This is a genomic window from Streptococcus bovimastitidis, assembly GCF_001885095.1.
Lineage (GTDB): Bacteria > Bacillota > Bacilli > Lactobacillales > Streptococcaceae > Streptococcus > Streptococcus bovimastitidis.
Genome location: NZ_LZDD01000002.1, coordinates 1 through 115343, shown reverse-complemented (window position 1 = coordinate 115343; position 115343 = coordinate 1). Strand labels below are relative to the sequence as shown.

Annotated in this window: 114 protein-coding genes, 1 tRNA gene, 1 other RNA gene and 1 pseudogene (1 of these 117 running past the window's edge); 100 read left to right on the top strand and 17 right to left on the bottom strand. The window is 37.4% G+C overall.

Annotation, left to right across the window (positions count from 1 at the left end):
• The 19 genes from A9Q68_RS06320 to A9Q68_RS06230 form a co-directional block, all read left to right on the top strand.
• Positions 1-69: the final stretch of a M15 family metallopeptidase gene (locus A9Q68_RS06320; RefSeq protein WP_071793843.1), read on the top strand. The gene continues 687 nt to the left of window position 1, outside the view; the window shows 69 of its 756 coding nt (coding positions 688-756); the start codon falls outside the window, past its left edge; it ends in the stop codon at positions 67-69.
• A complete protein-coding gene (locus A9Q68_RS06315; protein ID WP_071793842.1) occupies positions 66-650 on the top strand; it encodes a glucosaminidase domain-containing protein in 585 nt (194 codons plus the stop codon). The genes A9Q68_RS06320 and A9Q68_RS06315 overlap by 4 nt, the downstream gene beginning before the upstream one ends.
• A gap of 135 nt (positions 651-785) precedes the next feature.
• Positions 786-1820: a heat-inducible transcriptional repressor HrcA gene (gene hrcA / locus A9Q68_RS06310; RefSeq protein ID WP_071793841.1), complete on the top strand. Its 1035-nt coding sequence runs from the start codon at positions 786-788 to the stop codon at positions 1818-1820.
• Between the two features lie 23 nt (positions 1821-1843).
• The gene (gene grpE / locus A9Q68_RS06305) at positions 1844-2398 is read left to right on the top strand and encodes a nucleotide exchange factor GrpE (protein ID WP_071793840.1); all 555 of its coding nucleotides are present in this window, start codon (positions 1844-1846) and stop codon (positions 2396-2398) included.
• Between the two features lie 116 nt (positions 2399-2514).
• On the top strand, positions 2515-4341 hold the full coding sequence (gene dnaK / locus A9Q68_RS06300) for a molecular chaperone DnaK (RefSeq protein ID WP_071793839.1): 1827 nt from the start codon (positions 2515-2517) through the stop codon (positions 4339-4341).
• Between the two features lie 242 nt (positions 4342-4583).
• Positions 4584-5723, top strand: coding sequence for a molecular chaperone DnaJ (gene dnaJ, locus A9Q68_RS06295; RefSeq protein WP_071793838.1), 1140 nt, complete (start codon positions 4584-4586; stop codon positions 5721-5723).
• Between the two features lie 157 nt (positions 5724-5880).
• Positions 5881-6672: an enoyl-CoA hydratase gene (locus A9Q68_RS06290; RefSeq protein WP_071793837.1), complete on the top strand. Its 792-nt coding sequence runs from the start codon at positions 5881-5883 to the stop codon at positions 6670-6672.
• A 73-nt stretch (positions 6673-6745) separates the two neighbouring features.
• Entirely contained in the window at positions 6746-7180 is a 435-nt protein-coding gene (gene fabT / locus A9Q68_RS06285; RefSeq protein WP_071793836.1) for a fatty acid biosynthesis transcriptional regulator FabT, read from the top strand.
• Positions 7180-8154 (top strand): beta-ketoacyl-ACP synthase III, encoded by a 975-nt coding sequence (locus tag A9Q68_RS06280; protein ID WP_071793835.1) that lies wholly within the window; start codon positions 7180-7182, stop codon positions 8152-8154. Before fabT ends, A9Q68_RS06280 begins: the two co-directional genes overlap by 1 nt.
• A gap of 62 nt (positions 8155-8216) precedes the next feature.
• Positions 8217-8441 (top strand): acyl carrier protein, encoded by a 225-nt coding sequence (locus tag A9Q68_RS06275; protein WP_071793834.1) that lies wholly within the window; start codon positions 8217-8219, stop codon positions 8439-8441.
• Between the two features lie 135 nt (positions 8442-8576).
• Positions 8577-9551 (top strand): enoyl-[acyl-carrier-protein] reductase FabK, encoded by a 975-nt coding sequence (gene fabK, locus A9Q68_RS06270; protein WP_071793833.1) that lies wholly within the window; start codon positions 8577-8579, stop codon positions 9549-9551.
• A 19-nt stretch (positions 9552-9570) separates the two neighbouring features.
• The gene (gene fabD / locus A9Q68_RS06265) at positions 9571-10497 is read left to right on the top strand and encodes an ACP S-malonyltransferase (protein WP_071793832.1); all 927 of its coding nucleotides are present in this window, start codon (positions 9571-9573) and stop codon (positions 10495-10497) included.
• A 5-nt stretch (positions 10498-10502) separates the two neighbouring features.
• Positions 10503-11237, top strand: coding sequence for a 3-oxoacyl-[acyl-carrier-protein] reductase (gene fabG / locus A9Q68_RS06260; protein ID WP_071793831.1), 735 nt, complete (start codon positions 10503-10505; stop codon positions 11235-11237).
• A 17-nt stretch (positions 11238-11254) separates the two neighbouring features.
• Positions 11255-12487 (top strand): beta-ketoacyl-ACP synthase II, encoded by a 1233-nt coding sequence (gene fabF / locus A9Q68_RS06255; RefSeq protein ID WP_071793830.1) that lies wholly within the window; start codon positions 11255-11257, stop codon positions 12485-12487.
• Position 12488: 1 nt separating this feature from the next.
• Positions 12489-12971, top strand: coding sequence for an acetyl-CoA carboxylase biotin carboxyl carrier protein (accB, locus tag A9Q68_RS06250; RefSeq protein WP_071793829.1), 483 nt, complete (start codon positions 12489-12491; stop codon positions 12969-12971).
• Entirely contained in the window at positions 12968-13393 is a 426-nt protein-coding gene (gene fabZ, locus A9Q68_RS06245) for a 3-hydroxyacyl-ACP dehydratase FabZ (RefSeq protein WP_071793828.1), read from the top strand. Before accB ends, fabZ begins: the two co-directional genes overlap by 4 nt.
• Before the next feature lie 23 nt (positions 13394-13416).
• Positions 13417-14787: an acetyl-CoA carboxylase biotin carboxylase subunit gene (locus A9Q68_RS06240; RefSeq protein ID WP_071793827.1), complete on the top strand. Its 1371-nt coding sequence runs from the start codon at positions 13417-13419 to the stop codon at positions 14785-14787.
• Between the two features lie 2 nt (positions 14788-14789).
• Complete coding sequence (gene accD / locus A9Q68_RS06235; protein ID WP_071793826.1) at positions 14790-15656, top strand: acetyl-CoA carboxylase, carboxyltransferase subunit beta; 867 nt, start codon at positions 14790-14792, stop codon at positions 15654-15656.
• Positions 15653-16423 carry an acetyl-CoA carboxylase carboxyl transferase subunit alpha gene (locus A9Q68_RS06230; RefSeq protein ID WP_071793825.1) on the top strand — a complete coding sequence of 257 codons (771 nt, stop codon included), beginning with the start codon at positions 15653-15655 and terminating at the stop codon, positions 16421-16423. Before accD ends, A9Q68_RS06230 begins: the two co-directional genes overlap by 4 nt.
• An 85-nt stretch (positions 16424-16508) precedes the next feature.
• On the opposite strand, the gene serS is transcribed toward A9Q68_RS06230, so the two are convergent.
• Positions 16509-17786: a serine--tRNA ligase gene (serS, locus tag A9Q68_RS06225; RefSeq protein ID WP_083426036.1), complete on the bottom strand. Its 1278-nt coding sequence runs from the start codon at positions 17784-17786 to the stop codon at positions 16509-16511.
• Between the two features lie 297 nt (positions 17787-18083).
• Here serS and A9Q68_RS06220 point away from each other — a divergent pair, with 297 nt between their 5' ends.
• On the top strand, positions 18084-19151 hold the full coding sequence (locus tag A9Q68_RS06220; RefSeq protein ID WP_071793824.1) for an acyltransferase: 1068 nt from the start codon (positions 18084-18086) through the stop codon (positions 19149-19151).
• A gap of 27 nt (positions 19152-19178) precedes the next feature.
• Here the strand turns inward: A9Q68_RS06220 and A9Q68_RS06215 are convergent, their stop codons facing one another.
• The 5 genes from A9Q68_RS06215 to A9Q68_RS06190 all read right to left on the bottom strand — a co-directional run bounded on the left by A9Q68_RS06215 (position 19179) and on the right by A9Q68_RS06190 (position 23670).
• A complete protein-coding gene (locus A9Q68_RS06215; RefSeq protein WP_071793823.1) occupies positions 19179-19541 on the bottom strand; it encodes a DUF956 family protein in 363 nt (120 codons plus the stop codon).
• Positions 19542-19648: 107 nt separating this feature from the next.
• Entirely contained in the window at positions 19649-20560 is a 912-nt protein-coding gene (locus tag A9Q68_RS06210; protein ID WP_071793822.1) for a PTS system mannose/fructose/sorbose family transporter subunit IID, read from the bottom strand.
• 13 nt (positions 20561-20573) lie between these two features.
• Positions 20574-21386, bottom strand: coding sequence for a PTS mannose/fructose/sorbose transporter subunit IIC (locus A9Q68_RS06205; RefSeq protein ID WP_071793821.1), 813 nt, complete (start codon positions 21384-21386; stop codon positions 20574-20576).
• Positions 21387-21491: 105 nt separating this feature from the next.
• Entirely contained in the window at positions 21492-22481 is a 990-nt protein-coding gene (locus tag A9Q68_RS06200; RefSeq protein ID WP_071793820.1) for a PTS sugar transporter subunit IIB, read from the bottom strand.
• A gap of 376 nt (positions 22482-22857) precedes the next feature.
• Positions 22858-23670, bottom strand: coding sequence for a Cof-type HAD-IIB family hydrolase (locus tag A9Q68_RS06190; RefSeq protein ID WP_071793818.1), 813 nt, complete (start codon positions 23668-23670; stop codon positions 22858-22860).
• Between the two features lie 254 nt (positions 23671-23924).
• On the opposite strand from A9Q68_RS06190, the gene A9Q68_RS06185 reads away from it, so the two are divergent.
• From A9Q68_RS06185 to lytR, 4 genes are all read left to right on the top strand, one after another.
• Positions 23925-25385: an NCS2 family permease gene (locus A9Q68_RS06185; RefSeq protein WP_071793817.1), complete on the top strand. Its 1461-nt coding sequence runs from the start codon at positions 23925-23927 to the stop codon at positions 25383-25385.
• Between the two features lie 94 nt (positions 25386-25479).
• Positions 25480-25923: a tRNA (adenosine(37)-N6)-threonylcarbamoyltransferase complex ATPase subunit type 1 TsaE gene (tsaE, locus tag A9Q68_RS06180; protein WP_071793816.1), complete on the top strand. Its 444-nt coding sequence runs from the start codon at positions 25480-25482 to the stop codon at positions 25921-25923.
• Positions 25916-26440, top strand: a complete 525-nt coding sequence (locus A9Q68_RS06175; protein WP_071793815.1) for a GNAT family N-acetyltransferase — start codon at positions 25916-25918, stop codon at positions 26438-26440. Before tsaE ends, A9Q68_RS06175 begins: the two co-directional genes overlap by 8 nt.
• Before the next feature lie 8 nt (positions 26441-26448).
• Positions 26449-27765, top strand: coding sequence for a glycopolymer--peptidoglycan transferase LytR (lytR, locus tag A9Q68_RS06170; RefSeq protein ID WP_071793814.1), 1317 nt, complete (start codon positions 26449-26451; stop codon positions 27763-27765).
• Positions 27766-27803: 38 nt separating this feature from the next.
• Here the strand turns inward: lytR and A9Q68_RS06165 are convergent, their stop codons facing one another.
• Positions 27804-28091 carry a chemotaxis protein gene (locus A9Q68_RS06165; RefSeq protein ID WP_071793813.1) on the bottom strand — a complete coding sequence of 96 codons (288 nt, stop codon included), beginning with the start codon at positions 28089-28091 and terminating at the stop codon, positions 27804-27806.
• On the bottom strand, positions 28088-28507 hold the full coding sequence (locus tag A9Q68_RS06160) for an HIT family protein (RefSeq protein ID WP_071794236.1): 420 nt from the start codon (positions 28505-28507) through the stop codon (positions 28088-28090). The genes A9Q68_RS06165 and A9Q68_RS06160 overlap by 4 nt, the downstream gene beginning before the upstream one ends.
• 495 nt (positions 28508-29002) lie before the next feature.
• Here A9Q68_RS06160 and A9Q68_RS06155 point away from each other — a divergent pair, with 495 nt between their 5' ends.
• The 5 genes from A9Q68_RS06155 (at position 29003) to A9Q68_RS06135 (ending at position 32373) form a co-directional block, all read left to right on the top strand.
• Positions 29003-29728: an ABC transporter ATP-binding protein gene (locus A9Q68_RS06155; RefSeq protein WP_071793812.1), complete on the top strand. Its 726-nt coding sequence runs from the start codon at positions 29003-29005 to the stop codon at positions 29726-29728.
• Position 29729: 1 nt separating this feature from the next.
• Entirely contained in the window at positions 29730-30764 is a 1035-nt protein-coding gene (locus A9Q68_RS06150) for an ABC transporter permease (RefSeq protein ID WP_071793811.1), read from the top strand.
• 60 nt (positions 30765-30824) lie between these two features.
• A complete protein-coding gene (gene ccrZ / locus A9Q68_RS06145) occupies positions 30825-31616 on the top strand; it encodes a cell cycle regulator CcrZ (protein WP_071793810.1) in 792 nt (263 codons plus the stop codon).
• Complete coding sequence (gene trmB, locus A9Q68_RS06140) at positions 31617-32252, top strand: tRNA (guanosine(46)-N7)-methyltransferase TrmB (protein ID WP_071793809.1); 636 nt, start codon at positions 31617-31619, stop codon at positions 32250-32252.
• Between the two features lie 34 nt (positions 32253-32286).
• Positions 32287-32373 (top strand) — tRNA-Ser (locus A9Q68_RS06135).
• A 53-nt stretch (positions 32374-32426) separates the two neighbouring features.
• Here A9Q68_RS06135 and A9Q68_RS06130 read toward each other — a convergent pair.
• Positions 32427-34601: an LTA synthase family protein gene (locus A9Q68_RS06130; protein WP_165605226.1), complete on the bottom strand. Its 2175-nt coding sequence runs from the start codon at positions 34599-34601 to the stop codon at positions 32427-32429.
• Between the two features lie 534 nt (positions 34602-35135).
• Here A9Q68_RS06130 and rimP point away from each other — a divergent pair.
• From rimP to A9Q68_RS06085, 9 genes are all read left to right on the top strand, one after another.
• The gene (rimP, locus tag A9Q68_RS06125) at positions 35136-35618 is read left to right on the top strand and encodes a ribosome maturation factor RimP (protein WP_071793807.1); all 483 of its coding nucleotides are present in this window, start codon (positions 35136-35138) and stop codon (positions 35616-35618) included.
• Positions 35619-35678: 60 nt separating this feature from the next.
• The gene (gene nusA / locus A9Q68_RS06120; RefSeq protein ID WP_071793806.1) at positions 35679-36824 is read left to right on the top strand and encodes a transcription termination factor NusA; all 1146 of its coding nucleotides are present in this window, start codon (positions 35679-35681) and stop codon (positions 36822-36824) included.
• 15 nt (positions 36825-36839) lie between these two features.
• Complete coding sequence (gene rnpM / locus A9Q68_RS06115) at positions 36840-37136, top strand: RNase P modulator RnpM (RefSeq protein WP_071793805.1); 297 nt, start codon at positions 36840-36842, stop codon at positions 37134-37136.
• Positions 37129-37431, top strand: a complete 303-nt coding sequence (locus tag A9Q68_RS06110) for a YlxQ-related RNA-binding protein (RefSeq protein ID WP_071793804.1) — start codon at positions 37129-37131, stop codon at positions 37429-37431. The genes rnpM and A9Q68_RS06110 overlap by 8 nt, the downstream gene beginning before the upstream one ends.
• Positions 37432-37450: 19 nt before the next feature.
• Complete coding sequence (gene infB / locus A9Q68_RS06105; protein WP_071793803.1) at positions 37451-40324, top strand: translation initiation factor IF-2; 2874 nt, start codon at positions 37451-37453, stop codon at positions 40322-40324.
• 82 nt (positions 40325-40406) lie between these two features.
• Positions 40407-40766 carry a 30S ribosome-binding factor RbfA gene (gene rbfA, locus A9Q68_RS06100; RefSeq protein ID WP_071793802.1) on the top strand — a complete coding sequence of 120 codons (360 nt, stop codon included), beginning with the start codon at positions 40407-40409 and terminating at the stop codon, positions 40764-40766.
• 179 nt (positions 40767-40945) lie between these two features.
• Positions 40946-41383 (top strand): CopY/TcrY family copper transport repressor, encoded by a 438-nt coding sequence (locus A9Q68_RS06095; RefSeq protein WP_071793801.1) that lies wholly within the window; start codon positions 40946-40948, stop codon positions 41381-41383.
• Entirely contained in the window at positions 41380-43611 is a 2232-nt protein-coding gene (locus A9Q68_RS06090; protein WP_071793800.1) for a heavy metal translocating P-type ATPase, read from the top strand. The genes A9Q68_RS06095 and A9Q68_RS06090 overlap by 4 nt, the downstream gene beginning before the upstream one ends.
• An 11-nt stretch (positions 43612-43622) precedes the next feature.
• Positions 43623-43823 carry a heavy-metal-associated domain-containing protein gene (locus A9Q68_RS06085; protein ID WP_071793799.1) on the top strand — a complete coding sequence of 67 codons (201 nt, stop codon included), beginning with the start codon at positions 43623-43625 and terminating at the stop codon, positions 43821-43823.
• A gap of 39 nt (positions 43824-43862) precedes the next feature.
• On the opposite strand, the gene A9Q68_RS06080 is transcribed toward A9Q68_RS06085, so the two are convergent.
• Positions 43863-44621, bottom strand: coding sequence for a DeoR/GlpR family DNA-binding transcription regulator (locus A9Q68_RS06080; protein WP_071793798.1), 759 nt, complete (start codon positions 44619-44621; stop codon positions 43863-43865).
• Positions 44622-44792: 171 nt separating this feature from the next.
• Between A9Q68_RS06080 and lacA the strand changes: the two genes are divergently transcribed.
• The 10 genes from lacA (at position 44793) to A9Q68_RS06030 (ending at position 54040) form a co-directional block, all read left to right on the top strand.
• A complete protein-coding gene (gene lacA / locus A9Q68_RS06075; RefSeq protein WP_071793797.1) occupies positions 44793-45218 on the top strand; it encodes a galactose-6-phosphate isomerase subunit LacA in 426 nt (141 codons plus the stop codon).
• A gap of 14 nt (positions 45219-45232) precedes the next feature.
• A complete protein-coding gene (gene lacB, locus A9Q68_RS06070; RefSeq protein WP_071793796.1) occupies positions 45233-45748 on the top strand; it encodes a galactose-6-phosphate isomerase subunit LacB in 516 nt (171 codons plus the stop codon).
• Positions 45749-45756: 8 nt separating this feature from the next.
• Positions 45757-46692 carry a tagatose-6-phosphate kinase gene (locus A9Q68_RS06065; RefSeq protein ID WP_071793795.1) on the top strand — a complete coding sequence of 312 codons (936 nt, stop codon included), beginning with the start codon at positions 45757-45759 and terminating at the stop codon, positions 46690-46692.
• Position 46693: 1 nt separating this feature from the next.
• Positions 46694-47677, top strand: a complete 984-nt coding sequence (gene lacD, locus A9Q68_RS06060) for a tagatose-bisphosphate aldolase (RefSeq protein ID WP_071793794.1) — start codon at positions 46694-46696, stop codon at positions 47675-47677.
• Between the two features lie 10 nt (positions 47678-47687).
• Positions 47688-48602: an aldose 1-epimerase family protein gene (locus tag A9Q68_RS06055; protein WP_071793793.1), complete on the top strand. Its 915-nt coding sequence runs from the start codon at positions 47688-47690 to the stop codon at positions 48600-48602.
• A 164-nt stretch (positions 48603-48766) separates the two neighbouring features.
• Positions 48767-49615: a PRD domain-containing protein gene (locus A9Q68_RS06050; protein ID WP_071793792.1), complete on the top strand. Its 849-nt coding sequence runs from the start codon at positions 48767-48769 to the stop codon at positions 49613-49615.
• A 1-nt stretch (position 49616) separates the two neighbouring features.
• Positions 49617-49928 carry a PTS lactose/cellobiose transporter subunit IIA gene (locus A9Q68_RS06045; protein ID WP_071793791.1) on the top strand — a complete coding sequence of 104 codons (312 nt, stop codon included), beginning with the start codon at positions 49617-49619 and terminating at the stop codon, positions 49926-49928.
• 2 nt (positions 49929-49930) lie between these two features.
• Positions 49931-51634, top strand: coding sequence for a lactose-specific PTS transporter subunit EIIC (locus A9Q68_RS06040; RefSeq protein WP_071793790.1), 1704 nt, complete (start codon positions 49931-49933; stop codon positions 51632-51634).
• Between the two features lie 55 nt (positions 51635-51689).
• Positions 51690-53096: a 6-phospho-beta-galactosidase gene (lacG, locus tag A9Q68_RS06035; protein ID WP_071793789.1), complete on the top strand. Its 1407-nt coding sequence runs from the start codon at positions 51690-51692 to the stop codon at positions 53094-53096.
• A 128-nt stretch (positions 53097-53224) separates the two neighbouring features.
• Positions 53225-54040 (top strand): Cof-type HAD-IIB family hydrolase, encoded by an 816-nt coding sequence (locus tag A9Q68_RS06030; RefSeq protein ID WP_071793788.1) that lies wholly within the window; start codon positions 53225-53227, stop codon positions 54038-54040.
• A gap of 81 nt (positions 54041-54121) precedes the next feature.
• Here A9Q68_RS06030 and A9Q68_RS06025 read toward each other — a convergent pair whose 3' ends face one another.
• Positions 54122-54682, bottom strand: coding sequence for a TetR/AcrR family transcriptional regulator (locus A9Q68_RS06025; RefSeq protein ID WP_071793787.1), 561 nt, complete (start codon positions 54680-54682; stop codon positions 54122-54124).
• Between the two features lie 132 nt (positions 54683-54814).
• On the opposite strand from A9Q68_RS06025, the gene A9Q68_RS06020 reads away from it, so the two are divergent.
• On the top strand, positions 54815-55660 hold the full coding sequence (locus A9Q68_RS06020) for a DegV family protein (RefSeq protein ID WP_071793786.1): 846 nt from the start codon (positions 54815-54817) through the stop codon (positions 55658-55660).
• Positions 55661-55812: 152 nt separating this feature from the next.
• Here A9Q68_RS06020 and A9Q68_RS06015 read toward each other — a convergent pair whose 3' ends face one another.
• Positions 55813-56490 (bottom strand): hypothetical protein, encoded by a 678-nt coding sequence (locus tag A9Q68_RS06015; protein WP_071793785.1) that lies wholly within the window; start codon positions 56488-56490, stop codon positions 55813-55815.
• A 174-nt stretch (positions 56491-56664) separates the two neighbouring features.
• Between A9Q68_RS06015 and nagA the strand changes: the two genes are divergently transcribed.
• The 28 genes and pseudogenes from nagA (at position 56665) to pepC (ending at position 87954) form a co-directional block, all read left to right on the top strand.
• Positions 56665-57813 carry an N-acetylglucosamine-6-phosphate deacetylase gene (gene nagA, locus A9Q68_RS06010; protein WP_071793784.1) on the top strand — a complete coding sequence of 383 codons (1149 nt, stop codon included), beginning with the start codon at positions 56665-56667 and terminating at the stop codon, positions 57811-57813.
• Between the two features lie 140 nt (positions 57814-57953).
• On the top strand, positions 57954-58793 hold the full coding sequence (locus A9Q68_RS06005; RefSeq protein ID WP_071794235.1) for an aldo/keto reductase: 840 nt from the start codon (positions 57954-57956) through the stop codon (positions 58791-58793).
• A gap of 110 nt (positions 58794-58903) precedes the next feature.
• Positions 58904-59194: pseudogene (locus A9Q68_RS11150) on the top strand (isoprenylcysteine carboxylmethyltransferase family protein); the annotation flags it as partial.
• Positions 59195-59744: 550 nt separating this feature from the next.
• A complete protein-coding gene (gene glyQ, locus A9Q68_RS05995; protein WP_071793783.1) occupies positions 59745-60662 on the top strand; it encodes a glycine--tRNA ligase subunit alpha in 918 nt (305 codons plus the stop codon).
• Positions 60662-62701: a glycine--tRNA ligase subunit beta gene (gene glyS / locus A9Q68_RS05990; RefSeq protein ID WP_071793782.1), complete on the top strand. Its 2040-nt coding sequence runs from the start codon at positions 60662-60664 to the stop codon at positions 62699-62701. The genes glyQ and glyS overlap by 1 nt, the downstream gene beginning before the upstream one ends.
• A 31-nt stretch (positions 62702-62732) precedes the next feature.
• Positions 62733-62990: a DUF896 family protein gene (locus A9Q68_RS05985; RefSeq protein WP_071793781.1), complete on the top strand. Its 258-nt coding sequence runs from the start codon at positions 62733-62735 to the stop codon at positions 62988-62990.
• A gap of 129 nt (positions 62991-63119) precedes the next feature.
• On the top strand, positions 63120-64625 hold the full coding sequence (gene glpK, locus A9Q68_RS05980) for a glycerol kinase GlpK (RefSeq protein WP_071793780.1): 1506 nt from the start codon (positions 63120-63122) through the stop codon (positions 64623-64625).
• A 143-nt stretch (positions 64626-64768) separates the two neighbouring features.
• Positions 64769-65413 (top strand): fructose-6-phosphate aldolase, encoded by a 645-nt coding sequence (gene fsa, locus A9Q68_RS05975; protein WP_071793779.1) that lies wholly within the window; start codon positions 64769-64771, stop codon positions 65411-65413.
• Between the two features lie 159 nt (positions 65414-65572).
• Positions 65573-67558: a transketolase gene (gene tkt, locus A9Q68_RS05970; protein WP_071793778.1), complete on the top strand. Its 1986-nt coding sequence runs from the start codon at positions 65573-65575 to the stop codon at positions 67556-67558.
• Positions 67559-67706: 148 nt separating this feature from the next.
• On the top strand, positions 67707-67958 hold the full coding sequence (locus A9Q68_RS05965) for a bacteriocin immunity protein (protein WP_071793777.1): 252 nt from the start codon (positions 67707-67709) through the stop codon (positions 67956-67958).
• A gap of 21 nt (positions 67959-67979) precedes the next feature.
• Positions 67980-68717 carry an ABC transporter ATP-binding protein gene (locus A9Q68_RS05960; protein ID WP_071793776.1) on the top strand — a complete coding sequence of 246 codons (738 nt, stop codon included), beginning with the start codon at positions 67980-67982 and terminating at the stop codon, positions 68715-68717.
• Positions 68718-70352 carry an ABC transporter permease gene (locus tag A9Q68_RS10770; protein ID WP_071793775.1) on the top strand — a complete coding sequence of 545 codons (1635 nt, stop codon included), beginning with the start codon at positions 68718-68720 and terminating at the stop codon, positions 70350-70352.
• A gap of 71 nt (positions 70353-70423) precedes the next feature.
• The gene (gene proB / locus A9Q68_RS05950) at positions 70424-71236 is read left to right on the top strand and encodes a glutamate 5-kinase (RefSeq protein WP_071793774.1); all 813 of its coding nucleotides are present in this window, start codon (positions 70424-70426) and stop codon (positions 71234-71236) included.
• 1 nt (position 71237) lies between these two features.
• A complete protein-coding gene (locus A9Q68_RS05945; RefSeq protein ID WP_071793773.1) occupies positions 71238-72488 on the top strand; it encodes a glutamate-5-semialdehyde dehydrogenase in 1251 nt (416 codons plus the stop codon).
• Positions 72489-72567: 79 nt separating this feature from the next.
• Positions 72568-73518: a 16S rRNA (cytosine(1402)-N(4))-methyltransferase RsmH gene (gene rsmH / locus A9Q68_RS05940; protein WP_071793772.1), complete on the top strand. Its 951-nt coding sequence runs from the start codon at positions 72568-72570 to the stop codon at positions 73516-73518.
• A gap of 5 nt (positions 73519-73523) precedes the next feature.
• Positions 73524-73847, top strand: coding sequence for a cell division protein FtsL (gene ftsL / locus A9Q68_RS05935; RefSeq protein WP_071793771.1), 324 nt, complete (start codon positions 73524-73526; stop codon positions 73845-73847).
• 3 nt (positions 73848-73850) lie between these two features.
• Complete coding sequence (gene pbp2x, locus A9Q68_RS05930) at positions 73851-76103, top strand: penicillin-binding protein PBP2X (RefSeq protein ID WP_071793770.1); 2253 nt, start codon at positions 73851-73853, stop codon at positions 76101-76103.
• Position 76104: 1 nt separating this feature from the next.
• Positions 76105-77112, top strand: coding sequence for a phospho-N-acetylmuramoyl-pentapeptide-transferase (mraY, locus tag A9Q68_RS05925; RefSeq protein ID WP_071793769.1), 1008 nt, complete (start codon positions 76105-76107; stop codon positions 77110-77112).
• Between the two features lie 142 nt (positions 77113-77254).
• A complete protein-coding gene (locus tag A9Q68_RS05920) occupies positions 77255-78598 on the top strand; it encodes a DEAD/DEAH box helicase (protein ID WP_071793768.1) in 1344 nt (447 codons plus the stop codon).
• Between the two features lie 197 nt (positions 78599-78795).
• Complete coding sequence (locus A9Q68_RS05915) at positions 78796-79563, top strand: transporter substrate-binding domain-containing protein (protein WP_240494216.1); 768 nt, start codon at positions 78796-78798, stop codon at positions 79561-79563.
• A gap of 143 nt (positions 79564-79706) precedes the next feature.
• Positions 79707-80510 (top strand): amino acid ABC transporter permease, encoded by an 804-nt coding sequence (locus A9Q68_RS05910; protein WP_071793766.1) that lies wholly within the window; start codon positions 79707-79709, stop codon positions 80508-80510.
• Complete coding sequence (locus A9Q68_RS05905) at positions 80510-81253, top strand: amino acid ABC transporter ATP-binding protein (RefSeq protein ID WP_071793765.1); 744 nt, start codon at positions 80510-80512, stop codon at positions 81251-81253. The genes A9Q68_RS05910 and A9Q68_RS05905 overlap by 1 nt, the downstream gene beginning before the upstream one ends.
• Before the next feature lie 105 nt (positions 81254-81358).
• Complete coding sequence (locus tag A9Q68_RS05900) at positions 81359-81583, top strand: DUF4059 family protein (RefSeq protein ID WP_071793764.1); 225 nt, start codon at positions 81359-81361, stop codon at positions 81581-81583.
• Between the two features lie 59 nt (positions 81584-81642).
• Complete coding sequence (gene trxB, locus A9Q68_RS05895; RefSeq protein ID WP_071793763.1) at positions 81643-82557, top strand: thioredoxin-disulfide reductase; 915 nt, start codon at positions 81643-81645, stop codon at positions 82555-82557.
• A 132-nt stretch (positions 82558-82689) separates the two neighbouring features.
• Positions 82690-84072, top strand: a complete 1383-nt coding sequence (locus A9Q68_RS05890; RefSeq protein ID WP_420806779.1) for an amino acid permease — start codon at positions 82690-82692, stop codon at positions 84070-84072.
• 149 nt (positions 84073-84221) lie between these two features.
• Positions 84222-85679 carry a nicotinate phosphoribosyltransferase gene (locus tag A9Q68_RS05885; protein ID WP_071793761.1) on the top strand — a complete coding sequence of 486 codons (1458 nt, stop codon included), beginning with the start codon at positions 84222-84224 and terminating at the stop codon, positions 85677-85679.
• Positions 85679-86503, top strand: a complete 825-nt coding sequence (gene nadE / locus A9Q68_RS05880; protein WP_071793760.1) for an ammonia-dependent NAD(+) synthetase — start codon at positions 85679-85681, stop codon at positions 86501-86503. The genes A9Q68_RS05885 and nadE overlap by 1 nt, the downstream gene beginning before the upstream one ends.
• Before the next feature lie 116 nt (positions 86504-86619).
• The gene (pepC, locus tag A9Q68_RS05875; RefSeq protein ID WP_071793759.1) at positions 86620-87954 is read left to right on the top strand and encodes an aminopeptidase C; all 1335 of its coding nucleotides are present in this window, start codon (positions 86620-86622) and stop codon (positions 87952-87954) included.
• A 44-nt stretch (positions 87955-87998) separates the two neighbouring features.
• On the opposite strand, the gene pbp1a is transcribed toward pepC, so the two are convergent.
• Together pbp1a and recU are read right to left on the bottom strand one after the other, a co-directional pair.
• Positions 87999-90218, bottom strand: coding sequence for a penicillin-binding protein PBP1A (gene pbp1a, locus A9Q68_RS05870; protein ID WP_071793758.1), 2220 nt, complete (start codon positions 90216-90218; stop codon positions 87999-88001).
• The gene (gene recU, locus A9Q68_RS05865; RefSeq protein WP_071793757.1) at positions 90211-90813 is read right to left on the bottom strand and encodes a Holliday junction resolvase RecU; all 603 of its coding nucleotides are present in this window, start codon (positions 90811-90813) and stop codon (positions 90211-90213) included. The genes pbp1a and recU overlap by 8 nt, the downstream gene beginning before the upstream one ends.
• A gap of 77 nt (positions 90814-90890) precedes the next feature.
• On the opposite strand from recU, the gene A9Q68_RS05860 reads away from it, so the two are divergent.
• The 7 genes from A9Q68_RS05860 (at position 90891) to A9Q68_RS11140 (ending at position 95511) form a co-directional block, all read left to right on the top strand.
• On the top strand, positions 90891-91406 hold the full coding sequence (locus A9Q68_RS05860; protein WP_071793756.1) for an SLOG family protein: 516 nt from the start codon (positions 90891-90893) through the stop codon (positions 91404-91406).
• A 118-nt stretch (positions 91407-91524) separates the two neighbouring features.
• Positions 91525-91851, top strand: coding sequence for a cell division regulator GpsB (gpsB, locus tag A9Q68_RS05855; protein ID WP_071793755.1), 327 nt, complete (start codon positions 91525-91527; stop codon positions 91849-91851).
• Positions 91852-91865: 14 nt separating this feature from the next.
• An RNA gene (rnpB, locus tag A9Q68_RS05850) (RNase P RNA component class B) lies at positions 91866-92229 on the top strand.
• A gap of 63 nt (positions 92230-92292) precedes the next feature.
• The gene (locus A9Q68_RS05845; protein ID WP_071793754.1) at positions 92293-93453 is read left to right on the top strand and encodes a THUMP domain-containing class I SAM-dependent RNA methyltransferase; all 1161 of its coding nucleotides are present in this window, start codon (positions 92293-92295) and stop codon (positions 93451-93453) included.
• Positions 93454-93458: 5 nt separating this feature from the next.
• Positions 93459-94967 carry a cell division site-positioning protein MapZ family protein gene (locus A9Q68_RS05840; protein WP_071793753.1) on the top strand — a complete coding sequence of 503 codons (1509 nt, stop codon included), beginning with the start codon at positions 93459-93461 and terminating at the stop codon, positions 94965-94967.
• 215 nt (positions 94968-95182) lie between these two features.
• The gene (locus A9Q68_RS11145; protein WP_420806778.1) at positions 95183-95314 is read left to right on the top strand and encodes a hypothetical protein; all 132 of its coding nucleotides are present in this window, start codon (positions 95183-95185) and stop codon (positions 95312-95314) included.
• Positions 95314-95511, top strand: coding sequence for a hypothetical protein (locus tag A9Q68_RS11140; protein ID WP_420806777.1), 198 nt, complete (start codon positions 95314-95316; stop codon positions 95509-95511). Before A9Q68_RS11145 ends, A9Q68_RS11140 begins: the two co-directional genes overlap by 1 nt.
• Positions 95512-95561: 50 nt before the next feature.
• Here A9Q68_RS11140 and A9Q68_RS05830 read toward each other — a convergent pair whose 3' ends face one another.
• The gene (locus A9Q68_RS05830) at positions 95562-96044 is read right to left on the bottom strand and encodes an S-ribosylhomocysteine lyase (RefSeq protein WP_071793752.1); all 483 of its coding nucleotides are present in this window, start codon (positions 96042-96044) and stop codon (positions 95562-95564) included.
• A 155-nt stretch (positions 96045-96199) separates the two neighbouring features.
• Here A9Q68_RS05830 and A9Q68_RS05825 point away from each other — a divergent pair, with 155 nt between their 5' ends.
• From A9Q68_RS05825 to A9Q68_RS05765, 13 genes are all read left to right on the top strand, one after another.
• The gene (locus A9Q68_RS05825) at positions 96200-97807 is read left to right on the top strand and encodes a ribonuclease Y (RefSeq protein WP_071793751.1); all 1608 of its coding nucleotides are present in this window, start codon (positions 96200-96202) and stop codon (positions 97805-97807) included.
• Positions 97808-97919: 112 nt separating this feature from the next.
• On the top strand, positions 97920-98546 hold the full coding sequence (gene gmk, locus A9Q68_RS05820; RefSeq protein ID WP_071793750.1) for a guanylate kinase: 627 nt from the start codon (positions 97920-97922) through the stop codon (positions 98544-98546).
• A 21-nt stretch (positions 98547-98567) separates the two neighbouring features.
• On the top strand, positions 98568-98885 hold the full coding sequence (gene rpoZ / locus A9Q68_RS05815) for a DNA-directed RNA polymerase subunit omega (protein ID WP_046390986.1): 318 nt from the start codon (positions 98568-98570) through the stop codon (positions 98883-98885).
• Positions 98886-98955: 70 nt separating this feature from the next.
• Positions 98956-101349: a primosomal protein N' gene (locus tag A9Q68_RS05810; RefSeq protein WP_071793749.1), complete on the top strand. Its 2394-nt coding sequence runs from the start codon at positions 98956-98958 to the stop codon at positions 101347-101349.
• A 65-nt stretch (positions 101350-101414) separates the two neighbouring features.
• Positions 101415-102350: a methionyl-tRNA formyltransferase gene (fmt, locus tag A9Q68_RS05805; protein ID WP_071793748.1), complete on the top strand. Its 936-nt coding sequence runs from the start codon at positions 101415-101417 to the stop codon at positions 102348-102350.
• The gene (gene rsmB / locus A9Q68_RS05800) at positions 102340-103662 is read left to right on the top strand and encodes a 16S rRNA (cytosine(967)-C(5))-methyltransferase RsmB (RefSeq protein ID WP_071793747.1); all 1323 of its coding nucleotides are present in this window, start codon (positions 102340-102342) and stop codon (positions 103660-103662) included. The genes fmt and rsmB overlap by 11 nt, the downstream gene beginning before the upstream one ends.
• A 36-nt stretch (positions 103663-103698) precedes the next feature.
• Positions 103699-104439, top strand: a complete 741-nt coding sequence (locus A9Q68_RS05795) for a Stp1/IreP family PP2C-type Ser/Thr phosphatase (RefSeq protein ID WP_071793746.1) — start codon at positions 103699-103701, stop codon at positions 104437-104439.
• Complete coding sequence (gene pknB, locus A9Q68_RS05790) at positions 104436-106370, top strand: Stk1 family PASTA domain-containing Ser/Thr kinase (RefSeq protein WP_071793745.1); 1935 nt, start codon at positions 104436-104438, stop codon at positions 106368-106370. The genes A9Q68_RS05795 and pknB overlap by 4 nt, the downstream gene beginning before the upstream one ends.
• A 108-nt stretch (positions 106371-106478) precedes the next feature.
• Positions 106479-107174, top strand: a complete 696-nt coding sequence (liaF, locus tag A9Q68_RS05785; RefSeq protein ID WP_071793744.1) for a cell wall-active antibiotics response protein LiaF — start codon at positions 106479-106481, stop codon at positions 107172-107174.
• Positions 107171-108175, top strand: a complete 1005-nt coding sequence (locus tag A9Q68_RS05780) for an envelope stress sensor histidine kinase LiaS (RefSeq protein ID WP_071793743.1) — start codon at positions 107171-107173, stop codon at positions 108173-108175. Before liaF ends, A9Q68_RS05780 begins: the two co-directional genes overlap by 4 nt.
• Positions 108168-108809: a response regulator transcription factor gene (locus tag A9Q68_RS05775; RefSeq protein WP_071793742.1), complete on the top strand. Its 642-nt coding sequence runs from the start codon at positions 108168-108170 to the stop codon at positions 108807-108809. Before A9Q68_RS05780 ends, A9Q68_RS05775 begins: the two co-directional genes overlap by 8 nt.
• Before the next feature lie 33 nt (positions 108810-108842).
• Entirely contained in the window at positions 108843-110243 is a 1401-nt protein-coding gene (locus A9Q68_RS05770; RefSeq protein ID WP_071793741.1) for a bifunctional Cof-type HAD-IIB family hydrolase/peptidylprolyl isomerase, read from the top strand.
• Positions 110243-110602 carry a S1 RNA-binding domain-containing protein gene (locus A9Q68_RS05765; RefSeq protein ID WP_071793740.1) on the top strand — a complete coding sequence of 120 codons (360 nt, stop codon included), beginning with the start codon at positions 110243-110245 and terminating at the stop codon, positions 110600-110602. Before A9Q68_RS05770 ends, A9Q68_RS05765 begins: the two co-directional genes overlap by 1 nt.
• 134 nt (positions 110603-110736) lie before the next feature.
• Here the strand turns inward: A9Q68_RS05765 and cysK are convergent, their stop codons facing one another.
• Together cysK and A9Q68_RS05755 are read right to left on the bottom strand one after the other, a co-directional pair.
• On the bottom strand, positions 110737-111663 hold the full coding sequence (cysK, locus tag A9Q68_RS05760; protein WP_071793739.1) for a cysteine synthase A: 927 nt from the start codon (positions 111661-111663) through the stop codon (positions 110737-110739).
• A 101-nt stretch (positions 111664-111764) separates the two neighbouring features.
• Complete coding sequence (locus tag A9Q68_RS05755; protein ID WP_071793738.1) at positions 111765-112403, bottom strand: YigZ family protein; 639 nt, start codon at positions 112401-112403, stop codon at positions 111765-111767.
• Between the two features lie 55 nt (positions 112404-112458).
• Between A9Q68_RS05755 and A9Q68_RS05750 the strand changes: the two genes are divergently transcribed.
• The 3 genes from A9Q68_RS05750 to hpf all read left to right on the top strand — a co-directional run bounded on the left by A9Q68_RS05750 (position 112459) and on the right by hpf (position 115052).
• Positions 112459-113757 carry an ATP-dependent helicase ComFA gene (locus A9Q68_RS05750; protein WP_071793737.1) on the top strand — a complete coding sequence of 433 codons (1299 nt, stop codon included), beginning with the start codon at positions 112459-112461 and terminating at the stop codon, positions 113755-113757.
• On the top strand, positions 113750-114430 hold the full coding sequence (locus A9Q68_RS05745; protein WP_071793736.1) for a ComF family protein: 681 nt from the start codon (positions 113750-113752) through the stop codon (positions 114428-114430). The genes A9Q68_RS05750 and A9Q68_RS05745 overlap by 8 nt, the downstream gene beginning before the upstream one ends.
• Positions 114431-114503: 73 nt before the next feature.
• On the top strand, positions 114504-115052 hold the full coding sequence (gene hpf, locus A9Q68_RS05740; protein ID WP_071793735.1) for a ribosome hibernation-promoting factor, HPF/YfiA family: 549 nt from the start codon (positions 114504-114506) through the stop codon (positions 115050-115052).
• Positions 115053-115343 lie beyond the last annotated feature (291 nt).

Genomic DNA, 115343 nt, shown 5'->3' with positions numbered 1-115343 from the left:
GCTGTCTATATGACTAAACATAATCTTTCGTTGGAAGAGTTCATTAAAGCTTTAAAGGAGTCAGAATGAGAGTTCGATTGAAATTACCCCTATTCCTAGGATTGGTCTTCTTGTTCTTGTTCGGACTTGTTTTTCCGCTTATCAAAAATGCCCACTCAAATCAGGCTTATGAAAAAGTGGCAGTTCCATACTCAGACAAAGGCTTTATCGCCCAAATTGGACCGGTGGTTAAGCCATACGCTGATACATATGGGATTCGTCCATCAGTGATTATTGGTCAGATTCTATTGGAAAGTCAAAGTGGACAAACTTTACTGGCTTCACGTTATCACAATTTATTCGCTATGCAAGCGCAACCTGGTCAAGCTTCTGTTCAACTAATCAGTTCTCGTCCAGCTGTTCAAAATCCAGAAAAGTCCTTGTTACGTTTTTCCCGCTACAAGGACTGGGAAGCTTCAATTGCTGACTATTTCGTAACGCTGAGAAAAGGGCAAGTATGGGATAAGCAACTCTACCGTCAACTGGCCAGTCAAGAAGGTTATAAAGCACCTGCACAAGCTTTAGAGGATTATATTTATGCTTATGATAAAGATTATTCTAATAAACTTATCAAGGTGATTGAAGATAATAATTTAACGCGATTTGATTAAAATTAGCACTCTTTTGACAAGAGTGCTAATTTTTTGAGTTTTTCTCTTGACACTTATTTTAGAAGGAGTATAATGGAAATATAAGTTAGCAGTCTAATTGTTCGAGTGCTAAATACCGAAAGGGGTGATTGGTTAGTGATTACTGAGCGTCAAAATGAAATTTTGAACTTGATTGTCGACTTGTTTACGCAAACCCATGAACCCGTCGGTTCAAAAGCATTGCAATCTACTATTGAAACAAGTAGTGCGACGATTCGCAATGAAATGGCTAAACTTGAAAAATTAGGGCTCTTAGAAAAAGCTCATACGTCAAGTGGACGGATGCCAAGTCCAGCTGGCTTTAAATATTTTGTTGAGCATTCCTTAAGTTTAGATAGTATCGATGAACGAGATGTCTATCAATTAGTGAAAGCATTTGATTTTGAAGCATTCAAATTGGAAGACATTCTTGCCAAAGCTAGTCAAGTCTTGGCTGATATTACTGGTTTTACAGTTGCGATTCTCGATGTTGAACCTGCTCGACAAAAGTTAACAGGTTTTGAGATTGTGCAATTGTCCAATCATGATGCTTTAGCTGTACTTAATTTAGATGAGTCTAAACCCATGACAGTTCAATTTGCCATTCCCAAAAATTTTTTAAGCAGAGATCTTCTCCGTTTAAAAGAAGTTGTTGATGAACGCCTAGTGGGACGAGAGTTGATTGATGTTCATTATAAGTTGAGGACAGAAATTCCACAGGTCTTGCAAAAATACTTTACGGTCACTGACAACGTTATCGATTTATTTGACTATATCTTTAAAGAATTATTTAAAGAAACAGTTTTCGTGGCAGGTAAGGTGAATGCTTTAGATTATGCAGAGTTAAAGACCTATCAATTTTTAGATGATGAACAAGGTCTAGCTTTGACCATTCGTCAAGGGATGGCTGAAAACGAAATGGCTACTGTTCAAGTGGCTGATAGCAGTGAACCAGCTCTTGCTGATTTGAGTCTTCTGACTTATAAATTCCTGATTCCTTATCGTGGATTTGGTTTAATGAGTTTGATTGGACCGATCGATATGAATTATCGCCGGAATGTCAGCTTGATAAATGTGATTGGCCGTATTTTAGCGGTTAAATTAAGAGATTACTATCGTTATTTAAATAGTAATCATTACGAAGTGCATTAGAAATAGAGAAAGAGGTTGAACAAGTGTCTACAAATCATGAAGAAGATATTCAAAAAGAAGAAGTGGAAGATGCTAATCTAGCATCAGAAGCTGAAATGACTGAAGACAATTCGGTTGAAACCGAAACAAAAGAAGCTGAGAAAACAGAGCTTGAATTAGCCCTTGAGAAGGCTGATGAATTTGAGAATAAGTTCCTTAGAGCGCACGCGGAAATGCAAAATATCCAACGCCGTTCAAATGAGGAACGTCAAACCTTACAACGTTACCGTTCACAAGATTTGGCTAAAAAAATTCTACCAAGCTTGGATAACTTAGAGCGTGCCCTTGCTGTTGAAGGTCTCACCGATGATGTTAAAAAAGGTTTAGAGATGGTTCAAGAAAGTCTTGTTAATGCTTTGAAAGAAGAAGGCATTGAAGAAGTTGCGACTGAAACTTTTGACCATAATTTGCATATGGCTGTGCAAACATTGCCAGCTGATGATGACCATCCTGCTGATACAATTGCAGAAGTTTTCCAAAAAGGCTATAAGCTACATGAGAGACTTTTGAGGCCAGCAATGGTTGTTGTTTATAACTAATTTTGGTGACTGCGCAGCGATTGCGAAGGCACTGAGCTCAAAAAAAAAAACAAAACTTCGACCGCCAAGTCGTTAAACTAGACTAGTATAAGAAAAATATAAAAGAGGTATGACACATGTCTAAAATTATTGGTATTGACTTAGGTACAACTAACTCAGCTGTAGCAGTTCTTGAAGGAACTGAGAGCAAAATTATCGCAAATCCAGAAGGTAACCGCACAACACCATCTGTTGTTTCTTTCAAAAATGGTGAAATTATCGTTGGTGATGCTGCTAAACGTCAAGCTGTTACTAACCCTGACACTATTATTTCTATCAAATCAAAAATGGGAACTTCTGAAAAAGTAGCTGCTAATGGTAAGGAATATACACCGCAAGAAATTTCAGCTATGATCCTTCAATATCTTAAAGGTTACGCAGAAGATTATCTTGGTGAAAAAGTAACTAAAGCTGTTATCACTGTTCCTGCATACTTTAACGATGCACAACGTCAAGCAACTAAAGATGCTGGTAAAATTGCTGGTCTTGAAGTAGAACGTATTGTCAACGAACCAACTGCAGCTGCTCTTGCTTATGGTATGGACAAAACTGACAAAGACGAAAAAATCTTAGTATTTGACCTTGGTGGTGGTACTTTTGACGTTTCAATCCTTGAATTAGGTGACGGTGTCTTTGACGTCCTTGCGACCGCAGGTGACAACAAACTTGGTGGGGATGACTTTGACCAAAAAATTATTGATTTCTTAGTTGAAGAATTCAAGAAAGAAAACGGTATTGATCTTTCTCAAGATAAAATGGCTTTACAACGTTTGAAAGATGCTGCTGAAAAAGCTAAAAAAGATCTTTCTGGTGTTACTCAAACGCAAATTAGCTTACCATTTATCACTGCCGGTGCAGCAGGTCCGCTTCACTTAGAAATGGCTCTTTCACGTGCTAAATTCGATGATTTAACACGCGACCTTGTAGAACGTACTAAAGTTCCAGTTCGTCGTGCCCTTTCAGATGCTGGTTTATCTTTATCTGAAATTGATGAAGTTATCCTTGTTGGTGGTTCAACTCGTATTCCTGCAGTTGTTGAAGCTGTTAAATCTGAAACAGGTAAAGAACCTAACAAATCAGTTAACCCTGATGAAGTCGTAGCAATGGGTGCTGCAATCCAAGGTGGAGTTATCACTGGTGATGTAAAAGACGTTGTTCTTCTTGACGTAACACCATTATCACTTGGTATTGAAACAATGGGTGGAGTCTTCACTAAATTAATCGACCGTAACACTACAATTCCAACATCTAAATCTCAAGTTTTCTCTACAGCAGCAGACAACCAACCAGCCGTTGATATCCATGTTCTTCAGGGAGAACGTCCAATGGCAACAGATAACAAGACACTTGGTCGTTTCCAATTAACTGATATCCCAGCTGCACCTCGTGGCATTCCACAAATCGAAGTATCATTCGATATTGATAAAAACGGTATTGTTTCAGTAAGAGCTAAAGACTTAGGTACTCAAAAAGAACAACATATCGTTATCAAATCAAATGATGGTCTTTCTGAAGACGAAATCGACCGTATGATGAAAGATGCGGAAGCAAATGCAGAAGCAGATGCTAAACGTAAAGAAGAAGTTGATCTTAAAAATGAAGTTGATCAAGCTATCTTTGCTACTGAAAAAACGATCAAAGAAACTGAAGGTAAAGGCTTCGACACTGAACGTGACGCTGCTCAATCTGCTCTTGATGATTTGAAGAAAGCTCAAGAATCAGGAAATCTTGAAGATATGAAAGCTAAACTAGATGCACTTAATGAAAAAGCACAAGCTTTAGCAGTTAAAATGTACGAACAAGCTGCAGCTGCCCAACAAACAGCACAAGGCGCTGAAGGTACTCAAGCTACAGACTCAGCAAACAACGACGACGTTGTCGATGGAGAGTTTACTGAAAAGTAAAAATCTAGTTGTCTATTGATATTAATAACTAAATTCAGAGGTTGTACCAGACCTCTGTTTTTGGCTAAATTAAATGTCAAATTGCTGGCATCAAAATATTTCAAGAAAGGAATGATAGTGTTCTAACTGAACACGGGCTACGGACTGTGACAAAAAGATAGTTTTTCCTGGGACGCAAGCCGTCCAATGTCAAAACTCCTATTTTGTCTATGTCCGTTTAACGCCCTTTGTATCTTAATATTATGAACAATACTGAATTTTATGAGCGTTTGGGGGTGTCTAAGGATGCTTCTGCAGACGAGATAAAAAAAGCTTATCGGAAGATGTCTAAAAAATATCATCCTGATATTAATAAGGCTGCTGATGCTGAACAAAAATACAAGGATGTTCAAGAAGCTTATGAAACCCTTAGTGATTCACAAAAACGGGCTGCTTATGATCAATACGGTGCAGCTGGAGCACAAGGTGGCTTCGGTGGTGGTGCCGGCGGCTTTGGTGGTTTTGATGGGTCAGGCTTCGGTGGCTTTGAAGATATTTTTTCTAGTTTCTTCGGTGGTGGCGGAGGCATGCGTAATCCTAACGCACCTCGTCAGGGTGATGACTTGCAATACCGTGTCAATTTGAGCTTTGAAGAAGCCATTTTCGGTGTCGAAAAAGAAGTATCATATCATCGTGAAGCAATCTGTCATACTTGTGATGGTTCGGGAGCAAAACCAGGAACTAGTCCAGTAACTTGTGGACGATGTCATGGTACAGGGGTTATCAACGTGGACACACAAACACCACTTGGCATGATGCGTCGTCAAGTAACCTGTGATGTTTGTCATGGTAGTGGTCAAGAAATTAAAGACCCTTGTCAAACTTGTCACGGTACTGGTCATGAAAAAGAAACACATAGAGTTTCTGTTAAGATTCCTGCAGGTGTTGAAACAGGTCAACAAATCCGTCTTGCAGGTCAAGGTGAAGCAGGTTATAATGGCGGACCTTATGGCGATTTATTCGTTGTTTTAAACGTTTTACCTAGTCAAAAATTTGAACGCAATGGTTCAACAATCTACTACACTTTAAATGTAAGCTTCGTACAAGCCGCTCTAGGGGATACGGTGGATATTCCAACTGTCCATGGTGATGTTGAAATGGCAATTCCTGCCGGTACTCAAACGGGTAAAACTTTCCGTTTGAAAGGTAAGGGAGCACCAAAATTACGCGGTTCAGGCCAGGGTGATCAACATGTAACCATTAATATTGTGACCCCAACTAAATTGAATGATAAACAAAAAGAAGCCCTTCATGCATTTGCGGAGGCAAGTGGTCAAGAAATCAAATCGCCTAAGAAAAAAGGTTTCTTTGACAAAATGAAAGATGCTTTAGAGGATATTTAAAAGGACTAACTTGGATTAATTCCAAGTTGGTTTTTTATTTTTAATATTTTTCTTGCAGAATTAAAAAAACTATTGTAAAATGTATAACAGATTTAGTTTGATAATCAAATGATTTTTTATTAAAACTATTTTTGATAAGAGCAGAAAGAAGGAACTAATGACTTTTCAGACAATTCTCTTAGAAAGTGTAGATGATATAGCAACTCTAACACTAAATCGCCCGCAAGTATCCAATGGCTTTAACATTCCCATGTGTCAGGAAATACTAGAGGCTATTGATCACGTTTCTCAAAATGATCAGCTACATTTCTTGATTATCAAAGCGGCAGGAAAAGTATTTTCAGTCGGTGGAGATCTGGATCAAATGGAAAAAGCAGTTAGTAATGATGATGTTCAGTCGCTTGTAGATATCGCTAAGCTGGTTCAGGAGATCTCGATAGCCATTAGACGATTACCTAAGCCAGTCATCATGTGCGCCGATGGAGCTGTCGCTGGCGCAGCAGCCAACATAGCCCTAGCAGTTGATTTTTGTCTGGCAAGCACTCAAACGAAATTCATCCAAGCTTTCGTCAATCTAGCCTTAGCTCCAGATGCAGGCGGTCTTTATCTCCTAACAAGAGCTGTTGGATTGAATCGGGCCACCCATTTGGTTATGACAGGCGAAAGTGTTAGCGCTGAAAAAGCGCAGGATTTTGGTTTTGTTTATCGTGCAGTAGAAGCTGACAAGATGGATAAAACTCTTAACCAACTTTTAAAACGGTTAAGGAGAGGCTCAACTAATTCTTATGCAGCCATGAAAGCACTTGTTTGGGAAAGTTACTTTAAAGCTTGGGATGATTATGGCAAGCTTGAACTCGAACTGCAAGAAGAATTGGCTTTTAAAGAGGACTTCAAAGAAGGCGTTCGAGCTTTCTCAGAAAGACGCCTACCACGTTTCCAAGGCAAGTAAGGTAAAGCCTTGCAAAAAACTTTGGTCTTTGATATAATTTGACTGTCAAAGTTTATTGTTAGGAGGTGTCAACTTGGAATACACAGAAATTAATGAATACCTAGTGGATGTTTTTAACCGCATTTTAGTTATTGAAGAAATGAGTTTGAAAACCAGTCAATTCAAGGATGTTTCCCTTAAAGAGATGCATACCATTGAAATCATAGGGAAATTTAAAGACGTTACCCCAAGCGATATCGCCCGTGAATTGATGGTGACATTAGGAACTGTAACAACCAGTCTTAATAAGTTAGAAACTAAAGGCTATATTGAGAGAAGACGTTCAAGTTCTGACCGTCGCGTCGTTTACTTAAGCTTGACAAAAAAAGGAAGACTCTTAGATCGGTTACATGCTAAATTCCATAAAAATATGGTTGGGCATGTCACAGCGGACATGGATGATGAAGCCATGAAAGCATTACTAAGAGGCTTGAAAAACCTACATCAATTTTTGGAGGACTTAGTTTAATGCCTTATTCCAAAATTAGTCAAGTTGCCCATTATTTACCCGAGCAAGTGGTTAGTAATCAAGCCTTGGCTGATATATTAGATACAAATGATGAATGGATTTCTTCAAGGACAGGCATTAAAAATCGTCGCATCTCCCAAAATCAAAGCACCAGTGATTTAGCCAGTCAAGTAGCTCTGCAATTACTTGAAAAATCAGGAATGAAAGCAGAAACTATTGACTTTATCATTGTCGCAACAATCTCAGCAGACAGTATTATGCCTTCGGTAGCAGCTAAAGTTCAAGCAACCATCGGAGCGACAAATGCATTTGCTTTTGATTTAACAGCGGCATGTAGTGGATTTGTCTTCGCCTTGGCCATGGCCGATAAACTGATTAGTTCAGGGGCTTATTGCAATGGACTGGTTATCGGAGCAGAAACGCTTTCTAAAAGTTTAGATTGGACCGATCGGTCGACGGCTGTCCTTTTTGGAGATGGAGCTGGCGGAGTGTTGCTAGAATCGTCTGAACAAAAGCATATTTTAGCAGAGTCCTTGAACACTGACGGTAGTAGAGGATCATCTCTGACATCAGGCCAGAACAGCTTGAATTCACCTTTTTCAGAAAAGAGTGACAGTGACCCCTTCATCCATATGGATGGACGAGCAATCTTTGATTTCGCAATTCGGGATGTCTCAAAAAATATCAAGCAATTGATAGAAGACTCAGGACTAGAAAAAGATGGGATTGATTATTTCTTACTTCATCAAGCCAATCAACGGATCCTTGATAAGATGGCCCGAAAGATAGCCTGTCCCCGCGAGAAATTTTTAGAAAATATGATGGATTACGGGAATACCAGTGCAGCAAGCATCCCAATTCTCTTATCAGAGTCTGTCGCAAAAGGATCTATTTTATTAGATGGTAGCCAAGTTGTCTTGTTCTCCGGTTTCGGTGGAGGTTTGACTTGGGGAAGTCTAATTGTTAAAATTTAGTTATATCATGTGCTTAGCACATTTATAAAAAATAAAAAAAGAAACATTTAAGGAGAAATACAATGTCAGTATTTGAGAAAGTGCAAGAAATTATCGTTGAAGAACTTGGTAAAGAAACAGAAGAAGTAAAAATGGAAACAACATTTGATGACTTAGACGCAGATTCTTTAGATGTCTTCCAAGTTATCTCAGAAATTGAAGATGCATTTGATATTCAAATTGAAACTGAAGAAGGTTTGAACACTGTAGGCGACTTAGTTGCTTACGTTGAAGAAAAAACAAAATAAGCCTTTTATTTAAAAAGATTATTGATATCATATCATTGAGGGTGAGATTAGCCCCTGTCAAAAGGACCTAACTCACTCTTTCTTATTTCTATATAGTTTGATAATCAAATTAATTTAAGACAAGAAAAGGACACTATGAAAACACGTATTACAGAGTTACTAGGAATTGAATACCCAATTTTCCAAGGAGGAATGGCCTGGGTTGCTGATGGGGATTTGGCAGGGGCAGTTTCAAATGCAGGGGGCTTAGGCATTATTGGTGGCGGAAATGCACCAAAAGAAGTGGTCAAAGCAAACATCGACCGCGTTAAATCTATTACTGATAAGCCCTTTGGTGTTAACATTATGCTCTTATCACCTTTTGTTGACGATATTGTTGATTTGGTCATTGAAGAAGGTGTTAAAGTTGTTACAACAGGAGCTGGTAATCCAGGTAAATATATGGAGCGATTACATGCTGCTGGTATTATGGTTATTCCAGTTGTTCCAAGTGTAGCCTTGGCTAAACGTATGGAAAAACTAGGTGTTGATGCCGTCATCACCGAAGGTATGGAAGCTGGAGGTCATATTGGTAAACTGACCACCATGACTTTAGTTAGACAAGTTGTAGATACGCTTGCAATTCCTGTTGTTGCTGCTGGAGGTATAGCTGATGGACATGGTGCAGCGGCAGCCTTTATGTTAGGTGCTGAAGCAGTTCAAGTTGGGACACGATTTGTTGTTGCCAAAGAGTCAAATGCCCATCAAAACTTTAAAGATAAAATCCTAAAAGCAAAAGATATTGACACTGTAGTATCCGCTCAGGTTGTAGGCCATCCTGTCCGTGCTTTAAAAAACCGACTTACTTCAGCCTATTCTAAAGCTGAAAAAGAATTCTTAGCTGATAAAAGAACAGCTCAAGATATTGAAGAAATGGGCGCTGGAGCACTTCGGATTGCAGTTGTGGATGGAGATGTGGTCAATGGTTCCGTTATGGCTGGTCAAATTGCCGGTTTAGTGGAAAAAGAAGAGAGTTGCCAAGCCATTATTGAGGATATTTTCTATGGAGCTGCCGAGGTTATTCAGGCCCAAGCAGAACGATGGAATAACGTTAAAAGAAACGAAAACTAATTGTAGATGAGGTTGTCAAATGACAAAATTAGCACTATTATTTGCAGGTCAAGGGGCTCAAAAGCTTGGAATGGCAAGGGATTTTTATGATGCCTACCCAATTGCTAAAGAGACATTTGAGCAAGCTAAAGAGATTTTAGGTTATGATTTACGTCAACTAATTGATCATGATGGCGAAAAGTTAAATCAAACGCGTTTCACACAACCTGCCATTTTAACAACATCAATAGCTATCTATCGGGTTCTTGAATCTTATGATATCAAACCTGATATGGTAGCAGGTTTATCATTGGGGGAATATTCAGCATTAGTAGCATCAGGTGCTATTTCATTTGAAGAAGCTTTGAAATTGGTGGCAAAACGTGGTCAGTTTATGGAAGAAGCGGCTCCAGCTGGAACAGGTAAGATGGTAGCTGTCTTAAATACACCAGCTAGTCTTATCGAAGACATTTGTCAAAAGGCTTCTGCCAAAGGCATCGTTTCACCTGCAAATTACAATACTCCGGGTCAAATTGTTATCGGAGGAGAGATTGAAGCTGTCAATGATGCTCTTGAACTCCTAAAAGAAGCTGGTGTCAAACGACTGATTCCTTTAAATGTTTCTGGTCCTTTTCATACAGCACTTCTTGAAACAGCCAGTCAAAAACTAAGTGAAGAATTAAAAATGATCTCCTTTAATGAATTTGACTGTCCACTAATTGGTAATACTGAAGCTGAACTAATGATGAAAGAGGATATTCCTCAACTCTTAGCTCGCCAAGTCAAAGAGCCTGTTAGATTTTATGAAAGTATTAAAAAACTTCAGGAGAGAGGTTGCGACCAAGTTATTGAAATTGGTCCTGGAAGTATTTTAAGTGGCTTTATTAAAAAAATAGATAAAAACTTAAAAACAACTAGTATTGAAGATATTTCTTCATTGCGACTCTATTTAGAAGGTAGGAATTAAGGTAAATGGATATAAAAGGTAAAAATGTCTTTATCACTGGATCGACCCGTGGAATTGGTTTAGCTATTGCAAAAGAATTTGCTCAATTAGGTGCAAATATTATTTTGAATGGTCGTTCTGAAATTGCTCCTGAAGTATTGGTAGACTTCGAAGCATTTGAAGGGAAAACGATTTTTATTTCAGGTGATGTCTCTGATAGTACAGATGCTCAAAGGATGATTGATCAAGCAGTTGAGACGTTAGGTTCAGTAGATATTTTGGTCAATAATGCTGGCATCACCTATGATAAATTAGTCTTGCGAATGACCCAAGAAGATTTTGAAACGGTTCTCAGAATCAATTTAATTGGTGCCTTCAACATGACAAAATCAGTCTTAAAACCGATGTCAAAAGCTCGTCAAGGTGCTATTATCAATCTATCTAGCGTAGTTGGTTTGACTGGGAATATTGGTCAAGCTAATTATGCAGCCTCAAAAGCTGGTTTGATTGGTTTTACCAAATCAGTTGCCAAAGAAATTGCAGGTCGCGGTGTTACTGTAAATGCGATTGCACCTGGTTTTATTGAGTCTGATATGACAGATGTCTTGACTGAAAAAACAAAAGACAGTATTCTCAGTCAGATTCCAATGAAACGAATTGGTAAGGCCCAAGAAGTTGCGCAACTAGCAACCTATTTGGCTGGTCAAAACTATATCACAGGTCAAGTTATTGCCATCGATGGTGGCATGACCATGCAGTAAATTTGAGGTAAAGAAAAATGACATTTAATAGAGTAGTAGTAACAGGATATGGTGTAACATCTCCCATTGGAAATACCCCTCAAGACTTTTGGTCTAGCTTAAAAAATGGTAAAATTGGAATTGGTCCAATCAGCAAGTTTGATACGACAGATTTTGTTGTCAAAAATGCAGCTGAAATTAAGGATTTTCCATTTGATAAGTATTTTGTAAAAAAAGATTTAAACCGTTTTGATATGTATTCCCTTTACGCCTTGTATGCTGCAAAAGAAGCGGTTAGCAATGCGCAACTGGATTTAGATAGTGTTGATACGGACCGTATGGGTGTCATTGTTGCAACAGGGATTGGTGGTATTCAAGAAATTGAAGATCAAGTTATCCGTCTACATGAAAAAGGACCAAGACGTGTTAAACCAATGACCTTGCCAAAAGCTTTACCAAATATGGCTGCTGGTAATGTCGCTATGACATTAAATGCACATGGGATTTGTAAATCCATTAATACGGCTTGTGCTTCCTCTAATGATGCTATCGGAGATGCTTTCCATTTGATTAAATTTGGCATGCAAGATGTGATGGTAACTGGAGGCGCAGAAGCAGCGATAACAAAATTTGCTATTGCTGGATTCCAAAGTTTAACAGCTTTATCCACAACTGAAGACCCTGAGCGTGCATCCATTCCTTTTGATAAGGACCGTAATGGCTTTGTCATGGGTGAGGGATCAGGCATGCTTGTTTTAGAGAGCCTGGAACATGCTCAAAAACGTGGAGCGACTATTCTGGCAGAAATTGTTGGTTATGGGAATACTTGTGATGCTTACCATATGACTTCACCACACCCAGAAGGTTTAGGAGCTCGAAAAGCAATTAACTTAGCACTTAAAGAAGCAAATATTACTGCGTCTGACATTGATTATGTTAATGCCCATGGGACCTCAACTCCTGCTAATGAAAAAGGAGAAAGTCAAGCCATTGCTGCTGTCTTAGGTAAAGAAGTACCTGTTTCTTCGACTAAGTCATTTACAGGTCACTTATTAGGTGCTGCTGGTGCCGTGGAAGCCATTGCGACGATTGAAGCAATGCGTCATTCATATGTTCCAATGACAGCTGGAACACAAGAGTTGTCAGATTATGTTGAAGCAAATATTATCTATGGACAAGGAAAAGATGCTGCGATTCATTACGCCATTTCAAATACCTTTGGATTTGGTGGGCATAATGCCGTCTTAGCATTCAAAAACTGGGAGGAATAAGTTGGATATTCAAGAAATAAAGGATCTGATGAGACAATTTGATCAATCAGAGCTTAGAGAATTTTCATACAAAGTAAATGGGGAGGAACTGTCATTTAGTAAAAATGAGCTTAAAGTTATCCCTCAACCTGTAATCAATGGGTCTAATGAATCACAAAGTGTCATTGGTCAACAGGTAGAACCGACACAATCAGAGGTCTCCTCAGAAGATAGCATTCAGGTTAATGATGAAGCTGCTCAGGCAGTTGAAGGTGAATTGGTTGAAAGTCCTCTAGTTGGAGTTGCCTATTTATCTCCTGGACCAGGGAAAGACAACTTTGTAAGTGTTGGTAGTCAGGTAAAAAAAGGCCAAACCTTAATGATTATTGAAGCTATGAAAGTCATGAATGAAATTCCTGCTCCAAAAGATGGCATTATCACAGAAATCCTTGTTTCCAACGAAGAAGTCCTTGAATTCGGAAGTGGATTGGTTAGATTAAAATGATAGATATAAAAAAAATTCAAGAAGCACTCCCTCACCGCTATCCAATGCTTTTGGTAGATCGCGTTCTAGAGGTTGACAATGATAAAATTGTAGCTTTAAAAAATGTAAGCATTAATGAGCCCTTTTTTGAGGGCCATTTTCCTGACTATCCGGTTATGCCTGGTGTCTTAATCATGGAGGCTCTGGCTCAAACGGCAGGTGTTTTAGAACTTTCAAAAGAAGAAAATAAAGGCAAATTGGTTTTCTATGCCGGTATGGATAAGGTCAAATTTAAAAAACAAGTTGTTCCTGGAGACCAATTAATCATGACTGCAACTTTTATCAAGCGTCGTGGGACCATTGCTGTCGTTGAAGCTAAGGCGGAAGTTGATGGGAAATTGGCTGCTAGTGGAACTTTAACCTTTGCCATTGCCAGTCAGTAATAACCTTTCTGTGGAGGATTAGAATGTTTAAAAAAATCTTAATTGCCAATCGTGGCGAAATAGCTGTTCGGATTATTCGCGCAGCAAGAGAATTAGGGATTTCCACAGTTGCTGTTTATTCTGAGGCCGATAAGACTGCTCTTCATACTATGCTTGCAGATCAAGCTATTTGCATTGGTCCAGCTCGTTCGACAGATTCCTATTTAAATATGAAATCAGTACTCTCAGCTGCCATTGTTACAGGTGCGCAAGCAATTCACCCGGGCTTCGGCTTTTTAAGTGAAAATGCTAAATTTGCCACCATGTGTGAGGAGATGAACATCAAGTTTATCGGTCCTTCAGCCAGTATCATGGATAAAATGGGCGATAAAATCAACGCCCGTGCTCAAATGAAAAAAGCTGGGGTTCCAGTTATTCCAGGTTCCGATGGCGAGGTGTTTTCGGCACAAGAAGCTCAAGAAATTGCCGATCGTGTTGGTTATCCGATTATGCTTAAAGCCTCTGCTGGAGGTGGTGGTATGGGAATTCGCAAAGTGACTTCTGCTGCCGATTTACAAGAAGCCTTTGATTCCGCCTCTCAAGAAGCCCTTAGTGCTTTCGGAAATGGGGCAATGTATGTTGAAAAGTTGATTTACCCAGCTCGTCATATCGAAGTTCAGATTTTAGGGGATGCTTTTGGACACGTTGTGCATTTGGGTGAAAGAGATTGCTCATTACAACGTAACAACCAAAAAGTCCTGGAAGAAAGCCCTTCTGTCGCGATAGGCGAAACGCTTCGCAAAGAAATGGGACAAGCTGCTGTCAAAGCAGCACAAGCTGTTGCCTACGAAAATGCAGGAACCATCGAATTCTTGTTGGATGAAAGAAGCGGACAGTTTTATTTTATGGAAATGAATACCCGCATTCAGGTTGAACATCCTGTGACTGAATTTGTGACTGGCGTTGATATCGTCAAAGAGCAAATTAAAATTGCTGCGGGCATACCATTAGAAATAGAACAAGAAGACATTCACATTACAGGGCATGCGATTGAATGTCGTATTAACGCTGAAAATCCAAGCTTTAATTTTGCCCCAAGTCCTGGTAAAATCACTGACCTCTACTTGCCTTGTGGTGGAGTCGGTTTACGTGTGGACTCTGCTGTTTACCATGGTTATACCATCCCTCCATATTATGATAGTATGATTGCAAAAGTGATTGTTCATGGAGAAAATCGTTTTGATGCACTGATGAAGATGCAACGGGCGCTTTATGAAATGGAAATTGAGGGGATTTCAACCAATATCGATTTCCAATTGGATTTAATTTCTGAAAAACGAGTCATTGCTGGTGATTATGATACCGCCTTTTTAACGGAGAATTTCTTACCACATTACCTTAATGCAGAGGAGTAAGTATGGCGTTATTTAGTAAAAAAGATAAATACATCCGCATTACCCCTCATAACTCTCAAAAAAGTTTGGTTAGTCAATTAGTACCAGAAGTTCCAGACGAACTTTTTGCTAAATGTCCTGCTTGCAAACATTCTATTTATCAGAAGGACCTAGGACCAGCAAAAATCTGTCCGGAATGTTCTTATAATTTTCGGATTTCTGCTCAGGAACGTTTGACACTTATCGTTGATGAGGGTTCTTTTCAAGAGCTATTTGATGATATTGAATGTCAAGATCCGCTTCGTTTTCCAAACTATTCGGATAAGTTGAAAAAAGCAAAAGAAGAGACAGGTCTTCATGAAGCGGTATTGACGGGTAAGGCGAAAGTTAAAGGTGTTCCGATGGCGCTTGCCATTATGGATTCTCATTTTATTATGGCCAGTATGGGAACGGTCGTGGGCGAAAAAATCACTCGTCTCATAGAGTTAGCAATTAAAGAAAACTTAGCCTTGGTTATTTTTACTGCATCTGGTGGTGCCAGAATGCAAGAAGGTATCATGAGTCTGATGCAGATGGCCAAAGTCTCTGCGGCCGTTAAGAGACATTCTAATGCTGGGCTCTTTTATCTGACAGTTTTAACGGATCCAACAACTGGTGGTGTAACGGCCAGCTTTGCCATGCAAGGGGATATTATTCTTGCCGAACCGCAATCGCTCGTAGGCTTTGCGGGACGTCGTGTGATTGAAACGACAGTCAGAGAAAATCTCCCTGAGGATTTCCAAAAAGCTGAATTTCTGCTGGAACATGGCTTCGTAGATGCTATTGTCAAAAGGACAGAACTTCGCGATACGATAGCTTACTTGGTAGCATTTCATGGAGGTGGCCGATGACTGATGTTTCTCGGATATTAAAAGAAGCTAGAGATCAGGGTCGGATGACGACTCTAGATTACGCCAATCAAGTTTTTGATCAGTTCATGGAATTGCATGGTGATCGCCAATTTTCGGACGATGGTGCTATTGTTGGTGGAATTGGCTATTTAGATGGATTAGCAGTAACAGTGTTAGGAATTCAAAAAGGAACTAACCTTCAAGATAATTTACACCGTAATTTTGGGCAACCTCATCCAGAAGGCTATCGTAAAGCACTTCGTCTAATGAAACAGGCAGAAAAGTTTAGGCGTCCAATTGTTACCTTTATTAATACGGCAGGTGCCTATCCAGGTGTTGGTGCTGAAGAAAGAGGACAAGGGGAAGCTATTGCTCGTAATCTTTTGGAAATGAGTGACCTGAAAGTTCCTATTATCGCTATTATAATAGGTGAGGGCGGTTCAGGTGGAGCCTTAGCTCTTGCTTTATCTGATAAAGTTTGGATGCTTGAAAATTCAATTTATGCTGTTTTAAGTCCTGAAGGCTTCGCTTCCATATTATGGAAGGATGGCTCTCGCGCAACAGAAGCAGCAGAATTGATGAAAATTACAGCCCGTGAATTAAAAGAGATGAATGTTGTTGATAAGATCATTCCAGAGCGTGGATATTTTTCAAGTGAGATTGTTTCTAAAATTAAAAAAGACTTGATTTTAGAAATTCAAGCCTTACAATCATTGCCAGTCGAGGATTTAATAGAACAGCGTTATCATCGCTTTAGACAATATTAAAAAGGATAGCTTATGAAGTGACCCCTAAATGTTAGACAACAAATCTAACTTTTGGGGTGCAGCTCACTTAGCTATCCTTTTTACTTTATTTTGGAGCGATGATTTCAGCCCCACCCATATATGGACGGAGAACTTCCGGAATTGTTACAGAACCATCAGCATTTTGATAGTTTTCTAAAATTGCTGCAACAGTACGACCAACGGCTAGTCCTGAACCATTTAGGGTGTGCAATAATTTTACCTTACCATCTGCTTCGTCACGATAGCGGATTTGAGCACGACGTGCTTGGAAATCTTCAGTATTAGAACATGATGAAATTTCACGGTAAGCATTTTGAGCAGGAATCCAAACTTCTAAGTCGTAGGTTTTAGCTGCAGAGAATCCCATATCTCCTGTACAAAGGGCCAGAACACGATATGGTAAGTTGAGTTTTTGCAAGATATTTTCAGCATTTGCTGTCATTTTTTCTAATTCTTCATAAGAATTTTCTGGTTTGGCAAACTTAACCATTTCAACTTTATGGAATTGGTGTAGTCGAATTAAGCCACGTGTATCGCGTCCTGCAGAACCTGCTTCAGAACGGAATGAAGGGCTCATAGCTGTGAAGTAAATTGGTAATTCTTTGCCTTCTAAAATTTCACCGCGGTAATAGTTTGTTAATGGAACTTCAGCAGTAGGAATAAGGACAAAATTGGTACCATCTAATTCAAAAGTATCTTCTTTAAATTTTGGATATTGACCGGTACCAAACATAGAGTCATGATTAACCATATATGGCGTGATGATTTCTTGATAACCTTCTTTAGCATGCTCATCTAACATAAAGTTATAAAGAGCGCGTTCCAAGCGTGCACCCAAGTTTTTATAGAATAAGAAACGAGCTCCAGTTACTTTCGCACCGCGTTCCCAGTCTAAAATATCCAGGTCTTCTCCCAAGTCCCAATGTGCTTTGATTTCAAAGTCGAAAGTGCGAGGTGTTCCCCAACGACGGACTTCCACATTTTCCTCTTCATCAGCTCCAACAGGAACAGAATCATGAGGTGTGTTAGGAAGAATAGTAATGATTTCTGTAACTTTTTCATCGATAGCAGCTAGTTCAGCATCAATGCTTTTGATGTCTGCTGAGACTTTCTGCATATCCTCTATTTGCTGACTAGCATCTTCTTTTTGGCGTTTAGCTTGTGCAATGGCTGCAGAAGCAATATTGCGCTCAGCTTTTAATTCTTCAGATTTAACCAATAATTGACGTCGTTCTTGGTCTAAATTTTTTAAGTGACTTAACGTTTCTTCTGAGACACCACGTGTTTTAAGTTTGCCAGCTACTAAGTCAAAATCAGTACGGATACGTTTTAAATCTAACATATTTAACTCCTTTTTATATAAAAAAACACAGCATATGAAATGCTGGAGCGCTATTGCGCGGTTCCATCCAGCTTCACATCCTGTGCCCTTAATTAGTATCAATTTTTACTATTAATCGGTAGAATTTCATAGGATTAACTTATCTGTTCACAGCAACCACAGACTTTCTGGAAAGGAAATCAAACTACTTATCCGATAGGTCTATTATATCAAAATTGCGTAAAATGTAAACATCAAACCCTTTTAAAGTGGTTTTCACATTAAGCATTATCAAATGACTTGTGATAGAATAGTTTTATGACTAATAAAATGACTAAAAAAATCCGGACCCATCACTATGGCCTTGATTTGTTACGGATCATTTCAATGTTTATGATAGTTGTAACACATGTCTTAGGAAAAGGTGGTTTAAGGTCTGAAGTAGATGGACAATCAGATTCCTATTTTATAGTAACTTGGATTATACAAGTATTAGTATATGGAGCGGTCAATTGTTATGCCTTAATTAGTGGCTATGTTGGTTGCAAATCTAAATATAAGTATTCAAAATTAGCAAATATTTGGCTACAAGTGTTTTTCTACACCTTTACGATTACTCTTTTGTTTGCACTTGCTGGCTTTCCTGTAACGCTGCTTAATTGGCGTCAAGCATTTTTCCCAATCGTAAGCGGTCAATACTGGTATATGTCGGCCTACTTTGCCTTACTCATTTTCATGCCCATGATCAATGGGGGCTTAAAATCTTTGACTGATAAACAATTACACAATTTAGTTATTTTAATGGGCTTTGTTTTTTCGCTCTTACCAGCACTTATGAATAATCGTGTAGCTGAATTCTCATTAAGTAAAGGATTTGAAATGACTTGGTTGGTCATCCTTTATATTGTAGGGGCTTATTTACATCGTTTAGATCTTGAAAAATTTTCAACAAAAAAATTATTGACTGTCTACTCGATTTCGATGATTGTAACCTACGCCATGAAATTTATTGTTGGTAATATCTGGTATTGGTATGTTTCGCCAAGTTTGAGTTTAGGTGCGATTTGTTTATTCATTGTTTTTGCAAAAATGGACATCACCAAGCACCACCATTTACATGATTTTATTGTCTTGGTTGCTCCGACAACACTTGGAGTATACTTGGCTCACTTGCATCCACTTCTGGTAAAATTTGTTATTAGGGATTTTGCTGAACCTTTTATTAATGCACCAATTTATATCTATCCTCTATTGATTTTGGGGGTATCAATCATTATTTATATTTTTGCTTTCTTTATTGAAAAAAGCCGAATGCAAATTTTTAAATGGTTGCATGTTAATCAATTAATGAAACGTTTAGATGAAATGATACCATTTGAAGAATAAAAATAAGCTAGGACAAACTGTCCCAGCTTATTTTTTTGAAAACCATTTGCTAATGATTAACTGGATTAAAGTTGGAAGTCTAACAACATTTTCATTACCAATCTTTAAACGAGCTAATTTGAGAATTTTACCAGAGTCTTTGGAAGCAAATAAAAACTTACCTTGATCTGTGAAAATTTCAAAATGTCTGCTAACCTTATTTCTTGAAACATTCGCTCCTATTTGGTTCACGGATGACCAAGGGATTTGAATGTAGTCTTCAACATTTTTATCATTGTAAAATTCAAAAGCTTTATCACCAACTAAAATTTTTCCGACCTTACCTCCCATACCCAAGTATGAAGTTGCCTTTGTTTTAAAGTCGACAGTAGTATTCATGGATTTTGCCAAAGTGAAACTCCCTTCATTGCTTTAGAAATATTATAGCATATGGAAAGTAATAATAATTGACTACTTTCTAATAAAAAACCTGGGATATAATCCCAGGTTTTAATCTATTACATGATACCGAATAGACGAGCAAGGATACCAACGACAAATAAAGCAATAATGATTGTAATTGGTGAAACTTTTTTCTTAAGTAACCACATACATAAGAAAGTAAGTACAAGTCCCATTAATCCAGGGATAAGTGAATCAAGTTGTCCTTGAAGTGATTGTGCTTGATATTTATCAAGGCTCATACCACCAATGGCTTGTCCTAAAATACCTTTTAATTCAGCACCGTTGATGTTTCCTTTAGGAAATTCTACATAAGCACCTTTTGATAACATTTTAGAAGGTAGGTCAACCGTAAATTTAATTGATACCCAACGTTCAACTAATACTGCAAGGATGAACATACCAAGGATTGATGCCCCTTTAGTAATGTCTTGTAAGATACCACCAGACATGTCTTTAGTGATTTCAGAACCAGCTTTATAACCAAATTCTTGTGTATACCATAAGAAGGCCATACGGATGATATTCCATCCAAGGAAGAAAATGATTGGTCCCATGATGTTACCAGATTGTGCTAATGAAGCACCAAGAGCTCCTAAGATTGGACGAACTGTAAACCAGAATACTGGATCACCAATACCAGCTAAAGGTCCCATCATACCGATTTTAACCCCTTGAATAGCAGCATCATCGATGTCAGTACCGTTAGCTCTTTCTTCTTCAAGAGCTAGAGTAACACCCATGATAGGAGCAGCTACGTAAGGGTGAGTATTAAAGAATTCTAAGTGGCGAGTAAGTGCCGCTGCTTGATCTTCTTTAGTTGTGTATAATTTCTTGATTGCTGGAATAAGAGAATAAGCCCAACCCAAGTTTTGCATACGTTCATAGTTCCATGAACCTTGCAAGAATTGTGAACGCCACCAAACTTTTTGGCGATCAGCTTTTGATAATTTAATTTGTTCAGTCATGTTAGGCCCCTTTCTAGTAGTCTTCTAGGATATCGCCGATAGGATCGTTTGATCCACCGTTACCTGATCCACCATTTCCACCTTGTTTAGAAAGGTTAAGGTAGATGAAGGCCATAGCTACACCGATTACACCAAGTGCGATAAGTGTTAAGTCGCTTAAGGCTGCGAAAGCAAAACCAAGAGCGAAGAATGGCCAAACTTCACGAGTAGCCATCATGTTGATTACCATAGCATAACCTACGGCAACAACCATACCACCACCTACAGCCATACCGCCGTTTAACCAGTCAGGCATCATTCCTAAAGCATCTTTAACAGCGCTAGCTGGGATTGCAATAAGAAGTGCGGCTGGAATAGCAATACGAAGACCTTGCATCATTAATGCGATGAAGTGAGCGCGTTCAACACCAGCAATATTACCGTCTTTAGCAGCATTATCAGCTGTATGAGCTAAGGCAACTGAAAGAGTACGAACGATCATAGTAAGGAATAAACCTGCAACTGCCAAAGGAATAGCTGTTGCTGTTGCAACGGCAACACCTTGAGAAGTGAAGTTGCCACCTTTAACCATGATAATAGCAGCAGCGACTGATGCTAAAGCAGCATCCGGTGCAACTGCAGCACCGATGTTTGCCCAACCAAGAGCGATCATTTGTAAAAATCCACCAAGCATAACACCTGCTTCTAAGTTACCAGTTACAAGACCGATAAGCGTACAAGCGACAAGTGGTTGATGGAATTGAAATTGGTCAAGGATACCTTCCATACCTGCGAAGAAGGCAACCACAACGACCAAGATAGCAGAAATAATTGAAATATCTGACATTTTCTTATCCTTTCGAAGTGTATCTAACGAAATCTAACTATTATTAAATTTCGATCAATTTGAGTATTAAACGCTTTCTTTTAATCTTAAATTAAAGGAAAGTTCTTATTGAATGTGAGCTTTTTTGATCAGTTCAAATAAATTCTTCTTAGAATCATTTGGAACTTTACGAACGTCAAACTCAACACCTAACTCTTGAAGTTTCTCAAAGGCAGCAACATCATCTTTATCCATAGATAATACGTTGTTGACCATTGTTTTACCAGTTGAGTGAGCCATTGAACCAACATTTAATTCTTTGATTTCAACGCCACCTTCGACAGCACGAAGAGCATCTTGAACTGTTTCAAATAAAATTAAAGCATGAGTATCGCCAAAACGAGGATCTTTAGCAACTTCAGTTAATTTTTGAATTGGAACAACGTTAGCTTTAACGCCACCAGGAGCAGCTTGTTTGATCAATTGTTTACGCAAATCATCATGAGCAACTGAGTCTGAAGCAACGATGATACGGTTTGCTTTAGAAGCAGGAGTCCATGCAGTCGCAACTTGACCATGTAAGAGACGAGTGTCGATACGAGCAAGGTTAATTTTAAGTTTACCATCACCAATGACAGTTCCTTCTGGAATTGAACCTTGTTTAACTGGAGCAGCTGCTTGAGGAGCAACAGTTTCTACTGGATTGAGTTCTTCAGGAAGTGCTTTAACACCTTCTTTTGACTCTTTAATAATATTAGCGGCAACTTGTTCAACACCTGCATTAGCGTCCATCATACGCTCAGTGTAGGCTTGAATAAGCATAGGCAAGTTAAGACCTGTGATGATAGCCATTTTACGTTCAGGATTTTCTCCCATTACGCGACTAGCTTGGTTAAATGGAGATCCACTCCAAAGGTCAGCTAGTACAAGGACTTCATCATCAGCATCAAATTGAGCGATAGCATTGTTGAAGTGTCCATATAAATCGTCAGGTCCTTCGTTTGGCATGAAAGTTACAACTTGAACTTTCTCTTGTTCGCCAAAAATCATAGAACCAGATTGATGAATACCTTCAGCAAATTTACCGTGGCTGGCAATAATAATACCGATACCCATTCTTGTTCTTCCTCCTTTTAAAAAATTTTTTCGTTGAAATGAAAAAGAATAATCTCCTTCCAAATTTCTTTTACATAAGTCATTTGGCAATCCTTTTTCCTTTAAACGAAATTCAAGAACGTATCTATTTTAAAACGTTTTCAATGAAAAAGCAATACTTTTTCCGAAATTATTATAAATATAAGAAAAATTTCACAAAGTCATGTTATATTATCAGATTTAAGGGAATTGTGATATTATCTCACGGTAAAAAATAAAGTGTATGTAGAAAAAATAATGAAAAATGATTGAAAAAATGAAAAAGAGTTTTGAGATAATTGGAAAAATCTATTCAAAAAACCACCTTGTTGATTGCCAAAGTGGTTTCGTTTTGCCCTTATAAGAAAAGCGCTTCTAATTGTTTAGCCACACCATCTTCTTCATTAGTCCATTGGATTTGATGGTCAGCATGGGGTAATAAGATAGGGTTAGCATTTTTCATTGCATAGCCAGTGCCAGCAAAGGATAGCATTTCAGTATCGTTTTGTTCATCTCCAAAGGCAATGAGATCTTTCTTATCTTTATTGTAGAGATTAAGAAGATATTTTAACGCATAGGCTTTATTAACGTTCTTTGGAGAAATTTCCAATATATTTAATGGTCCTCCCCAAGAATCAACTTCAATTTCATTATTGAAGTAGCTACGCATTTGTTTAGCCAATTCATTTTTATCTTGATGATGGGTTTGAGTTAGCAAAGCATTCGGATTACGTGTGATTTTTGTTTCAATTAATTTCATGTCATCAGTAATTGAGGGTACACCAAATAATTGTGGATCAATTTTTTCGCGATTATTTAAGGTGATGTAGAAATTTTTACGATACTCACTAGCAATAAAATCCATTTGAAAATCATTTTGAGATTTTAAAATTTCAATTAAATAATTTTTATCAAGCGTTACGTTGTGCTCGAATTCCCACTTTTGTTCAGGCATATGGGTTAGGGAGCCATTGAAAGTAATCATTGGCGTCTTTAACTGTAATTGATGATAGTAGTCCATAGCCATACGGTAAGGGCGACCTGTTGAGATTACAACATGATGTCCCTTTTCTTGTACTTTTTGGAGGACGTTTTTGGTATAGTCTGAGATAGTGTTATCACTATGGAGTAAGGTTCCATCTAAATCAAGAGCAATTATTTTTTTAGTCATGTTAAAAGTATATCAAAAATAATTTATTTACCATAGTAAATGGTAAAGACTTGAAAAATTTTTCGTTTTAGTAGAAAAGACGAACAATTCGTTATTAATTTTCTAAATTGTTTGAAAAGCTTTGTGACAAGTGGTAGGATAATACTATCGTTTTTAACGACACATTATTGGATGAAATCAAAGCTAGTCATGATTAGTGACGGTTTTTTTGATTTTTATCTATCTTATTACTTATTTAAGGAGTCTCCATTCTAATGGAAAAGTTTTTTAATTTAAAGGAAAATGACACTAGTGTCTCAACCGAAATCGTTGCTGGTTTAACAACCTTCTTTGCAATGTCGTATATTCTATTTGTTAATCCAAGTATTCTTGGTGCAGCTGGAATGCCAACGAAAGCTGTCTTTTTAGCAACCATTATTGCTGCAGCTATCTCAACAGCAATAATGGGGCTATTTGCAAATGTACCTTATGCATTAGCACCTGGAATGGGCTTAAATGCTTTCTTCACTTATACAGTCGTATTTGGACTAGGTTTTTCTTGGCAAGAAGCACTAGGGATGGTATTTATTTGTGGACTATTTAATATCTTTATCACAGTTACAAAAGTCCGTAAGAGTATCATCAAAGCAATTCCGCTAAGTCTCCAACATGCAATTGGTGGAGGGATTGGTGTCTTTGTTGCTTATCTAGGTTTTAAAAATGCAAACATTATCAACTTCTCATTATCAGCACAAAATATTGTAGCAGTTAATGGCGTTGAACCAGCTAAAGCTACAGCTAAAACCTTTGCTAATGGTGTTTTTGCTGTTAACGCAAATGGTGGAGTTGTACCTGCGATTTCAACATTCACAGATCCTAGCGTTCTCTTAGCTATTTTTGGTCTCCTTCTTATGGCAGTTTTAGTCATAAAAAATGTTCGTGGAGCAATTTTAATTGGTATCATTGTAACTACATTAGTTGGGATTCCACTTGGTGTTGTTGATTTATCACACTTAAACTTTGGATCAAATCATATTGGTCAAGCATTCGATGAATTAGGAACAACTTTCTTGGCGGCCTTTGGTGGAATTGCATCTTTATTTAAAGATTCAACACGTTTACCATTAGTCTTAATGACAATATTTGCCTTCTCATTATCTGATACATTTGATACAATTGGTACCTTTATTGGTACAGGTCGTCGTACAGGTATTTTCTCAGCAGAAGACGAAGCAGCCCTTGAAAACTCTACTGGATTCTCTTCTAAGATGGACCGTGCACTTTTTGCCGATGCTATCGGAACATCAATCGGTGCCTTATTCGGAACGTCAAATACAACAACATATGTTGAATCAGCTGCAGGTATTGCTGAAGGTGGCCGTACAGGTTTAACCGCTCTTTCTACAGCAGTATGTTTCTTGCTTTCAATTTTCTTATTACCACTTGTTGGTATCGTTCCAGCAGCAGCAACAGCACCTGCATTAATCATCGTTGGGGTAATGATGGTTTCATCATTCTTGGATGTTGATTGGAGTAATTTCGAAGATGCTTTACCAGCCTTCTTCGCAGCCTTCTTCATGGCTTTATGTTACTCAATTTCATATGGTATCGCAGGAGCCTTCATTTTCTATTGCTTAGTGAAAATTGTAAAAGGTAAAGCGAATGAAGTTCATCCAATTTTATGGGGTGCGACATTCCTCTTTATCCTAAACTTTGTCATCTTAGCTATCTTATAATTAATAGACAGAGCAGTTACATATGTGACTGCTTTTTTAATGTCTACTCAATTGAGGACTTGGAAGTCAAAATCTTTTCTGATATAATGACCTTATGTTTTATAGTGAAAATGAAAATGAACTGATTGACTTTGGTGTCAAAATTGGAAAAGCTTTGAAGGAAGAGGATGTCATTGTCTTGTCCGGAGAACTTGGTGCTGGCAAGACTACCATTACAAAAGGGATTGCAAAAGGCCTTGAGATCGATCAAATGATTAAAAGTCCAACTTACACCATTGTTCGTGAGTATCAAGGACGTCTCCCCCTATATCATTTAGATGTTTATCGCATTGGTGATGATCCCGACTCCATTGACTTGGATGATTTTATTTATGGGAATGGTGTCACAGTTATCGAATGGGGAAATCTATTAGACTTAGATGCATTTGAAGATTATTTAACCATTAGCCTTGCTAAAAAAGAATTAGGACGACAGGTGACACTAAATGCCAAAGGCCCTCGATCACAAGAACTCCTAGAGGATATTTTATATGCCTGAAGCAAATGTTATTATTGAAGAGGCTCAAGCAAGTGATGCCCCGGCAATACAAGAGCTCATTAAACAATTATCAAATGAGACTGATTTTATTACTGAAACAGAATCTCTTATTTCTGTTCCAATTAATCGTTTAGCTGAACAGTTAGAAAAGCTCACAGAGAGTCCAAAGGAGTTGTGTCTGCTTTTAAAAGTAGATAATCATCCTGTAGGTCTCTTGAATATTTCTAATAGCCATCAAGCAGATAGCGACCATATCGGTGAGCTTTTTATAGCAATAAAAGCCCCTTTTCAAGGCTATGGTTTGGGACAAGATTTGTTAGCTATTGCAATTGATTGGGCAATAGAAATAGATTTTTTAAAGAAAATTGAATTGGAAGTTCAAGTTGAAAATCAAAAAGCGATTCACATTTATGAAAAATTTGGGTTTGAAATTGAAGGAAAACGAAAATTAGCTGTTAAAACTAAAGATGGAGAATTTCGAGATGTCTATCTAATGGGTAGAATACTAGAAAATTAGAAAAATACATGAAAATCGGAAAAAAAATATTTTTGATGATTCTAACAATCATCCTAACAACTATTGTAGCCTTGGGGGTCTATGCCACAAGCGCCTACAATTTTTCTACTAGTGAGTTAGCAAAAACCTTTAAAGATTTTAATACCTCTGGTAAAAAGAGTACTGCTATCAGTCAAACAAAGCCCTTTTCTATTCTCTTAATGGGTGTTGATACGGGTTCATCAGAGCGTAAGTCAAAATGGTCAGGTAATAGTGATTCAATGATTTTAGTGACCATTAATCCGAAAACAAAGAAAACAACCATGACCAGTTTGGAACGGGATATTTTGATGGAATTATCTGGTCCCAAATCAAATAATATGGATGGTGCTGAGGCTAAACTCAATGCTGCCTATGCTGCCGGTGGCGCTCGAATGGCCATTATGACAGTTCAAGATTTGCTCAATATTAAGATTGATAATTATGTTCGTATTAATATGCAAGGCCTAATTGATTTAGTTGATGCAATTGGTGGGATTACTGTAACCAATGAATTTGATTTCCCCATTTCAATTTCAGAAAACGAACCAGAATACCAGGCTAAAGTTCAACCAGGAACACATAAGGTAAATGGTGAGCAAGCATTAGTATATGCCCGGATGCGCTATGATGACCCAGAAGGCGACTATGGTCGTCAAAAACGTCAACGGATCGTAATCCAGAAAGTCATTAAGAAAATTCTAGCTCTCAATAGTGTTAGTTCTTACCGAAAAATCTTACACGCAGTCAGCAACAACATGCAAACCAACATTGAGATTTCTAGCGATACCATTCCTAACTTACTTGGCTATGCCGATTCTCTTAAAAATATAAAATCCTATCAATTAAAAGGTGTAGATGCCACCTTGGCCGATGGTGGTTCATATCAAATTGTAACCGAAGAACATTTATTAGAAGTGCAAAACCGCATTCGCCGTCAATTAGGACTAAGTAAAGTGACTGAATTGAAAACGTCAGCTGTTACTTATGAGGAATTGTATGGCGTAAGTGCTAAAACAAGTAAAAGCAAAGCTTCCAAATCTGGAGAAACTAATAATGATAGTGGTTCAGATAGCCAATATTCAGGCGATTCTAATGGAACCTATTATTCTAATTATGATAATAACATTACCATTATTCCACCAGAAAGTAGTGCACCTGCTGCTTCAAGCCCTGCTGTTGGTTCTAATTCTGGTACTTACTCAGGAAATGGTGATTCGACAAACGTCCCAGTAACACCGACGACTCCAACAGTACCGGTAACACCAGCACCAAGTGCTGGAACTGGAACAGTTACCACTCCATAAAGAAAAGCAGTGCTATTTTTAGCGCTGCTTTTTGAGTCTTATTTTTGATACTTTTCCATGCGTTCTTTGATTTGATTAATTTTAGGTTGAGTGTCTTGATTGAAAACTCGAACTTTGTAAGTCAAGTCGTCCCCAATACTTTGAATTTTTTGAATCTCAGTTTGAATCCGATTGAGATTGACTTTGATATTATCTAAATCCATCTGAATCAAATCTTTTTCACTGTTAGCTTCTGCTAGGCCAGATTTAATCTGATCACGTTTCTGATATGCGGTGTAGGCTGCAAAAGAGGTTAACCCCGCCAAGATAAATACTTTAACTTTCATTCTCCAACCTCCATTTTTATTTTATTCGCCAATTGTGCCAATCTATCAAAGTCAGGTTCATGTGTTGTATATTGAATGACTATTCCGTCAGTTTCACTATATCGAGGAACCAGGTGGATATGCGCGTGGAAAACGGTCTGACCAGCAATCTCCTCGTTATTGTTGACGATGTTCATGCCAATAGCATTAGTAGCACTCTGTAAAGCTCTAGCCAACTTAGGGAGATGATAGAAAGTTTGACTAGCAGTATCGGCATCCATCTCCAAGACATTACGAACATGTTTCTTAGGAATCAGCAAACTATGACCAGGAGTTGTTTGTGAAATATCTAAAAAAGCCAAAACATCGTCGTCTTCATATATTTTTGAAGCTGGAATTTCTCCATTTACAATTTTACAAAAAATACAATCATCCATTTCAATTTTCCTTTTCTTTTTGAGAATAATAGCAGAGCAAAAATCTAACTTTGCAAGGGGCAAGACTAATGACTTCATTAGGACACTTTCTTACAGTGCCGCCCAATTAGTCCACTACCATAAGCAAGGGAGATCAGAATTGTTATTTTCACTAGTTTTGTCATGGCAAATCTCCTTTGAGATTATTTTACCTTTTTTTTGCAAGCACTTCAATTAAATAAGATGTCTCATCTAAAAGCTTCAGTTACAAAAGTTAGTTGCGTAACAAGAACAAGTAACTTGGTAAAAAATAAAGGCTGAGTTCTCCGAGGGTTTGCAGGTTGAGCTCAGTTTAATTTTCTGAACTATTATTTTTAGACTAGAAGTCCGAATCAATTACCCAAAAACTTCACCCATCTTCCATTCTTAAAATTCTTGGACTTTCTTCCGATATACTATCTGACAGAGAATTTGTTATAATAGTAAGCATCAAAAGCAATTCTAGAAAGAGTAAAAATGTTAAAAATTGAAAATTTAACAGGAGGTTATCTTAACATTCCTGTATTGAAAGATATTTCTTTTTCCGTTCAAGATGGTCAGCTTGTAGGTTTGATTGGTCTTAATGGAGCTGGTAAATCAACAACCATTAACGAAATCATCGGGCTATTACGGCCATATAAAGGTAAAATTACCATCGATGGCTTATCACTCGATGAAGATATAGCAGCCTATCGTAAAAAGATTGGATTTATTCCTGAAACACCTAGCTTGTATGAAGAATTAACACTAGCTGAACATATTGAAACTGTTGCTATGGCCTATGATATCGACGTCCAAGAAGCATTCAAAAAAGCTAAACCTTTACTAGAAACCTATCGTTTGTCAGACAGATTAGATTGGTTCCCAAGCCAATTCTCTAAAGGGATGAAACAGAAGGTTATGATCATCTGTGCCTTTATCATCGACCCAAGTCTTTTTATCTTAGACGAACCCTTTTTAGGTTTGGATCCGTTAGCAATTTCAGATTTAATTGCCTATCTCGAAGTAGAAAAAGCAAAAGGCAAGTCTATATTAATGAGTACTCATGTCTTGGACTCAGCAGAAAAAATGTGTGATGCTTTTGTTATACTCCATCAGGGACAAATCCGAGCACAAGGAACATTGGCAGAGTTGCGACAAAGTTTTGGGAATAAAGAAGCTAGCTTGAATGATATCTATTTAGCTCTAACTAAAGAGGTATAATATGAAAGAGTTATTCAAGCAACGTCAAAGCGCATTTTTAGCCTTACATCGTAAATATTTACCCTATGTTTTAAATGATCATTTTATCCTGGTCTTAATCTTCTTATTAGGCTTTATCCTCTTCCAATATAGCCAAATTCTCAAGCATTTCCCAAAAAATCATTATCCTATTATTCTATTTTTAGTAGCAGTCTACCTGATTTTGTTAGCTATTGGCAAACCAGCAAGCTATCTTGAGCCAGCTGATCGTCATTATTTATTAAGACAAGAAGCTTGCATTATTAGTCATCTAAAAGAAGCTGCAAAAAGGTCCTATTTCCTCTGGACTAGTATTAGTCTTGGACTGTTAACCTTACTCTATCCTTTGATGGCCAAACTAGGTTTGGCAATAGTGGCCTTTTTAGCCTTATTAGTCCTGTTTATTTGCCTTAAATGGTTTATCCAGCAAAGAAAGGCTAGCGCTTTACTAGAGGATGGTCGGTTGAAGTGGGACCAAGCTATCGCCTATGAATTAGCACGACAACAAGGAATCCTGAAATTCTATGCTCTTTTTACAAATGTTAAAGGCATTTCAGGAACATTTAAAGAGCGCAAATATCTAAACCCCATAACTAAGGCATTTCCCAAAAAATCTCAGTATTTATGGACAAATCTCTATTTAAGGTCCTTTTTGAGAGGTTCAGATTACCTGGGATTATTTATCCGCTTAAGTTTGTTGAGCTGCCTGAGTTTGATTTTTATCAAAAATCATTATTTAGCAATAGGCCTTAACTTTGTTTGGACGTATCTCCTGTATTTTCAGCTATTAGCGCTTTACCATTATTATGATTATTTCTATTTAGGCCAATTATACCCAGTAAATAATAAATTGAAGAAAACAAATCTATTCTATTTTTTGAGATTACTAGCAGGAGTTTCACTAGTTTTACAATTACTCTTTTGCCGCAGCATAATCGTCTTGGTTGGGATAGTGGTAACAATCCTCTTTCTAACCCTAGTCTATATCCCTTACAAGATTAAGAACATGATTGACTAAGTCAGACAAAACAAGTAAAATAGGAATAAGTGATTTGAAATAGAAAAGGAGGGCGATAGAATGACAGTAACTGATGATGATTTAAGATTAACGCCCTTACGTGGAAATAGTGGAAAGGCCTACAAAGGCACATACCCAAATGGTGATAACGTTTTTATTAAATTAAATACTACCCCAATCTTACCAGCCTTATCAAAAGAGCAAATTGCTCCACAATTACTCTGGGCGAAACGCTTAGGTAATGGCGATATGATGAGTGCACAAGAGTGGTTAGATGGTCGTATTTTAAGTAAGCAAGATATGAATAGTAAACAAATTATTCATATTTTATTACGCTTACATAAGTCAAAACAATTGGTCAACCAACTCTTGCAATTAAACTACAAAATTGAAAACCCATATGATTTAGTTGCTGACTTTGAAAAAAATGCACCATTACAAATTCAACAAAACTCTTACCTGCAAAGTGTTGTTAAGGAGTTGAAAAGAAGCTTACCAGAGTTTCGGACAGAAGTTGCAACAATTGTTCATGGTGATATCAAACACAGTAACTGGGTCATCACTACAAGTGGAATGATTTACCTTTGTGACTGGGATTCTGTTAGATTAACGGATCGTATGTATGATGTTGCTTATTTGTTAAGCCACTATATTCCGCGGTCACGTTGGCCAGAATGGTTATCATATTATGGCTATAAAAATAATGATAAGGTCATGAGCAAGATTTTTTGGTATGGTCAACTTTCTTATTTGACACAAATCCTTAGATGTTTTGATAAGCGTGATATGGAACATGTGAATCAGGAAATTTACGCTCTACGTAAATTTAAAGATAGTTTTAGAAAGTTATAAATGCGAGTTCGTAAACGAAAAGGTGCTGAGGAGCACTTGGAAAACAACCCACAATATGTTATATTAGAGCCCGAAACTGCTAAAGGAAAATGGCAGCAAGTTTTTGGAAATCAGAATCCCATTCATATCGAAGTTGGTTCTGGAAAAGGCGGCTTTATTACCGGTATGGCCCGTCAAAATCCACATATCAATTATATTGGGATTGATATTCAATTATCTGTTCTCAGCTATGCATTAGACAAAGTTTTAGAGAGTCAACTACCAAATGTCCGTTTGCTTCGTGTTGATGGTTCAAGCTTAACTAATTATTTTGAAGAAGGTGAAATTGATCTCCTTTATCTTAATTTTTCCGACCCTTGGCCCAAATCAAGACATGAAAAACGCCGTTTAACTTATAAAGACTTTCTAAAAACATATGAAGAGATTTTACCAGAGCATGGTCAAATTCATTTCAAAACGGATAATCGTGGCTTGTTTGAATATAGTTTAGCAAGTTTCTCTCAATACGGAATGACCCTGAAACAAGTTTGGCTAGATTTACATGCCAGTGATTATGAAGGTAACGTCATGACTGAATATGAAGCAAAATTTGCTAATAAAGGTCAAGTTATCTACCGGGTAGAAGCACAATTTTAGATGATTAGTGAAGTTGCTAGCAACTTCCTTTTATGGAGAGGTCGCATAGTGGCCGAGTGCGCACGCTTGGAAAGCGTGTAGTCCTTAACGGGGCTCGGGGGTTCGAATCCCCTCCTCTCCTTCATAATGAGAAAAGGCATGAAATCAGAAGATTTCATGCCTTTTCAAATATACTTAATCTTTGGTTGGAATAGAGAAAAAATCAGAATGTTTTTTGATGTGATTCTTTCCAACAGTAATGTCATATTGAATATATTTTAAGTCTTCGGCAGCCTTTTTATCAATGATAAAATCTTCAGATGGTAAGTTTTTTGAAAGCAGTGCATAATAGGGTGATAGTTTGCTCTTTGTATTTTCGAAAAGAAGTGCAGGGAAATCATTTGACCGTACAGTAGGGAAGTTTTGTTTTTCAAAATTCTCCTGATTTGACCAAATGAAATAATCAGTTGCTTTTTTTCGATTGTCACTTGTTTTAAAAAAACTATTTGGGTATAAGCCTGGTAAATGATCGCCATAAAAGACGACTGTAATTGGTTTTTTCATCTGACTTAATTTTTCGAAAAAGTCAGAGGTAGCACGATCTGTCTCAGCAAGTCTATTGGTGTAATCTTGGAGACGTCGATTTTCTACTTCTGAGAAATTTTCACCTTTAATTGCGTAGCTGGCACTGGCACCGTTAGCATTATAAGGACCATGATTTTGCATTGTTATTGCATAAATAAATTTATTTTCTTTGTCATCTAATTGATTGATGATATTTTGATAGGTAGATTGGTCACTAGGATATTGACCATATGGTTTGATGGACTTTGGGTTATCAGCTGAGCCATCTTTTGCAATGAATTTATTAAAATTCAATTTACCGTAAACTGCAGTTCGATTGTAGTTATGAGCATTGTCTAAGTGAATGACAATTCGATTTTGGGGTTTGTAAAAATGGCTGATAGACGGTACATAATCCATATTTGGAAATATTTCTGAGTTTAGTACAGTTACATTTGAAGAAAAACTGGTCATGTTCAATCCAGTTATGCTTTGAAATTCCATATTAGCAGTACCTCCGCCATAACCGTCAGAAATCATCATGCCACTTGTTGTGTCTTTTTTTAGCTGGTCGATATTTTCTAATGGATTTGTTGAAGATTCAATGCCATCTAAATGAAGTGGGTTTGCAAGGCTTTCGCTTAAGACATAGATAATGGTTTGATCGTCTATGTTTGATTTTCTATTTTTATTAATCGTTTGTGAAAGATCATAATATTTAAGGTAGATTTCTTCAATTTTTTGATGACTATAACCTTTAGGCATTTTCATCTTATCTACTGTAAGCGATTTGAGCCAAACATATGACAAGGATTGGAAGCGTGCGTTGGCATTAATGCCTAACCAATTCACATCATAAAAATTATAAACCGATGATAAAACTGGAATACCTGCTGGAAATGGGCTATTAGCATGTTTTTTGATAAAGTTAGCACCACTAAAAAATAAACTGAAGAAAATGATAATAAAAGAAACTTGAGATGTAATTGTTTTAAAAAGTGGGCTCCAAAGTAATTTTTTATAGGTGAATTTTAAAATTAAACTAATTAAAGCTAACAAAATTACGATAGAAATAAGGGCTTTAAAAGAAATATAATCTTTAAAAAACTGGATATCCTTTATCCAAATTAAATCCGATACAATAAAAGGTTCTTGGCGAGCTTCAAATTTCAATGCATTTATAAGTGAAAAACTAGCTGCTAATATGAGATTTAAAAGTGTTGCAGGTATATAACGATTAACGATGAGATAAGGAATAATAAAAAGTAAAGTTAAAAGAATAATCTGTAAAATAGTAGCCCCTGGGGCGATGAAATAATGATAGTGACTACCCTTATCAGTAATACCAACTTGAATAAAGTAATTTGAAATAATTGCAAAGATGATGCTTGTTGATAGGAGCGAGGATATACCGGATTGGTTTTGCCTGAAGTCCTCTATCATATGGGCAATTAGTAAAGTTACTATAGTGCTTAAGAAATAAAATGTTAATGTGTATTGCCAAACATTATGATTTAAATTAGGAACTCTTAATTCTGAAACGGGTAATAAAGTGTTTTCTGATAAGCGCTCTAGAAAGAGAGGAGAGGTCAATGTTAAGAGAGTAAAGGTTTGTCCTAAGGAAACATTTTGGAGTAAAGAAGTATTACTTAAACTTACTTTCTTAAAAAAACTAATTCTGTTTGTTAGAAATTTCAGACCAAAGGCAAAGCAAAGAATCAATCCTATCCATTTTAGCGAGTTGTATTGCCAGAAGTCAGTAAATTCTTGCCACATAAAGGTTGGGTCGTTTAACCTTAATGTCATTTTAAGAAAATAGTGTGTACCACAATAGAGCAAGTATGTTATGACCATTTTCAAAAAATAAGTGAGGTTTAGAAACTGATTTATGAGAAGGCTAATGAGTAAGCAAAGAATTAAACGCCATTCGATTGATATGAAATCAAGCTGGCCAATGTGGAGGTTAGCGAAGGCGTTGTAACTTAATATGTTAGCAAGAAGACAGAAGGTTAATAGCAAAATTACGGTTAGATAGAAATCTTTAATTTGGCTAAATTGCCTGATTTTTTCTATAGATTTATTAATATTTTCCAATAAATAATTCAAAGTGGATACCCTTTCGTTTTTGTCATCTTACCTATTATAATAAAATTAGCAAATTTAATAAATAATTTATTTTGGCAAAAATCTAATCTTCATACTTTTAGCTTGATTAGTTCTTAGAAAGTGCTATAATAGAAGTAACATATACAGAAGCGGTGGTGGGAGATATCTCGCCACTTTTGTATTGATATTTTTCCAAACTTGGAATTTCCTTAGCAGAAGTAAGTAAAGGAGGGCATTGTTATCGCAAATCAAACAATTATTGATACAGTTACTCAAACGGTATCACCAGTTATTCAGGCACCCTACGAATTGGTTGATGTTGAATACGAAAAAATGGGCAGTGATTATGTTTTAAGCATACTCGTTGATAAAGAAGGTGGTATTTCCGTTGAAGATACAACTGAATTAACCGAAATTATTAGTCCGCTCTTAGATCAGATTTCACCGGACCCTTTTCCTGAGCAATACATGCTGGAAGTTTCTAGTCCTGGCTTAGAGAGATCATTAAAAACGAAAGAAGCACTTGAAAAAGCAGTTGGTTCTCATGTTAATGTCAGTCTCTATAAAGCTATTGATAAAGTTAAAGTCTTCCAAGGTGATTTAGTTTCCTTTGATGGTGAAACACTAACTATTGATTATTTGGATAAAACACGTCATAAACTTGTTGAAATCCCGTATCAAACTGTAGCCAAAGCCCGTTTGGCAGTTAAACTTTAACCGATTTTTAAGTAAGAAAGGAATTTTGCTTTTGCAAGAAATTGCTGAGCATCACACATTATGAGCAAAGAAATGCTAGAAGCCTTCCGTATTTTGGAAGAAGAGAAACACATTAATAAAGATGACATTGTCGAAGCTGTTACGGAGTCTTTAAAATCAGCCTATAAACGCCGTTACGGTCAATCAGAATCATGTGTCATTGAATTTAACGAAAAAACTGGAGATTTCCAAGTCTTCTCAGTTCGTGAAGTTGTTGAAGAAGTTTTTGATAGTCGTTTAGAAATCAGCTTAAGCGATGCCTTAGCAATTAGTTCGGCATATGAACTAGGTGATAAAATTCGCTTTGAAGAATCAGTTGCTGAATTTGGTCGTGTAGCTGCTCAATCGGCAAAACAAACGATTATGGAAAAAATGCGTCGTCAAATGCGTGAAGTTACCTTCAATGAATATAAAGAGCATGAAGGCGAAATCATGACTGGTACTGTGGAACGCTTTGACCAACGTTTTATCTATGTCAACTTAGGGTCACTAGAAGCACAATTATCACATCAGGATCAAATTCCTGGTGAAACTTTCAAGTCACATGACCGCATTGAAGTTTATGTTTACAAAGTTGAAAACAATCCAAAAGGTGTCAATGTTTTTGTAAGTCGTAGCCATCCGGAATTCATCAAACGTATTATGGAACAAGAAATTCCTGAAGTCTTTGATGGAACTGTTGAAATCATGAGTGTTTCTCGTGAGGCAGGAGATCGTACAAAAGTAGCTGTTCGTAGTCATAATCCGAATGTTGATGCAATCGGAACAATCGTTGGTCGTGGTGGAAGTAACATTAAAAAAGTTATCAGTAAATTCCATCCAAAACGTTATGACGCGAAGGCTGGCATCGAAGTACCGGTTGAAGAAAATATCGATGTTATCCAATGGGTAGATGATCCTGCAGAGTTTATCTATAATGCGATTGCACCAGCTGAAGTTGATATGGTACTCTTTGACGACGAAGATATTAAGCGAGCAACTGTTGTTGTTCCAGATAGCAAATTATCATTAGCTATTGGTCGTCGTGGTCAAAACGTTAGACTTGCTGCTCATTTAACAGGTTATAGAATTGATATCAAATCAGCCAGTGAATATGAAGCTGCGGAAGCTGCTAATGAAACAAGTGAAGTTTTAGAAGAGGCAGCAACTTTAAGCGAGGAAGAATAAGAATCGAGGTGTTTTATGCCTAAAGTAAAAAAAATACCTTTACGTAAATCTCTTGTTTCAGGTGAAAGTCTTGATAAAAGAGATTTGCTTCGCATCGTAAAAACGAAAGATGGTCAACTTTTCATAGATCCTACAGGAAAGCAGAATGGTCGTGGGGCATATATAAAACTCGATAACCAGGAAGCTTTGATGGCTAAGAAGAAACATGTTTTTAACCGTAGTTTTGCTATGGAAGTGCCAGAGAGTTTTTATGATGAGTTGATTGCTTATGTGGATCACAAAGTAAAAAGAAGAGAGTTAGGTCTTGAATAATTTAGAGAGATTAACAAATCTTATTGGCCTAGCGCAGCGTGCTGGAAAAGTTATATCTGGTGAGGAATTAGTGGTAAAAGCGATTCAAAATCAATCCGTTCACCTTGTATTTCTAGCAAATGACGCTGGTCCAAATGTTACAAAAAAAGTATCAGATAAAAGTAAATATTATAATGTAGAAGTCTCCACAGTGCTTAGTGCATTGGAATTAAGTTCTGCACTTGGCAAAGCTCGAAAAGTTGTTGCTATTGCAGATGCTGGATTTTCAAAGAAAATGAGGACTCTTATGGAATAGACGAGTAGGAGGACACAAATTGTCAAAGAAAAGATTACATGAAATTGCCAAAGAACTTGGAAAAACAAGTAAAGAAGTTGTTGAAAAAGCAAAAGAACTAGGCTTAGATGTCAAAAGTCACGCTTCAAGTGTTGATGAATTGGCCGCTAGTAAAATTGCATCAAGTTTTTCAGCGAAATCAGAAAAAACTATTACTCCAGAAGTAAAAGCAGAACCTAAAGAATCACCAAGTTCTGCTGTAAAAAAAGAAGTGCAAGCGAAAACGGCTGAGAAAGATTTAGCATCAACTACTGAAAAATCTCAGATTTCATTTGCAGAAAAACCTCAAACGGTAAGACCAAAAAGTCGTAACTTTAAAGCCGAACGAGAAGCGCGGGCTAAGGAGCAAGCAGCTCGCCAACAAGCTGGCAACCAAAATCGTCAAAATGATAATCGATCAAACAATCGTCAAAGTGGATCGCAAAATGGTCGTTTTGGAAATCGGAACCAAAATCAAAATGGTGAACGTCGATTTGATAATAAACCTAATCAAAATGGAAATCGTCAGGATAATCGTCAATTTGGTAATCGGGATAATAACCGTAATCAAGTAAATAACCGTCCGAATGATCGCTATCGTGATAATAGACAGTCTCAGGAACGTGGACAATATCAAGCTCCAGCTCCTAAGATTGACTTTAAAGCCAGAGCGGCTGCTTTAAAAGCAGAACAAAATGCAGAGTATACGCGAACTAGAGAACATCAGTTCCGCGAACAAGAAGAAGCTAAACGACAAGCTCAGATTGCTCAAGAACAAGCAAGAATTCAAGCTGAAAAAGAAGCAGCAAATCTTGCTAAAGCAGCAGCTTTGGAACCAACAAAGGCAAGAGAGTCAGTTGTTACTAAGCCAGTTGTTGAAGCGGCATCAACAAAACCTGTTGATAAACGTCGTAAGAAAGCTCGTCCTGAAAAATCACAAGATGAAGAACAAAATCGTGATAATGGACCTAAAAATAAGAAGAGTTGGAATAATCAAAACCAAGTGAGAAATCAAAGAAATAGTAACTGGAACAAAAAACCTAAAAAAGGTAAAAATAATCGGAATAATAATGTCGCTCCAAAACCAGTAACAGAGCGTAAATTCCATGAATTACCTAAAGAATTTGAATATAGTGAAGGGATGACGGTTGCCGATATCGCAAAACGTATCAAACGTGAACCTGCGGAAATCGTTAAAAAACTCTTTATGATGGGTGTCATGGCAACTCAAAACCAATCTCTTGATGGAGATACCATTGAATTATTGATGGTTGACTATGGAATTGAGGCTAAAGCGAAAGTTGAAGTCGATGATGCTGATATTGAACGCTTCTTTGATGACGAAACTTATCTTAACCCTGAGAATATTGTGGAACGTGCACCAGTTGTTACCATCATGGGACACGTTGACCATGGTAAAACAACTTTATTGGATACCTTACGTAATTCACGTGTTGCTACAGGTGAAGCTGGAGGAATCACTCAGCATATTGGTGCCTATCAGATTGAAGAAGCAGGTAAGAAAATTACCTTCTTGGATACCCCAGGACATGCTGCCTTTACAAGTATGCGTGCGCGTGGAGCATCTGTTACCGATATTACGATTCTGATTGTTGCTGCTGATGATGGTGTAATGCCTCAAACCATTGAAGCTATTAACCACTCAAAAGCTGCACAAGTTCCAATTATTGTTGCAATCAATAAAATTGATAAACCAGGTGCCAATCCTGAACGTGTTATCTCTGAGTTAGCAGAACATGGTATTATCTCAACTGCTTGGGGTGGTGACTGTGAGTTTGTAGAAATCTCAGCTAAATTCAATAAAAATATTGATGAATTACTTGAAACTGTGCTTTTAGTAGCAGAAGTTGAAGAGTTAAAAGCTGACCCAACAGTAAGAGCTATTGGTACGGTTATTGAAGCACGTTTGGATAAAGGAAAAGGTGCGGTTGCGACTCTTCTTGTTCAACAAGGAACCCTTCATGTTCAAGACCCAATCGTTATTGGTAACACCTTTGGACGTGTCCGTGCCATGACAAATGACCTTGGACGTCGTGTCAAATATGCCTTGCCATCAACACCAGTTTCTATTACTGGTTTGAATGAAACACCAATGGCTGGTGATCACTTTGCCGTATATGAAGACGAGAAAGCAGCTCGTGCTGCTGGTGAAGAACGTGCTAAACGTGCTCTTCTTAAACAACGTCAAAATACGCAACGGGTTAGCCTTGATAACCTCTTTGATACCCTCAAAGCTGGTGAAATCAAAACCGTTAATGTTATTATTAAGGCCGATGTTCAAGGTTCAGTAGAAGCCCTTGCAGCTTCACTTCTTAAAATTGAAGTTGAAGGCGTACGAGTAAATGTTGTTCACTCAGCGGTAGGTGCTATTAATGAGTCTGACGTAACACTTGCAGAAGCATCAAATGCGGTTATCATTGGATTTAACGTTCGTCCGACACCGCAAGCTCGTCAACAAGCTGACGCTGATGATGTTGAAATTCGTCTTCATAGTATTATTTACAAAGTTATCGAAGAAGTTGAAGAAGCGATGAAAGGTAAATTGGACCCTGTCTTCAAAGAAAAAATTCTTGGTGAAGCTATTGTCCGTGAAACCTTTAAAGTTTCAAAAGTTGGAACTATCGGTGGATTTATGGTTATCAATGGTAAAATTACCCGTGATTCCAGTGTCCGTGTTATCCGTGATAGTGTAGTTGTCTTCGATGGTAAACTAGCAAGTCTTAAACATTATAAAGATGATGTTAAAGAAGTTGGTAATGCTCAAGAAGGTGGTTTAATGATTGAAAATTATAACGACCTTCAGGTTGATGATACGCTTGAAGCCTACATCATGGAAGAAATCGTAAGAAAATAATTCATAATAAGATTAATTATCATTGATAGAAGCTGGGCTTTCAGCCTGGCTTTTGTCATCATTATTGAGAAAGGAAATGGAAATGGCAAATCATCGTATAGACCGAGTTGGCATGGAAATCAAACGTGAAGTCAATGAGATTTTACAAAAGAAAGTCCGTGATCCACGTGTACAAGGTGTTACAATCACTGAAGTGCAAATGCTAGGCGATTTATCAGCAGCTAAAGTCTACTATACACTTATGAGTGACTTGGCATCTGATAATCAAAAAGCACAAATTGGTTTGGAAAAAGCTACTGGAACGATTAAACGTGAATTAGGACGCAACCTGACCATGTATAAAATTCCAGACTTAATTTTTGAAAAAGATAATTCTATCGCCTACGGTAATAAAATTGACCAACTTCTAAAAGACTTAGAAGCAAAATCAAGTGATAAATAAATAATTAGAGAGTTTCTAACGGAAACTCTCTTTTTTTTTTTGGAATAATCTCAAACAAGTATATTTACAAATGTAAACAAATCGTCTATAATATATTTACAAACGTAAACATAGATTGATATGAACTCCTATCAATCTATTTCACAAAGCCTCTAAAGTGAAGAAAGAAAGGATCAAGAATGCAAACTATTTCCAATGCTGAATGGCAAGTCATGCGTGTTGTCTGGGCTAATGGTCAAATTAAGAGTTCTGAAATTATAGCATTTTTACAAAAGCAACAGCAATGGTCAGCGTCGACCATTAAAACACTTATAGGAAGACTGATTAATAAATCTTTTTTAACTAGCCAAAAACGTGGAAGAGCATTTATTTACAGTGCCATTGTTGACCAGAAAGCTTATCAAAAAATGATGGTGCAGGCAGATATAGAAAAAATTTGTCAAAAAGACCATGCCAAATTACTACTGGAGTTGTTAGCAAAAATTCCAATGACAGCTTCAGACCATCAAGCATTCCAAGATTTATTAAATGAGAGAGCGGGTACACTATTAGAAGCCGTTCCTTGTAACTGTGCCCCAGGGCAATGTCAGTGTCATCCAAAGGAGGGGAGAGTATGAAAGAAGAAGTTTATCTGATTGATGGCATGACTTGTGCCGCCTGCGCTTTGACGGTAGAAAAGGCCGTTAAAAAGTTAGCTGCTACTGAAACTGCCAATGTGAACCTAACCACCGAAAAGTTAAGGGTTACCTACCAAGAAAATGCCTTGACAAGCGACGATATCACAAAAGCTGTCAGTGAGGCAGGTTACCAGGCTCATTTGTATCTTTCAGAAGTTGAGCAAGACCTTCCCAAAAGACAAGATGAAAAAAGCAAGAAACTTTGGCAACAATTCTTATGGTCAAGTCTATTCACCATTCCATTGCTATATATCTCTATGGGATCCATGCTAGGCCTTCCCTTACCAGCTATCATCAGTCCCATGCAGGCACCCAAAAATTTCGCCCTTATCCAACTGCTCCTGAGCTTGCCTGTCTTGTATCTGAACCGTTCCTATTACCAGAGTGGCTTCAAATCCTTGTTTAAAGGGCATCCCAACATGGATAGCTTGGTTGCCCTAGCGACAACATTTGCTTTTATTTACAGCCTTTTTGCAACCAAACAAATTCTGTCTGGCATGGCCCACTATCAACACAGCCTTTACTTTGAGTCTGCCGTTGTCATTTTGACCTTGATTACCCTCGGTAATTTTTTTGAAAATAAATCTAAGAGTAGAACGTCTCAAGCCATTCAAAAACTTCTGGCATTGAAATCAAATGAGGTTAGGGTTATCAGGGGTGACCAACAAGAATTGATTGAACTCAGTCAAGTTCAACTCGGGGACCAGGTTATGGTCAAACCCGGTGAGAAAATTCCTGTAGATGGTCAAGTTCTAAGTGGACAATCCTATGTCGATGAGTCTATGCTAACGGGAGAAAGTGTTCCCAATGAGAAGAAAGTAGGAGAGTCTGTTTACACTGGGACCATCAATGGCCAAGGAAATCTAATTCTTAAAGTGACCAAGCGTCAGGAAGAGACCTTCTTAGCCCAAATCATTCAATTAGTCGAAAATGCTCAGTCAAGTAAAGCCCCTATTGCCAAGATTGCTGACCAAGTTTCGGGTATTTTCGTGCCGATTGTCATTGTTTTGGCTCTGATAACCTTGCTTTTCTGGCTACTTGTTATGAAGGAGGGGATGACTTTCTCCTTGAGCACAGCCATTGCCGTTCTGGTGATTGCCTGTCCATGTGCGCTTGGACTGGCAACACCGACAGCGATTATGGTGGGTTCTGGTCGCGCAGCCGAGTTGGGTATTCTCTTTAAGAGCGGCCAAGATTTGGAACAGTTACAAGCAGTTAAAACCATTGTATTTGATAAAACTGGGACCATTACCCAAGGGCAGCCACAAGTCAGCCAGATAATCAATCTAGATCCAAATGAGAAAGATCTATTGGCTGAAGTAGCGTCTCTTGAAGCTATGTCTGAGCATCCTCTTGGTCAGGCTATTGTGGCAAAAGCTAAGGCAGAAAAGCTGGTTCTTACCCCAGTCCAAGACTTTAAAACGATTACAGGTCAGGGATTAGCAGGAAAAATTAAGAATCAAGAATTTTTAGTAGGAAACAAAGCCTTAATGGAAAGCCATCAGGTAACCTTAAGCCAGCAGCTGTTGGAGCAAGTTGCTACTTTACCTGAACAGGGCACCATTGTCTATCTGGCTAAAAATAAAGAGCTCAAAGCTTTGATATTAATCGAAGATCAGGTTAAGCTTGACAGCCAAAAAACGATTCAAGAACTGCATAAATCAGGTATTAAAACGGTCCTATTAACAGGAGATAATCAAAGAACAGCTCAAGCCATAGCCAATCAAGTAGGAATTGATCAGGTTTATGCTGAGGTCATGCCAGACCAAAAAGCCCAAATGATTGAAAGCTTAAAAGGAAAAGAAGGCTTAGTAGCCATGGTTGGTGACGGTATTAATGATGCCCCAGCCTTGGCGAGTGCTGATTTAGGGATTGCTGTAGGGTCAGGAACTGATATTGCTATTGAATCAGCAAATATCCTCTTAATGCATCCGCAACTCTTAGATTTGGTAACAGCAATGTCACTCAGTCGCAAAACCATCCACATTATCAAAGAGAATTTATTCTGGGCATTTTTCTATAATGTGCTCATGATTCCAGTTGCTATGGGGATTCTTCACTTATTTGGCGGGCCGCTGCTCAATCCTATGCTGGCTGGACTAGCCATGAGTCTTAGTTCGATTTCAGTCGTCCTAAATGCTCTGCGATTAAAAAAAGTAATACTATAAAGGAGAAAACGATGGAAAAAGTATATCAAGTTGAAGGCATGAAATGTGATGGTTGTGTCAAAACAGTCACTGAAAAATTGAGTGCAGTGCGAGGTGTGGAAAAAGTAGTCGTTGATTTAGACAGTAAGGAAGCCCATATTACAGGCAATCCCTTCACCCTCTCATTAAAACGAGCACTCAAAGGAACCAAGTTCAGCATCACAAAAAAATAAGAAAAAAATCCTCACCCCTCAATTCGAGGGGTGGGGATTTTATTGTGCTACAGAAATTTCGGTGTAGTTACGATAGTTTTCTAAAACTTTTGAATCGATAGTCGTATCAGTAATAACCTGATTAATTTGTTCCAATTGGTAGAATACAGAAAAATCATAACTGTCGAATTTTTGACTATCTACTAAAACAAATTTTTCAAATGCATTATCAAGCGCTAATTTTTGAATAGCGCCTTCAGATTCATTATAGGTTGCTATATCATTGCCATTAATAGCATTGCAACTGATAAAGGCTTTAGAAAATTTAAGATTTGAAATGGTCTGGTTTGTAATACTGCCAACAAAGGCACCAGTGATTTCGCGATATTCTCCACCAATGAGAATTAAGTCAATACTTGATGAACTTTTTAAAATAGAAAAGACTGGCAAACTATTCGTAATAACACGAACTTGGCGGTTGATCAATTTCTCTGCAAAGAACTCTAGCGTAGTACCTGGTCCGATAAAAATGGTTTCTCCATCGTTTATCAAAGAGGAAGCTGCTTCAGCAATTTCCTTTTTTTCTTTTATTTGTACAGATAATTTTTCAGTATTAGACTTTTCAACTTTAGAAGGGAATGAAATGCTTTGTGCACCACCATGAATGCGAACCAATTTTCCTAACTTTTCAAGTTCATCTAAATCACGACGTGCCGTCATATCAGAAACTTGTAAATCTCTAATGATTTCATTTACAGTAATAATGCCGCTTGCATTAACTTTTTCTAAAATTTTCAGGAGTCTTTCTCTTTTTAACATAGTATTCTCCTTATTAAAACAGTAAATTTCTTTTTTTATCATAGCATAAATAAAAGTAAAACACAATGACAAACATTATCAAACGAAATGTAACAAAAATAACTTGACATAGAAATGATGTTGTATTATTATGTTTATAAACAAACATTAATAAACAAAAAGGAGTTTCTTATGACAATTATTTTAGGTGCAGATGCACATGGAAATGAATTAAAAGAAGTTATTAAAGAATATTTAATTGAAGAAGGATATCAAATTAATGATGTCACTGACCTTAATAAAGATTTTGTCGACAATACACTTGCCGTTGCTAATGAAGTAACTGAATCAGATGAAAATTTAGGTATTATGATTGATGCCTATGGCGCAGGTCCATTTATGGTTGCAACAAAAATCAAAGGAATGGTAGCAGCTGAAGTTTCTGATGAAAGATCTGCATATATGACAAGAGGACATAACAATGCACGAATGATTACTATAGGTTCTGAAATAGTTGGTCAACTATTAGCTAAAAATATCGCAAAAGGCTTTGTAACAGGAAAATATGATGGTGGTCGTCATCAGATTCGTGTTGATATGTTAAATAAAATGGCTTGAGAAGGAGAAATAAAATGAAAATTGCAATTGGTTGTGACCATATCGTTACTAGTGAAAAAATCGCAGTCTCAGATTTTTTGAAATCTAAAGGTTATGAAGTCGTAGATTTTGGAACATATGATAACACAAGAACCCATTATCCTATTTATGGAAAAAAAGTTGGTGAAGCAGTTGTTAGTGGGCAAGCAGACTTAGGTGTTTGTATCTGCGGAACTGGTGTGGGGATTAATAACGCTGTCAACAAAGTTGCAGGGGTGCGTTCAGCCTTGGTTCGAGATATGACTTCTGCACTTTATGCCAAAGAAGAATTAAATGCCAATGTCATTGGTTTTGGCGGTAAAATTACTGGCGAACTTTTAATGTGTGATATCATTGAGGCTTTTATTAATGCTGAATATAAAGAAACTGAAGAAAACAAAAAATTAATTGCAAAAATTGCCAATTTAGAGCATCCAAACACCAATCAAGAAGATCCGGAGTTCTTTACGGAGTTTTTAGAAAAATGGGATCGTGGTGAATATCACGACTAGGAGGATGTATGATTTTAACAGTAACCCTTAATCCATCAATTGATATTTCTTATCCTTTGGATGAGTCCTTTAAATTAGATACAGTTAATCGTGTATCTAAGACAAGTAAAACTGCCGGTGGAAAAGGATTAAACGTGACTCGTGTTTTATCTGAGGTAGGTGAAGATGTTGTAGCCACAGGCTTAATTGGCGGTCGACAAGGTCAATATCTAATAGACCAACTTGAGCAAAAGGCTATAAAGAATCAATTTTATCAGATAAAAGGTGAAACTCGAAATTGTATTGCCATTTTACATGAAGGATTACAAACAGAAATTTTGGAGAGTGGACCTTTTGTCGACAAAGATGAAGCAGATGGTTTCATGTATCATATGCAGATTATTTGTCGTCAATATGATGTATTAACCATTTCTGGTTCCCTTCCAAAAGGATTGGATAATAATTATTACCAAAAGATTATTTCATTAGCAAATAGCTTTCAAAAGAAAGTTGTTTTAGATTGTTCCGGACCTCCACTTTTAGCAGTTTTAGAATCAGCTGAAAAGCCAACTGTAATTAAACCAAATATTGAAGAGTTAGAGTTGCTACTTAATAAAAATGTGGATACTACAGATTTAGCTTTGAAGAAGGTTTTGAGTGAAGACATTTTTGATGGAGTAGAGTGGGTAATTGTATCTTTAGGAGCAAAGGGTTCATTTGCGAAACACAATAATAAGTTCTATCGTATCTCGATTCCAAAAATTACTGTAAAAAATCCAGTTGGTTCCGGAGATTCAACAGTTGCTGGAATTGCTTGGGGACTTTCTGTAAAAGACGATGATATCACCTTGTTAAAAAAAGCAAATACCTTAGGGATGCTTAACGCACAAGAAGCTTTGACAGGTCATGTTAACATGGGAAACTATTTTGAAATTTTCAATAACATTAATATAGAAGAGGTATAAAATGACTTTAACAACAAATAAACGTGCTTATTTAGAAAAACTCAGTCGTCAAGGAATAATCTCAGCCCTTGCTTTTGATCAACGAGGTGCCTTAAAACGAATGATGGCAAGCCATCAAACAGAAGAGCCAACCATTGAGCAAATGGAAACCTTAAAAGTAATGGTATCTGAAGAATTAACACCCTATGCTTCCTCAATTCTATTAGATCCAGAATATGGTCTTCCTGCAACAAAAGTAAAAGCTACTGAAGCAGGTTTATTATTGGCTTATGAAAAAACTGGTTACGACGCAACTACAACATCTCGCTTACCGGATTGCTTAGTGGATTGGTCTGCTAAACGTATCAAAGAAGCGGGTGCCGATGCTGTTAAATTCTTATTGTATTATGATGTAGATGGTGATCGATCTGTTAATGATCAAAAGAAAGCCTACATTGAACGGATTGGTTCTGAATGCAAAGCTGAAGATATTCCATTCTTCCTTGAAATTTTAACTTATGATGAAACAATCGCTGATAATGGTAGTTTAGCATTTGCTAAAGTTAAAGCCCACAAAGTCAATGAAGCTATGAAAGTCTTCTCTGATGACCGTTTTGGAATTGATGTCCTTAAAGTTGAAGTCCCTGTAAACATGAAATATGTCGAAGGATTCGCGGAAGGGGAAGTAGTCTTTTCTAAAGAAGAAGCTGCGCAGGCTTTTAAAGATCAAGAAGCAGCAAGTCATCTTCCTTATATTTACCTAAGTGCAGGTGTATCTGCTCAATTATTCCAAGAAACCTTAGTCTTTGCAGCTGAATCTGGCGCAAAATTCAACGGAGTGCTTTGTGGCCGTGCGACCTGGTCTGGTTCTGTGCCTGTATACATTGAGGAGGGCGAAGAAGCAGCTCGTCAATGGCTCCGCACGGAAGGTTTTAAAAACATTGATGACCTCAATAAAGTTCTTGAAAAAACAGCAAGCTCATGGGTAGAAAAAGTAGAAGGCTAGGATTTTTCAGATGACCTTATCATTAACAAATGAACATTTAACAGTAACTTTTAAAGATCTAGGTGGCGAACTTAGTTCCATTAAAGATACAGACGGTGTTGAATATCTATGGCAAGGTGATAGTAAATATTGGAGCGGACAAGCTCCAGTACTTTTCCCTATTTGTGGAAGTTTACGTGATAATCAAACCTATTATAGTGACAATAGTCTTGGTCTTGAAAAAGGTTCTATGCCAAGACATGGCTTGGTCCGAAAGGAAGTTTTTAAAGGACAGAAACTTTCTAAAACACAAGCCTTTTATACTTTAACCAGTAACGATACTATGTACCACCAGTATCCTTATCGTTTTGAATTAGGTATCCTTTATACACTCATTGACTCTTCGATAAAAGTGACCTATTGTATTAAAAATTTAGAAGAGAATTTTGAGATGCCATTCACTGTAGGTGGACATCCAGCCTTCAATTGTCCTTTATATGAAAATGAAAGCTATGAAGATTATTATCTTGAATTTTCAGAGCCTGAAGAAGGCACAAGTGCTAAAGTCATTGCTGAAACAGGATTGGTGAATGTGGCAAAACGCCAACATTTTTTAAATGGTAAACATCGTTTGGAATTGGATTATTCACTTTTTAAAGATGACACGATTTTATTAGATCAATTAGTATCCAAATCAGTTAGTCTAAAATCAAAGAATCATAATAAAGGATTAACATTAAATCTTCTTGACTTTCCTTATTTGATCCTTTGGTCTACAGCTAATAGAGGGCCATTTGTAGCACTTGAACCTTGGCTTGGTATCTCAACTTCTGAAACTGAAAATGACAATTTTGATGAGAAACAGAATATGCAATTTTTGGAGCCATACATTTTGAACCAAAAAGTTACTCATTATTCATATGAAATAAGCATAAAAAAACTTTAATTATTTGTTTGAAAGGGTTTACAATAGTTTGTTTTTGTTGTATAATGTATTTAAGTTAATAGAGTGGATTGTAACTAAAGAATAATTTAGGCAAGACCGCAAATGAGTTGGAAGGGAATCTTCTAATTTATTTGTGGTCTTTTTCTATACAAAAGGAGGTAGATATGTTTCGGCTTATAAGAACCTTGAACAATAATGCAGCATTGGTAAAAAATGTTAATGGTGATCAAGCTGTTGTCATGGGGTTAGGCATAACGTTTCAAAAGAAAAAAGGTGATATCATCTATGATGAAAAAATCGAAAAAATCTTCTCACTCAAAAATGAAGAAGCAAAAGAAAATTTTCTCTTATTATTAAAAGATGTTCCTATGGATTTCATTTCTGCTACTTATGACATTATTGAACTCTTGGTTAAAGAGTTTCATTATCCCGTTCAAAACTACTTGTATGTTACTTTGACGGATCATATTTATTGTTCCTACAAAACCATCAAGCATGGAACTTATCAGGAAAGTCGATTACCGGATATCTCAAAAGAATATCCAATGGAATATCAAATGGGAAGCATTGCTTTAGCGGAATTAAGAAAGCGATTACTTAACCAATTTCCTGATGATGAGATTGCTCGTATAGCATTGCATTTCATCAATGCTAAAGGACAAGATGAAACGGACAGTGGTCAACTTAGTAAGAATTTTTCAAGAGATATTTTGGAGCAGATTAAACAAGAACTGAGTACTCATGGGATTACCAGACAAAATTCCAATGAAAATTATTATGACCGTTTGATGGTTCACTTGACTTATTTCTTAAATGCTTTAGATAGAAAAGAAAGTCAAAATAGTTCAATTTTAAATATTGAAGAGCAAGTTAAGCAGGAATACCCTACAGCTTATGAAATTGGTAGTGGTATTTACGATTTGATTAGTCGTGAAACTGGTCAGGGCTTACAAGCTGGCGAAAAAGTTTATTTGGTATTACATATTCAAAGAATAATTGATAAGGAAGAATAAAATGACAAAAAAAGAACTAACCATGTTAGGTTTTGAAATCGTTGCTTACGCTGGTGATGCTAGATCGAAATTACTAGAAGCTCTAAATGCTGCGAAAACTGGTGATTATGCGCGTGCTGAAGAACTTTGTCAAGCGGCTAACGAATGCATCGTTGAAGCACATAAATCCCAAACAAGTTTATTACAAGCAGAATCTTCTGGTGAAGATATCGATTTTAGCGTGACTTTAATGCATGGGCAGGATCATTTGATGACAACCATGTTATTACAAGATATGATGAAACACATGATTGAATTATATAAAAGAGGATAAAAATGAATAAATTAATTGCTCAAATCGAAAAACAAAAGCCACTTTTCGAAAAAATGTCACGTAACATTTATTTACGTGCTATCCGTGACGGCTTTATTGCTGGAATGCCAGTCATACTTTTCTCAAGTATTTTTATCTTGATTGCTTATGTTCCAAATGCATGGGGATTCCATTGGTCAAAAGGTGTTGAATCATTATTAATGACGCCTTATAGCTATTCAATGGGTATCTTAGGGTTCTTCGTGGCCGGAACAACAGCAAAAGCACTCACAGATTCAATGAATAGGGAGTTAGAATCAACCAATCAAATTAACTTTATTGCTACTATGCTTGCAACCATGGTTGGTTTCTTACTTATGGCAGCTGATCCTTCAAAAGATGGAGGAGTCATCACGGCCTTTATGGGAACAAAAGGGTTACTTACAGCCTTCTTGGCAGCTTTTATTACTGTCAATATTTATAAATTCTGTGTGAAACGTAATATAACCATTCGTATGCCTGAGGAAGTTCCACCAAATATTTCACAAGTATTTAAAGATTTAATTCCATTTACTTTCTCTGTTGTTTTTATATATTGCCTACAATTACTTGTAAAATCAATTATGGGTGTTAACGTCGCACAATCAATTGGTACTTTATTAGCACCTTTATTCCAAGCCGCTGATGGTTATCTTGGTATTACTTTAATCTTTGGCGCTTATGCTTTCTTCTGGTTTGTAGGGATTCACGGTCCTTCAATTGTTGAACCTGCGATTGCAGCCATTACTTATGCTAATGCAGAAGTTAATTTAAACTTATTACAAGCTGGGCAACACGCTGATAAGATTTTAACGTCTGGAACACAAATGTTTATCGTAACAATGGGCGGAACTGGAGCTACATTAGTTGTACCGTTCATGTTTATGTGGATGACTAAATCAAAACGTAACAAAGCAATTGGGCGTGCATCAGTTGTACCAACATTCTTCGGTGTTAATGAACCAATCCTTTTTGGTGCTCCACTTGTTTTAAATCCAATCTTCTTTATACCGTTTATCATGGCACCAATTGTCAATGTTTGGATTTTCAAATTCTTTATTGATAGTTTAGGAATGAATAGTTTCACAGCTAACCTTCCTTGGACAACTCCTGCTCCTTTAGGTTTACTATTAGGCACTAACTTCCAACTCTTATCATTTATTTTAGCTATTGTATTGATTGTTGTTGATGTGATTATTTATTATCCATTCTTAAAAGTTTATGATGAACAGATTCTTGCTGAAGAAACAGCGGGAACATCAACTGCTGATGCTCTTAAAGAAAAAGTTGCTGCTAACTTCGATATTAAAAAAGCCGATGCGATTTTAGATAATGCCGGTGTTGCCCCTTTAGCTTCACAAGCTATAACTGATCAAACCAACGTACTAGTTCTATGTGCAGGTGGTGGTACAAGTGGTCTCCTTGCCAATACCTTAAACAAAGCAGCGAAAGAATACAATGAACCTATTTTTGCAGCAGCTGGTTCATATGGAGCCCACCGTGAAATCCTACCAGAATATCAACTGGTAGTACTTGCCCCACAAGTTGCTTCAAACTATGAAGATATCAAAAAAGAAACAGATAAACTTGGCATCAAATTAGCTAAAACTGAAGGTGCTGAATACATTAAATTAACACGTGATGGACAAGGTGCTCTTGATTTTGTTCGTAAACAAATGATTGCTTGAGTTTTGTAGCATGAGCTTGAAAACCAAAGTTCATGCTCTGTTTTATAAGGAGTAAATAATGAAAACTTTACCAAATGATTTTATTTTTGGCGGTGCAACAGCTGCTTATCAAGCGGAAGGCGCAACGCATACAGATGGAAAAGGACCAGTTGCTTGGGACAAATATTTGGAAGATAATTATTGGTATACAGCTGAACCAGCTAGTGACTTTTACCATAAGTATCCTGTGGATTTACGATTGGCTGAAGAGTATGGTGTAAATGGCATTCGAATTTCAATCGCTTGGTCTCGTATTTTCCCACAAGGTTTCGGCCAAGTAAATGAGAAAGGTGTTGCATACTATCATAATGTCTTTGCAGAGTGCCGTAAGCGACATGTTGAGCCTTTTGTAACCTTACACCACTTTGATACACCAGAAGCCCTTCATTCAAATGGAGACTTCCTTAATCGTGACAATATCGATCATTTTGTTGATTATGCAGCCTTTTGCTTTAAAGAGTTTTCTGAAATTAATTACTGGACAACTTTTAACGAAATTGGACCAATTGGAGACGGACAATATTTGATTGGTAAATTTCCACCAGGCATTAAATACGATTTAGCGAAACTTTTCCAATCCCATCACAACATGATGGTTTCTCATGCACGCGCAGTTAAACTCTATAAAGATGCAGGCTATTCTGGTGAGATTGGTGTGGTACATGCTCTTCCAACAAAATACCCCTATGATTCGTCAAATCCAGCAGATGTACATGCGGCAGAATTAGAAGATATTATTCATAATAAATTTATTCTCGACGCAACTTATCTTGGACATTATTCACCAGAAACCTTAGCAGGTGTCAAAGAAATCTTAGATGTAAACGGCGGTCAGCTTGATATTACTGAAGAAGACTTAGCTATTCTTGATGCTGCTAAAGATATAAATGACTTTCTCGGGATTAATTATTATATGAGTGATTGGATGCGTTACTTTGAGTGTGAGACAGAAATTGTTCATAATGGTAAAGGAGAAAAAGGCAGTTCTAAATACCAAATTAAAGGTGTTGGTAAACGAGAAGCACCAAGTCATATTCCTAAAACAGAATGGGACTGGATTATTTATCCTAAGGGATTATATGATCAAATTTTGAGAATAAAAAATGATTACCCTAACTATCACAAAATTTATATTACTGAAAATGGTTTAGGGTATAAAGATAAATTTGAGAATAATACAGTTAATGATGACGAAAGAATTGATTATGTCAAAAAACATTTAGAAGCTATATCTGATGCAATTGAGGATGGTGCGAATGTAAAAGGATATTTCATTTGGTCACTGATGGATGTCTTCTCATGGTCAAATGGATATGAGAAAAGATACGGACTTTTTTATGTCGATTTTGACTCTCAAATTAGGTATCCTAAAAAGAGTGCTCACTGGTTCAAAGCTGTAGCGACAAGTAAAAATATTTTATAATTATTAACTATTAATCAAAATCCCCGCTCCTCAAATCGAGGGGTGAGGATTTTGTGTCATTTCTCCTTTTTTAAGAAATTCTGCTAAACTATTATTAGGAACTGTTTGCACCAGAAAGGAAAAATATTATGATAAAACTAATTGCCATCGATTTAGATGGAACCTTATTAAATAGTCAGAAAGAAATTCCTCTTGAAAATAAAAAGGCTATAAAAGAGGCGACAGAAGCGGGTATTAAGATTGTGCTTTGTACTGGGCGTCCTTTGTCTGGGACCAAGCCATATTTTGAGCAACTTGATTTCCAGGAAGATGAATTTCTTATTTTAAATAATGGTTGTAGTCTGCATTCTTCTTCAGATTGGCAAGTATTGCATGCACATAGTCTTTCCTTTGAAGAAGTGGAAACTCTCTATGAAAAATCAGCAAATAATCCAGATGTTTATTTGACTTTAACGACACCCAATCATTATTATGTCGTGGAGCCAAAAGTGCCTGAACTGGTTCAGGAGGATGGTGATTTGGTCTTTACTCAGGTTGAGACGATCACTCTTGATGAGCTGAAGCAGAGTCAAGAATTGGTCCTACAAGCTATGTATATGGGGGAAGCAGAGGCAATGGATTCTTTTGAAGGGCTTTTCCGGTCGGAATTAAGTGAACACTACAGCTTGGTTAGAAGCCAGGATTACATCTTAGAAGCCTTACCAAAAGGTATCACCAAGGCTAGCGCTTTACAGGAATTGGCTGCAGATTTAGGATTTGGACCTCAAGAAATCATGGCCATTGGCGATGCGCCAAACGATAGTGAGATGATTGCCTTTGCTGGACTTGGCGTCGCTATGGGAAATGCCAGTGAATCAATCAAGGTCTTGGCGAATCGTGTGACTAAGACCTGTGATCAAGCAGGTGTCGCCTACGCCATTTGTCATTTTGCTTTAAAACAATAAGAAAAAATCCTTCTTTCTTAGGTCAATGCTTTGAGACACTGGCTTCGGGAAAGAAGGATTATTTTTTTGTAAGGCTAGTTTTTACTGAGATAGAAATGGAAGCCCCATATTGGCCATTTCCTCAGCACTTTTTGGCATGCCATCTTTTATCCAGTCGACTAAAACTGAAACAATGGCATTGCTCCAAAATAAGCGGGTGTAATGTGATTGTTGATGTAATTTCCAGCGTTGATAGGCTTTGAGTCTTTTAGTGACTATCTGCGTAATTAAGAATTGGAGCTGATTTTTGAAAATCAGACGTAATAATTGCTCCTCTTTTTTGGCTTCATTGAAGAGGTAGTACCAAACTTGGTTAGCCTGGCTTGTCAAATCGAACAATTTTAATTCTTTAAAGATACGACGGATAAGCTGATCCAAGCGTTGTTTTAAGATATCTTCTTTTGACCGGTAATTGCGATAGAAGGCATTTCGCGAAACACCAGCTTTAGCGACTAATTGCGAGATTGAAATTTGGTCTAGAGGTTTGTCTTCTAATAATTCAATGAGGGCTGTCTCAATGGACTGGCGACAAAGGTCCCGCATTTCTTTATTAAACTGTCTTAAATTATTAAGTGATTTTTTTGAAATCTGTTTTTCAGTCATCACAAATCTCCTTAAAGTGTCCCATCCGACTTTATTTTATAGCTTTTTCCTAGTCATTAATGATATAATTTTAGGAGAAATATACTTATTTGTCAAATGGATTAGAATAGTAAGTCTTGGAGGAGAACAAGAATGAAATGGAAAATTGTAGCAGATTCAGGATGTGATTTATTAGAACTAAAATCATCATCTGAAATGCTTACTTATGAAAGAGTACCTTTAACGTTACGTGTTGGTGATGAGGCCTATACAGATAGTCTTGATTTAGACGTAGATCAAATGATGACAGCCATGTATCAAACAAGTAAGGCTACAACATCTTCTTGTCCCAGCCCAGATGCTTTTTTCCAAGCCTATCGTGGTGCTGAAAATGTTATTGCTATTACGATTACTGGAACCTTATCAGGAAGTCATAATAGTGCGCGCTTAGCTAAAGAGATGCTAATAGAAGAAGACCCAAATGTTAATGTTCATGTTATTGATTCACTTTCTGCGGGTGGTGAGATGGACTTGATTGTTTTGGAATTAGAGCGCTTAATTAATCAAGGCCTTGATTATCAGGAAGTCGTAGATGCCATCACAAGCTACACTCAAAAATCAGGTTTATTGTTTGTTTTGGCCAAGGTTGATAATCTTGTTAAAAACGGCCGACTTAGTAAGTTAATTGGAACCGTAGTAGGCTTGTTAAATATTCGAATGGTTGGTTGTGCTAGTGCCGAAGGACGTCTGGATCTGTTACAAAAAGCCAGAGGTCAGAAGAAAGCAGTTCTTTCTGTAGTTGAAGAATTAGAAAAAGCTGGCTATCAAGGTGGTAAAATCTTTATTGCTCAACGTAATAACGAAAAAATTTGCCAACAAATCACTGAGAAAGTCCAAGAAAAATTCCCTCAGGCAATTATTGAAACTTGTCCAACTTCAGGTTTATGTAGTTTCTACGCTGAAGAAGAAGGTATTCTCCTAGGATACGAAAAAGCATAAAAATCAAAGAGCTCGAACTTTGCTGTTCGAGCTCTTTTTGTATTAGATTAGCTGAATCTAGCAATTTTTTCGTTATTCAAATTTGAAAGTTGCGAGTCAGTTTATAAAGTCATCAGAAAAACCGCTTTGATTGAAAAGCGGTTTTATGATTATTAATTTGTTGTTGTTCCACCATCAGTATCACTTGGGGTAGAAGGTGTAGCCGTTCCAGGATCACTTGCTACAGGTGGCGTTGTTGGCTCAACTGCAGGTGCTTGGGGGACATAAGATTCGGCAGGTGCTTGTTCAGTATATGTTGCTCCTGCATCAGGGGTTACTGTTGCGGCGTCTGTTTGGGCTTCAGCCTCAGCTGTTTCAGCAGTTTCCTCAGGTAAAGTTATGGCATCAAGTCGACTTTGATAGTCAGCTTTTTTCTTTTCGTCTGTAACTTTATCAATGGCTTTTTGAGCAGCTTCTTTAGTTTCTGCACTAGGATTTTTTTCAGCTTCTTCGAGCTTTTTCAAGGCTTCTTTTTCGATGGCCAGATTTTTTTTCAATTTATCAAGACGATCTTGTAAACTTAATTTGGTTTCTGACTTTTTCACTTTATCCAAAAGTTTTTGAGCAGAGTCAATTGATTCAGTACTTGGTTTTTCTTCAGCTAAGCGAACGCCTTCAATAGCTTTGCTGAGATAATTTGTTTTCTTTACATGAGTCGTTTCTGTTTGGCTGGCATTAGCTAGTGGTTTGCCCATATAATTTCTAGCAAAAGTGAAATAAATGCCAGAAGCGACTACTATCATTAAAAGACTTAAAATAAGAAATAGTCTTTCAGTTTTTACTTGCTTCATGAATTCTCCTTTTATAAAATGCTACAGTAACCATTATACACCTATTAGAAAAGAAATTAAAGATTTCGGAGCATTAAAAATAATAGGACAGAAGAAAATATTAAAATGGTCTATACCATTTACAAAATAAATAAATAGGCGTATAATAGCAGTTAGTACAAAGGGAGGATTAGAATGACAAGTTATCTTAAAGCTGATTGTTTTTATTACCCAGATCATGTCAAAAAAGCCGGTTATCTAAAAATTGAAAATGGTAAGTTTGGACAATGGTCTGAGTCAGAACCAGAAGGGGCAGACATCATTGATTACAGTGGGTATCAAATTGCTCCTGGACTAGTTGATACGCATATTCATGGCTTTGCTGGTGCAGATGTTATGGATAATTCTGCTGAAGGTATTCATCGCATGAGCCAAGGGCTTTTATCAACTGGTGTTACCTCATTTTTACCAACAACACTGACCTCATCTTTTGAGCAGTTAGAAAAAGTTTCTGCGACAATTGCTTCTGTGGCTGAAGATGTTAAGGGTGCAAAAATTCAGGGGATTTATTTTGAGGGTCCTTATTTTACGGAAGAATATAAAGGCGCTCAAAACCCAATTTACATGAAGAACCCTCGTCTTGATGAGTTTGCTGCTTGGCAAAAAGCAGCAAATGGTCTGATTAAAAAAATTGCCCTGGCACCAGAGCGTGAGGGTGTTGCAGAGTTCGTATCTACTTTGACTGAACAAGGCGTTACTGTGGCCCTTGGGCATTCTAACGGAACCTACGAAGAAGCTAAAAAAATTGTTGATGCTGGTGCAAGTGTTTGGGTTCATGCCTACAATGGGATGAGAGGTTTGACTCATCGTGAGCCAGGAATGGTTGGTGCGGTTTATAATATTCCTAATACTTACGCTGAGTTGATCTGTGACGGACACCACGTTTCGCCAGTTGCCTGCGATATTTTGATGCAACAAAAAGGCCATGACCATGTCGCGATGATTACCGACTGTATGCGTGCAGGTGGTTCACCAGATGGTGATTATATGTTGGGTGAGTTCCCTGTTATCGTTGAAAATGGAACAGCACGTTTGAAATCATCTGGAAGTTTAGCTGGCTCCATTCTCAAGTTAAAAGACGGCATTAAAAATGTTGTTGCCTGGGGAATTGCAAGTCCAGAAGAAGCTATTCGCATGTCTTCTCTCGTTGCAGCTAAGTCAGTTGGAATTGATGATGTTTGTGGTCAAATTAAGGAAGACTATGCAGCTGATTTCATTGTTTTAGATAATGATTTGGAATTGGTGGCGACTTATTTGGATGGCAATAAAGTTTATCAAGCATAAAATTATAAAAGGTTAAGATGTCAATCGTCTTAATCTTTTTCTTTTTGACTCGTTCTTGATTGTGATAAAATAGTGATAGGATATTTGCATCCATTATGATGATTAATGTGATGCTTCGCTTTTTATAAGGAGGTAAAATGATGAACAAAGATTTAATGATGAATAATGGTTTAACTATTCCAATCGTCGGTTTTGGTACCTTTAAAGCTGCAGATGGTGAAGAAGCCTACCAATCAACTTTAGCTGCAATTAAAGCTGGCTATCGTCATATTGATACAGCCGCTGTCTATAAAAACGAGGAAAGTGTTGGTCGAGCTATTAAAGATTCTGGTATTGCAAGGGATCAACTATTTGTCACAACTAAATTGTGGAATGATGCTCATAGTTATGATGGCGCTAAAGAAGCTTTAGCAGCATCACTAAAACGACTTGGGCTTGATTATATTGATTTGTACCTCATCCACTGGCCAAATCCAAAAGCTCTCCGTGATCGTTGGAAAGAAGCCAATGCTGAAGCTTGGCGTTATATGGAGGAAGCTGTTGAAGCTGGTTTAATAAAAACCATTGGTGTCAGCAACTTTATGGTACATCATTTGGAAGCCTTAGCAAATACAGCAAAAATAAAACCTGCAGTTAACCAAATCAGACTGGCACCAGGGTGTTACCAAACAGAAGTTGTCGACTATTGTAAAAAACATGATATTGTTATTGAAGCTTGGAGCCCTCTTGGACAAGGTGATATTTTTGAAAATGAAACCATGTTAGCTCTAGCTGAAAAGTATGGTAAGTCAGTTGCCCAAATTGCTCTTGCTTGGTCAGTTTACCAAGGATTCCTTCCTTTACCTAAATCAGTTCATGAAGAACGTATCAAAGCAAATCTTGACTTCTTTGACATTGAACTCTCTGCTGAAGACGCAGAAAAAATTAAAAATATTCAAGGTCTTACACCTGTACCTGACCCTGATACCAAAGATTTCTAATTGGTTTAAAAGCTTGGTTGACAAATCAGGCTTTTTCATATCTACAAAATCTTATCATTTATTTAAAATAAATATAATTAAACTTCAAGATTAAAGTCATAATGTTTTATTCACTTGTTGTTCTTCAAAAACTAACTCAATTGTTAGAGGGCATTTGGACAGTTAAATTGATGATTGCTAATAATCATCGATATGTTGACCATTGGATTTTTCGCTATATTTAACATCGCAATTATTTTCTAAATATTTGCTCGGAATTGATTGGGATTGTTTTACTTTGACATGCTAAAATTACCGTTTGGTTACTCTTTTCCTTTTATATACTGGTCATCAATATCAGAATTGATGAAGAGAATCGCATAATTAAAGAAGTTATTATTCCAAAAAGGACTATTACTTGAAAATAATCCGTTCTATCTTGTTTCTTATCTAATAGACAAAATAAAGTGTCTATGGTAGAATAAGGACTAAGAAAGAATACTTATTATCATGAAATAGAGCGAGTTCTAGGGTGGTGAAAGCTAGGCAAGAATGAAATGGGTTTGGCGCTTTCGATGTTTGAGTCTCTTGGATTCACATTTAAGAAAATAATAAATGAAGTAATAAATTAGGGTGGAACCGCGTTTCGACGCCCCTATGTCTTTGACATAGGGGAGTGGAAGTGGTTCTTTTTGCTATCCCTGAGAGTTGAGACAAAATATTAAAAGGATTCTTCTGTCATGCTCTGTCAAAGGGACTCCCGTCACAAGAAAAAAATAACCATTGGAGGATTACAATGTCAAAAAACCTAACTTTTCACCTGGCCAGTGGCAGTACCTTCGATTGTTTAACTGCCACACGCTTAAGTCTATGGACTTAAGCTAGGCCATGCACTAATTCGCCCTTTTCAGCATTATCGGCTAAAAAGGGCTCATGTCGCACTATTATTAATAAAAAATATGGAGGAATATGATGTCTAAAAATTTAACCTTTCAAGAAATTATTTTGACTTTACAACAATATTGGAATGATCAGGGTTGTATGTTGATGCAAGCCTATGATAACGAAAAGGGTGCTGGGACGATGAGTCCTTATACTTTTTTACGGGCAATCGGACCTGAGCCTTGGAATGCGGCCTATGTTGAGCCTTCTCGTCGTCCTGCAGATGGTCGTTACGGTGAGAACCCTAATCGCCTTTATCAACACCACCAATTTCAAGTGGTGATGAAACCATCTCCTTCTAATATTCAAGAACTTTATTTGGAATCTCTTGAAAAATTAGGAATTAATCCTTTGGAACATGATATTCGTTTTGTTGAGGATAACTGGGAGAACCCTTCTACTGGTTCTGCGGGTCTTGGTTGGGAAGTTTGGCTTGATGGTATGGAAATCACACAGTTTACTTATTTCCAACAAGTAGGTGGGCTTGCGACTAGCCCAGTTACTGCCGAAGTCACTTATGGCCTTGAACGTCTTGCTTCTTATATCCAAGAAGTTGATTCAGTCTATGATATCGAATGGGCTCCTGGCGTTAAGTATGGCGAAATTTTCCTTCAACCAGAATATGAGCATTCAAAATATTCATTTGAAATTTCTGACCAAGAGATGTTGCTTGAAAACTTTGAGAAATTCGAAAAAGAAGCAGGGCGTGCTCTTGAAGAAGGCCTAGTTCACCCTGCTTATGATTATGTTCTTAAATGTTCACATACCTTTAATTTGCTTGATGCCAGAGGTGCAGTATCAGTTACCGAACGGGCAGGCTACATTGCTCGAATCAGAAACCTAGCCCGTGTGGTCGCCAAAACATTTGTTGCTGAACGCCGTAAATTGGGTTACCCATTACTTGATGAGGCCCGTCGCGCAGAATTACTTAAGGAGGAAGCTGAATAATGGTCAAAACGTTATTAGTAGAATTAGGACTAGAAGAGTTACCAGCTTATGTTGTCACAGCTAGTGAAAAACAATTAGGACAAAAAATCCAAGCTTTCTTAGAAGAAAACCGTTTGAGTTTTGATACCATTCAAACCTTCTCAACACCACGTCGTTTAGCCTTCCGTGTTAAAGGACTTGCAGACCAACAAGAAGATTTAACAGTTGATTTTAAGGGACCTTCTAAAAAAATTGCCCTTGACGCTGATGGAAACTTCTCAAAAGCTGCTCAAGGTTTTGTACGAGGTAAAGGACTTACAACAGACGACATTACCTTTAGAGAAATTAAAGGTGAAGAATACGTCTACGTTACTAAACACGAAGAAGGAAAAAAAGCTGAGGAAGTTCTCTTGGCTATTCCTCAAGTCCTAGCAAGCCTCACTTTCCCAGTGTCAATGCATTGGGCAGAAAATAGCTTTGAATTTATTCGTCCAGTACACACCTTAACTGTTTTATTAGATGATCACTTGTTAGAAATGCCATTTTTAGATATTAAATCCGATCGCATTTCTCGTGGTCATCGTTTCCTAGGTCAAGAAACAAGTATTCAGAATGCAGACTCTTATGAAGCAGATTTAAGAGCACAAGCAGTTATTACTGACCCGCAAGAACGTCAGGAAATGATTCTTAGTCAAATTAAAGACCTAGAAAGTAAGCATGGTATTCAAGTTGATATCGATGACAGCTTATTAAATGAAGTTCTCAACTTAGTTGAATATCCAACAGCCTTCATGGGCTCATTTGATGCCAAATACCTTTCAGTTCCAGAAGAAGTATTGGTAACATCAATGAAAAATCACCAACGTTATTTTGTTGTTCGTGATCAAGATGGCAAATTATTGCCAAACTTTATTTCCGTCCGTAACGGTAATGCTGAGCATCTGGAAAATGTTATCAAAGGCAATGAAAAAGTTTTGGTTGCCCGTTTAGAAGATGGTGAATTCTTCTGGCGTGAAGACCAAAAATTACAAATCGCTGACCTGGTTGCTAAATTAGAACATGTGACTTTCCACGAAAAAATTGGTTCACTTGCTGAACATATGGAAAGAACAGGTGTGATAGCTAAATACCTTGCTGAGAAAGCAACTTTAAATCCAGAAGAAACAAAAGCTGTTGTACGCGCTAGCCAAATTTACAAATTTGACCTCTTAACAGGTATGGTTGGCGAGTTTGACGAACTGCAAGGATTAATGGGGGAAAAATACGCTCTCCTAGCTGGTGAGGATGCTGCTGTCGCAACTGCCATTCGGGAACATTATTTACCAAGCTCTGCTGATGGGCAACTGCCAGAGACCAAAGAAGGGGCTGTACTTGCTCTTGCCGATAAGTTGGATACCCTCTTATCATTCTTCTCAGTAGGCCTCATTCCAAGTGGTTCAAATGACCCATATGCTCTTCGTCGTGCTACTCAAGGTCTTGTCCGCATTCTTGAAGCTTTCGGTTGGAATATTCCGATGGATGAGTTGATTGAGAATTGCTTCGCCCTAAGCTTTGATAGTTTGACATATGATAATCAAAGTCAAGTTATGGACTTCATTGCTGCGCGTGTCGAAAAAATGATGGGTAAAGCTATTCCTAAAGATATCAGAGATGCAGTCTTAGCAAGTTCAAACTTCCAAGTGCCAGAAATGTTAGCAACGGCAGAGGCTTTAGCAGAAGCATCTAAGACTAGCGACTATAAAACAGCAGTTGAGAACTTATCACGGGTCTTTAACCTAGCAGCTAAAGTAGAAGAAGTTAGTGCGATTAACCAAGCCTTGTTTGAAAATCAAGAAGAAAAAGACTTGTATCAAGCCGTTTCGGAATTGACTTTATCAGGTTTAGCAAAAGATAAACTGGAACAACTCTTCGCCTTAACAGATAAGATTGTTGCTTTCTTTGATAATACAATGGTTATGGCTGAAGATCAGGCGCTTAAAAACAACCGTTTGGCCCTATTAAGTGAATTAATGACAAAAGCAAATACGGTCGCTCAATTTAATTTACTCAATACAAAATAAAACTTAATCATAGAGAAAAGAGAGGTGACTCATGGATCCTAAAAAGATTGAACGTATCAATGAACTAGCTAGAAAGAAAAAGACAGTCGGTTTAACTGAACCAGAAAAAGTTGAACAAGCTGAATTACGTCAAGAATATATTGAAGGCTATCGTCGTTCTGTTCGTCATCATATCGAGGGAATTAAAATCGTGGATGAGGAAGGAAATGACCTTACTCCTGAAAAATTACGTCAAGTTCAGAGAGAAAAAGGTCTCCATGGCCGTTCTCTAGATGATCCTGAATCCTAATATGCAAACTGTCTTCCTATAGGAAGACAGTTTTTTTATAAATGTTAAAATAATTACTATTTTTTATACATATTTATAATTTTTGGTATAATAGGATAGAAAGAAACCGCTTACTTTTAGGAGGAACTTATGACAGAAGAAAAGTATATTATGGCAATCGACCAAGGAACAACTAGTTCTCGAGCCATTATCTTTAACAAACAAGGCCAACAAATGATTAGCAACCAGAAAGAGTTTCCTCAACTCTTCCCTCATGATGGCTGGGTTGAACATGATGCTAATCAGATTTGGAATTCTGTTCAATCAGTGATTGCAGGAGCATTTATTGAGTCTGGTATCAAACCAGACCAGATAGAAGCTATTGGAATTACCAATCAACGGGAAACAACAGTTGTTTGGGATAAAAAGACAGGTTTGCCAATTTACCATGCCATTGTTTGGCAGTCACGTCAAACCGCTGACTTGGCGGAAAAATTAAAGGCTGATGGTTATACTAATCTTTTCCACGAAAAAACGGGACTCGTTATTGATGCTTATTTCTCAGCCACAAAAGTACGTTGGATTTTAGATCATGTTCCTGGAGCTCAAGAAAGAGCAGAACGAGGAGAACTCCTTTTTGGAACAATTGATACTTGGTTAGTTTGGAAGTTAACTGACGGAGCTGCTCATGTTACGGACTATTCAAATGCAGCTAGAACCATGCTTTACAATATCAAAGAATTAAAATGGGATGATGAGATTTTAGAATTATTAAACATTCCTAAAGCAATGTTACCTGAAGTGAAATCTAATTCTGAAATTTACGGTAAAACAGCAGCCTTTCATTTTTACGGTGGAGAGGTGCCAATTGCCGGTATGGCGGGTGACCAACAAGCAGCACTCTTTGGACAATTAGCTTTTGAACCAGGGATGGTAAAAAATACTTATGGTACAGGTTCATTCATTATCATGAACACAGGCCAAGAAGTGCGTATGTCACAAAATAACTTATTAACTACAATTGGTTATGGTATCAACGGAAAAGTCTATTATGCCTTAGAAGGGTCTATCTTTATTGCTGGTTCTGCTATTCAGTGGTTACGTGATGGCATGCGTATGGTTGAAAAATCACCAGAATCAGAAGAGCTTGCATTAGCCTCACAAAGTGATGATGAAGTTTACGTTGTACCTGCCTTTACAGGTTTGGGTGCGCCATACTGGGATTCAAATGCCCGTGGATCTGTTTTTGGATTAACCCGTGGAACCAGTAAAGAAGATTTCGTCAAAGCAACATTACAATCAATTGCTTATCAAGTTCGCGATGTTATTGATACCATGGATATGGACTCTGGTATTCCGATTCAAGAATTGCGTGTTGATGGTGGAGCAGCGATGAATAACTACTTGATGCAATTTCAAGCTGATATTTTAGGAATTACTATCGCTCGTGCTAAAAATTTAGAAACAACAGCCCTAGGTGCAGCCTTCCTAGCTGGTTTAGCAGTCGGCTACTGGGAAAACCTTGATTCTCTAAAAGCTTTGAATGCTATTGGAGAATCCTTCCAACCACAAATGGAAGTTGCCAAAAAAGAAAAACTTTATAAAGGTTGGAAAAAAGCTGTCCGTGCAACACAAGTTTTTGCACAAGAAGACTAAGTTTAAAGAGTGTTTTCATATAAGTTAAATGGCCTGTCTATTTTTGGCCATTTACTTGTGTAATTATTGGACTTTTGAGAGTCAAATTCTTGTTTTATACTATATTTAGGTACTATCTTAATTAATCATATCTGGAGGACAAAATGAAATTTTTCTTAGACACTGCAAACGTTGATGCGATTAAAGCCATTAATGAACTGGGGCTGGTTGATGGTGTAACCACTAATCCAACTATTATTTCTAAAGAGGGACGCGATTTTGAAACAGTCATCAAAGAAATTTGTGAGATTGTTGACGGTCCAATTTCTGCCGAAGTTACTGGATTAACAACTGAAGAAATGGTAACAGAAGCGCGTGAGATTGCCAAGTGGCATAAAAATATTGTCATCAAAATCCCAATGACAATGGATGGTTTAAAAGCGACTAATATCCTATCTAAAGAAGGCATTAAAACAAACGTAACACTGGTTTTCACTGTCTCTCAGGGTTTAATGGCAATGAAAGCAGGGGCAACTTATATCAGTCCATTTATCGGTCGTTTAGAAGATATCGGTTCTGACCCTTATCAACTGATTGAAGATTTACGTGAAATTATTGACATCTTCGGATATGAAACAGAAATTATTTCTGCCAGCATTCGCAATGCAGCTCATGTTGAAGCTGTTGCTAAGCTTGGCTCAGATATTGCAACAATTCCTGATGCTGTCTTTGCCAAAATGGTCAAACACCCATTGACAGACAATGGGATAGATCAATTTATGAAAGATTGGGCTTCCTTTAAAAAATAAGCCAATTGGAAACCTAGTGAGCGCTAATACTAGGTTTCTTTTTCTTATTACTTATAGAATATGAAGAATTTCACGGAAAAATATGTGTGAAATATGATACAATAGAGAACGGAAAACGTTTTTTAAAATAGATGTTAGACAAAGAAAGGCTTTTAACTTATGACATTTGATGCAGTTGACCAGTTGGCAGTAAACACCATTCGTACCCTATCAATGGATGCGATTCAAGCGGCTAATTCCGGACATCCAGGGCTTCCAATGGGTGCAGCCCCAATGGCTTATATTCTCTGGAACAAAGTGATGAATATTAATCCTAAAACAGGCCGTAACTGGACAAACCGTGATAGATTTATTTTATCTGCAGGACATGGTTCTGCAATGTTATACAGCTTATTACATTTAGCTGGTTATAATGTTAGTATTGATGACCTTAAAAACTTCCGCCAATGGGGTTCTAAAACACCAGGACATCCAGAAGTTAACCATACAGATGGGGTAGAAGCAACAACTGGTCCATTAGGACAAGGGATTGCAAATGCAGTAGGTATGGCAATGGCTGAAGCCCACTTAGCCGCTAAATTTAACAAACCAGGTTTTGACATCGTTGATCATTACACTTATGCCTTAAACGGTGATGGTGACTTAATGGAAGGTGTCAGCCAAGAAGCAGCTAGCTTAGCTGGTCATTTAAAACTTGGCAAATTGGTTCTCTTTTATGATTCAAATGATATTTCATTAGATGGTCCTACATCAATGGCATTTACAGAATCTGTTAAAGGCCGTTTCGAAGCCTACGGTTGGCAACACATTCTTGTCGAAGATGGAAATGATTTAGAAGCAATCGCAAAAGCAATTGAAGAAGCCAAAGCAGAAAGCAACAAACCAACCATCATTGAAGTTAAAACTATTATTGGATTCGGTGCAGAAAAACAAGGAACTTCAGCCGTTCACGGGGCACCTCTTGGAGCAGAAGGAATTGCCTTTGCTAAGAAAGCATATCAATGGACAGCAGCCGACTTTGAAGTGCCAAGTGAAGTAGCTAGCCGTTTTGCTGAAGAACTTCAAGCACGTGGTGAAAAAGCTGAAAATGCTTGGAATGACTTGTTTGCAGCTTATGAAGCTGAATATCCAGAATTAGCGGCAGCTTACAAAGATGCCTTTGCTAATGAAGCTATTTCTGTTGACTTAAAAGCTCATGAAATGGGAACTTCTAAAGCCAGCCGTGTATCAAGTCAAGAAGCTATCCAACAAATTTCTGAGCAAGTGGCATCATTCTGGGGCGGTTCAGCTGACTTATCATGCTCAAATAATACCATGGTTAAAGCTGAAAAAGACTTCCAACCTGGACAGTACGAAGGCCGTAATATCTGGTTTGGTGTTCGTGAATTTGCCATGGCAGCTGCCATGAACGGAATTGCATTACACGGCGGGACACGCGTTTACGGCGGAACTTTCTTCGTCTTCTCAAATTACCTATTACCAGCGGTTCGTATGGCTGCTCTTCAAAACTTACCAACAATGTATGTCATGACACATGACTCTATCGCAGTTGGTGAAGATGGTCCAACACATGAACCAATTGAACAATTAGCAAGTGTTCGTTCAATGCCTAACCTTAACGTTATTCGTCCAGCAGACGGAAATGAAACCAATGCAGCTTGGAAACGTGCCTTGGCCGAAACAGATAAACCAACTATGTTAGTTCTTACACGCCAAAACTTACCAGTCCTTGAAGGTACTGCAGACTTGGCAGAAGAAGGGCTTAATAAAGGGGCTTATATTCTGTCAGATGCCAAAGGTGAATTAGACGGTATCATTATTGCAACAGGTTCTGAAGTGAAATTAGCTTTAGATACCCAAGCAGCGCTGGCAGAAGAAGGAACTCACGTCCGCGTCGTGTCTATGCCATCACAAAACATCTTCGATGCGCAGGATGCCGCATATCAAGAGTCTATCTTACCAGCAACAGTAACCAAACGTCTAGCAATTGAAGCAGCATCAAGCTTTGGTTGGGCTAAATATGTTGGCTTTGCAGGTAAAACATTGACAATCGACACATGGGGCGCATCAGCACCAGGAAATCGTATCTTTGAAGAATATGGATTCACCACTGAAAATGCTGTAAACCTCTATAAATCTTTGTAATAAATAAAACAAAAGGTTTTGCTCATTGAGCAGAGCCTTTTGCTTTAGAAAATAATGATAAAAAGATGATAATTTCTTGACATTAATACCGAAATGCTATATGATTAATGAAATAGTTGTATTAAGTTAAAGGTACAAAGAGGTTATTATGGAAAAGCAAAGACAAGATTTATATAATCAGATTATCAGAGCTTATGATTGCCCTGATATTAGGGAAAACACGAGCATTGCTCAGACACTCTTAACAGCTTCGAATAAGTTGATTAAGAATCAAAATCCTATTGTAATAGCTAGCGAGTTAAATAATCAAGTCGATACCTATTTCATTGAAGATAAAAAAGATATACCAAAATCCCTCTATGCTTTAAAGGATGCTTTGAAAGTCTATATTGAAGTTTAGGTTAAAAATAAAGGAGCAATCATGATTAGATTTGAACATGTTTCAAAAATATATGGCGAAAAAGAGGCCCTAAGTGACCTTAGTTTAGAGATTAAAGATGGCGAGATTTTTGGCTTAATTGGTCATAATGGAGCGGGTAAGACAACGACAATTAGTATCTTAACCTCAATCATCGAAGCCAGTTATGGCCAGGTGACCGTCGATAATCAGCTATTGTCGGAAAATAGAGATTTGATTAAAAAGAGAATTGGTTATGTTCCTGATTCACCAGATTTGTTTTTAAATTTGACAGCTAGGGAATATTGGCAATTTTTAGCTAAAATTTATGAGGTTTCTGATCAGGCAGCAGGAGAACGCATGCAGACTTTAAGCCAACTCTTTGACATGGAAAGGGAATTGGATAATACCATTGCTTCCTTTTCACATGGGATGCGGCAAAAAGTAATCGTTATTGGTGCTTTAATTTCTGACCCGGACATTTGGATTCTAGATGAACCTTTGACTGGTTTAGATCCCCAAGCCGCTTTTGATTTGAAGAAAATGATGCGGGAACATGCTGATTCTGGTAACATTGTCTTGTTTTCTACCCATGTCCTCTCTGTTGCGGAGCAACTCTGTGATCGTATTGGTATCCTCAAACAAGGGAAATTGATTTTTGTGGGGACATTGGAGCAATTAAAGGCTGACTATCCTGATAAAGATTTAGAAACCATTTACTTGGAGTTAGCCGGACGCCACACAAATGAGGAGGTCCTCTAAATGAAGTGGTCAACTATTTGGGAACTAACCAAAATTAATATTCTTTATTCAAATCCCCAAGCCCTAACTGCTTTAAAGAAAAAGCAAGAGAAAAGACCAAAGAAGCATTTTAGTGCGGCACAATCTATGATTAAGCAACAAGCCCTGATGGTTGTCATGTTTCTAATAATCTATGTTTTCATGTTTTTAGGAATTGATTTTAGCCGCTATCCAGGATATTTTTCTTTCTATATTGCCTTGTTCTTTGTCATGTCTACCCTGACGGCATTTACAGCTTTATATACAATCTTCTATGAGAGTAATGATGTTAAACTTTATGTTCATTTGCCCATTAAAGCTAGTGAACTTTATTTAGCCAAGGTTCTTTCTTCATTGGGCATGGGTTCCATGTTTTTAATGCCTATTCTAACTCTATTTTTAATTGGTTATTGGCAGATGCATGGTCCCTTAATAGCTATTCCCATGGCTTTGGTAACCTTTATCATCATTCTTTTCAGTTCGAATGTTCTTGCCTTATATGTGAATGCCTGGATTGGTAAAATCATTGTCCGCTCACCCCATCGAAAAATAATTTCAACACTATTACTGTCTTTATCAAGTTTTGGTGCAATTGCTTTAGTATTCTTTTTAAACTTTACCAATAGTAGTCGCATGGATCAAGAAGCGCAATTGATTGATCGGGCGCCAATTCCATATTTTAGAGGATTTTATGATTTGGCTTTTGCCCCTCTGGGAATGAATGCAGTCTTTCATTTTTGGTTACCCTTAGCACTGATTGTTTTGATGGCTTATGGAATTGTCACTGGGATCATGCCCAAATACTATCAAGAAGCCTTGTATTCTAGTGAGCACAGCCATTCTCAAAAAAGCAAAGGGAAAAAGACAGTTTCTGCTCAACCAAAAACGTTGAAACAGTTGATGGTCAAACATCATTTAGCAACCTTACAAGACGCGACCTTACTGATTCAAACTTTCTTGATGCCTATGATTTTTGTGGTTAGTATGTTAGTGCCATTATTAAAGGCTAAAGATGGTGTTTCAGTTTTTTTAACAAACGACTATTTTGGTGTCGCTTTTCTAATTGGGATTATTCTGGCTGTTATTGGGACAAGTAGTTCGACATTTGTCGGTGTTGGTCTGTCTTTAGAAAGAGAAAACTTCACTTACTTAAGAAGTCTGCCGATTCCCATAAAGGCATTTATCAGAGAGAAATTTTGGTTGTTAATGGCTTTACAATTGTCTTTACCAATAGTTGCCTATCTGATATTAGGTCTCTTTCTTGGTCTTAAGTGGATGATTATTTTATTCTTCCTCCTAGGATTTATTGCTCAGGCGACCATACAAGGTCAATATATGTATATGCGTGATATCAAAAATTTGAGTCTAGATTGGCAAAACATCACTCAACTCTTTACTAGAGGGGGAAGTCAATGGTTGATTTTTGCCTTTGTGTTTGGAGCAGCTGTCTTTGGATTTCCTCTGATTGGAGGGCTTGTTTTTCTGTCAATCATGACCAAAGAAGCTTTACTGATAAATACAATAACCTTGATGATATTACTTTTATTAATGGCTTTTGGACAATTTCTTCTCAAAAAACGTTTTTGGGATAAATTGGACCAATTGCTTGCTAAGTAAAAATGTCAATTAACTAACAAATGAAGTCAGGAAAGGGTCCTTCGGGGCTCTTTTTATGCTATAATTTTCTTATGATGAAAAGACAATTTGAAAATGTAAAACGCATTGTCATTAAAATTGGAACCAGTTCATTGGTACAAACTAATGGCAAAATTAATTTAGAAAAAATCGATCAGCTAGCCTTTGTTATTGCTAGCCTTATGAACAATGGTAAAGAAGTTGTTCTCGTTTCTTCTGGTGCCATGGGCTTTGGACTGGATATCTTAAAAATGGATAAACGCCCCAGCGACTTAGCTAAACAGCAAGCCGTGTCAAGTGTGGGGCAAGTTGCCATGATGAGTCTCTACTCTCAAATTTTTTCCCACTATCAAAAGAATGTTTCTCAGATTCTCTTGACGCGTGACGTCGTTATTTTTCCAGAAAGTCTTTTAAATGTAACCAATGCTTTTGAAAGCCTGTTAACATTAGGGATTTTGCCAATCGTTAATGAAAATGACGCTGTTAGTGTGGATGAAATGGATCATGCCACTAAATTTGGTGATAATGACCGTCTTTCAGCGGTAGTAGCAAAGATTACAAAGGCAGATTTATTAATCATGCTATCCGATATTGATGGCCTTTTTGATAAAAATCCGACTATTTATGAGGATGCCAAACTTCGCGATATTGTTACCGATATTACTGAGGAAATAATCCTCTCAGCAGGTGGTGCTGGCAGCAAGTTTGGTACCGGTGGTATGTTGAGTAAGGTTCAATCGGCTCAAATGGTTTTTGAGAATGGTGGCCAGATGGTGCTAATGAATGGACAAAACCCGCGTGATATTTTAAGATTGCTTGAAGGTAGAGAAATCGGTACCTGGTTTGTTCAAGAAAAGGGAGAGTAAGATGACAATAATTGATCAATTGGGGAGCCAAGCTAAAAAAGCTAGCTCAGAATTACTAAAATTATCAACTAGCCAAAAGAATAGCTTTTTAATGCGTCTGGCTCAAGACTTGGTTGAACAGAGTGCGATGATTATGGCTGAAAACCAAAAAGATATGGCCAAGGCAAAAGAGCACGGGATTTCAGATATTATGCTTGACCGTCTCCTTTTAACCGAAGAACGTATTGAAGGGATTGCGAAAGGGGTTAGACAGGTAGTCGAACTACAAGACCCAATTGGACAAGTGCTCAAAGGATACACCAATTTAGATGGCTTGAAAATCCTTCAAAAAAGAGTTCCTCTTGGGGTGATTGCCATGATTTTTGAAAGCCGCCCTAATGTCGCCATTGATGCTTTTAGTTTGGCTTTTAAAACCAATAATGCCATTATTTTACGAGGTGGGCGAGATGCCTTAAACTCAAATATAGCTTTGGTTAAAGTGGCAAGAAAAAGTTTAGAAGCTATGGCAATCACACCTGATGCTATTCAATTATTGGAGGATCCTTCACATGATTTAGCTGAAGAATTGATGGCGGCGACTGCCTATGTAGATGTCTTGATTCCACGAGGTGGTGCTCGGCTTATTCAAACCGTAAAAGAAAAAGCTAAGGTGCCTGTTATTGAGACTGGTGTCGGCAATGTCCATATCTATGTAGATGCTTTGGCAGATTTGGAAATGGCGACTAAGGTAGTGATTAATGCCAAAACACAAAGGCCAAGTGTTTGTAATGCAGCTGAGAGCTTAGTCATTCATCGCGATGTTGCCCAATCCTTTATTCCACAACTGGAAGAAGCGATTTCAAAGGTGCACGCAGTTGAGTTTCGTACAGAAGAAGACACTTTAGCATTATTTAAAAACGCGACGCTTGCTAGTGAAGAAGATTTCGGCATGGAATTTTTGGACTATATTATGTCAGTTAAAATTGTTGATTCCTTAGAAGAAGCTATCGACTGGATTAATCATTATAGTAGTCATCACTCGGAAGCCATTATTACCAAAGATTTGGCAGCAGCTGAACGTTTCCAAGATCAGATTGATGCTGCAGCTGTTTATGTGAATGCTTCAACACGTTTTACAGACGGCTTTGTTTTTGGTCTTGGAGCCGAAATTGGGATTTCAACGCAAAAAATGCATGCACGAGGACCAATGGGCTTAGAAGCTTTGACAAGTAGTAAATATTATATCAATGGAAATGGCAATATTCGCCAATAGTAGAGAGAATGATAGGGACTCTGTTTCCCTGTCTTTCTTTTTGTTTTCTAAATGTCTAAATTGTGTTAAAATTAAAGATATGACTAAAGAATTTCATCATGTCACTGTTCTTTTGCATGAAACAGTTGACATGCTCCAAATCAAACCTAACGGGGTTTATGTTGATGCAACACTTGGTGGTGCGGGACATTCAGCCTACCTTTTATCACAGTTAAATGAAGATGGACATTTGTATTGTTTTGATCAGGATCAAAAAGCAATTGATAATGCCCAGATTTTTTTGGAGCCCTTTATTAAGAGAGGGATGGTTACTTTTATTAAGAATAATTTCCGCAATCTCAAGGAAGAAATGGCTGCTCATGGTGTGGAAGCTATTGATGGCATCCTCTATGATTTAGGAGTTTCAAGTCCTCAATTAGACGAAAGAGAACGCGGTTTTTCTTATCGTCAAGATGCGCCATTAGACATGCGAATGGACTCTGATGCTTCACTAACGGCTTATGACGTGGTCAATGACTATAGTTTCAATGATCTCATTCGTATTTTTTTCCGTTATGGGGAAGATAAATTTTCTAAGCAGATTGCTCGGAAAATAGAACAAGCAAGAGCTATTAAGCCGATTGAAACCACAACAGAGCTAGCAGAAATTATTAAGTCAGCTAAACCAGCTAAGGAATTGAAGAAAAAAGGGCACCCAGCCAAGCAAATCTTTCAAGCCATTCGGATTGAAGTTAATGATGAATTAGGGGCAGCTGATGAGTCTATTCAAGCCGCAATGGATTTGTTGGCTTTAGATGGTCGCATCTCAGTTATCACTTTCCATTCTCTAGAAGACCGCTTGACTAAGCAGCTCTTTAAGGAAGCAAGTACTGTTGATATTCCCAAAGGAATTCCAATTATTCCTGAAGAAATGAAACCTAAATTTGAACTTGTTTCGCGGAAGCCTATTTTACCAAGTCAAGAAGAATTAGCTGAGAATAACCGTGCTCACTCGGCTAAATTACGGGTGGCCAGAAAAATTCGGATGTAAATGTTATGAATAATGAAAAAAGAACGCAAGCAGTAACCAGTGCTTTACAAAAGCAAATCAGAACTTTTTCCAGAATTGAGAAAGCTTTTTATAGTGCACTGATTATCACAGCAATTACCATGGCTGTTAGTATCATCTACTTGCAAAGTCGTAAATTACAATTGCAACAGGATATTACTACCTTAAATAGTCAAATTTCTGATAAGAAGACTGAATTAAACAATGCTAAACAGGAAGTTAATGAACTTTCTCGTCGGGATCGCATTGTTGACATCGCCAAAAAAGCTGGTCTGTCCAATCGTACCGATAATATTAAGAAGGTTGACTAAGCTATGAAAAGACTACAAAAACTATTTTTAGATTACGTCATCCAAGGGCGAAAAACACCTGTAAAAAATCGTGAACATGTTGGTCAAAACATGATGATTTTGAGCATTTTCCTGTTTTTCGTTTTTATTATTAATTTTGTGATTATTATTGGAACTGACCGTAAATTTGGCGTTGATTTAAGTCAAGGTGCCAAACAAGTTTATCAAGAAACGGTTACCGTACAGGCTAAGCGTGGGACAATCTATGACCGAAATGGCGTTGCTATAGCAGTAGACTCAACGACTTATAGTATTTATGCTGTCTTGGATAAGTCATTTGTCTCAGCGACGGGTGAAAAACTCTTTGTTCAGCCTAAACAGTTTGACAAAGTTGCTGACATTTTGACAAAAGAATTAGGCATGAAAAAGAAAAATGTCCTCAGTCAGCTGAAACAAAAGGGGCTCTTCCAAGTTTCCTTCGGAACATCTGGTTCAGGAATTTCTTTTAGTAAGATGACCACCATCAGAAAAGAGATGGAAAAGGCTGGAATTAAAGGGGTTGCTTTCTCTACAAGTCCAGGTCGGATGTATCCTAATGGAACTTTTTCTTCAGAATTAATTGGTCTTGCTGCTCTAACAGAAAATAAAGATGGTAGTAAGAGCCTAATTGGTAAAACAGGTCTGGAAGCCGCCCTTAATAATATCCTTTCTGGTAAAGATGGAACTATCATTTATGAAAAAGATAAGAATGGTAATACGCTTTTAGGAACAGGAAAAACCGTTAAAAAAGCTGTCGATGGTAAAGATGTCTATACAACTTTATCTGAGCCAATTCAAACATTCTTAGAAACAAGAATGGATGCCTTTCAAGCTGAAGCAAAAGGTGTCTTGGCTAGTGCTACCTTAGTAAATGCAAAAACAGGCGAAATTCTAGCCACTTCACAAAGACCAACCTATAACGCTGATACTCTTGAAGGCTTAAATAATAAGAAATACAACTGGAAGAGTGCTCTCTATCAGAATAACTTCGAGCCAGGTTCTACAATGAAAGTCATGACTCTGGCATCAGCGATTGATAATGGTGTTTTCAAACCAAATGATGTTTTTAGTAATGCAAACGGTTTGAAAATTGCCGATGCAACCATTCAAGACTGGTCTATTAATGAAGGTATTTCGACTGGTCAATACATGACTTATGCTCAAGGTTTCTCATATTCAAGTAACGTTGGGATGACAAAATTAGAACAAAAAATGGGTAATAAGACTTGGTTGGATTATTTAACCAAATTTAAGTTTGGTTACCCAACTCGTTTTGGTACTGGTGATGAGGAATCTGGTATTTTCCCATCAGACAATATTGTTACCCAGGCCATGAGTGCTTTTGGACAAGGAATCAGTGTTACACAAATTCAAATGTTAAGAGCATTTTTAGCAATCGCTAATAACGGTTCAATGCTTGAACCGCAATTTATCAATCAGATTTATGATCCAAATAGTGCTACCTATCGGACAGCAAAAAAAGAAGTGGTTGGTAAACCTGTTTCTAAGAAAGCCGCTAGTGAAACCCGTGAATACATGGTTAACGTAGGGACTGACCCTGTTTTTGGGACCTTATATTCGCAATCAACTGGACCAATTATTAAAGTTGGAAGTATGCCTGTATCAGTTAAATCAGGGACAGCCGAAATTGCCAAGGAAGATGGTAGTGGTTATATTGAAGGTGGAAAAACCAATTATGTCCTCTCTGTAGTCGCGATGGTTCCTTCTGATAATCCAGACTTCATCATGTATGTGACCATTCAACAACCTGAACATTGGAGTGGTATGTTCTGGGCGGATGTCATTAACCCTGTGCTTGAAGAAGCTTATTTAATGCAAGATACATTATTAAAGCCAGCTCCAGAATCCGCAAGCAAATCAACACCTTACTATTTACCTGATTTTGTTGGTCAAAAACCAGGACCAACAGCTGATGAATTGCGTCGCAATTTAGTACAACCTATCGTTCTGGGAAATGGTGACAAAATTGTTAAGATGTCAAAAACCAAGAATACTAATTTGCCAAACAATGAACAAGTACTCTTATTAACAAATAACTTAGAGTCAGTTCCTGATATGCATGCTTGGACTAAAGAAAATGTTAAAAAGTTTGCAAAATGGTCAGGTATTGAGGTACAATATAAAGGTTCGAAAAAAGGAAGAGTGATTAGTCAATCTATAGAACCTGGAAAATCACTTAAGAAAATATCCAAAATTAAAGTAAAACTAGGAGATTAACATGTTTTTAACGATTACAGCAGCTATAATATCCTTGATATTAACTGCTACAGCCATGCCATTTTTTATAAAGTTCTACCAAATGAAAAAAATTGGTGGACAACAAATGCATGAAGATGTTAAACAACATTTAGAAAAAGCTGGTACACCAACAATGGGTGGGACTATCTTTCTTCTAGTTGCTAGTTTACTGTCACTTTTCTTTGGCTTAATCATGTTTAAAGAATGGAGTCATCTCGGTTTAATCACTGGTATTTTAGCGGTTATTTTAATTTATGGTTTCATTGGTTTCTTTGATGATTTCTTGAAAATCTTTAAGCAAATCAATGAGGGCTTAACCGCAAGACAAAAAATGTTCTTACAAATTGTTGGTGGCTTGATATTCTATTTTCTACATGTTGCACCAAGCAAGATTGATTCCATTAATATTTTAGGTTATCATTTCCACATTGGATTCCTCTATCTTTTCTTCGTATTATTTTGGATTGTTGGTTTCTCAAATGCCGTGAACCTGACCGATGGTATTGATGGCCTTGCTTCCATCTCAGTCGCAATCAGTTTATCAACTTATGGCATCATTGCTTATATCCAAAAACAATTTGATGTCTTACTCCTAATTGCCATCATGATTGGCGCTCTTCTTGGTTTCTTTATCTTTAACCGCAAGCCTGCAAAGGTATTTATGGGTGATGTTGGTAGTTTGGCCTTAGGTGCCATGCTAGCAGCCATTTCCATAGCTTTGCGACAAGAATGGACTCTATTGCTTATTGGTTTAGTCTATGTCCTAGAAACAAGTTCCGTAATGATGCAAGTTTCTTACTTTAAATACACTAAGAAAAAATTTGGTGAAGGTCGACGTATTTTTAGAATGACACCTTTTCACCATCATTTAGAATTAGGTGGCCTTTCAGGTAAAGGCAATCGTTGGTCAGAATGGAAAGTTGATGCTTTCATGTGGACCTTAGGAGCCCTTGCAAGTCTTCTCGTACTTGCAATCCTTTATTTATAAAATTAAAAGATGAGGCTAGGACTAAGTCCTAGTCTTTTTTAAAAGCATTGCCATAATGCAAAATGACAGGGTCAATCGAAGCCTCTCTCCTTTTGCTTGTCAGAAACAATCATGTTATAATGAGAAAGAAAAAGAGGTTACTATGTCATTTAAAGATTATAATTTTAAAAATTACATTCAGAAAGCGCTAGAAGAAATTAACTTTAGCGAACCTACTGAAGTCCAAAAAAAATTAATTCCAATTGTCAACTCAGGCAGAGATTTAGTTGGAGAATCCAAAACAGGATCTGGGAAAACACACACCTTCCTATTGCCAATTTTCGAAAAATTGGATGAGGATGGTAAAGATGTTCAAATTCTGATTACTGCCCCAAGTCGTGAATTAGCTACACAAATTTTTGATGCCGCTAAGCAATTAGCAAGTCATTCGGAAAAAGAAATTCGTCTTGCTAATTATGTTGGTGGAACAGACAAGCTCCGTCAAATTGAAAAATTAAAAGTTTCTCAACCACATATTGTCGTTGGGACACCTGGTCGTATCTATGACTTGGTTAAATCAGGGGACTTAGCCATCCATAAAGCTACAACATTTGTCGTGGATGAAGCTGATATGACTATGGATATGGGATTCTTAGATACTGTTGATAAAATTGCTTCAGCATTACCAAAAGCTGTTCAAATTTTAGTCTTTTCAGCAACAATTCCACAAAAGTTACAGCCATTCTTAAAAAAATATTTAAGCAATCCTTTAATTGAACAAATTAAAACGGAAACCGTAATTGCTGATAATATTGATAACTGGCTTGTTTCAACTAAAGGGCGCGATAAAAATGCTCAGATTTTTGACATTTTAAAAACTATGCAGCCTTATTTGGCTATGATTTTTGTCAATACCAAAGAACGTGCAGATGAATTGCACGGCTACTTGGTTGCGAATGGTTTAAAAGTAGCCAAAATTCATGGTGGCGTACCGCCACGTGAGCGTAAACGGATTATGAATCAAGTGAAAAAGCTTGATTTTGAATACATTGTTGCGACAGATTTGGCAGCTCGTGGAATTGATATTGAAGGTGTCAGCCATGTCATCAATGATGCTATCCCACAAGACTTGTCATTCTTTGTTCACCGGGTAGGCAGAACTGGTCGTAACGGACTTTCGGGCACAGCGATTACCCTATACCAACCAAGTGACGATTCAGACATTAAAGAGTTGGAAAAATTGGGTATTGCTTTTGTTCCTAAGGTTCTCAAAAACGGCGAATTCCAAGACACTTATGATCGAGACCGCCGTAACAACCGTGAAAAATCTTATCAAAAACTTGATACTGAAATGATCGGTTTGGTTAAAAAGAAAAAGAAAAAAGTCAAACCAGGCTATAAGAAAAAAATCCAATGGGTGGTTGATGAAAAGCGTCGTAAAGAACGTCGTGCAGAAGGTAAGGCACGTGGTCGTGCTGAACGTAAAGCAAAAAAACAATCATTTTAATATGCAAGCATCAATCTTCGGATTGGTGCTTTTTGTTATAGGAATTCCTAAAAGACGTGATAGAAATTTGCTATTTTTCAAAGGACTATACTTTTGTTAAACTATCTGTACTATTAAAAAGGAGTATTAAAATGATTAACGATAAAAAAATTCTTAATAAAGCTTTCTATCTCTTGGCTGGTTTGGTCTTAACTTTAATGATGACAAGTACAAGCCAAGCTCAAGAGAAAGAGGTTATTACGGTAGCAACAGATGCTGCAACTAAGCCTTTTACATACCAAGATGGAAAAAAATTGACTGGTTATGATATTGAACTCTTAAAGAAAATCTTTAATGATTCCAAAAAATACCAATTGAAATTTGAAACAGTCGCTTTTCCATCAATTTTATCTGGTATTGATGCTGGTCGCTACCAAATCGCTGCTAACGACTACGGCTATAGTGAGGAACGCGCACAAAAATACCTCTTTTCTAAGCCCCTTTCTAAATCGAATTATGCTATTGCCACTAAAGGGAATAAAGGTTACAAGTCTTTAAAAGATTTAGCTGGTAAAAAGACTCAAGGTATGTCTGGTGCTATTTATATGCAGGTTCTTGAAAAATGGAATAAGAAACATCCAAATCAAAAACCAATTGATATATCGTATGCATCAGGTTCGACACCATTTACTCAAAGACTTCAAATGCTTGAAAATGATCAATTAGATTTTCTTTTCTATGATGCTATTTCTCTAAAAACAGCAATTAAAGATCAAGGATTTGATTTGAAAATCTCAACTTTGAAAGAAGAAATTGGTGATGACAAGGATGGTATGGAATACTTTATTTTTGCAGATGGTGCCAAAGGTAAAGAATTGCAAAAATTTGTCAATAAGGGATTGGTAAAATTAAAAAAATCTGGGTACTTGAAAAAACAAAGTCAACAATTCTTTGAAGGTGATTTTGTATCAGAACTCAACTATTAGTCTTATAAATGAGGCTAAAATAGAAATAAGTCTATTACTATGTGATAGGCTTTCTCTATTGCCTTTATTAGTTCTTTCTATTTTACAGGTCTTATTTACCGTGCTAAACTTAAATGATATTGATAGGAGTAAAAGGGGAAGTTATGCCAATTATTACATTAGCCAGTTCATGGTCATGGTTTGATCAACTGATAAAACATATTCCAGAAGGCAAGCTCTTTAGCTGGAAAGCTGTTTTTGATGCTCTGCCGGATATTATTCAAAGATTGCCAATCACTATTGGTTTAACGGTTGTAGGAGCCATTTTTGGTCTTTTATTGGCCCTTATTTTTGCCATTGTTAAAATTAATCGCATCAAATTTTTATATCCAATTCAAGCTATTTTTGTTAGCTTTTTGCGAGGAACACCAATTTTAGTTCAACTCATGTTGACTTACTATGGTATTCCCCTTTTCTTGAAATACTTGAATCTCACTTATGGTCTCCATTGGAACATTAATGCCATTCCAGCCGCAGTTTTTGCTATAACAGCCTTTGCCTTTAATGAAGCAGCCTATACAAGTGAAACAATTCGGGCAGCTATTTTGTCTGTTAACCAAGGAGAGATTGAAGCCGCTCGGAGTTTAGGGATGACCCCTAGTCAAGTTTATCAAAGAGTTATTATTCCTAATGCAGCTGTCATTGCAACCCCGACCTTAATTAATGGTTTGATTGGTTTAACCAAAGGGACCTCTTTAGCTTTTAATGCAGGTATTGTTGAGATGTTTGCTCAAGCTCAAATTTTGGGTGGAGCGGATTATCGCTATTTTGAACGTTATATTTCGGTAGCTTTAGTTTATTGGTTTATTAGTTTCTTGATTGAACAATTGGGCAACTATATTGAGAAAAGAATGGCTATTGCAGAACCAATTAGGTCGACGGATAGAGTGATGGGGGATTTACGCTAATGATCAAAATAAGCCATTTAAGTAAATATTTTTCAGGTCAAAAAGTTTTGGATGACCTCAGTTTAGAAATCGAAAAAGGTCAAGTTATTGCCTTGGTTGGTGCTTCTGGTGCAGGCAAATCAACCTTTCTAAGGAGCATGAACTATCTGGAAAAACCAGATAAAGGGAGTATTGAGATTGATGATTTTGTTTTTGATTTTTTCAAAATCAAAAACGAGGACATTTTAATTCTAAGGCGTAAATTAGCCATGGTCTTCCAGCAGTTTAACTTGTTCGAGAGGCGGACAGCCTTGGATAACGTCAAGGAAGGTTTGGTCATTGTTAAAAAACTCTCAGACAAAGAAGCGACAGCGATTGCCCGAGAAGAACTTAGAAAAGTGGGATTATCAGACCGGGAAAATCATTATCCAAGACACTTATCAGGTGGACAGAAACAGCGGGTTGCTTTGGCAAGAGCTTTAGCCATGAAGCCAGAGGTATTACTCTTAGATGAGCCGACTTCCGCTTTGGATCCCGAGCTAGTGGCTGAAGTCGAGAAGGCTATTGTCCAGGCTGCAAAAGCGGGGCAAACCATGGTATTAGTTAGTCATGATATGGATTTTGTCGCTCAGGTGGCAGACCGAATTCTCTTTTTGGATAATGGGAAAATTATTGAAGAGGGTAGTCCCGAAGAAATATTTAAACATCCGAAAGAGGAAAGGACCAAAGAATTTTTTAACAAGTTTTCCAAATCCTATGTTTAATGTGAGACTTTTGCTATAATAGAATGGTCTAGGTTAGCCTGGACTTTTTCTTGTGAAAGAGTATCAATTAGTTTGAGCATTGGAATAGGATAGGTCGGAAGTTTAATGGTTTTAGAATTATTTAGTTTATATTTACAAGGACTTTTAATAGCATTCGTATTAGTATTAGCAATTTGTTTACTTTGGATGTTTCTTCGTGCTCGCTCAAAAAAAGACAAGACAGCGATTGAAAAACAAGCATTTCTCTACGATATTTTAATGATAGCTATTCTATTAGTACCCGTTCTTTCTTTCGCGGTTATGGCAGTCCTTTTAGTTTTGAAATCATAAGAATTGCTAAATAATAATCAGATTGATAAAATGTTGACAGAAATAATAAGGAGAATTCAATGTACGATACAATCATAATTGGCTCAGGTCCTGCAGGGATGACAGCAGCTTTATATGCGGCACGTAGTAACCTCAAGGTTGGAATGATCGAACAAGGGGCTCCGGGTGGTCAAATGAATAATACTTCTGAAATTGAAAACTATCCAGGTTATGACCACATTTCCGGTCCAGAGTTATCGATGAAGATGTTTGAGCCCTTAGAAAAATTTGAAGTTGAGCATATTTATGGTATCGTTCAAAAGGTTGAAGATTTCGGTTCTTACAAACGAATTTTTACTGAGGACAGTTCTTTTGATGCCAAAACGGTTATTTTAGCTACTGGTGCTAAATACCGCTTATTAAATGCTCCAGGTGAGGAAACATATACAAGCCGTGGTGTTTCTTATTGTGCAGTATGCGATGGTGCTTTTTTCCGAGACCAAGACTTATTAGTGGTTGGTGGGGGTGACTCTGCAGTGGAAGAAGCTATCTATCTAACACAATTTGCTAAATCAGTTACAATTGTTCATCGACGTGATCAATTGAGAGCTCAGAAAATTTTACAGGACCGTGCATTTGCCAACGAGAAAATTTCATTTATTTGGGATTCTGTTGTTGAGGAAATTCAAGGCGATAATATTAAGGTTTCCAAGGTTCTCATCAAAAATGTTAAAACAGAAGAAGTCACTAGCCATGATTTTGGTGGAGTCTTTATTTATGTTGGAATGTTACCAGTCACAGCAATGGTTTCTGAATTAGATATCTGTGATAACGAAGGCTGGGTAGTAACGGATGATCAGATGAAAACAGCTGTACCTGGTATCTTTGCAATTGGAGATGTTCGTCAAAAAAATCTTCGCCAAATTACAACAGCAGTAGGCGATGGTGCCATAGCTGGTCAGGGTGTCTATCACTATATTGAAAATATGAAATAATAGGGAAGAATTGGACAATATTCGGTGTCCAGTTCTTTTTTTATATTGCTCTAAAAATTTTAGAAAGGCAAATGTTGTAAATATTCTGAAAATAGGGTATAATAATTATATTTTTTAAGAACGGAGTGTATGATGTCAAAAAAGATTAATGATAATAATGAAACAAAAAATGGAATGGTAAGGGGCTTGCAAAATCGTCATGTCCAATTAATTGCCATCGCTGGTACAATTGGAACGGGCTTGTTTATGGGGGCTGGGCGGGCTATTTCTTTGACTGGTCCCTCAATCGTATTAGTTTATCTGATAACTGGTGTATTCATGTTTATGATGATGCGAGCAATTGGAGAAATGCTCTATTATGACCCAGACCAACATACATTTATTAATTTTATTACCAAGTATATCGGCCCTGGTTGGGGTTATTTCTCAGGACTTTCTTATTGGGTGTCATTAATTTTTATTGGTATGGCAGATATTACAGCCCTAGGTTCCTATGTTCAATACTGGTTCCCTAGTTGGCATTCTTGGATGATACAATTAGTTGCACTAGTGATACTTGCTTCTGTCAATTTAATAGCTGTCAAAATCTTTGGTGAGACTGAATTCTGGTTTGCCATGATTAAAATTGTTGCCATCATTGCTTTAATCGTTACAGCTGCCTTTATGATTATTACTGGTTTTGAAACGCCTCATGGTCACGCAAGTTTGACTAATATTTCTACTGGTTTCTCGTTTTTCCCTCATGGTACTTTGAAATTCTTTATGGGTTTCCAAATGGTCTTCTTTGCTTACCAAGCTATTGAATTTGTTGGGATTACTACCTCTGAAACAGCTAATCCAAGAAAAGTCTTACCAAAAGCAATTCAGGAAATTCCATTACGGATTGTAATTTTCTATGTTGGTTCACTTATTTCTATTATGGCAATCGTTCCTTGGAAGGATTTACCCGTTGATAAGTCACCATTTGTTATGGTTTTCCAATTAGTTGGTATTAAATGGGCGGCAGCCTTGATTAACTTTGTTGTTTTGACATCTTCAGCTTCAGCATTGAACTCAGTTCTTTATTCATCAGGTCGCCACTTATATCAATTAGCAAATGAAAATGCTAATGGCTTTACAGATTCCTTGAAGTTAAACCGTTTATCTCGACAAGGAGTTCCAAGTCGAGCTATTATTGCATCTGCTTTTGTAGTTGGTATTTCAGCTATTATTAATGTATTGCCAGGAGTTTCGGATGCCTTTGCTTTGATAGCAGCCTCTTCCTCAGGAGTCTATATTGCAATCTATGCCTTAACGATGGTTGCCCATTGGAAATATCGTCAATCAGATGATTTTATGGCAGATGGCTTCCTTATGCCAATGTACAAAGTTGCAACACCAATTACTTTAGCTTTCTTCGCTTTTGTTTTTGTTTCATTATTCCTTCAAGAATCTACCTTTATTGGAGCAGTAGGAGCAACAATTTGGATTATCGTATTTGGTCTTTATTGTAATTTTAAGTTTAAATCAAAATAAAAAATAAAGTTGGGACATGTCGTCTCAACTTTTTCTTTTTTTACGATAGAACTGTATAATGTTTGGCTTTGAAATTTCCAGTTTACGGATAATTATTCAAAATCAAAAGTATGTTATAATAGTAACAATAATTAATAGAGGACAAAATTATGTATAAAGATGACAGTTTAACCCTACATACCGATTTATATCAAATTAATATGATGCAAGTCTATTTTGACCAAGGTATTCATAATAAGAAAGCTGTATTTGAGGTGTATTTCCGCAAACAACCTTTTGAAAATGGTTATGCAATTTTTGCTGGTTTACAGCGTGTTGTCGAATATTTAGAGAATTTGAAATTTACTGAGAGTGATTTAGCTTATCTAGCTGAATTAGGTTATAACGGTGAATTCTTAGATTATCTAAAAAATCTAAAATTAGAACTCACAGTTCGTTCAGCTAAAGAAGGGGATTTGGTTTTCGCAAATGAACCGATTGTTCAAGTTGAAGGACCATTAGGACAATGCCAATTAGTTGAAACTGCCCTACTAAATATTGTTAATTTCCAAACCTTGATTGCGACTAAAGCTGCTCGTATCCGTTCTGTCATTGAAGATGAACCACTTTTGGAATTTGGTACACGCCGAGCTCAAGAATTGGATGCTGCTTTTTGGGGCACTCGTGCTGCAGTTATTGGCGGAGCTAATGCCACAAGTAATGTTCGTGCCGGTAAAGTGTTTGGTATCCCTGTATCGGGAACACATGCTCATGCCTTAGTTCAAGCCTATGGTAATGATTATGAAGCATTCAAAGCCTATGCAGCAACTCATAAGGATTGTGTCTTTTTAGTAGATACTTATGATACTTTAAAAGTCGGTGTTCCTAACGCTATTAAAGTTGCCAAAGAGTTAGGTGATAGTATTAATTTCCTTGGTGTTCGTTTAGACTCAGGAGATTTAGCTTATCTCTCTAAAAAAGTTCGTCAACAGCTTGATGAAGCGGGCTTCCCTAATGCTAAAATCTATGCTTCAAACGATTTAGATGAAAACACGATTCTTAACTTGAAGATGCAAAAAGCTAAGATTGATGTTTGGGGAGTTGGTACCAAGTTGATAACAGCTTATGATCAACCAGCGCTTGGTGCGGTTTATAAAATGGTCTCCATTGAAAATGAAGGAGGCCAAATGGAAGACACCATTAAGTTATCCAATAACGCCGAAAAAGTTTCAACGCCTGGTAAAAAACAAGTTTGGCGGATTACGAGTTTAGATAAAGGCAAATCTGAAGGTGATTATATTACTTTTACAGATGTCGATGTTAATAGTCTCGATCAAATTGAAATGTTCCACCCAACTTATACTTACATCAAAAAAGTCGTTAAAAATTTCGAAGCTGTACCTTTGTTAGTAGATGTTTTTGTCGATGGAGAACTAGTTTATGACTTACCGGATCTACAAACCATTCAAGCTTATGCTCGAAAAGAATTCGATAAACTTTGGGATGAGTACAAACGGGTTTTAAATCCACAAGACTATCCAGTCGACCTTGCAAAAGATGTTTGGGATAATAAGATGAATCTTATTTCATCTATTCGCCACAAAACTTATGGGGAAGGTGAGTTCTAATGACTTTACAGAATGAAATTATCAAGCAGCTTGGCGTTAAACCTACTATTAATCCTGAAGAAGAAATTAGAAAATCTATTGATTTCCTAAAGTCCTACTTAAAGAAACATACTTTTTTAAAAACATTAGTTCTTGGAATTTCAGGAGGACAAGATTCTACTTTAGCTGGTCGTCTTGCGCAAATGGCAATTGAAGAAATGAGGGCAGAGACTGGTCAGGAAGATTATCAATTTATTGCTATCAGACTTCCTTATGGTGTTCAAGCAGATGAGGCAGATGCTCAATTAGCTTTGGACTTTATTCAACCTGATCAGAGCTTAACCATTAATATTAAGCAAGCTGTCGATGGACAAGTTGCTGCATTAGTAGAAGCAGGCATTGCTATTTCAGACTTTAATAAAGGGAATATCAAGGCTCGCCAAAGGATGATTAGTCAATATGCTGTAGCTGGTCAAACGAGTGGAGCAGTTATTGGTACTGACCATGCTGCTGAAAATATTACTGCCTTTTTTACTAAATTTGGTGATGGGGGCGCTGATATTTTACCCCTCTTCCGATTGAATAAACGGCAAGGACGTCAACTCTTAAAAGCTTTAGGTGCTGATGTACGACTTTATAAAAAGGTGCCAACAGCTGATTTAGAGGAAAATAAACCTGGTATCGCAGATGAAGTTGCTTTAGGTGTTACCTATAATGATATTGATGACTACCTCGAAGGAAAAACAATCTCTGCTCAAGCACAAGAAAAAATCGAAGCTTGGTGGTATAAAGGACTTCATAAACGCCATTTACCAATTACCATTTTTGATGATTTTTGGAAATAAAGATTTCAGCTTTTGATAAATTACAATCGAAAACGCTAGGATACCTAGCGTTTTTTGACTTGAAGAAAGTTGAAATAGTTCTATAATAGAAGGTAAGTAAAAAAATGGAGGATATTATGTCAGAAATTACACAATCGTTTACCGATAAATTATTTGCCAATTATGAGAATAATCCTAAGTTCAGGGCAATGGAAAATGCAGTGAGCCATAATGGGTTGCTCAAATCAATAGAGACACGCCAAAGTGCTATTGACAATGATTTTGTTTTTTCTGTAGATGTTACAAAGGACAAGGTCACTAATCAAAAGGCGTCTGGTCGTTGTTGGATGTTTGCGGCACTTAACACTTTTCGTCACCAATTAATTTCAGACTTCAAGTTAGACAATTTTGAATTATCCCAAGCTCATACTTTCTTCTGGGATAAATATGAAAAAGCGAACTGGTTTATGGAACAAATTATTGCAACTGCTGATCAAGACTTGACTAGTCGTAAAGTGAAATTCCTTCTGGATGTTCCTCAACAAGATGGTGGTCAGTGGGATATGGTTGTCGCACTTTTTGATAAATATGGTGTGGTTCCAAAATCAGTCTATCCAGAATCTGTTTCTTCAAGCAATAGCAGAGAATTGAACAGTATTCTTAATAAATTATTGAGACAAGATGCTCAGATTCTTCGTGAATGCATTCAGACTGGAGCTGATACTCAAACGGTACAAACTAAAAAAGAGGCTTTGTTAGAGGAAGTATTTAACTTCTTGGCTATTAACCTAGGACTGCCACCTAAGAAATTTGATTTCGCTTATCGTGATAAAGATAATCAATTTCATCGTGAAAGTGGCATTACTCCACAAGAGTTTTACCAAAAATATGTTGGCTTGAACTTATCGGATTATGTCTCAATTATTAATGCACCTACTCAGGATAAGCCTTTTGGGAAATCTTATACTGTTGAAATGCTCGGGAATGTTGCGGGTAGTCCTGATGTTCGTTACCTCAATTTAGAAATGGAACGCTTCAAAGAATTGGCCATCAAACAAATGCAAGAAGGTGAATCTGTTTGGTTTGGTTCAGACGTAGGTCAAGTCTCTGATCGCAAGAAGGGTATCCTAGCAACGAATACCTACGATTTTGAAGCAAGTATGGACATCGTCCTCAGTCAAGATAAAGCAGGTCGCCTCGATTATAGTGAAAGTTTAATGACCCATGCCATGGTCTTGACGGGTGTTGATTTGGATGAGAATGGCCGAGCTCTTAAATGGAAGGTTGAAAATTCATGGGGTGAGGATGTTGGAAACAAGGGGTACTTTGTGGCTTCCGATGCATGGATGGACGAGTATACCTATCAAATTGTTGTTCGCAAGAATTTACTGACTGCTGAAGAACTGGCAGCTTATGAAGCAGAGCCAATTGTTCTTGCACCATGGGATCCAATGGGTGCTTTGGCAAAATAAAAAAGAATTCGGAAATTTTTCCGAATTCTTTTCTTTTTTTATGATTAGTTTCCATTGCCATTATTTTGGCCGACACCGTTACCATTTCCTGTTCCATTACCAGGAGTTGTAGGCGTAGATGTTGATGGAGAACCGGTAGCATCGCTAGCAGAAGGTGTTTCTGCTGAATTTGAACTTTCTGAGCTGTTACCTTGTCCAGTATTGGCGCTGTTGCTTGAAGAATTTCCACCGTAAATATTATTATAAACGGAGCTATTACCAGTGTTATTTGTTGTATATGTTCCACCGTAAAGGTAAAGCATTCCTCCACTACGGTAAAGTCCACTTGGCATAATCCAATCTTCACTGTAGCCTTCTGTTAAGTATGACATCATATTACGATAAACACGAGTTGCCACATTTAAACCATCACCATAAACAGGGGTTAGACGACTACGATAGCCAGTCCATACAGCCATTGCATATTTACTAGTATAACCAACGAAGTTTTCGTCAGGTGCCATAGTTCCAACATAATCAGGGTAAAGTCCAGTTTCAGCACTGATTTTAGCTAACTCTTCATCAGTGTAGTTTGAAGTACCAGTTTTCCCTGCTTGAATAACACCAGGAACACGTGCTTCAGTACCAGTACCATACGTTAAAACGGTTTTTAGCATATCCGTCATCATGTAGGCTGTAGTTTCTTTCATAGCACGTTTGCCTTTTTCTTCGATGACTTTTGAGGTTCCGTCACTAAACTCAATTTTATTAACATATTGTGGCTTATAGTAGTGACCACCGTTTGCAAATGATGCATAGGCGGCAGCCATTTTTTCAGAACTTGCACCGTACTTTTGTTCAGTCCCTGAGTTGTTACTTGAAATCGCATTAGAATAGTTCATTTCAGGATAGTCAATACCAAGGTCGTTTAAGAAAGATTTGGCATAGTCTAAACCAGCAGCTTCTAAGGCACGTACAGCAGGAACGTTACGTGATTGCATAATAGCAGTTTGAATAGTCATCCAACCATTATATTTGCGGTCCCAGTTGTAAAGTTGAGTAGTAGTTCCAGGCCAGTAATAAACAGAGTCATTTGTAGATTGAGCAGTTGAGTTATATGCCCCACTTTCAATAGCAGGGGCATAGGCAGAGATTGGTTTCATTGTTGAACCCCAGTCACGGTCTGTTAGAACTGCTTGGTTTGTACCAAATGAAACATTCTCGTCTTGATTACGACTTCCAAGTTGAGCAATGACATGACCATTTGTTACATCAATGACAGTTGAAGCCACTTGGAATTTATCATCTGGATAGTAAATATAATCTTGACTATTATAAATATCATAAAGTCGTTTTTGCGCTTCAGGAAGTATATTTGTATAAACTTTTAATCCGGAAGTAAAGATATCTTTATTGGTTTCGGACTTAACTTGACTGATAACTTGTTTTAAGTAGTTATCCATATATTTTGGATAGCTTGATGTTTTTTTCAAAGGTTTTAAGCCATCAGTTACTGGAGTAGCAATTGCTTGATCGTATTCAGCTTTGGTCAGATTTTTTTCTGAAAGCATTTGACGTAAAACTAAATTACGACGAGTAGTTGCTGAATCAGGATTTGCATAAGGATCATACTGAGTTGGTGCTTGAGGAATACCAGCAAGCAATGCCAATTGGGCAAAGGATAAGTCTTTTAGATCTTTACCATAGTAAGATTTAGAAGCGGTAAGCATACCATAGTTACCATTTCCCATATAGACCTTATTAATATAGAAAGTTAATATTTCTTGTTTTGTGTATTTACGTTCCATTTGGAGCGCTAGCCAAACTTCTTGTGCTTTACGTTTTAAAGTCTGATCTCTCTCAGCAGTTGAGAAATAGGCCAACTTAATTAACTGTTGGTCAAGTGTAGAGCCACCTTGTGTGCTTGAACTTGTTATGTTGTGGAAGGCTGCACCAAGAATACGATATAAATCAACACCACGGTGATTAAAGAAACGTTTGTCTTCAATAGAAGTAATCGCATTAACTAAATTAAGAGGAATACTATCTGCTGTAACATTTTCCCGTTTTTCAGAACCTAAATCGGCAATGAGTTTGTTATGAGCATCATAAACAAGACTGGAATTGGTGGATTTAAGGGCAGCCTCACTCAGCTTTGGAGCTGTGGAAATATAAAAAGCAAATAATAAGGCACCAATGACGATAGCAAGGATGGTAAGACTAAGAATAGCTGCTAGTGCATATTTTAGAATTTTTCGAATGAATGGATTTTTGATACTAATCACCGCCTAAAAAATTTTGTTCTATAATATCTAAATAAGGTACTTGAGGAAAAGCTCCAATTATTATCTGATAGCCATTTTTTCTGATATAATCAAGTGGCATTGATTTACTACCTTTATCAATCTGATAGAAATCGATTAAGGCTTTTGCTGGAAGATAATAAGTTTCTTTTAAAGTACTGAAGTGTAAAAGGACAAAACAAATTCCCTTTTGTTCTAAAACGGAAGCCATATGGTCTATTTGATGCGAATGAAAATTTTTCATAGGCATGGCTGTTTTTTGCCTTGTTTCCTTGGCTTCAAAATCAAGGTAAAACCCTTTGTAAACCCCAGAGTAATCAGTAGTAGATGCTTGTCGAAAATAGGCTTCAACAATCTTTGCACGACTTCTTCGTGGATAATCTACCTTTACGATTTGAATAGGTGTTGGTTTTTTGTGAATGACCGCAATCTTTCGGGAGAGATAGTATTCATTAGTAGCGTTAATCGCTGCCTCGAATGACATTCCGCGATTTGCAAAGTCAGTCTTTGATTTTTTTTCTTCTTTTTGAACAGGGCTTATTCGTTTTCCTTTAAGTTGATGAGGATAATTAACCATTGTTCTCCTACTGACGTTACTTAATGAAAAATTTAAGCATTTTTATTATAACATATTTTTAGAAAGGAAAACACAATATGACTGCGATTCTGGTTACAGGATATAAGAGTTTTGAACTGGGGATTTTTAAAGATAATGATCCGAGAATAACAATTATTAAAAAAGCCATCCACAAAGACTTATTGCGTTTGATTGAAGAGGGGCATGATTGGTTTATTTTGACAGGTTCCTTAGGCTTTGAAGCATGGGCGCTTGATGTTCTAAAAGACTTGAAAACTGACTATCCAATTCAGATTGCGACCATTTTTGATTTCGAAACCCATGGAAAACAGTGGAATGAGCAGAATCAGGAGAAATTACAGGCATTTAAAAACGTTGATTTTATAAAATATTGTTTTCCAGACTATGAGAACGCTAGCCAATTTAGACAATATCAGGAATTTCTGATTGCTAATACAAACGGAGCTTATCTGTTTTATGATAGTGAATATGAAAGCAAGCTCCGCTATTTGGTCGATCGACTGAAGGAATTATCCGACTATACTTTACAGTTTTTAACCTTTGACCGTCTCAATGAAATAATGGAAGAGTAACGGGAACTTAATATTTGTAACTGTCTTTTAGACTTGCTTTTTATTCTTTTTTTGGGTAATATAAATTATGATATCAGAAAATAGATATTAGATAGAATTACCGGTCGGAGATAAGAGAATGACAAGTATTATTTATAGTCCTAAGGACATTTTTGAACAAGAATTTAAAACTAGTATGCGTGGATTCGATAAAAAAGAAGTTGACGAATTTTTAGATAACGTCATCAAAGATTATGAATCCTATATTGCTGAGATTGAACACTTGAAGGCTGAAATTGAATCTTTGAAAAAAGAAAGTTCTCATGCTAGAGGAACTGGTTTTGCAGAAGAACGCCATTCAATGGTGCAACCAACAAGAGTAACTCAGACTGCAACTAATTTTGATATTTTGAAAAGAATTAGTCGTTTAGAAAAAGAAGTATTTGGCAAACAAATCAGCGAATAATTTTTGGACGTGCAATTTTTGGATAATCGCGTAGCTTTAAAGGCTATGAGGAAAGTCCATGCTAGCACTGGCTGTGATGCCAGTAGTGTTTGTGCTAGGCGAAAAAATAAGCCTAGGGATGTCTTTTGACATTACGGCGGGAGAAAGGGCTAAGTCTTTGATATGCTCTAGTATCTCTGAAAGTGCCACAGTGACGCAGTTTTTATGGAAACGTAGGAAATGGAACGCGGTAAACCCCTCAAGCTAGCAACCCAAACTTTGGTCGGGGCATGGAATAGAAGGGAAACGAACTAGCTATTCTGACTGTTTACAGTAGACAGATGATTATCGAAAGAAATGATACCTAGTCATTTCTGGAACAAAACATGGCTTATAGAAAATTGCATATTAGGTTAAGCTAGCACTTGCTAGCTTTTATTTTCATTAAAGAGAAAGATAATTATGAAAGAACATTTTAAATTGGTCGCAACAGTTGCTGCAGGCTTTGAATCAGTTGTTGGCAAAGAAATTAAAGCCTTGGGCTTTGATTGTAGGGTTGACAACGGAAAAGTTTACTTTGAAGGTGACATGGCAGCCATTGCAAAGAGTAACCTTTGGTTACGTGCAGCCGATCGCATCAAAATTATTGTCGGACAATTTCCAGCAAGAACCTTTGAAGAATTATTTCAAGGTGTTAATGGTTTAGATTGGGAAAATTACTTACCATTAGGCGCTAAATTCCCAATTTCCAAAGCTAAATGTGTTCGTTCTAAACTACATAACGAACCAAGTGTCCAGGCAATAACCAAAAAAGCGGTCGTTAAAAAATTGCAAAAAATTTATCACCGACCTGAAGGAGTCCCTTTACAAGAAATCGGTTCTGAATTTAAAATTGAAGTTTCTATCTTAAAAGATGTGGCGACAATTATGATTGACACGAGTGGTACTAGTCTCTTTAAACGTGGCTATCGGATTCAAAAAGGTGGCGCACCTATCAAAGAAAACATGGCGGCAGCTATTTTGGAATTGAGCAATTGGTATCCAGACAAACCTTTAGTGGACCCAACATGCGGCTCAGGAACATTCTGTATTGAAGCAGCTTTAATTGGTATGAATATTGCACCAGGTTTCAATCGTAGCTTTGCCTTCGAAGATTGGTCATGGGTTGATAAATCAATTATTGAAAATGTTCGAAATGAGGCTGAAGAAGCTGCCAATTACGATGCAGAACTTGATATTTCTGGTTTTGATATCGATGGTCGGATGGTTGAAATTGCAAAACAAAATGCTCAAGAAGCAGGTTTAGCAGATGTCATTACTTTTAAACAGATGCGCCTTCAAGATTTTAAAACTGATAAAGTGAACGGTGTTATCATTTCAAACCCACCATATGGTGAACGGTTGCTTGATGACAAAGCAGTTGACATTTTGTATAATGAAATGGGTCAAGCCTTTAAACCATTAAGTACTTGGAGCAAATTTATTTTGACAAGTGATGAAGACTTTGAAAAGAAATTTGGTCAACAAGCCGATAAAAAGCGTAAACTATACAATGGGACTATGAAAGTTGAACTTTATCAATTTTTTGGTCAACGCATTAAAAGAAGTCAAATTGAGAGGTAAGGAAAGTGTCAGACGAAAAAAATACAGTAGGTATGAATGAAGAAGGTCAAACCCTGGACATTGACCAAGCGAAAAATATGACAGTTGGTGAAGCAGTCAGAAAAGACTCGGAGCTTAAAGCTGGTGTTACAGAAGAAGATAGTGTTCTTGATAAGTATATCAAGCAACACCGTGATCAAGTAGCATCGCAAAAATTTGATACTAAAGTTATGGAAGCTGAAACATTAGATACGGCAACTTTAGATAATTTCATCAAAAAACAAAGAGAAGAACTTGCAGCATCTGGTATCCTTGCTACAGAAGGTGCTGAAACACTTGTACAAGCCGATGAAAAAACGGCTAGTCAAGAAGTAGCAAATGAACAAACAGCTGTGGAAGAGTCAGCTCCAGCTGCAGCTGTTTCAGAGCCAAATGAAAAAGAATCTCAAACAAATGGTTTTGAAAATCCGGATCATTTTAATGATAAAGAAATCCAACAAAAAGGCTCTAAGAAAAAACTCGTAGGAATTCTGTTAGCTCTACTGGTCTTAGTTTCAGGCTTATTTTTCGCTGTAAATACCTTTAGAGGACAAGACAACAATAAAGATAAAACTGCTTCATCTGCTCAGCAATCAACCAAAGAATCTTCAAAAACGACAGCGGCAAAAAAAGCTAAGGCTAATCTAAAATCCTATAATAGTGATTTGAAAGCCTTTTATTCAGATGCTGAGATGACAAAACTTAAAAATAGTCAATTTGTTAAGATTGAAGATTTGGCTAAAAGTTTAGATAAATTAAAAAACACATCTTATTATGAAGATGCTAAAAGTAAATTTGATCTATTGAAAAAACAAATTGATGCTGTTAAGGCGGTCAATGCTAAATTTGCAACAGAAGCAATCAAAGATGGTGAAAAAGTTTCTGCAACCATCAAGTCTGGTGCAAATTTTGATGATATTAAGGCTGATGTTTTAAAAACTGGCAATGCCTCTTTAGATAAATTATTACAATCAGCAATCGCTGATGGTCGTAAACAAATTGATGACAAAGCCAAGGCTGAAAAAGAAAAAGCTGCCAAAGAAGCTGAAAACAAAGCGGCAGAATCAACTGATTCAGCACAAGCTGCTGCAGGTCAAGAAGCTACTCAAGGTGGAGCTGCTGCTAGTCAAACAGCACCAGCACAAACAGCTCCTGCTCAAGCTCCGACAATTTCGGGTTCTGGATCAGGCTTAACCAACGCCAATGGTATCCAAAGAAATCTCTCACGCGTTCCCTATAATGATGCGGCAATTGCTGATACTACTAATCCAGCTTGGCTCTTTAATCCTGGTATTTTAGAAAAAGTTATCGGTACTGCTCAAGCTCGAGGTTATATTGCTGGAAATAACTATTATTTAGAACCAGTCAATATTGTAAACGGCAATGGTTATTATAACTTGTTTAAACCAGATGGAACTTACCTGTTCTCAATTAACTGTAAAACAGGTTACTTCGTTGGTAATGCCAAAGGGCATTCTGATGGATTAGATTACTAAAATTAAAGCAAATAAAAAAGAGAAGGCATACAGATCAAACGGTATGCCTCTTTTGTAATACTGATGTTAATTTGTCTAATTAAACAAAAATGTAATTTAACCGTTTAGGAGCTATTTTAACAGTTTAGGCAAAAAGTATATTATTTATTAAATTTTTGCTAGATTATTATTGATAATTAGTAATAATTTTCTAAAATAGAAGATAGGAGCATCGTATGAAACCAATCTGTAAGAATCAAATGGTTGAAGTTTGGCAAATGTCTAAAGAAGGTATCCAACCTGACTGGGTCAAGTCTGCTTTTGAAAAAAATATTTTCAATGGATTGATAACCATGTTCGGGTATTAATGGTTGCCTGTAATACCAGTATTGAAAAAAACGTCAAAATTGGATTAGTAGGTTCAGCAGCTGGTGGCGGTTTTGCCGGATATCACATGTATCAAAATGCCTATATTGGTGACTATATTAATGCAAGTAACTATAAAATAGTATCTGAAAAACAGTTTGCTAAACATTACCAATTGGTTTCTGTGAAGGAAGTGTAAAAGAGTGATAAAAAAAGAAGTTGATGATAAACAACTTCTTTTTTGAATGCTTAAACAAGATTTCGTTCAAATGCTTGATCAGAAATCCCTTGAGATAGAATTAATTTTGCCCATTCTTTGGCAGCAAATAAACTATGGTCTTTATAATTGCCACAAGATTCTATGGTCGTTCCAGGAACATCCTCCCAACTAATCCCTTCAGCAATTTCTTCCAAACTAGATTTAATGACTTTAGCTATCTCATTTGCTGTTGGTTGTCCCCACATGATTAAGTGGAATCCAGTTCGACAGCCAAATGGTGAACAATCAATCATGCCATCAATCCGTTGACGAATCAGTTTTGCTAGTAAATGTTCGATGGTATGCAAACCAGCTGTTTCAATAGAGTTTGTGTTAGGTTGAACAAGACGAATATCAAAATTGGTAATAATATCGCCTTTTGGTCCTTTTTCTTCAGAAATTAAGCGTACATAAGGTGCTTTTACAATGGTGTGGTCCAGTTCAAAGCTTTCAACAACGACGTCTTTTTTCATAGTATTCTCCTAAAGTATTTTTATAATATGATACCATATTTTTTATCATCTTAATAAAGTTTTCAGTCTTATTTAAATTGTATAAAAGCGTTTTTTATGATAAAATTAAATATGGCTTTCTATAAATGAAAACTAATAAAAATTGAGGTATAAAAATGGTTAATATTATCGTATTAATTGTTTGTGCCCTCATTGGTTTGATAATAGGTTACGCATTAATTTCAATGAAATTAAAAACAGCGAAAGAAAATGCGGACTTGACTCTTTTGAATGCTGAACAAGATGCTGTAAATATTAGAGGGAAGGCTGAAGTAGAAGCCGACCATATTCGAAAATCAGCAGAACGTGAAAGTAAAGCGAATCGTAAAGAATTACTTTTGGAAGCTAAAGAAGAGGCAAGAAAATATCGTGAAGAAATTGAGCAAGAATTTAAATCTGAAAGACAAGAGTTAAAACAGTTAGAAACACGACTTACTGAGCGTGCCTTTTCTCTTGACCGAAAAGATGACAATTTATCAAGTAAAGAAAAGGTTCTTGATAGTAAAGAACAAAGTCTGACCGATAAATCAAAACATATTGATGAGCGCCAAGCAGAAGTTGAAAAGTTAGAAGAAGAGAAAAAAGCTGAATTACAACGTGTGGGGGCGATGACCATCGCTGAAGCGCGTGAAGTTATCTTGATGGAAACAGAAAATAATCTGTCTCAAGAAATTGCTACACGCATTCGTGAAGCAGAGCGTGACATCAAAGATAGAACAGATAAGACAGCTAAAGATTTACTGGCCCAAGCAATGCAACGCATGGCTGGTGAATATGTTACTGAACAAACGATTACAAGCGTTCATTTACCAGATGACAATATGAAAGGGCGGATTATTGGTCGTGAAGGCCGTAATATCAGAACCCTTGAAAGCTTGACTGGTATTGATGTCATTATTGATGATACTCCAGAAGTTGTTGTTCTTTCAGGATTTGATCCAATTCGTCGTGAGATTGCTCGAATGACATTAGAATCATTGATTTCTGATGGTCGTATTCATCCAGCAAGAATTGAAGAATTGGTTGAAAAAAATCGTCTTGAAATGGATAATCGCATCCGTGAATACGGTGAAGCAGCTGCTTATGAAATTGGAGCTCCTAACCTTCATCCTGACCTAATTAAAATCATGGGACGCTTACAATTTAGAACCTCTTATGGTCAAAATGTTCTTCGTCACTCGGTTGAAGTTGGTAAATTAGCTGGTATATTAGCCGGTGAGTTAGGTGAAAATGTTGCCTTGGCTCGTCGTGCTGGATTCCTCCATGATATGGGTAAAGCTATCGACCGTGAGGTTGAAGGTAGTCACGTTGAAATCGGTATGGAATTTGCTCGTAAATATAAAGAACATCCAGTTGTTGTAAATACCATTGCAAGTCACCATGGCGATGTCGAACCTGAATCAGTTATTGCAGTCATTGTTGCTGCTGCGGATGCCTTGAGTTCAGCTCGTCCAGGTGCTCGAAATGAATCTATGGAAAACTACATTAAACGTTTGCGTGATTTGGAAGAAATTGCGACAAGCTTTGACGGAGTTCAAAATAGTTTCGCTTTACAAGCAGGACGTGAAATTCGAATTATGGTTCAACCAGAAAAAGTTTCAGATGATCAGGTGGTTATTTTGTCTCACAAAGTAAGAGAAAAAATTGAAAACAACTTGGATTATCCAGGAAATATTAAAGTAACTGTTATTCGTGAAATGCGAGCAATTGATTACGCTAAATAAGAAAAGAGGATGCGTCCTCTTTTTGTTTTTATAGACCGATAACTGAGAATTATCTTGAAAAAAGGGTCCTATTTTGTTAAACTATTAAAAAGCAATAATTAAGGAGAATAGAATGTCTGAACGTGGTTTGTTAATCGTCTTTTCAGGACCATCTGGTGTAGGTAAGGGGACGGTTAGACAGGAGATTTTCTCGACACCCGATCATAAATTTGAATATTCGGTTTCAATGACAACTCGTCCGCAAAGACCTGGTGAAGTTGATGGCGTTGATTATTTCTTCCGCACACGTGAAGAATTTGAAGAATTGATTAAAAAGGGTCAGATGCTAGAATATGCTGAATATGTGGGTAATTATTATGGAACCCCATTGACCTATGTAAATGAAACCTTGGATAAAGGCATTGATGTTTTCCTTGAAATTGAAGTCCAAGGGGCTCTTCAAGTTAAAAATAAAGTACCAGACGGCGTCTTTATTTTCCTAACTCCTCCGGATTTAGCTGAATTGCAAGAACGTTTAGTTGGACGAGGGACAGATAGTCAAGAAGTCATTGCCCAACGGATTGAAAAAGCAAAAGAAGAAATTTCACTGATGCGCGAATATGACTATGCTGTTGTTAATGATTTTGTTCCATTAGCAGCCGAGCGTGTTAAACGTATTATTGAAACAGAGCATTTCCGAGTTGAACGGGTCATTGGTCGCTACGATAAAATGATCAAAGAAACTAAAGTTGTACGCTAGAAAAGAAAAGAGAATAAAGCCATGATGTTAAAACCTTCCATTGATACCTTATTAGATAAAGTTCCTTCAAAATACTCACTTGTTATTTTACAAGCAAAAAGAGCACATGAATTAGAAGCAGGAGCTAAAGCAACACAATCTTTTAAATCAGTGAAATCAACCTTACAAGCACTTGAAGAAATTGAATCTGGAAATGTTGTTATCCATCCAGATCCATCAGCCAAAAGAGCAGCTGTTAGAGCTAAAATTGAAGCTGATCGTTTAGCTAAAGAAGAAGAAGAACGCAAGATTAAAGAACAAATTGCGAAAGAAAAAGAAGAAGAAGGAGAAAAAATCTAAGGTTGAAAATCTTAGATTTTTTCCATTTTTTCATACGGAATGGCAAATAAAATGTAGAAAGGCCAAGTGAATGTCACAATTAGCACAGATTATCGTTGATGTACCGCTTATGCAGACGGATAAACCATTTACTTATCGGATTCCCGATGATTTACAAGGTTTGGTAGAACTTGGCTCACGTGTCCATGTTCCTTTTGGTCGTGGTAGCCGTTTGCTTCAGGGCTTTGTTGTCGGTTTTTCCCAAGAAGAGGCTATTGAAGAATCAGACTTAAAAGAAATTGTCAGTCTATTAGACGTTCAACCTGTTCTAAACACTGAACAGTTACAGTTGGCTGATGCTATGCGGCAAACCGTTTTTTCATTTAAAATCAGTCTCCTGAAGGCCATGATTCCTAATCTCTTAAATTCTCATTATGATAAAGAATTGTTCCCTACTGAGAACTTGTCAGTAGCAAATCGCGATTTTATTTTCGGAGAAAAGACAAGTGTCTTGGCTTCGCTCCTGACTGAGCAACAGGAAAAAGCAAGTCTAAAACTGATACAATCAGGGAAAATCACTATTTCCTATTTAGCCAATGACCGTAAGAAAATTAAAACGGAGAAATATTATAAGCTTGATTTAGAGGCTTTGCAGGCACACGATATTTCTAACAGGGCTAAAAAACGTCAGGCACTTAAAGCATACTTAATAGAGCATCCGGAAGATGGCAAACTAGCAGATTTGCAAAAAAGCTTTTCTCGGGATATCGTGGCTTATTTTGTTGAGCATCAATTCTTAAAAACCTATGAGGTACAAGTCAACCGTAGCAATGCCTATTTTGAAGCTGTTGAATCTAGTAAGTTTTTAAGCTTAAATCCAGAGCAAGAAAATGCCGTGGAAACTATCAGTGCGGCAATTGGACAAGATAATAAGCCTTTTCTTTTGGAAGGAATTACGGGATCGGGTAAGACGGAGGTCTACTTGCATCTCATTGATAGGGTATTGAAACAAGGGAAGACGGCTATTGTCTTAGTGCCTGAAATTTCCTTGACACCACAGATGACCAATCGCTTTATTTCCCGTTTTGGGAAATTAGTCGCTATCATGCATTCTGGACTTTCAGATGGTGAAAAATTTGATGAATGGCAAAAGATAAAAAATGGTCAAGCTAAGGTCGTTGTAGGAGCTCGTTCTGCTATTTTTGCTCCCTTGGAAAATATTGGGGCCATCATCATTGATGAAGAGCACGAATCAACTTATAAGCAAGAGTCAAATCCAAGGTATCATGCTCGGGATGTGGCGCTTTTGCGAGCTAAATACCATAAGGCAGTTTTGGTTTTAGGGTCTGCGACTCCGAGTATTGAAAGTCGGGCTAGAGCAAGTAAAGAAGTCTACCATTTTCTCCAGCTTAGCCAGCGAGCTAATCCACTTGCGCAAATTCCTGAGGTTCAAATTCTCGATTTTCGAGATTACATTGGGCAACAAGAGCTTAGTAATTACACCCCTTATTTGATTGAACATATTCAAGAACGCTTAGCTAAAAAAGAACAAGTGGTTCTCATGCTTAATCGCCGTGGCTATTCGAGTTTTATCATGTGTCGCGATTGTGGCTATGTTGATAATTGCCCAAACTGTGATATTTCTTTGACCTTACACATGGATACAAAGACCATGAATTGTCACTATTGTGGACATCAAAAAGCTATACCTAGGACCTGTCCTAATTGCCAAAGTTCAAGTATTCGCTATTACGGAACGGGGACACAAAAGGCCTATGACGAATTAATGCAAGCTATACCAGAAGCACGTATTTTACGAATGGATGTCGATACCACTCGGAAAAAAGGAAGTCATGAAAAACTCCTTGCTGCCTTTGGACGTCAGGAAGCTGATGTTTTACTAGGGACGCAAATGATTGCCAAAGGCTTGGATTTTCCAAATGTGACCTTGGTTGGTGTGCTTAACGCCGATACCTCTCTAAACCTGCCGGATTTCCGCTCATCGGAAAAGACCTTCCAATTATTAACTCAGGTCGCAGGGCGAGCAGGTCGGGCAGAAAAAGCAGGACAAGTCCTCATTCAAACCTATAACCCACAACATTACGCCATCCAACTGGCCAAAGCTCAGGATTATGAAGCTTTCTATAACCATGAAATGAAGATGCGCCAACGGATGGCTTATCCCCCTTATTATTTTACAGTTGGTTTAACCATGTCTCACAAGGATGAACAAATCTTAATTCGAAAAGCTTATGAAGTTATGGGTATGCTCAAAGAGGGACTATCAGCTCAAATTAAGATTTTAGGACCAACACCAAAACCGATTGCAAGGACGCATAACCTCTTTCATTATCAAATCATCCTTAAATATCGCTTTGAGGAGCACTTGCAAGACACTTTGAATGCCATTTTAGACTGGACACAAGACAAGGAACAGCGAGAATTAAAAATGGTCATTGACCATGAACCGCAAAACTTCATGTAATCTGGATTTTAGGGGCAAGCCCTGAAATATGATATAATGATGAGAAAGACATATCGAGGTTTCAAATGACAAAAATATTATTTATGGGAACACCCCAATTTTCAGCAACTGTTTTAGAGGGCATTCTGGCCGAAGGTAGCTATGACGTTTTAGCAGTTGTAACACAACCAGACCGTGCCGTTGGCCGCAAAAAAGAAATCAAAATGACACCCGTTAAAGAAGTGGCCTTAAAACACGGTTTAGCCATTTACCAACCTGAAAAATTATCAGGGTCAAAAGAGTTAGAAGAGATTATGGCCTTAGGTGCAGATGGTATTATCACTGCAGCTTTTGGTCAATTCCTGCCAAGCAAACTCTTAAATGCTGTTGATTTTTCATTAAATGTCCATGCATCTTTACTCCCAAAATACCGAGGCGGAGCACCTATTCATTATGCCATTATCAATGGTGAAAAAGAAGCTGGTGTTACCATTATGGAGATGGTTAAAGAAATGGATGCTGGCGATATGGTTGCCAAAGATAGCACTCCAATCTTGGAAAGTGATAATGTGGGAACCATGTTTGAAAAATTGGCTGTCATCGGACGTGACCTCTTGTTAAGAGTATTACCAGCCTATCTCTCAGGTGATTTAAAACCAGTCCCACAAGAACATAGTCAGGCAACTTTCTCACCAAATATCAGTTCAGAACAAGAAAAATTAGACTTAAGTCAAAGTGCTCTTCAAGTCTTTAATCAAGTTCGTGGCATGAACCCTTGGCCAGTTGCCCATACCCTATTACATGGCCAACGCTTTAAAGTTTATGAAGTTCAAGTTGTTGATGGTCAGGGACAAGCCGGTCAAATCATTGAAAAAACCAAGAAGAGCTTGGTCATTGCTACTGGACAAGGTGCTATTTCCTTGCAAACAGTGCAACCTGCCGGCAAACCTAAAATGTCCATCACTGATTTTCTAAATGGTGTCGGACGCGACTTACAAGTAGGAGATTACTTTGGCCAATAATTGGAAAAAATCAGCTAGAGGCAAGGCACTCCAAGCTATTGAAGATATTTTTGATAATGGTGCCTATTCAAACATTGCCCTTAATAATCAATTGTCAAACAGCTCTGTCCAGGACAAGGACAAAGGCTTGATTACAGAAATTGTCTATGGGACCATTTCCAAAAAAATTAGCTTAGAATGGTATCTGTCACATGTCATTAAAGATCGTGACAAATTAGATAAGTGGGTTTATTACTTATTGATGATTAGTCTTTACCAGATTCTCTATTTGGACAAGGTGCCTAGTCATGCTATCGTTAATGATGCTGTTGCCATTGCCAAAAACCGTGGCAATAAGCGAGGAGCTGAGAAATTTGTCAACGCCATTCTACGCCAATTGACAGATGGCGATCTGCCATCTTTTGACAGCATCAAACGTAAAAGTAAACGCCTTTCAGTTACCTACTCTATACCAACTTGGTTGGTCACTAAACTGATTGAACAATTTGGTGACGAACGGGCACTTGCTATTATGGAGAGCCTTTCGCTCCATAGCAAAGCCAGTGTACGAGTGGTCAACCCACAAGAATTTGATACCATAAAAGAAGCCTTAGATGCTCTGCCATCGCCAGTGGCGCCGACAGCCCTCACCAAAGACAGTGGTTATTTTGCCAATAATCAGTACTTCCAAAATGGCCAAATCACCATTCAAGATGAGACTAGTCAGTTAGTCGCTCCGACCTTGGCTATTCAAGGGGAGGAACTCATTCTGGATGCTTGTAGTGCACCTGGAGGCAAAACCTGTCACATGGCTTCTTATTTAACGAGTGGTAAGGTTCTTGCTCTCGATATTCATGAGCATAAGTTAGTTTTGGTAGAGGAAAATGCAGAACGCTTAGGCGTCTCTGATAAAATTGAAACCAAAGCTTTAGATGCTAGAGAAGTTCATAAACATTTTGCAAAAGATACTTTTGATAAAATCCTGGTTGATGCCCCTTGTTCAGGTATTGGCTTAATCAGACGGAAACCAGATATTAAATATACAAAAGACATTCAAGATTTAGAATCCTTACAGGCTGTCCAGTTGGAGATATTGGCTAGCGTTTGTCAAACGATACGTAAAGGTGGTATAATAACCTATAGCACTTGCACTATTTTTGATGAAGAAAATTTTCAAGTAGTAGAAAAATTTCTTGAAAGTCATTCTAATTTTGAACAAGTAGAACTAAAACATACACAAGCGGATATTGTTAAAGATGGTTGTCTATTGATCACACCAGAACAATACCAGACGGACGGTTTCTTTATCAGCCAATTCCGAAGAGTCTTGTAGTATTTAGGAGGAGACTGACTTAGTCAGAAAAGACATATGAAGATTTCATTAATAACAGATATTGGGCAAAAACGCTCAAATAATCAAGATTTTATCAATAAATTTGATAACAAAAAGGGGATTACCCTGGTCGTTTTAGCTGATGGTATGGGCGGTCATAGAGCCGGAAATATTGCTAGCGAAATGACTGTGACAGATCTTGGCAAAGAGTGGGTTCAAACTGAGTTGACGGAATTAAGTCAGATCAAGGAATGGTTGCTTGAAACCATTGAATCCGAAAATAAACGCGTTTACCAAATGGGTCAGACTGAAGACTATAAAGGTATGGGTACAACGGTTGAGGCGGTAGCCTTAGTTGAAAATAATGCTATTTTTGCCCATGTCGGTGATTCCCGTATTGGTTTGGTTAAAAATGGCGAATATCATTTGCTAACCAGTGACCATTCTTTAGTAAACGAGCTGGTCAAAGCTGGTCAGATTACAGAAGAAGAAGCAACTGGTCATCCACAAAAGAATATTATCACCCAATCCATTGGTCAAGCTTCACCAGTAGAAACTGATCTAGGCTTGAAAGTCTTAGAAAAAGATGACTATCTAGTCATTAATTCTGATGGTTTAACCAACATGGTGACAAATGCTGAAATCGTAGAAATACTTTCCAGAGATATCAGTCTTGATGAAAAAAATCAAGAATTGGTCTCATTAGCTAACCTCCGTGGAGGATTAGATAATATTACAATCGCTTTGGTTCATAACGAAAGTGAGGATGGGAAATGATACAGATTGGCAAATTATTTGCTGGTCGCTATCGCATATTGAAATCTATTGGCCGTGGAGGCATGGCAGATGTTTATTTAGCCAATGATTTAATTTTAGATAATGAAGATGTTGCAATTAAAGTATTGCGGACCAATTATCAAACTGACCAGGTAGCTGTTGCCCGTTTCCAACGGGAAGCAAGAGCCATGGCAGAATTAAATCATCCAAACATCGTAGCCATTAGAGATATAGGCGAAGAAGACGGACAGCAATTCTTAGTTATGGAATATGTTGACGGAGCTGACCTTAAGAAATTCATTCAAGACAATGCACCACTTTCCAATAATCAAGTTGTTCGGATTATGGAAGAAGTCTTGTCAGCGATGACTTTAGCCCACCAAAAAGGCATTGTCCATCGTGACTTGAAACCCCAAAATATCCTCTTAACTAAGGCAGGTGTGGTTAAGGTAACTGACTTCGGTATTGCCGTGGCTTTTGCTGAAACTTCCCTAACACAAACCAACTCTATGTTAGGTAGTGTTCATTATTTGTCACCTGAGCAGGCGCGTGGTTCAAAAGCGACTATTCAAAGTGATATTTATGCTATGGGGATTATGCTCTATGAAATGTTAACGGGTCATATTCCATATGATGGTGATAGTGCCGTAACCATTGCTTTACAGCATTTCCAAAAACCGCTGCCTTCTATCTTAGATGAAAATCCACAAGTACCACAAGCTCTTGAAAATGTTGTTATTAAAGCGACTGCTAAAAAATTAAGTGATCGTTATGCGACGACTTTTGACATGAGTAGGGACTTGATGACTGCACTATCTTATAACCGCAGTCGTGAGAAAAAACTTGTCTTTGATGATGGTGAAAACACTAAACCATTACCAAAAGTAACTCCAGTTCCCAATACGACTCCAAAACCAAATCCTAGTCCTGCTACTAATAAAGCAAGTGGGCCAACAGCTGTTGAAGCTAGTAAAGCTCCTAAAAAGGAAAAGAAACGTGGTCGATTCTTAGGGACTCTATTCAAAATATTATTTGCCTTCTTTGTTGTAGGCGTAGCTATTTTCACTTTCCTTATCCTGACGAGACCTGCAAATGTCAAGGTTCCTAATTTAAGCGGAAGCGATTTGCAAACAGCAAAAGCGGAATTGAAGACGCTAGGCTTTAAAGTGGGACAAGTGACGGATATTAAAAGTGACGAAGTTGCTGAAGGTTCGGTCGTTGAAACGGACCCAGTGGCGGGGACAACCAAACGTGAAGGTTCTAAAGTCAATATCTTTGTTTCCAAAGGAAGTGCCGGCTTTAAGGTTAAAAACTATAAAGGTAAGGAATACCAAAGTGTTATTGATGAACTGATGAAAAATTATGGTTTGAAACGCAGTCAAATTAAGGTTAAACGTAAAATCACAACGGATTATGACAAACAAGACCTTGTTGTCAGTCAATCAGTGGCTAAAGGTGGTCACTTCAACCCTAATGGTAAGAAGAAATTCACCCTAACAGTAGCGACAACTGATCCAATTGCAATGCCTGATTTAACTTATAAATCATATAAAGAAGCTAAATCAATCTTAACCGATCTTGGAATTGACTCAGATAGAATAAAGGTTTATCAACTGAATGCTGATGGTACAACATCTTTAATTGAAAAGCCTACATCGGATATGGTAATCACCTATCAAGATCCCTTATATAATGGACAGGTTTCTATAAGGGATACTTCAGAAGTAATCCTTTATATCAGTGGTGATACAGCAACAGTTACTCCGTCTGAAAGTTCTTCTTCTTCTCAAACAAGTGAAACATCTACAGAAGAAAAAACGAATTCAACGGATGCAAACTCTGGGACAACAAATCCAAGTGCTAGTGAAACAACGCCATCAAGTTCTGGCTCTGCTTCAAACACAGACCCGGCTGTTACGCCAGCACAATAATAAAAAAGACTTGATAAGGTTATTTATCAAGTCTTTTGTCATCTTTAAAGGCTATTAATGAAATTCTCCATGTTTTTTGATAAAATGACTAGTAGTGGAAGGAGAACAATGAAAAAATTTCAATTCTTTTTATTAGTAGAATGTATCCTTTTAGCCATGGGCATTATGACCATTCTGGCCAATGATGTGGCTAGTTTTATTTTTATTGTCGTCATTATTTTGCTGGCCCTGCGCTTTTACAATCAAGATAGTCGGAATAATTTTATCCTAACGGTAAGTTTATTATTACTTTTCCTCATCTTCATGCTCAACCCCTATATTATTTTAGCGGTCCTCTTCGGCATCATTTATGTCTTTATCAACCATTTTTCCCAAGTCAAAAAGAAAAATCGATATGCTTTGATTCGCTTTAAGGAAGAAGGAATTGCTGTTAAGCAGACTAAACACCAATGGGTGGGAGCGGCTACTTATGAAAGTGATTACTATGCTTTTGATGATATCAATATTGTTCGGGTTAGTGGAAATGATACCATTGACTTAACCCATGTCATCGTATCAGGTCAGGATAATATGATTATGATTCGCAAAGTTTTTGGTAATACCAAAATTGTGATTCCAATTGATGTTGCGGTCACTCTTGAAGTTGCTTCAATCTATGCGACAATTTCATTTTTAAAAACTGAAGAATATGATTTGCGGAATGAGTCCATCAAATTAGGTTGCGACCAGTCTCAGGATGCCATCAAGAAGGTTAAAATAATCGTCAATACGATTGCTGGAAATGTTGAGGTGATCAGACGATGAAAAGACATTATTATTTATTAGTTTGGCTCTATTCAACCATTACCATTTTGACCATTGTTTTTGTCGTCATGGATAACTTGGGTTTGAACCTGGATTATCTAAGACTCAATGTTTGGCGGGCTGAAAAGCTTTTCTTCTCAATCCTCTTGTTAATTGTTTCAGTGACTTTGCTGTTACTCTTGCTATGGATTACTCTTGATGATATTAGTAAACGCACGATCAACCAAAATCTCCGTCGCATCATTGATAACCGGCCTATCAAACTTGAAGAAACATCAGAAACTAATATTAATTTGATTCGTTTATCGAAAAAGATGTTTCATATGACCAATAGCTTGCAGAAAAAAGAAAGTGCCTATATTTTAGATAGTCAAAAAATTGTTCAAAGGGAACGGAAACGGATTGCCCGTGATTTGCATGATACGGTAAGTCAGGAACTCTTTGCCTCCTCCATGATACTTTCGGGAATATCCATGAGTATAGATGATTTGGAAAAAGAGGAATTAAATACACAAATTCAAACAGTCGAAGCCATGTTGCAAAGTGCTCAGAAGGACTTGCGGGTTCTCTTATTACACTTAAGACCGACAGAATTAGCTAACCGGACCTTAACCGAAGGTATCCGGATGATTCTCAAAGAATTAACTGATAAAAGTAATATTGAGATTGTTTATAAAGAGAATATTAAGAGTCTTCCTAAAGCTGTTGAGGATAATCTTTTTAGGATTGCTCAAGAGTTTATCAGTAATACCCTTAAACATGCTAATGCTAGTCGCATTGAACTCTATCTCAATCAAACACCTAATGAAGTCCAATTAAAAATGGTTGATAATGGTGTTGGTTTTGACATGGATGAGGTGCGAAACCTCAGCTACGGTTTGAAAAATATTGAAGATCGGATTGATGATCTTGCGGGTTCCTTAAATCTTATTAGCGAACGTGGCAAGGGCGTATCAATGGATATTCGTCTACCCTTGGTGACGGAGGAGAAAAATGGATAATATCACAGTAATATTAGTCGACGACCACGAGATGGTTCGACTTGGTTTGAAAAGTTTTTTAAATATGCAAAAAGACATCAGTGTCATCGCAGAAGCTGCAACGGGCCGTCAAGGTGTTGATATGGCTCTTGAACTGAAACCAGATGTGGTGGTTATGGACTTAGTTATGCCTGAACTAGGCGGTGTCGAAGCGACTTTAGAAATTTTACAGAAATGGCCAGAGGCCAAGATTCTGGTCTTAACTTCTTATTTAGATAATGAAAAAATTTACCCCGTGATTGAAGCTGGTGCAAAGGGCTACATGCTCAAAACAAATAGTGCTGCTGAAATCCTCAATGCTATACGAAAAGTGTCTAAGGGCCAATTGGCCATTGAGACGGAAGTCGACAAAAAAATCAAAGCCCACGATCAGCATCCTGATTTGCATGAAGAGTTAACAGCGCGTGAATACGATATTCTCTATTTGCTGGCCAAAGGATATGATAACCAAACTATTGCCGATGAACTTTTTATTTCCTTGAAAACCGTTAAAACTCACGTTTCTAATATTTTGGCAAAATTAGAAGTTGACGACCGTACCCAAGCTGTTGTCTATGCTTTCCGGCACCACTTAGTGCCAGAAGACGACAATTAGTGGTATAATGATAGGAGTTAACGGAGGATTATAATGGACGCAAAATTAAAATATAAAGCTAAGAAAATCAAGATGGTTTTCTTTGATATCGATGATACTTTGCGAGTTAAAGATACGGGTTACATGCCAGAGTCAATTCAAAAAGTATTTAAAGCATTAAAAGCTAAAGGTATTCTGACAGGGATTGCTTCTGGACGTGCACGCTATGGTGTTCCTGAAGATGTGCAGAATTTGCATGCTGACTATTGTGTTAAGTTGAATGGAGCTTACGCAAAGGATGATGATAAAAATATTATCTTCCAAGCACCAATTCCGTATGAAGTTGTTAAACGTTATAGGGAATGGGCTGACGCTGTCGGTATTCACTACGGTATGGCTGGCCGCCACCAAGCGGTGCTATCAGTAAGAAATGACTTAGTTAGCAATACCATTGACCATGTCTATGCTGACTTAGAAGTTGATCCTGATTTCAATGAGAAGCATGATGTATACCAAATGTGGACGTTTGAAGATCAAGGTGATGCCTTACAATTACCAGAAGATTTAGCAGAACATTTACGACTTGTTAGATGGCATGATAATTCTTCTGATGTTGTTCTAAAAGGAACATCCAAAGCTTTAGGTGTATCCAAAGTTCTGGAACACCTAGGACTAAAACCTGAAAATATTCTTGTTTTCGGGGATGAACTGAATGATTTAGAATTATTTGATTTTGCAGGAATCAGCGTAGCCATGGGTGTTTCTCATCCATTAGTTCAAGAAAAGGCTGATTTTGTGACTAAAAAAGTAGAAGAAGATGGCATCTTATATGCCTTAGAGGAATTAGGATTGATCGAAAAAGAATTAAACTTCCCACAATTAGAATTGGAAACAGTTGAAGGGCCAAAAGCTATTATTAAAACCAATCACGGTCAAATGAGTCTTCAACTTTTCCCTGAACAAGCTCCTAAAACAGTTGCTAACTTCATTGGTTTAGCTAAAGAAGGCTACTATGATGGTATTATCTTCCACCGAATTATTTCTGATTTTATGATTCAAGGTGGTGACCCAACTGGTACTGGTATGGGTGGACAATCGATTTACGGTGATAGTTTTGAAGATGAATTTTCTGACGAACTTTACAATCTTCGTGGAGCTCTATCAATGGCAAATGCTGGACCAAATACAAATGGTAGCCAGTTCTTCATCGTTCAAAATGCCCGTATTCCTTATGCACAAAAAGAATTAGAACGTGGTGGCTGGCCAGCTCCAATTGCTAAGTCTTATGCTGAAAATGGTGGAACACCACATTTAGACAGACGTCACACAGTTTTTGGTCAATTACTAGATCAAGAATCATTTACTGTATTAGATGCTATTGCTGCAGTTGAAACAGGTGCTCAAGATAAGCCAAAAGAAGATGTGGTTATTGAAACAATTGAGGTTATTGACTAATGAAAATCGGCGACAAATTGCATGGGACCATTACAGGCATAAAACCTTATGGTGCTTTTGTAGCCCTTGATAATGGTACCTCTGGATTAATCCATATTTCAGAAATCAAAACAGGATTCATTGACAATATTAATGACATCTTATCAATTGGAGAAAAAGTTGACGTCCAAGTCGTTGACTATGATGAGTTCAATCAAAAAGTCAGTCTATCGATGAGGACCTTGGAAGAAGAAAAACACCATTTATCTCATCGTCATCGCTTTTCAAATAGTCGTTTACATATTGGTTTCAAACCATTAGGTGATAACCTAGACAATTGGGTTAAAGAAGGTCTGGAAAATTTTAAACAAAAAAATTAGAATGATTTCCGAGTACCCTAACGAAGCCATGACTTTCATGGCTTCGTATTTTTTTCTAGTATATAGGTCAAATACATAAAAAAGACAAATTCAACAAGAATTTGTCTTTTTTATGTATTTGACCTTTTTAAAGATTAATCGAATTGATAAAGTTCTGTAGATAAGTAACGTTCGCCATTATCTGGTAAGAGGGCAAGCACTTTTTTACCTTTACCTAATTCTTTTGCCAATTCTAAGGCAGCAAAGATAGCAGCTCCGGCAGAAATACCGACTAAGAATCCTTCATTGCCACCAACTAAGCGGCCAGTTTTAAAAGCATCTTCCGAAGTAACACGGATAATCTGATCATATGAATTAGTGTCTAAAGTTTCTGGAATGAAACCAGCTGAGATACCTTGAATTTTATGAGGTCCAGGTTCTTGGCCGGAAAGGACAGCTGATTCATCAGCTTCAACCGCATAAGTTTTGATACCAGGCATAGCTTTTTTCAAGGCATGTGAAACTCCTGTAATTGTTCCACCAGTACCAACACCAGCTACAAAAGCATCCAAACCAATCTCATTGAAAGCTTCGATGATTTCTTGACCAGTTGTTTCTTCATGGATTTTTGGATTGGCTGGATTATTAAACTGTAAAGGAACCCAACCACCAATTTCTTCTGCCAAAGCTTGGGCTTTGGCAATGGCACCTTTCATTCCCTCAGAACCAGGTGTAAGGACCAATTTAGCACCGTAGGCTTGAATCAATTGGCGACGCTCAATACTCATTGTTTCAGGCATTACGATGATAACTTTATAGCCTTTAGCAGCTCCGACCCATGCCAAACCAATACCAGTATTACCACTAGTTGGCTCGATAATGGTATCGCCAGGTTTAATTGTGCCTTCTTTTTCTGCAGCTTCAATCATTGAAAGAGCAATCCGATCCTTAACGCTTGAACCAGGATTAAAAGATTCCAATTTCACATAAACCTCAGCAGCATCAGGGCTAGTTAAGTTGTTTAATTTGATGATCGGTGTATTTCCAATCAATTGCGTGATATTTGTATAGATTTTTGACATGCTATTCTCCTTATAATAAGATCATTATTCTCTTCTAGTATATGCTCTGCAATTAGAATTGTAAAATAGTTTAATCTTATTATCCTGATAAGCTTAGTCTATCATGGCTTTGGTACTGGTACTTCAATTACTTTAGGATTAATTTTTTGGTAGGCCAACTTGCCTTGATAATGTTGGGTCAATTGCTCCAATAGTTCTTTTTGAAAATCACCATCACAGTATAGGCTGGTTGAGACTTTGTCCGTAAACTCCGGATTATGTTCTATCAGGCCAAAGGCTTCCAAAAAATTGGGGAAGGTCTGATATTGAGAATAGCTGAGCTCTAAGCGGATACCTACCTGCTCTTTGACCTCAACGATTTGGACGTGCTCCAAGCAACTAGAAACAGCACTTGAATAGGCGCGAATTAAGCCACCGGTCCCTAATTTGATACCACCAAAATAGCGGGTTACGACCAGCAAAATATTGGTTAATTCTTGCTTTTCTAAGACGGATAACATGGGTACACCAGCTGTGCCAGAGGGTTCCCCGTCATCACTGGAGCGTTTAATTTGCGCTTTTTCACCAATAATCATGGCTGAGCAAGAATGGTTTGCCTTGTAATGCTCTTTCTTGATTCTTGCGATGATTTCGCGGCCTTCCTCTTCGGACTCAATGCGAAAGGCTTGACAAATAAAGCGAGATTTTTTGATGATTTCTTCGTGTTGACCATTTTGTTCAATTGTTTTATAGGATTCCATAAGAAAAGTTTACAGTAAATTGGTGTTTTTGGCAAAAAATCTCGAATAGATAAGTATGGATACTTTAGCACATTATTATGGTCGCCTTTTTACGGAAAACCAACTGGATTCTAATCTGAAAAAACTTGCTCAATCTAAGGCTAGTTTTACCAAACGGGGTAAGGATTTTTTCTGCGGACGCTGTCAGAGTAAGGCTGTTATGGAGCATATCTTACCAAACGGGAAATTCTATTGTCGGAAATGTATTGTATTTGGTCGCGTTGAAAGTCAAGCGCAGCTCTATTATTTTCCTGCTCAGCCATTTCCTAAAGGAGAATATTTAAGATGGCAAGGAGAGTTAACACCTTTTCAAGAAGAAATTTCAAAAAAATTGTTGGAAAACTACGAGCATGGACTAAAAACTTTGGTTTATGCAGTGACAGGTGCCGGGAAAACAGAAATGATTTATGCCCTTTTAGCCAGAGTCCTTAATCAGGGTGGTTGGGTGGCCTTGGCAAGTCCTCGGATTGATGTTTGCATTGAAATCCATAAACGCTTAGTGCGTGACATTTCCTGTACCGTTCAGCTTATGCATGCTGGGTCAGGGCCATATAAGAGATCGCCACTAATTGTTTTGACGACCCATCAACTATTGAAATTCTATCAGGCTTTTGACTTAATCATTATTGATGAAGTTGACTCCTTTCCATTTGTTGATAATCCTGTTCTTAAACATGCCCTTCGATCAGCTTTGAAAGAAGAGGGGCGTTTGGTCTATTTAACGGCAACTTCTACTAGAGCATTAGAAAAAGAAGTAGCAAGTGGACAACTAAGCAAGTTAACACTATCACGGCGTTTCCATAATAACCCTTTGGTCGTACCAAAATTTCGTCTAGTCTTTCAAATTCAGCAAGCTTTAGAGAAGGGGAAATTGCCAAGAGCCCTTCGTCAAGCCGTCAAAAAACAATTGCAATCTCCATATCCTCTTTTAATATTCTATCCCGTTATCGAAAAAGGTCAGGAATTTTTTCAGATCTTACAAAAATCATTTAATGAGATTGACATGGCCTATGTCAGTAGTCAAACAGAAGAACGGAAAGAAAAAATTGAGGCTTTTCGAGAGGGAAAATTGAGAATCCTGATTTCAACAACAATTCTAGAAAGGGGTGTTACCTTCCCTGGAGTTGATGTTTTTGTTGTGCTTGCTGATCATCACCTCTTTAATTCTTCCAGCCTCATCCAAATCGCAGGTCGTGTCGGAAGATCGTTTGATAGGCCAGATGGGCAGCTTGTTTTTTTCCATGAAGGAGTTAGCGCAGCAATGTACAAAGCAAGGAAAGAAATAATTGGACTGAATAAGGAGGCTTATGGTTAGGAATTGTCTGCTTTGTGAGAATCCCTTGCAAGAAAGTTACTCATTATTAGAAATCCTCACTTTAAAGAATAAGAAAAGGTGGACCTGCTCCTCCTGTCAGAATCAATTTGTTTCTATAGAAACAAATCACTGCCCAAGATGTTACAAGGATGACTGCCAGGGAATATGTAACGATTGTCTGAAGTGGGAAGAAAAAGGTCATCTTGTTGACCATTATGCCCTTTACAAGAATAATCAAGCCATGTTCGATTTCTTCAACTTGTATAAAACACAAGGGGACTACCTTTTGAGGAATGTCTTTTCAGATAAGTTAAGGAAGCATCTTGCTCAGGAATTTAGTCACTACCACGTGATACCGATTCCCTCATCAAAAAAGCAAATTGACAAGTTGGGCTATGATCCTGTAAGAGCAGTAATAGAAGCTTCAAAGATTCCATATGAAGATTTGATTCAATGTAATGAAATAGTTAAAAAGAAAAACGCAACAATTAATACGGAAAAGAGTTTGAGAAAAGACTATACACTCAATCCTGAAATAATGACAAAACTTTGTGGCAGGAAACTCCTTATTGTTTGTGACAAGTATCAGACCGGAAATACAATCTATATGATTAATAAACTCTTAATTGCTAATGGTTTTCAAGAAATAAAAAGTCTTAGTATTGTACGTTAAAACTTGCAAATTTTCATGAAAACGGTATAATAATAGTAAAGAAAGCGCTTAAGGCGCGGAAAAGAGGTATCTTATGATTAAATTTAGTATTCGTGGAGAAAATATCGAAGTAACAGATGCAATTCGCGACTATGTTGAATCAAAGCTCGCTAAAATTGAAAAATATTTTGTTGAAGATAATGAAATAGATACTCGTGTCAATTTAAAAGTCTATCGTGAAAAGACTGCTAAAGTTGAAGTTACTATTTTACTTGGTTCCATGACTTTAAGAGCAGAAGATGTTTCACAAGATATGTATGGCTCAATTGATTTAGTTGTTGATAAAATTGAACGCCAAATTCGTAAGAATAAAACAAAAATTACTAAAAAACACCGTGAAAAAATGCCAACAGGTCAAGTATTTACGAGTGAATTTGAGGCAGAAGAAGTTGAAGAAACTCCAGTTTTAAGAGTTGTTCGTACTAAAAACGTAACCTTAAAACCAATGGATATTGAAGAAGCTCGCCTGCAAATGGAACTACTTGGACATGATTTCTTCATTTATACAGATTCAGAAGATGGGGAAACAAATGTGCTTTACCGTCGTGAAGATGGCGACCTTGGACTTATTGAAGCAAAATAATAGAAATCAAATAACAGGGGTTAGACCCCTGTTATTTTTTTGTGCAAAAAAGCAAGCAATGATATTGACAAGAGAGGCAGGTATAGTCTATACTAATTAAGTTGCCAAATTTTAGATTTATTTCCCAAAAAATAAATGAAAAAAGTTGTTGACAAGGTCACACTGACCTGATAGAATATAATAGTTGTCTCGTAAGAGATGGCAAGACCTTTGAGAACTGAATAAGACAAGAAAAACCAAATGTGAGGGTGATATGTTAAGAAGCATATTATCCGTCAATGAAGTAAAAAA

What these genes read in the sequence shown, in the direction of transcription:
- A9Q68_RS06015 (WP_071793785.1), bottom strand. Translation starts at nt 56,490, where the DNA reads ATGAAGCAAGTAAAAACTGAAAGACTATTTCTTATTTTAAGTCTTTTA.
- fabD (WP_071793832.1), top strand. Translation starts at nt 9,571, where the DNA reads ATGACAAAATTAGCACTATTATTTGCAGGTCAAGGGGCTCAAAAGCTT.
- A9Q68_RS05750 (WP_071793737.1), top strand. Translation starts at nt 112,459, where the DNA reads ATGGATACTTTAGCACATTATTATGGTCGCCTTTTTACGGAAAACCAA.
- A9Q68_RS06085 (WP_071793799.1), top strand. Translation starts at nt 43,623, where the DNA reads ATGGAAAAAGTATATCAAGTTGAAGGCATGAAATGTGATGGTTGTGTC.
- A9Q68_RS06080 (WP_071793798.1), bottom strand. Translation starts at nt 44,621, where the DNA reads ATGTTAAAAAGAGAAAGACTCCTGAAAATTTTAGAAAAAGTTAATGCA.
- mraY (WP_071793769.1), top strand. Translation starts at nt 76,105, where the DNA reads ATGTTTTTAACGATTACAGCAGCTATAATATCCTTGATATTAACTGCT.
- pbp2x (WP_071793770.1), top strand. Translation starts at nt 73,851, where the DNA reads ATGAAAAGACTACAAAAACTATTTTTAGATTACGTCATCCAAGGGCGA.
- hpf (WP_071793735.1), top strand. Translation starts at nt 114,504, where the DNA reads ATGATTAAATTTAGTATTCGTGGAGAAAATATCGAAGTAACAGATGCA.
- A9Q68_RS06020 (WP_071793786.1), top strand. Translation starts at nt 54,815, where the DNA reads ATGAAATGGAAAATTGTAGCAGATTCAGGATGTGATTTATTAGAACTA.
- fsa (WP_071793779.1), top strand. Translation starts at nt 64,769, where the DNA reads ATGAAATTTTTCTTAGACACTGCAAACGTTGATGCGATTAAAGCCATT.
- lytR (WP_071793814.1), top strand. Translation starts at nt 26,449, where the DNA reads ATGAAAATCGGAAAAAAAATATTTTTGATGATTCTAACAATCATCCTA.
- A9Q68_RS06055 (WP_071793793.1), top strand. Translation starts at nt 47,688, where the DNA reads ATGACCTTATCATTAACAAATGAACATTTAACAGTAACTTTTAAAGAT.
- glyQ (WP_071793783.1), top strand. Translation starts at nt 59,745, where the DNA reads ATGTCTAAAAATTTAACCTTTCAAGAAATTATTTTGACTTTACAACAA.
- A9Q68_RS05960 (WP_071793776.1), top strand. Translation starts at nt 67,980, where the DNA reads ATGATTAGATTTGAACATGTTTCAAAAATATATGGCGAAAAAGAGGCC.
- nusA (WP_071793806.1), top strand. Translation starts at nt 35,679, where the DNA reads ATGAGCAAAGAAATGCTAGAAGCCTTCCGTATTTTGGAAGAAGAGAAA.
- fabZ (WP_071793828.1), top strand. Translation starts at nt 12,968, where the DNA reads ATGATAGATATAAAAAAAATTCAAGAAGCACTCCCTCACCGCTATCCA.
- A9Q68_RS06030 (WP_071793788.1), top strand. Translation starts at nt 53,225, where the DNA reads ATGATAAAACTAATTGCCATCGATTTAGATGGAACCTTATTAAATAGT.
- lacB (WP_071793796.1), top strand. Translation starts at nt 45,233, where the DNA reads ATGAAAATTGCAATTGGTTGTGACCATATCGTTACTAGTGAAAAAATC.
- rsmH (WP_071793772.1), top strand. Translation starts at nt 72,568, where the DNA reads ATGACTAAAGAATTTCATCATGTCACTGTTCTTTTGCATGAAACAGTT.
- A9Q68_RS05755 (WP_071793738.1), bottom strand. Translation starts at nt 112,403, where the DNA reads ATGGAATCCTATAAAACAATTGAACAAAATGGTCAACACGAAGAAATC.
- A9Q68_RS06045 (WP_071793791.1), top strand. Translation starts at nt 49,617, where the DNA reads ATGACAAAAAAAGAACTAACCATGTTAGGTTTTGAAATCGTTGCTTAC.
- A9Q68_RS05900 (WP_071793764.1), top strand. Translation starts at nt 81,359, where the DNA reads ATGGTTTTAGAATTATTTAGTTTATATTTACAAGGACTTTTAATAGCA.
- fabG (WP_071793831.1), top strand. Translation starts at nt 10,503, where the DNA reads ATGGATATAAAAGGTAAAAATGTCTTTATCACTGGATCGACCCGTGGA.
- A9Q68_RS05910 (WP_071793766.1), top strand. Translation starts at nt 79,707, where the DNA reads ATGCCAATTATTACATTAGCCAGTTCATGGTCATGGTTTGATCAACTG.
- A9Q68_RS06190 (WP_071793818.1), bottom strand. Translation starts at nt 23,670, where the DNA reads ATGACTAAAAAAATAATTGCTCTTGATTTAGATGGAACCTTACTCCAT.
- A9Q68_RS05915 (WP_240494216.1), top strand. Translation starts at nt 78,796, where the DNA reads ATGATGACAAGTACAAGCCAAGCTCAAGAGAAAGAGGTTATTACGGTA.
- A9Q68_RS05745 (WP_071793736.1), top strand. Translation starts at nt 113,750, where the DNA reads ATGGTTAGGAATTGTCTGCTTTGTGAGAATCCCTTGCAAGAAAGTTAC.
- rbfA (WP_071793802.1), top strand. Translation starts at nt 40,407, where the DNA reads ATGGCAAATCATCGTATAGACCGAGTTGGCATGGAAATCAAACGTGAA.
- A9Q68_RS06315 (WP_071793842.1), top strand. Translation starts at nt 66, where the DNA reads ATGAGAGTTCGATTGAAATTACCCCTATTCCTAGGATTGGTCTTCTTG.
- A9Q68_RS10770 (WP_071793775.1), top strand. Translation starts at nt 68,718, where the DNA reads ATGAAGTGGTCAACTATTTGGGAACTAACCAAAATTAATATTCTTTAT.
- A9Q68_RS05810 (WP_071793749.1), top strand. Translation starts at nt 98,956, where the DNA reads ATGTCACAATTAGCACAGATTATCGTTGATGTACCGCTTATGCAGACG.
- proB (WP_071793774.1), top strand. Translation starts at nt 70,424, where the DNA reads ATGATGAAAAGACAATTTGAAAATGTAAAACGCATTGTCATTAAAATT.
- A9Q68_RS06050 (WP_071793792.1), top strand. Translation starts at nt 48,767, where the DNA reads ATGTTTCGGCTTATAAGAACCTTGAACAATAATGCAGCATTGGTAAAA.
- A9Q68_RS05890 (WP_420806779.1), top strand. Translation starts at nt 82,690, where the DNA reads ATGTCAAAAAAGATTAATGATAATAATGAAACAAAAAATGGAATGGTA.
- A9Q68_RS05765 (WP_071793740.1), top strand. Translation starts at nt 110,243, where the DNA reads ATGAAAATCGGCGACAAATTGCATGGGACCATTACAGGCATAAAACCT.
- A9Q68_RS06040 (WP_071793790.1), top strand. Translation starts at nt 49,931, where the DNA reads ATGAATAAATTAATTGCTCAAATCGAAAAACAAAAGCCACTTTTCGAA.
- accD (WP_071793826.1), top strand. Translation starts at nt 14,790, where the DNA reads ATGGCGTTATTTAGTAAAAAAGATAAATACATCCGCATTACCCCTCAT.
- A9Q68_RS06185 (WP_071793817.1), top strand. Translation starts at nt 23,925, where the DNA reads ATGGAAAAGTTTTTTAATTTAAAGGAAAATGACACTAGTGTCTCAACC.
- recU (WP_071793757.1), bottom strand. Translation starts at nt 90,813, where the DNA reads ATGGTTAATTATCCTCATCAACTTAAAGGAAAACGAATAAGCCCTGTT.
- gpsB (WP_071793755.1), top strand. Translation starts at nt 91,525, where the DNA reads ATGACAAGTATTATTTATAGTCCTAAGGACATTTTTGAACAAGAATTT.
- fmt (WP_071793748.1), top strand. Translation starts at nt 101,415, where the DNA reads ATGACAAAAATATTATTTATGGGAACACCCCAATTTTCAGCAACTGTT.
- A9Q68_RS05945 (WP_071793773.1), top strand. Translation starts at nt 71,238, where the DNA reads ATGACAATAATTGATCAATTGGGGAGCCAAGCTAAAAAAGCTAGCTCA.
- A9Q68_RS06095 (WP_071793801.1), top strand. Translation starts at nt 40,946, where the DNA reads ATGCAAACTATTTCCAATGCTGAATGGCAAGTCATGCGTGTTGTCTGG.
- A9Q68_RS05825 (WP_071793751.1), top strand. Translation starts at nt 96,200, where the DNA reads ATGGTTAATATTATCGTATTAATTGTTTGTGCCCTCATTGGTTTGATA.
- A9Q68_RS05905 (WP_071793765.1), top strand. Translation starts at nt 80,510, where the DNA reads ATGATCAAAATAAGCCATTTAAGTAAATATTTTTCAGGTCAAAAAGTT.
- fabF (WP_071793830.1), top strand. Translation starts at nt 11,255, where the DNA reads ATGACATTTAATAGAGTAGTAGTAACAGGATATGGTGTAACATCTCCC.
- rpoZ (WP_046390986.1), top strand. Translation starts at nt 98,568, where the DNA reads ATGATGTTAAAACCTTCCATTGATACCTTATTAGATAAAGTTCCTTCA.
- A9Q68_RS11140 (WP_420806777.1), top strand. Translation starts at nt 95,314, where the DNA reads ATGGTTGCCTGTAATACCAGTATTGAAAAAAACGTCAAAATTGGATTA.
- A9Q68_RS06150 (WP_071793811.1), top strand. Translation starts at nt 29,730, where the DNA reads ATGAAAGAGTTATTCAAGCAACGTCAAAGCGCATTTTTAGCCTTACAT.
- A9Q68_RS05885 (WP_071793761.1), top strand. Translation starts at nt 84,222, where the DNA reads ATGTATAAAGATGACAGTTTAACCCTACATACCGATTTATATCAAATT.
- A9Q68_RS05860 (WP_071793756.1), top strand. Translation starts at nt 90,891, where the DNA reads ATGACTGCGATTCTGGTTACAGGATATAAGAGTTTTGAACTGGGGATT.
- liaF (WP_071793744.1), top strand. Translation starts at nt 106,479, where the DNA reads ATGAAAAAATTTCAATTCTTTTTATTAGTAGAATGTATCCTTTTAGCC.
- A9Q68_RS06155 (WP_071793812.1), top strand. Translation starts at nt 29,003, where the DNA reads ATGTTAAAAATTGAAAATTTAACAGGAGGTTATCTTAACATTCCTGTA.
- A9Q68_RS05845 (WP_071793754.1), top strand. Translation starts at nt 92,293, where the DNA reads ATGAAAGAACATTTTAAATTGGTCGCAACAGTTGCTGCAGGCTTTGAA.
- A9Q68_RS06230 (WP_071793825.1), top strand. Translation starts at nt 15,653, where the DNA reads ATGACTGATGTTTCTCGGATATTAAAAGAAGCTAGAGATCAGGGTCGG.
- A9Q68_RS06090 (WP_071793800.1), top strand. Translation starts at nt 41,380, where the DNA reads ATGAAAGAAGAAGTTTATCTGATTGATGGCATGACTTGTGCCGCCTGC.
- dnaJ (WP_071793838.1), top strand. Translation starts at nt 4,584, where the DNA reads ATGAACAATACTGAATTTTATGAGCGTTTGGGGGTGTCTAAGGATGCT.
- lacD (WP_071793794.1), top strand. Translation starts at nt 46,694, where the DNA reads ATGACTTTAACAACAAATAAACGTGCTTATTTAGAAAAACTCAGTCGT.
- A9Q68_RS05965 (WP_071793777.1), top strand. Translation starts at nt 67,707, where the DNA reads ATGGAAAAGCAAAGACAAGATTTATATAATCAGATTATCAGAGCTTAT.
- ftsL (WP_071793771.1), top strand. Translation starts at nt 73,524, where the DNA reads ATGAATAATGAAAAAAGAACGCAAGCAGTAACCAGTGCTTTACAAAAG.
- dnaK (WP_071793839.1), top strand. Translation starts at nt 2,515, where the DNA reads ATGTCTAAAATTATTGGTATTGACTTAGGTACAACTAACTCAGCTGTA.
- A9Q68_RS11145 (WP_420806778.1), top strand. Translation starts at nt 95,183, where the DNA reads ATGAAACCAATCTGTAAGAATCAAATGGTTGAAGTTTGGCAAATGTCT.
- A9Q68_RS06065 (WP_071793795.1), top strand. Translation starts at nt 45,757, where the DNA reads ATGATTTTAACAGTAACCCTTAATCCATCAATTGATATTTCTTATCCT.
- cysK (WP_071793739.1), bottom strand. Translation starts at nt 111,663, where the DNA reads ATGTCAAAAATCTATACAAATATCACGCAATTGATTGGAAATACACCG.
- A9Q68_RS06005 (WP_071794235.1), top strand. Translation starts at nt 57,954, where the DNA reads ATGAACAAAGATTTAATGATGAATAATGGTTTAACTATTCCAATCGTC.
- A9Q68_RS06240 (WP_071793827.1), top strand. Translation starts at nt 13,417, where the DNA reads ATGTTTAAAAAAATCTTAATTGCCAATCGTGGCGAAATAGCTGTTCGG.
- A9Q68_RS05920 (WP_071793768.1), top strand. Translation starts at nt 77,255, where the DNA reads ATGTCATTTAAAGATTATAATTTTAAAAATTACATTCAGAAAGCGCTA.
- pknB (WP_071793745.1), top strand. Translation starts at nt 104,436, where the DNA reads ATGATACAGATTGGCAAATTATTTGCTGGTCGCTATCGCATATTGAAA.
- fabK (WP_071793833.1), top strand. Translation starts at nt 8,577, where the DNA reads ATGAAAACACGTATTACAGAGTTACTAGGAATTGAATACCCAATTTTC.
- A9Q68_RS06130 (WP_165605226.1), bottom strand. Translation starts at nt 34,601, where the DNA reads ATGACATTAAGGTTAAACGACCCAACCTTTATGTGGCAAGAATTTACT.
- tsaE (WP_071793816.1), top strand. Translation starts at nt 25,480, where the DNA reads ATGTTTTATAGTGAAAATGAAAATGAACTGATTGACTTTGGTGTCAAA.
- A9Q68_RS06200 (WP_071793820.1), bottom strand. Translation starts at nt 22,481, where the DNA reads ATGGGTATCGGTATTATTATTGCCAGCCACGGTAAATTTGCTGAAGGT.
- A9Q68_RS06280 (WP_071793835.1), top strand. Translation starts at nt 7,180, where the DNA reads ATGCCTTATTCCAAAATTAGTCAAGTTGCCCATTATTTACCCGAGCAA.
- A9Q68_RS06175 (WP_071793815.1), top strand. Translation starts at nt 25,916, where the DNA reads ATGCCTGAAGCAAATGTTATTATTGAAGAGGCTCAAGCAAGTGATGCC.
- serS (WP_083426036.1), bottom strand. Translation starts at nt 17,786, where the DNA reads ATGTTAGATTTAAAACGTATCCGTACTGATTTTGACTTAGTAGCTGGC.
- A9Q68_RS05770 (WP_071793741.1), top strand. Translation starts at nt 108,843, where the DNA reads ATGGACGCAAAATTAAAATATAAAGCTAAGAAAATCAAGATGGTTTTC.
- A9Q68_RS05830 (WP_071793752.1), bottom strand. Translation starts at nt 96,044, where the DNA reads ATGAAAAAAGACGTCGTTGTTGAAAGCTTTGAACTGGACCACACCATT.
- A9Q68_RS05775 (WP_071793742.1), top strand. Translation starts at nt 108,168, where the DNA reads ATGGATAATATCACAGTAATATTAGTCGACGACCACGAGATGGTTCGA.
- A9Q68_RS05780 (WP_071793743.1), top strand. Translation starts at nt 107,171, where the DNA reads ATGAAAAGACATTATTATTTATTAGTTTGGCTCTATTCAACCATTACC.
- A9Q68_RS06165 (WP_071793813.1), bottom strand. Translation starts at nt 28,091, where the DNA reads ATGAAAGTTAAAGTATTTATCTTGGCGGGGTTAACCTCTTTTGCAGCC.
- A9Q68_RS06025 (WP_071793787.1), bottom strand. Translation starts at nt 54,682, where the DNA reads ATGACTGAAAAACAGATTTCAAAAAAATCACTTAATAATTTAAGACAG.
- trxB (WP_071793763.1), top strand. Translation starts at nt 81,643, where the DNA reads ATGTACGATACAATCATAATTGGCTCAGGTCCTGCAGGGATGACAGCA.
- glpK (WP_071793780.1), top strand. Translation starts at nt 63,120, where the DNA reads ATGACAGAAGAAAAGTATATTATGGCAATCGACCAAGGAACAACTAGT.
- A9Q68_RS06160 (WP_071794236.1), bottom strand. Translation starts at nt 28,507, where the DNA reads ATGGATGATTGTATTTTTTGTAAAATTGTAAATGGAGAAATTCCAGCT.
- A9Q68_RS05795 (WP_071793746.1), top strand. Translation starts at nt 103,699, where the DNA reads ATGAAGATTTCATTAATAACAGATATTGGGCAAAAACGCTCAAATAAT.
- A9Q68_RS06205 (WP_071793821.1), bottom strand. Translation starts at nt 21,386, where the DNA reads ATGTCAGATATTTCAATTATTTCTGCTATCTTGGTCGTTGTGGTTGCC.
- ccrZ (WP_071793810.1), top strand. Translation starts at nt 30,825, where the DNA reads ATGACAGTAACTGATGATGATTTAAGATTAACGCCCTTACGTGGAAAT.
- A9Q68_RS06220 (WP_071793824.1), top strand. Translation starts at nt 18,084, where the DNA reads ATGACTAATAAAATGACTAAAAAAATCCGGACCCATCACTATGGCCTT.
- A9Q68_RS06275 (WP_071793834.1), top strand. Translation starts at nt 8,217, where the DNA reads ATGTCAGTATTTGAGAAAGTGCAAGAAATTATCGTTGAAGAACTTGGT.
- A9Q68_RS06290 (WP_071793837.1), top strand. Translation starts at nt 5,881, where the DNA reads ATGACTTTTCAGACAATTCTCTTAGAAAGTGTAGATGATATAGCAACT.
- lacA (WP_071793797.1), top strand. Translation starts at nt 44,793, where the DNA reads ATGACAATTATTTTAGGTGCAGATGCACATGGAAATGAATTAAAAGAA.
- glyS (WP_071793782.1), top strand. Translation starts at nt 60,662, where the DNA reads ATGGTCAAAACGTTATTAGTAGAATTAGGACTAGAAGAGTTACCAGCT.
- rnpM (WP_071793805.1), top strand. Translation starts at nt 36,840, where the DNA reads ATGCCTAAAGTAAAAAAAATACCTTTACGTAAATCTCTTGTTTCAGGT.
- trmB (WP_071793809.1), top strand. Translation starts at nt 31,617, where the DNA reads ATGCGAGTTCGTAAACGAAAAGGTGCTGAGGAGCACTTGGAAAACAAC.
- A9Q68_RS05985 (WP_071793781.1), top strand. Translation starts at nt 62,733, where the DNA reads ATGGATCCTAAAAAGATTGAACGTATCAATGAACTAGCTAGAAAGAAA.
- pepC (WP_071793759.1), top strand. Translation starts at nt 86,620, where the DNA reads ATGTCAGAAATTACACAATCGTTTACCGATAAATTATTTGCCAATTAT.
- nagA (WP_071793784.1), top strand. Translation starts at nt 56,665, where the DNA reads ATGACAAGTTATCTTAAAGCTGATTGTTTTTATTACCCAGATCATGTC.
- nadE (WP_071793760.1), top strand. Translation starts at nt 85,679, where the DNA reads ATGACTTTACAGAATGAAATTATCAAGCAGCTTGGCGTTAAACCTACT.
- gmk (WP_071793750.1), top strand. Translation starts at nt 97,920, where the DNA reads ATGTCTGAACGTGGTTTGTTAATCGTCTTTTCAGGACCATCTGGTGTA.
- tkt (WP_071793778.1), top strand. Translation starts at nt 65,573, where the DNA reads ATGACATTTGATGCAGTTGACCAGTTGGCAGTAAACACCATTCGTACC.
- A9Q68_RS06210 (WP_071793822.1), bottom strand. Translation starts at nt 20,560, where the DNA reads ATGACTGAACAAATTAAATTATCAAAAGCTGATCGCCAAAAAGTTTGG.